This window comes from Curtobacterium sp. MCBD17_030, assembly GCF_003224255.1.
GTDB lineage: Bacteria > Actinomycetota > Actinomycetes > Actinomycetales > Microbacteriaceae > Curtobacterium.
The window spans coordinates 1-99724 of record NZ_QKLI01000012.1; the positions used below are offsets into that span (position 1 = coordinate 1).

General features: G+C 70.5%; 100 protein-coding genes and 1 rRNA gene. 57 read left to right on the forward strand and 44 right to left on the reverse strand.

The annotated features are described in order from the left end of the window. Positions 1–12 precede the first annotated feature (12 nt). From rrf to arfB, 10 genes are all read left to right on the forward strand, one after another. Positions 13–129 (forward strand): 5S ribosomal RNA (rrf, locus tag DEI89_RS11190). Positions 130–1237: 1108 nt separating this feature from the next. Beyond that, the gene (locus tag DEI89_RS11195) at positions 1238–2524 is read left to right on the forward strand and encodes a hypothetical protein (RefSeq protein WP_258368859.1); all 1287 of its coding nucleotides are present in this window, start codon (positions 1238–1240) and stop codon (positions 2522–2524) included. Next, a complete protein-coding gene (locus DEI89_RS11200) occupies positions 2451–3530 on the forward strand; it encodes an HAD-IIA family hydrolase (RefSeq protein WP_110904137.1) in 1080 nt (359 codons plus the stop codon). Before DEI89_RS11195 ends, DEI89_RS11200 begins: the two co-directional genes overlap by 74 nt. A 323-nt stretch (positions 3531–3853) precedes the next feature. Next, entirely contained in the window at positions 3854–4648 is a 795-nt protein-coding gene (locus tag DEI89_RS11205) for a TlyA family RNA methyltransferase (protein ID WP_110904217.1), read from the forward strand. Next, on the forward strand, positions 4645–5568 hold the full coding sequence (locus DEI89_RS11210; protein WP_110904138.1) for an NAD kinase: 924 nt from the start codon (positions 4645–4647) through the stop codon (positions 5566–5568). The genes DEI89_RS11205 and DEI89_RS11210 overlap by 4 nt, the downstream gene beginning before the upstream one ends. Positions 5569–5677: 109 nt before the next feature. Beyond that, positions 5678–7369: a DNA repair protein RecN gene (recN, locus tag DEI89_RS11215; RefSeq protein WP_110904139.1), complete on the forward strand. Its 1692-nt coding sequence runs from the start codon at positions 5678–5680 to the stop codon at positions 7367–7369. A gap of 155 nt (positions 7370–7524) precedes the next feature. Continuing rightward, entirely contained in the window at positions 7525–9237 is a 1713-nt protein-coding gene (locus DEI89_RS11220) for a CTP synthase (protein WP_110904140.1), read from the forward strand. A 123-nt stretch (positions 9238–9360) separates the two neighbouring features. Continuing rightward, complete coding sequence (locus DEI89_RS11225) at positions 9361–9930, forward strand: NUDIX hydrolase (protein ID WP_181421607.1); 570 nt, start codon at positions 9361–9363, stop codon at positions 9928–9930. Positions 9931–9970: 40 nt separating this feature from the next. Then, positions 9971–10963 (forward strand): site-specific tyrosine recombinase XerD, encoded by a 993-nt coding sequence (locus DEI89_RS11230; protein WP_110904141.1) that lies wholly within the window; start codon positions 9971–9973, stop codon positions 10961–10963. A gap of 38 nt (positions 10964–11001) precedes the next feature. Then, positions 11002–11424, forward strand: a complete 423-nt coding sequence (gene arfB, locus DEI89_RS11235; protein ID WP_110904142.1) for an alternative ribosome rescue aminoacyl-tRNA hydrolase ArfB — start codon at positions 11002–11004, stop codon at positions 11422–11424. A 31-nt stretch (positions 11425–11455) separates the two neighbouring features. Here the strand turns inward: arfB and DEI89_RS11240 are convergent, their stop codons facing one another. Next, complete coding sequence (locus DEI89_RS11240; protein WP_110904143.1) at positions 11456–11911, reverse strand: DUF2510 domain-containing protein; 456 nt, start codon at positions 11909–11911, stop codon at positions 11456–11458. Between the two features lie 120 nt (positions 11912–12031). After that, the gene (locus tag DEI89_RS11245) at positions 12032–13069 is read right to left on the reverse strand and encodes an LLM class flavin-dependent oxidoreductase (RefSeq protein ID WP_110904144.1); all 1038 of its coding nucleotides are present in this window, start codon (positions 13067–13069) and stop codon (positions 12032–12034) included. A gap of 48 nt (positions 13070–13117) precedes the next feature. Between DEI89_RS11245 and DEI89_RS11250 the strand changes: the two genes are divergently transcribed. Continuing rightward, on the forward strand, positions 13118–13453 hold the full coding sequence (locus DEI89_RS11250) for a TraR/DksA C4-type zinc finger protein (protein WP_110904145.1): 336 nt from the start codon (positions 13118–13120) through the stop codon (positions 13451–13453). A 122-nt stretch (positions 13454–13575) separates the two neighbouring features. Beyond that, positions 13576–14052: a TIGR02611 family protein gene (locus DEI89_RS11255; RefSeq protein ID WP_258366417.1), complete on the forward strand. Its 477-nt coding sequence runs from the start codon at positions 13576–13578 to the stop codon at positions 14050–14052. Between the two features lie 30 nt (positions 14053–14082). Here the strand turns inward: DEI89_RS11255 and DEI89_RS11260 are convergent, their stop codons facing one another. After that, on the reverse strand, positions 14083–15327 hold the full coding sequence (locus DEI89_RS11260; RefSeq protein WP_110904147.1) for an MFS transporter: 1245 nt from the start codon (positions 15325–15327) through the stop codon (positions 14083–14085). Positions 15328–15420: 93 nt separating this feature from the next. Here DEI89_RS11260 and DEI89_RS11265 point away from each other — a divergent pair, with 93 nt between their 5' ends. Together DEI89_RS11265 and DEI89_RS11270 are read left to right on the forward strand one after the other, a co-directional pair. Continuing rightward, entirely contained in the window at positions 15421–15804 is a 384-nt protein-coding gene (locus DEI89_RS11265) for a helix-turn-helix transcriptional regulator (protein WP_110904148.1), read from the forward strand. Continuing rightward, positions 15801–17351 (forward strand): class I SAM-dependent methyltransferase, encoded by a 1551-nt coding sequence (locus DEI89_RS11270; protein ID WP_110904149.1) that lies wholly within the window; start codon positions 15801–15803, stop codon positions 17349–17351. The genes DEI89_RS11265 and DEI89_RS11270 overlap by 4 nt, the downstream gene beginning before the upstream one ends. A 13-nt stretch (positions 17352–17364) precedes the next feature. Here DEI89_RS11270 and DEI89_RS11275 read toward each other — a convergent pair whose 3' ends face one another. Further along, on the reverse strand, positions 17365–18219 hold the full coding sequence (locus DEI89_RS11275; RefSeq protein WP_110904150.1) for an NAD(P)-dependent oxidoreductase: 855 nt from the start codon (positions 18217–18219) through the stop codon (positions 17365–17367). A 602-nt stretch (positions 18220–18821) separates the two neighbouring features. Continuing rightward, positions 18822–19835: an LLM class flavin-dependent oxidoreductase gene (locus tag DEI89_RS11280; protein WP_110904151.1), complete on the reverse strand. Its 1014-nt coding sequence runs from the start codon at positions 19833–19835 to the stop codon at positions 18822–18824. A gap of 76 nt (positions 19836–19911) precedes the next feature. Between DEI89_RS11280 and DEI89_RS11285 the strand changes: the two genes are divergently transcribed. Both DEI89_RS11285 and DEI89_RS11290 read left to right on the forward strand, forming a co-directional pair. Then, positions 19912–22467 carry an RNA helicase gene (locus DEI89_RS11285; protein ID WP_110904152.1) on the forward strand — a complete coding sequence of 852 codons (2556 nt, stop codon included), beginning with the start codon at positions 19912–19914 and terminating at the stop codon, positions 22465–22467. A gap of 59 nt (positions 22468–22526) precedes the next feature. After that, positions 22527–22778: a DUF6458 family protein gene (locus tag DEI89_RS11290; protein WP_110904153.1), complete on the forward strand. Its 252-nt coding sequence runs from the start codon at positions 22527–22529 to the stop codon at positions 22776–22778. Positions 22779–22858: 80 nt separating this feature from the next. Here the strand turns inward: DEI89_RS11290 and DEI89_RS11295 are convergent, their stop codons facing one another. Together DEI89_RS11295 and DEI89_RS11300 are read right to left on the reverse strand one after the other, a co-directional pair. Then, a complete protein-coding gene (locus DEI89_RS11295; RefSeq protein ID WP_110904154.1) occupies positions 22859–23380 on the reverse strand; it encodes a ribonuclease H in 522 nt (173 codons plus the stop codon). 76 nt (positions 23381–23456) lie between these two features. Further along, the gene (locus DEI89_RS11300) at positions 23457–24632 is read right to left on the reverse strand and encodes a hypothetical protein (RefSeq protein ID WP_146236762.1); all 1176 of its coding nucleotides are present in this window, start codon (positions 24630–24632) and stop codon (positions 23457–23459) included. A 111-nt stretch (positions 24633–24743) separates the two neighbouring features. Here DEI89_RS11300 and DEI89_RS11305 point away from each other — a divergent pair, with 111 nt between their 5' ends. Then, entirely contained in the window at positions 24744–25073 is a 330-nt protein-coding gene (locus DEI89_RS11305; RefSeq protein WP_110904156.1) for a hypothetical protein, read from the forward strand. A gap of 122 nt (positions 25074–25195) precedes the next feature. Here the strand turns inward: DEI89_RS11305 and DEI89_RS11310 are convergent, their stop codons facing one another. Next, the gene (locus DEI89_RS11310) at positions 25196–26014 is read right to left on the reverse strand and encodes an aldo/keto reductase (protein WP_110904157.1); all 819 of its coding nucleotides are present in this window, start codon (positions 26012–26014) and stop codon (positions 25196–25198) included. 77 nt (positions 26015–26091) lie between these two features. Next, a complete protein-coding gene (locus DEI89_RS11315; protein ID WP_110904158.1) occupies positions 26092–27297 on the reverse strand; it encodes an MFS transporter in 1206 nt (401 codons plus the stop codon). A gap of 365 nt (positions 27298–27662) precedes the next feature. On the opposite strand from DEI89_RS11315, the gene nrdH reads away from it, so the two are divergent. From nrdH to DEI89_RS11345, 7 genes are all read left to right on the forward strand, one after another. Beyond that, entirely contained in the window at positions 27663–27896 is a 234-nt protein-coding gene (gene nrdH / locus DEI89_RS11320; protein WP_058769310.1) for a glutaredoxin-like protein NrdH, read from the forward strand. 121 nt (positions 27897–28017) lie between these two features. Further along, entirely contained in the window at positions 28018–28434 is a 417-nt protein-coding gene (gene nrdI, locus DEI89_RS11325) for a class Ib ribonucleoside-diphosphate reductase assembly flavoprotein NrdI (protein ID WP_110904159.1), read from the forward strand. A gap of 17 nt (positions 28435–28451) precedes the next feature. After that, positions 28452–30557 (forward strand): class 1b ribonucleoside-diphosphate reductase subunit alpha, encoded by a 2106-nt coding sequence (gene nrdE, locus DEI89_RS11330; protein ID WP_110904160.1) that lies wholly within the window; start codon positions 28452–28454, stop codon positions 30555–30557. Between the two features lie 131 nt (positions 30558–30688). After that, a complete protein-coding gene (gene nrdF, locus DEI89_RS11335; RefSeq protein ID WP_056119980.1) occupies positions 30689–31690 on the forward strand; it encodes a class 1b ribonucleoside-diphosphate reductase subunit beta in 1002 nt (333 codons plus the stop codon). 249 nt (positions 31691–31939) lie between these two features. Then, positions 31940–32770: a hypothetical protein gene (locus DEI89_RS17365; protein WP_146236763.1), complete on the forward strand. Its 831-nt coding sequence runs from the start codon at positions 31940–31942 to the stop codon at positions 32768–32770. Between the two features lie 17 nt (positions 32771–32787). Further along, complete coding sequence (locus DEI89_RS11340; RefSeq protein WP_146236764.1) at positions 32788–35169, forward strand: P-loop ATPase, Sll1717 family; 2382 nt, start codon at positions 32788–32790, stop codon at positions 35167–35169. 515 nt (positions 35170–35684) lie between these two features. Continuing rightward, positions 35685–36140, forward strand: a complete 456-nt coding sequence (locus DEI89_RS11345; protein ID WP_181421608.1) for a hypothetical protein — start codon at positions 35685–35687, stop codon at positions 36138–36140. Positions 36141–36317: 177 nt separating this feature from the next. On the opposite strand, the gene DEI89_RS11350 is transcribed toward DEI89_RS11345, so the two are convergent. The 5 genes from DEI89_RS11350 to DEI89_RS11365 all read right to left on the reverse strand — a co-directional run bounded on the left by DEI89_RS11350 (position 36318) and on the right by DEI89_RS11365 (position 39301). Further along, complete coding sequence (locus DEI89_RS11350) at positions 36318–37040, reverse strand: MFS transporter (protein ID WP_309146524.1); 723 nt, start codon at positions 37038–37040, stop codon at positions 36318–36320. Further along, positions 37037–37234 (reverse strand): hypothetical protein, encoded by a 198-nt coding sequence (locus DEI89_RS18110; RefSeq protein WP_258368862.1) that lies wholly within the window; start codon positions 37232–37234, stop codon positions 37037–37039. The genes DEI89_RS11350 and DEI89_RS18110 overlap by 4 nt, the downstream gene beginning before the upstream one ends. A gap of 212 nt (positions 37235–37446) precedes the next feature. Continuing rightward, positions 37447–37977, reverse strand: a complete 531-nt coding sequence (locus DEI89_RS11355; protein ID WP_110904164.1) for a hypothetical protein — start codon at positions 37975–37977, stop codon at positions 37447–37449. Between the two features lie 44 nt (positions 37978–38021). Continuing rightward, positions 38022–38648, reverse strand: a complete 627-nt coding sequence (locus DEI89_RS11360) for a hypothetical protein (RefSeq protein ID WP_110904165.1) — start codon at positions 38646–38648, stop codon at positions 38022–38024. A 167-nt stretch (positions 38649–38815) separates the two neighbouring features. After that, a complete protein-coding gene (locus DEI89_RS11365) occupies positions 38816–39301 on the reverse strand; it encodes a hypothetical protein (RefSeq protein WP_110904166.1) in 486 nt (161 codons plus the stop codon). 678 nt (positions 39302–39979) lie between these two features. Between DEI89_RS11365 and DEI89_RS18315 the strand changes: the two genes are divergently transcribed. Next, complete coding sequence (locus DEI89_RS18315; RefSeq protein WP_375537774.1) at positions 39980–40183, forward strand: SdpI family protein; 204 nt, start codon at positions 39980–39982, stop codon at positions 40181–40183. After that, entirely contained in the window at positions 40149–40355 is a 207-nt protein-coding gene (locus DEI89_RS17705; protein ID WP_181421614.1) for a hypothetical protein, read from the forward strand. The genes DEI89_RS18315 and DEI89_RS17705 overlap by 35 nt, the downstream gene beginning before the upstream one ends. A gap of 138 nt (positions 40356–40493) precedes the next feature. Here DEI89_RS17705 and DEI89_RS11380 read toward each other — a convergent pair whose 3' ends face one another. After that, a complete protein-coding gene (locus DEI89_RS11380; RefSeq protein ID WP_110904169.1) occupies positions 40494–41543 on the reverse strand; it encodes a methionine synthase in 1050 nt (349 codons plus the stop codon). Between the two features lie 32 nt (positions 41544–41575). Continuing rightward, on the reverse strand, positions 41576–42604 hold the full coding sequence (locus DEI89_RS11385; protein WP_110904170.1) for a putative oxygenase MesX: 1029 nt from the start codon (positions 42602–42604) through the stop codon (positions 41576–41578). A gap of 119 nt (positions 42605–42723) precedes the next feature. Between DEI89_RS11385 and DEI89_RS11390 the strand changes: the two genes are divergently transcribed. Beyond that, positions 42724–43665 (forward strand): LysR family transcriptional regulator, encoded by a 942-nt coding sequence (locus tag DEI89_RS11390; RefSeq protein WP_110904171.1) that lies wholly within the window; start codon positions 42724–42726, stop codon positions 43663–43665. Between the two features lie 81 nt (positions 43666–43746). On the opposite strand, the gene DEI89_RS11395 is transcribed toward DEI89_RS11390, so the two are convergent. Continuing rightward, complete coding sequence (locus DEI89_RS11395; RefSeq protein ID WP_146236765.1) at positions 43747–44301, reverse strand: TetR-like C-terminal domain-containing protein; 555 nt, start codon at positions 44299–44301, stop codon at positions 43747–43749. A 216-nt stretch (positions 44302–44517) separates the two neighbouring features. Then, positions 44518–45621 (reverse strand): SDR family oxidoreductase, encoded by a 1104-nt coding sequence (locus DEI89_RS11400; protein WP_110904173.1) that lies wholly within the window; start codon positions 45619–45621, stop codon positions 44518–44520. Between the two features lie 353 nt (positions 45622–45974). Here DEI89_RS11400 and DEI89_RS11405 point away from each other — a divergent pair, with 353 nt between their 5' ends. The 3 genes from DEI89_RS11405 to DEI89_RS11415 all read left to right on the forward strand — a co-directional run bounded on the left by DEI89_RS11405 (position 45975) and on the right by DEI89_RS11415 (position 47975). After that, positions 45975–46514 carry an RNA polymerase sigma factor gene (locus DEI89_RS11405; RefSeq protein ID WP_110904174.1) on the forward strand — a complete coding sequence of 180 codons (540 nt, stop codon included), beginning with the start codon at positions 45975–45977 and terminating at the stop codon, positions 46512–46514. After that, positions 46504–47268, forward strand: coding sequence for a hypothetical protein (locus tag DEI89_RS11410; RefSeq protein WP_146236766.1), 765 nt, complete (start codon positions 46504–46506; stop codon positions 47266–47268). The genes DEI89_RS11405 and DEI89_RS11410 overlap by 11 nt, the downstream gene beginning before the upstream one ends. Before the next feature lie 164 nt (positions 47269–47432). Then, on the forward strand, positions 47433–47975 hold the full coding sequence (locus DEI89_RS11415) for a hypothetical protein (protein ID WP_110904176.1): 543 nt from the start codon (positions 47433–47435) through the stop codon (positions 47973–47975). Between the two features lie 103 nt (positions 47976–48078). Here DEI89_RS11415 and DEI89_RS11420 read toward each other — a convergent pair whose 3' ends face one another. Then, positions 48079–48759, reverse strand: a complete 681-nt coding sequence (locus DEI89_RS11420; protein ID WP_375537775.1) for an NUDIX hydrolase — start codon at positions 48757–48759, stop codon at positions 48079–48081. Between the two features lie 116 nt (positions 48760–48875). On the opposite strand from DEI89_RS11420, the gene DEI89_RS11425 reads away from it, so the two are divergent. Both DEI89_RS11425 and DEI89_RS11430 read left to right on the forward strand, forming a co-directional pair. Next, positions 48876–49436: an MOSC domain-containing protein gene (locus DEI89_RS11425; protein ID WP_110904177.1), complete on the forward strand. Its 561-nt coding sequence runs from the start codon at positions 48876–48878 to the stop codon at positions 49434–49436. A gap of 37 nt (positions 49437–49473) precedes the next feature. After that, positions 49474–50940, forward strand: a complete 1467-nt coding sequence (locus tag DEI89_RS11430) for an SDR family oxidoreductase (protein WP_110904178.1) — start codon at positions 49474–49476, stop codon at positions 50938–50940. 69 nt (positions 50941–51009) lie between these two features. Here DEI89_RS11430 and DEI89_RS11435 read toward each other — a convergent pair whose 3' ends face one another. After that, the gene (locus DEI89_RS11435; protein ID WP_110904179.1) at positions 51010–51558 is read right to left on the reverse strand and encodes an alternate-type signal peptide domain-containing protein; all 549 of its coding nucleotides are present in this window, start codon (positions 51556–51558) and stop codon (positions 51010–51012) included. Positions 51559–51796: 238 nt separating this feature from the next. Continuing rightward, positions 51797–53368, reverse strand: coding sequence for a phospholipase D-like domain-containing protein (locus DEI89_RS11440; RefSeq protein ID WP_110904180.1), 1572 nt, complete (start codon positions 53366–53368; stop codon positions 51797–51799). A 217-nt stretch (positions 53369–53585) separates the two neighbouring features. On the opposite strand from DEI89_RS11440, the gene DEI89_RS11445 reads away from it, so the two are divergent. Then, the gene (locus DEI89_RS11445) at positions 53586–53936 is read left to right on the forward strand and encodes a hypothetical protein (protein ID WP_110904181.1); all 351 of its coding nucleotides are present in this window, start codon (positions 53586–53588) and stop codon (positions 53934–53936) included. A gap of 72 nt (positions 53937–54008) precedes the next feature. On the opposite strand, the gene DEI89_RS11450 is transcribed toward DEI89_RS11445, so the two are convergent. Continuing rightward, entirely contained in the window at positions 54009–54650 is a 642-nt protein-coding gene (locus tag DEI89_RS11450) for a GntR family transcriptional regulator (RefSeq protein WP_110904182.1), read from the reverse strand. Between the two features lie 105 nt (positions 54651–54755). Here DEI89_RS11450 and DEI89_RS11455 point away from each other — a divergent pair, with 105 nt between their 5' ends. Genes DEI89_RS11455 through DEI89_RS11465 form a run of 3 tightly spaced genes read left to right on the forward strand, consistent with a single transcriptional unit; the run spans position 54756 to position 57563 of the window. Further along, on the forward strand, positions 54756–55454 hold the full coding sequence (locus tag DEI89_RS11455) for a DUF969 domain-containing protein (RefSeq protein WP_110904183.1): 699 nt from the start codon (positions 54756–54758) through the stop codon (positions 55452–55454). Continuing rightward, on the forward strand, positions 55451–56521 hold the full coding sequence (locus DEI89_RS11460; RefSeq protein ID WP_110904184.1) for a DUF979 domain-containing protein: 1071 nt from the start codon (positions 55451–55453) through the stop codon (positions 56519–56521). The genes DEI89_RS11455 and DEI89_RS11460 overlap by 4 nt, the downstream gene beginning before the upstream one ends. Further along, a complete protein-coding gene (locus DEI89_RS11465) occupies positions 56508–57563 on the forward strand; it encodes a DUF2891 family protein (RefSeq protein ID WP_110904185.1) in 1056 nt (351 codons plus the stop codon). The genes DEI89_RS11460 and DEI89_RS11465 overlap by 14 nt, the downstream gene beginning before the upstream one ends. Positions 57564–57651: 88 nt before the next feature. On the opposite strand, the gene DEI89_RS11470 is transcribed toward DEI89_RS11465, so the two are convergent. The 5 genes from DEI89_RS11470 to map all read right to left on the reverse strand — a co-directional run bounded on the left by DEI89_RS11470 (position 57652) and on the right by map (position 61355). After that, a complete protein-coding gene (locus DEI89_RS11470; protein WP_110904186.1) occupies positions 57652–57957 on the reverse strand; it encodes a putative quinol monooxygenase in 306 nt (101 codons plus the stop codon). A 100-nt stretch (positions 57958–58057) separates the two neighbouring features. Beyond that, positions 58058–59017 carry a biotin-dependent carboxyltransferase family protein gene (locus DEI89_RS11475; RefSeq protein WP_181421609.1) on the reverse strand — a complete coding sequence of 320 codons (960 nt, stop codon included), beginning with the start codon at positions 59015–59017 and terminating at the stop codon, positions 58058–58060. Further along, positions 59014–59736: an allophanate hydrolase subunit 1 gene (locus DEI89_RS11480; RefSeq protein ID WP_110904187.1), complete on the reverse strand. Its 723-nt coding sequence runs from the start codon at positions 59734–59736 to the stop codon at positions 59014–59016. Before DEI89_RS11480 ends, DEI89_RS11475 begins: the two co-directional genes overlap by 4 nt. Next, positions 59733–60503, reverse strand: a complete 771-nt coding sequence (locus DEI89_RS11485) for a LamB/YcsF family protein (RefSeq protein WP_110904188.1) — start codon at positions 60501–60503, stop codon at positions 59733–59735. The genes DEI89_RS11480 and DEI89_RS11485 overlap by 4 nt, the downstream gene beginning before the upstream one ends. A gap of 75 nt (positions 60504–60578) precedes the next feature. Continuing rightward, positions 60579–61355 carry a type I methionyl aminopeptidase gene (gene map, locus DEI89_RS11490; RefSeq protein ID WP_110904189.1) on the reverse strand — a complete coding sequence of 259 codons (777 nt, stop codon included), beginning with the start codon at positions 61353–61355 and terminating at the stop codon, positions 60579–60581. Positions 61356–61404: 49 nt separating this feature from the next. Between map and DEI89_RS11495 the strand changes: the two genes are divergently transcribed. The 3 genes from DEI89_RS11495 (at position 61405) to DEI89_RS11505 (ending at position 64482) form a co-directional block, all read left to right on the forward strand. Next, complete coding sequence (locus DEI89_RS11495; RefSeq protein ID WP_110904222.1) at positions 61405–61728, forward strand: helix-turn-helix domain-containing protein; 324 nt, start codon at positions 61405–61407, stop codon at positions 61726–61728. Between the two features lie 129 nt (positions 61729–61857). Then, positions 61858–63399, forward strand: coding sequence for an MFS transporter (locus DEI89_RS11500; RefSeq protein WP_110904190.1), 1542 nt, complete (start codon positions 61858–61860; stop codon positions 63397–63399). Positions 63400–63606: 207 nt separating this feature from the next. Further along, a complete protein-coding gene (locus DEI89_RS11505; protein ID WP_258368864.1) occupies positions 63607–64482 on the forward strand; it encodes a glycoside hydrolase family 16 protein in 876 nt (291 codons plus the stop codon). A 111-nt stretch (positions 64483–64593) separates the two neighbouring features. Here DEI89_RS11505 and DEI89_RS11510 read toward each other — a convergent pair whose 3' ends face one another. Further along, positions 64594–66726, reverse strand: a complete 2133-nt coding sequence (locus DEI89_RS11510) for an Ig-like domain repeat protein (RefSeq protein WP_110904191.1) — start codon at positions 66724–66726, stop codon at positions 64594–64596. Positions 66727–66853: 127 nt separating this feature from the next. Next, positions 66854–68167 carry a HupE/UreJ family protein gene (locus tag DEI89_RS11515; protein ID WP_110904224.1) on the reverse strand — a complete coding sequence of 438 codons (1314 nt, stop codon included), beginning with the start codon at positions 68165–68167 and terminating at the stop codon, positions 66854–66856. Positions 68168–68295: 128 nt separating this feature from the next. Here DEI89_RS11515 and DEI89_RS11520 point away from each other — a divergent pair, with 128 nt between their 5' ends. Together DEI89_RS11520 and DEI89_RS11525 are read left to right on the forward strand one after the other, a co-directional pair. Continuing rightward, positions 68296–69054 (forward strand): hypothetical protein, encoded by a 759-nt coding sequence (locus DEI89_RS11520; RefSeq protein ID WP_110904192.1) that lies wholly within the window; start codon positions 68296–68298, stop codon positions 69052–69054. Between the two features lie 191 nt (positions 69055–69245). Beyond that, positions 69246–69611, forward strand: a complete 366-nt coding sequence (locus DEI89_RS11525) for a hypothetical protein (protein WP_110904193.1) — start codon at positions 69246–69248, stop codon at positions 69609–69611. Between the two features lie 68 nt (positions 69612–69679). Here DEI89_RS11525 and DEI89_RS11530 read toward each other — a convergent pair whose 3' ends face one another. Next, the gene (locus tag DEI89_RS11530) at positions 69680–71158 is read right to left on the reverse strand and encodes an MFS transporter (RefSeq protein ID WP_110904194.1); all 1479 of its coding nucleotides are present in this window, start codon (positions 71156–71158) and stop codon (positions 69680–69682) included. Positions 71159–71313: 155 nt separating this feature from the next. On the opposite strand from DEI89_RS11530, the gene DEI89_RS11535 reads away from it, so the two are divergent. After that, the gene (locus DEI89_RS11535; protein ID WP_110904195.1) at positions 71314–71892 is read left to right on the forward strand and encodes a TetR/AcrR family transcriptional regulator; all 579 of its coding nucleotides are present in this window, start codon (positions 71314–71316) and stop codon (positions 71890–71892) included. A 42-nt stretch (positions 71893–71934) separates the two neighbouring features. On the opposite strand, the gene DEI89_RS11540 is transcribed toward DEI89_RS11535, so the two are convergent. Together DEI89_RS11540 and DEI89_RS11545 are read right to left on the reverse strand one after the other, a co-directional pair. Then, positions 71935–72234, reverse strand: a complete 300-nt coding sequence (locus tag DEI89_RS11540) for a hypothetical protein (protein WP_110904196.1) — start codon at positions 72232–72234, stop codon at positions 71935–71937. Continuing rightward, positions 72231–72545, reverse strand: a complete 315-nt coding sequence (locus DEI89_RS11545) for an ATP-dependent DNA ligase (protein ID WP_110904197.1) — start codon at positions 72543–72545, stop codon at positions 72231–72233. The genes DEI89_RS11540 and DEI89_RS11545 overlap by 4 nt, the downstream gene beginning before the upstream one ends. A gap of 81 nt (positions 72546–72626) precedes the next feature. On the opposite strand from DEI89_RS11545, the gene DEI89_RS11550 reads away from it, so the two are divergent. Beyond that, a complete protein-coding gene (locus tag DEI89_RS11550; protein WP_110904198.1) occupies positions 72627–72959 on the forward strand; it encodes a hypothetical protein in 333 nt (110 codons plus the stop codon). On the opposite strand, the gene DEI89_RS11555 is transcribed toward DEI89_RS11550, so the two are convergent. Then, positions 72859–74148: an MFS transporter gene (locus DEI89_RS11555; protein WP_181421610.1), complete on the reverse strand. Its 1290-nt coding sequence runs from the start codon at positions 74146–74148 to the stop codon at positions 72859–72861. The genes DEI89_RS11550 and DEI89_RS11555 overlap by 101 nt on opposite strands. A 23-nt stretch (positions 74149–74171) precedes the next feature. Here DEI89_RS11555 and DEI89_RS11560 point away from each other — a divergent pair, with 23 nt between their 5' ends. Further along, positions 74172–74729, forward strand: coding sequence for a TetR/AcrR family transcriptional regulator (locus DEI89_RS11560; protein WP_110904200.1), 558 nt, complete (start codon positions 74172–74174; stop codon positions 74727–74729). A gap of 118 nt (positions 74730–74847) precedes the next feature. On the opposite strand, the gene DEI89_RS11565 is transcribed toward DEI89_RS11560, so the two are convergent. Beyond that, positions 74848–75489 (reverse strand): NAD(P)H-binding protein, encoded by a 642-nt coding sequence (locus DEI89_RS11565; RefSeq protein ID WP_110904201.1) that lies wholly within the window; start codon positions 75487–75489, stop codon positions 74848–74850. A gap of 102 nt (positions 75490–75591) precedes the next feature. Between DEI89_RS11565 and DEI89_RS11570 the strand changes: the two genes are divergently transcribed. From DEI89_RS11570 to DEI89_RS11580, 5 genes are all read left to right on the forward strand, one after another. Next, positions 75592–76122 carry a DUF1990 family protein gene (locus DEI89_RS11570; protein ID WP_110904202.1) on the forward strand — a complete coding sequence of 177 codons (531 nt, stop codon included), beginning with the start codon at positions 75592–75594 and terminating at the stop codon, positions 76120–76122. An 84-nt stretch (positions 76123–76206) separates the two neighbouring features. Next, complete coding sequence (locus DEI89_RS17710) at positions 76207–76620, forward strand: hypothetical protein (RefSeq protein WP_110904203.1); 414 nt, start codon at positions 76207–76209, stop codon at positions 76618–76620. A gap of 87 nt (positions 76621–76707) precedes the next feature. Further along, positions 76708–76872: a hypothetical protein gene (locus tag DEI89_RS17715; protein ID WP_181421611.1), complete on the forward strand. Its 165-nt coding sequence runs from the start codon at positions 76708–76710 to the stop codon at positions 76870–76872. Continuing rightward, positions 76869–77030, forward strand: a complete 162-nt coding sequence (locus tag DEI89_RS17720) for a hypothetical protein (RefSeq protein ID WP_181421612.1) — start codon at positions 76869–76871, stop codon at positions 77028–77030. Before DEI89_RS17715 ends, DEI89_RS17720 begins: the two co-directional genes overlap by 4 nt. Before the next feature lies 1 nt (position 77031). Then, positions 77032–77631, forward strand: a complete 600-nt coding sequence (locus DEI89_RS11580; protein WP_110904204.1) for a TetR/AcrR family transcriptional regulator — start codon at positions 77032–77034, stop codon at positions 77629–77631. 70 nt (positions 77632–77701) lie between these two features. Here the strand turns inward: DEI89_RS11580 and DEI89_RS11585 are convergent, their stop codons facing one another. The 8 genes from DEI89_RS11585 to DEI89_RS11620 all read right to left on the reverse strand — a co-directional run bounded on the left by DEI89_RS11585 (position 77702) and on the right by DEI89_RS11620 (position 86027). After that, complete coding sequence (locus DEI89_RS11585; RefSeq protein WP_181421613.1) at positions 77702–78679, reverse strand: AraC family transcriptional regulator; 978 nt, start codon at positions 78677–78679, stop codon at positions 77702–77704. Positions 78680–78783: 104 nt separating this feature from the next. Then, positions 78784–79869, reverse strand: coding sequence for an ABC transporter permease (locus DEI89_RS11590; protein WP_110904206.1), 1086 nt, complete (start codon positions 79867–79869; stop codon positions 78784–78786). Continuing rightward, positions 79866–80747: an ABC transporter ATP-binding protein gene (locus tag DEI89_RS11595; RefSeq protein WP_110904225.1), complete on the reverse strand. Its 882-nt coding sequence runs from the start codon at positions 80745–80747 to the stop codon at positions 79866–79868. Before DEI89_RS11595 ends, DEI89_RS11590 begins: the two co-directional genes overlap by 4 nt. A gap of 210 nt (positions 80748–80957) precedes the next feature. Next, positions 80958–81671 (reverse strand): response regulator transcription factor, encoded by a 714-nt coding sequence (locus DEI89_RS11600; protein ID WP_110904207.1) that lies wholly within the window; start codon positions 81669–81671, stop codon positions 80958–80960. Then, the gene (locus DEI89_RS11605; protein WP_146236768.1) at positions 81653–82951 is read right to left on the reverse strand and encodes a sensor histidine kinase; all 1299 of its coding nucleotides are present in this window, start codon (positions 82949–82951) and stop codon (positions 81653–81655) included. Before DEI89_RS11605 ends, DEI89_RS11600 begins: the two co-directional genes overlap by 19 nt. Before the next feature lie 143 nt (positions 82952–83094). Then, positions 83095–84177: an NADH:flavin oxidoreductase/NADH oxidase gene (locus tag DEI89_RS11610; protein ID WP_110904209.1), complete on the reverse strand. Its 1083-nt coding sequence runs from the start codon at positions 84175–84177 to the stop codon at positions 83095–83097. Positions 84178–84265: 88 nt separating this feature from the next. Continuing rightward, positions 84266–85492: a hypothetical protein gene (locus DEI89_RS11615; protein WP_110904210.1), complete on the reverse strand. Its 1227-nt coding sequence runs from the start codon at positions 85490–85492 to the stop codon at positions 84266–84268. Next, entirely contained in the window at positions 85482–86027 is a 546-nt protein-coding gene (locus DEI89_RS11620) for an RNA polymerase sigma factor (protein ID WP_110904211.1), read from the reverse strand. The genes DEI89_RS11615 and DEI89_RS11620 overlap by 11 nt, the downstream gene beginning before the upstream one ends. Positions 86028–86292: 265 nt before the next feature. On the opposite strand from DEI89_RS11620, the gene pgi reads away from it, so the two are divergent. Next, complete coding sequence (gene pgi, locus DEI89_RS11625) at positions 86293–88014, forward strand: glucose-6-phosphate isomerase (RefSeq protein ID WP_110904212.1); 1722 nt, start codon at positions 86293–86295, stop codon at positions 88012–88014. Between the two features lie 72 nt (positions 88015–88086). Here pgi and DEI89_RS11630 read toward each other — a convergent pair whose 3' ends face one another. After that, positions 88087–88743 carry a cyclopropane-fatty-acyl-phospholipid synthase family protein gene (locus DEI89_RS11630; protein WP_110904226.1) on the reverse strand — a complete coding sequence of 219 codons (657 nt, stop codon included), beginning with the start codon at positions 88741–88743 and terminating at the stop codon, positions 88087–88089. Positions 88744–88882: 139 nt separating this feature from the next. Here DEI89_RS11630 and DEI89_RS11635 point away from each other — a divergent pair, with 139 nt between their 5' ends. From DEI89_RS11635 to DEI89_RS11660, 6 genes are all read left to right on the forward strand, one after another. Then, complete coding sequence (locus tag DEI89_RS11635; RefSeq protein ID WP_110904227.1) at positions 88883–89956, forward strand: 3-oxoacyl-ACP synthase III; 1074 nt, start codon at positions 88883–88885, stop codon at positions 89954–89956. Then, positions 89953–92697, forward strand: a complete 2745-nt coding sequence (locus DEI89_RS11640; RefSeq protein WP_258368867.1) for an alpha/beta fold hydrolase — start codon at positions 89953–89955, stop codon at positions 92695–92697. Before DEI89_RS11635 ends, DEI89_RS11640 begins: the two co-directional genes overlap by 4 nt. Continuing rightward, positions 92694–93659, forward strand: coding sequence for an NAD(P)-dependent oxidoreductase (locus DEI89_RS11645; RefSeq protein WP_110904213.1), 966 nt, complete (start codon positions 92694–92696; stop codon positions 93657–93659). The genes DEI89_RS11640 and DEI89_RS11645 overlap by 4 nt, the downstream gene beginning before the upstream one ends. Before the next feature lie 87 nt (positions 93660–93746). Further along, positions 93747–95111 carry a hypothetical protein gene (locus DEI89_RS11650; RefSeq protein ID WP_220034530.1) on the forward strand — a complete coding sequence of 455 codons (1365 nt, stop codon included), beginning with the start codon at positions 93747–93749 and terminating at the stop codon, positions 95109–95111. A gap of 73 nt (positions 95112–95184) precedes the next feature. Further along, the gene (locus tag DEI89_RS11655) at positions 95185–96084 is read left to right on the forward strand and encodes an NmrA family NAD(P)-binding protein (RefSeq protein ID WP_110904214.1); all 900 of its coding nucleotides are present in this window, start codon (positions 95185–95187) and stop codon (positions 96082–96084) included. Between the two features lie 181 nt (positions 96085–96265). Further along, positions 96266–96898: a collagen-like protein gene (locus DEI89_RS11660; RefSeq protein ID WP_146236769.1), complete on the forward strand. Its 633-nt coding sequence runs from the start codon at positions 96266–96268 to the stop codon at positions 96896–96898. A gap of 13 nt (positions 96899–96911) precedes the next feature. Here the strand turns inward: DEI89_RS11660 and DEI89_RS11665 are convergent, their stop codons facing one another. Next, positions 96912–97850 carry a LysM domain-containing protein gene (locus tag DEI89_RS11665; protein ID WP_110904215.1) on the reverse strand — a complete coding sequence of 313 codons (939 nt, stop codon included), beginning with the start codon at positions 97848–97850 and terminating at the stop codon, positions 96912–96914. 295 nt (positions 97851–98145) lie between these two features. On the opposite strand from DEI89_RS11665, the gene DEI89_RS11670 reads away from it, so the two are divergent. Beyond that, positions 98146–99606, forward strand: a complete 1461-nt coding sequence (locus DEI89_RS11670; RefSeq protein WP_110904216.1) for a sugar porter family MFS transporter — start codon at positions 98146–98148, stop codon at positions 99604–99606. The last annotated feature ends 118 nt before the right edge of the window (positions 99607–99724 follow it).

The following is a 99724-nucleotide window of genomic DNA, read 5'->3' on the forward strand; positions in this document are numbered from 1 at the left end:
GGTCGATGGTGTTCCGGTGGTCATAGCGAGAGGGAAACGCCCGGTCACATTCCGAACCCGGAAGCTAAGCCTCTCAGCGCCGATGGTACTGCAAGGGGGACCTTGTGGGAGAGTAGGACGCCGCCGGACTTCTTTTCATGATGTGGCCATCGGCCCTCCATCGAGAGCAACAGCTCTCGTGAGGGCCGGTGGCCATTTTCTGTTGCATCAGGGGCGCTCGAGGTCGACTCTGCTTCTCGTCCATGATGGACTGGGTGGAGCACGCGGCCCGGGGTGCTTCATCTACACAACGACACAGCGGACGATCGCCGAGACGCCAGTCATCGGCACGCGACGAGGAGCAACGGTGGCGAACGACGACGAACAGCGACGAGACGGCCGAGACGGAGACCGTCCGGATCGACCGCGACGTGCAGGCGACAGCGGTCGTTGGTCGTCTGGTCCTCGCGACTTCGAGCGTCGTGAAGACGATCGCGCGGAACGTGGTGCTCCGCGCGGTGATCCTCGCGATGAGAGCTCCGACCGCCGTCCGGCCGGCCGTGACTTCCGCGATGGTGGCGCTCGGCACGATCGTCCTTCGTGGCGCTCGGACCGGCCCGCATCCGATCGTCCGCGTCGTGATGGTGATCGTCCGTTCCGTGGGAATGATGACCGTCCGCGTCGTGATGGTGATCGTCCGTTCCGTGGGAACGATGACCGTCCGCGTCGTGATGGTGATCGTCCGTTCCGTGGGAACGATGACCGTCCCCGTCGTGACGGGGATCGGCCGGTGCGCAGCGGTGGCAATGACCGTCCGTTCCGTGGGAGCGATGACCGTCCGCGCCGGGACGGAGACCGCCCGTTCCGCGGTGGCGGCAACGACCGGCCGTTCCGGGGCAACGATGACCGTCCGCGTCGTGATGGTGATCGTCCGTTCCGTGGGAACGATGACCGTCCGCGTCGTGATGGTGATCGTCCGTTCCGTGGGAACGATGACCGTCCCCGTCGTGACGGGGATCGGCCGGTGCGCAGCGGTGGCAATGACCGTCCGTTCCGTGGGAGCGATGACCGTCCGCGCCGGGACGGAGACCGCCCGTTCCGCGGTGGCGGCAACGACCGGCCGTTCCGGGGCAACGATGACCGTCCGCGTCGTGATGGTGATCGTCCGTTCCGTGGGAACGATGACCGTCCGCGTCGTGATGGTGATCGTCCGTTCCGTGGGAACGATGACCGTCCCCGTCGTGACGGGGATCGGCCGGTGCGCAGCGGTGGCAATGACCGTCCGTTCCGTGGGAGCGATGACCGTCCGCGTCGTGATGGTGATCGTCCGTTCCGTGGGAACGATGACCGGCCTCGTCGTGACGGAGATCGTCCCGTACGGAGCGGTGGCAACGACCGCCCGTTCCGTGGGAACGACGACCGTCCGCGCCGGGACGGCGACCGGCCGTTCCGCAGTGGCGGCAACGACCGGCCGTTCCGGGGCAACGATGACCGTCCGGCCCGCGATGGTGGTGCCGAACGCAAGCGCTTCGGCGACGGCAACCGATCGGCCGGAGCCCGCTTCGGCGAGGCAGCCCGTGACGACTGGGAAGACCGCGACCCCTACGGCACCCGATCGATCCGCCCGCGCCACGACGACCCGGAGATCCCGGAGGAAGTGGATGCGCGTGACCTCCACCCCGCTGCGCGTGCTGAGCTCAAGACCCTCAGCAAGGACAACGCCGACTGGGTCGCGCGACACCTGGTCACCGCGGCGCTGCTCGTCGACTCGGACCCGGAAGAAGCGAACCAGCACGCGTTGAGCGCAGCACGGCGTGCCGGCCGTGTGGCCGTCGTGCGAGAGACCGCGGCGATCACGGCGTACCGCCTGGGTGACTTCGCCACGGCTCTCCGTGAGCTCCGCACGTACCGACGCATCTCGGGTCGGAACGACCAGCTCCCGATGATGGTGGACTGCGAGCGTGGCCTCGGCCGCCCCGAGCGTGCACTCGAGCTCGGGCGCTCCGTCGACCGCGCTGCACTCGAGACACCGGTCCAGGTCGAACTCGCGATCGCGATGTCCGGCGCTCGGCTGGACCTCGGGAACCCCACAGCCGCGCTGGGTGAGCTGGAGATTCCACAGCTCGACCCCTCGACCGCCTACAGCTGGTCGCCGGCGCTCTACAGTGCATACGCGGCCACGCTCGAGGAGCTCGGTCGCCAGGACGAGGCCGACGAGTGGTGGGACCGTGTCGACCGCGCGGCCGAAGCCCTCGCGGAAGCCGCTGAAGACGATGCTTGGGAGACAGTGGATGTGGTCGAGGAAGCGATCGAAGTCGACGAGTTCGACGGGTCCGAGGACGACGGATCCGAGGACGACGAATCCGGGGACGACGAGTCCGTCGAACTCGACGACGCCGAACTCGGCGACGCGGAGCCAGGCAACGGGTACGTCAGCACCCTCGGGGACGACGACCTCGACGACGACACCGATGACGCCGCCGACCAGCCCGGAGAGATCGACGAGGACAACCCCCGCGACATCGACGGCTCCGCAGCCGGCTGACTCACCGCGCACTCCGGTCGACGGCATCGACCTGGTCCTGACGGACCTCGACGGTGTCGCCTACCGGGGTCGGAACGCGATCCCGCACGCCGTGGAGGCCCTCACCCGGGCTGCGGCGTCGGCGCGCGTCGGCTACATCACCAACAACGCCTCGCGTCGTCCGGTGGACGTCGCCGAGCACCTCGAGCGGTACGGGCTCCAGGTCACCGCTGACGACGTCGTGACGTCCTCGCAGGCGGGGGCGCGGTTGCTCGCCACGCTGGTGCCGGCAGGGTCGACCGTGCTGGTGATCGGTGGGCTGGGACTCACGACGATCGTCGAGCAGGCCGGTTTCGTGATCACCGACAGTGCGGACGACAGCCCCGCAGCGGTGATCCAGGGGTTTTCGCCGGACCTCGGGTGGCAGCAGCTGGCCGAGGCGTCTTTCGCGCTGGCGGATGCCTCCGTGCCGTGGGTCGCGACCAACATGGACTGGTCGATCCCGGTCGAGCGCGGCATCGCGCCCGGCAACGGCACCCTCGTCGCGGCCGTGCACCAGGCCGTCAGTCGCATGCCCGTGGTGGCGGGGAAGCCCGAGCGACCGATCTTCGACGCCGCCCTGGCACGGTTCGGCGGCGAACGACCGCTGTTCATCGGTGACCGTCTCGACACGGACATCAAGGGCGCGAACGACGCCGGCATCCCGAGCGTGCTCGTGCTCACCGGCATCGACCAGCCCAAGCAGGTCCTGGCCGCGGATCAGCGCTCTCGGCCGACGTACGTGCTCAAGGACCTCCGGGGGCTGCACGAGCCGTACCCGGTGACCATCCGCAGTGAGGACCCGGACGGCACGCGTCGGGTCACTGTGGGGGAGTCGACCGTCTCGATGCGCGGGCACGTCGTCCGCGCCGAACAGGTGGGACCGGACGAGATGGACCTGTTGCGCGCCGGTGCGACCGCGATCTGGGACTCCGGCCTGGCGATCTACGGCCTCGACGTGGACCCGGCGCTGTACGGCGGCGAGTAGCGTGTCGGGCGTGGAACCAGCCCGGACGGACGACACGACGGGCCCTGCCCTCCCGGCCTCGTCGGGCGGTGTGCCAGCGGTGCCTCGGGCTGTCCCCGGGCCATCGCGACCGACCCCCGGTGGGCCTCGCAGCGGAGCAGCGACCCAGGAAGCCGAGAGCGTCGGGCACCGAGCTGCAGAGGTGGAGCGTCTTCCACTGGCCGACCGCGCGGACGCGTTCGCAGCGCTGCACGACGAACTCCGGACCCGACTCGAACAGGGCGGGGATGCTCGTGTCTGACCACGACGCCGCCGTGGACCCGGTGACGACGCCGGTCGTCACGATGCGCCTCGACGCCGCGATTCCGGCGCGAGGTCTGGCGCGCTCCCGGACCGCAGCGGCCGCCCTCATCCAAACCGGTCGTGTGACGATCGACGGGGTCCCGGTCGTGAAGGCCTCGACCCCGGTCACCGCCTCCGCGGAGATCGTGGTGGACGCCGAGGACGAGTGGGTCTCCCGCGCCGCGCTGAAGCTCGTCGGCGCGCTCGATGCGTTCGGCGTCGATCCGGATGGCCGGACCGTGTTGGACGTGGGCGCCTCGACCGGCGGGTTCACGCAGGTGCTGCTGGCACGGGGAGCCGCGCGCGTGATCGCCCTGGACGTGGGTCACGGTCAGCTGGCGCCGGCGATCGCCCTGGACGACCGCGTCGTCGTGGTCGAGGGGGTCAACGCCCGGAACCTCACGAGCGCCCACTACCTGGCCCTCGACCCCGCTGCGGAGCGCACCAGCCTGGTGGTGGGCGACCTGTCGTTCATCAGCCTCCGCATGGTGTTGCCCGCCCTGGTCGAGGCGGTCCCGGCCGACGAGTTCGTCCTCCTGGTGAAGCCGCAGTTCGAGGTCGGCCGGACCGGCATCCGCGAGGGGATCGTCCGCGATGCGTCGTTGCGGCAGGACGCGCTCATGAACGTCCTCTGGGCTGCGTGGGACCTGGGCCTCGGAACGGCGGGGTTGGCGCCGTCGCCGATCGTCGGTACGCACGGCAACCACGAGTACCTCGCGCGTCTCCGGCGAGGTGCCGGGGAGAACCCGACAGAATGGATCCTCCGGGCGACGGAACTGGCGGAGGGAGCTCCATGAGCGACGAACGACACATCCTGCTGGTCTCGCACACCGGACGGCGCGACTCGATCGACGCCGCGGTCGAGGTGTGCGACATCCTGCACGATGCCGGCGTGACCCCGGTGATGCCCTTCGACGAGTACGCCGACATCCGTCGGGCCGAAGCGTCGGTCGGTCAGGTCGACATCCTGGGCGTCGACGTCCGTCCTGACGAGATCGAGATCGTCATCGTCCTCGGCGGCGACGGGACGATCCTCCGCGCCGCCGAACTGGCGCGGGGCACCAAGGCCCCGATCGTCGGCGTCAACCTCGGTCACGTCGGCTTCCTCGCCGAGAGCGAGCGCGACGGCCTGGCCGAGACGGTCGAGCGCGCCCTGACCGGCGAGTACAAGGTCGAGGAGCGCGTGGCCCTGCAGGTCGACGTCGTCGTCGGCAACGAGATCGTCTACTCCAGCTGGGCGCTCAACGAAGCGACGGTCGAGAAGGCGTCCCGTGAGCGCATGCTCGAGGTCGTCACCGAGGTCGACGGTCGGCCGCTGTCCTCCTTCGGGTGCGACGGTGTGGTGTTCTCGACCCCGACCGGTTCGACCGCGTACTCCTTCTCCGGCGGCGGCCCCGTGGTGTGGCCCGACGTCGACGCGATCCTGATGGTGCCGCTGAGCGCACACGCCCTGTTCTCCCGTCCGATCGTGGTCGGACCGGACCGGGTCCTCGCGGTCGAGGTGCTGCGCCGGACGAGCGGTGTCGGTGTGCTGTGGTGCGACGGGCGGCGGACGCACGATCTGCCTCCCGGCGCTCGGGTCGAGGTACGCCGGTCCCCGGAGCCGGTGCGTGTCGCCCGGATCAAGGACGCCGCGTTCGCCGATCGTCTGGTGGCGAAGTTCCGTCTGCCGGTCGCCGGGTGGCGCGGGCCGCAGCGTGACGACGAGGACGTGTGACGCGGCCGTCCAGCCGCACCCGCCGGTCCCGCACGGGCCACGAACACGAGCAACGGCACCAGCACGAGCACCGGCACCACGACGTGAACCAGCAGCAGGAGCACATCCAGTGATCGAGGAAATCCGCATCTCCGACCTCGGCGTGATCGGCGACGCCACCCTCGAGCTCGGCCCCGGCTTCACCGTCGTCACGGGGGAGACCGGCGCCGGGAAGACGATGATCGTCACCGCGCTCGGCCTGCTCCTCGGTGCCCGTGCGGACGCCGGCTCGGTCCGCCGCAGCGCGCCGAACGCCGTCGTCGAAGGACGCTGGCAACTCCCCGACCACGCGGCCGTCGCCGAGCGGGTCGAGGACGCCGGTGGGACCGTGGAGGACGGCGAACTCATCCTGACCCGCACGGTCTCCGCCGAGGGCCGCAGCCGCGCGACCGTGGGCGGCCGCAGCGCTCCGGTCGCGGTGCTCGGCGAACTGGCCGACCAGCTCGTGACCGTGCACGGACAGTCCGACCAGATCCGGCTGACCTCCGCGGTGGCGCAGCGGGCGGCCCTCGACGGCTTCGGCGGCGCGGCGGTCGAGAAGGCCCTGGCGAAGTACGTCGCCGTGTACGACGCGTGGCAGCAGCACGCCGGTGACCTCGAGACGCTGACTCGCGACCGCGACGAGCGGCTCGCCGAGGCCGGGCGCCTCCGTGAGGCCTCGGCCGAGATCGAGGCGGCGGACCCGCAGCCGGGCGAGGACACCGAGCTCGCCGACCGTGCCGAGCGGTTGGGGAACCTCGAGGACCTCCGGCTGTCCGCAAGCCTGGCGCACGAGGCGGTGTCGAGCGAGTCCCTCGACGGTCCGGACGTCATCGGTCTCGTCGAGTCCGCCCGACGCGCGATCGAGCGCGTCGCGGGCGTCGACCCGGCACTGCAGCCCGTGCTCGAGCAGCTCACCGAGCTGGGGATCCAGGCGAGCGAGGCATCCGCGTCGCTGTCGAGCTACATCGGCTCCCTCGAGCCCGAGGCCGGCCACGACCTCGAGCTCATCAACGAACGCCGGGCACTGCTCGCCGGGTTGATCCGGAAGTACGGCGAGAGTGTCGAGGACGTCATCGCCGCGGGGCAGCGGGCGTCCGACCGACTCCTCGAGCTCGACGGCGACGACGACCGCATCGTGCAGCTGCAGCAGGCGGTCGAGGCCGACCGGGCAGCGCTCGAGGCGGCCGGCGCTGCGCTCACGAAGGTACGGACGAAGGCGGCGACGGACCTGGCGAAGCGGGTCACCGCGGAGCTGAAGAGCCTCGCGATGGCCGGTGCGACCCTGGTGGTCGAGGTCACCGACGCGGGCGAGTTCCGGCGACACGGGCGCGACCAGGTCGCGATCCTGCTGCAACCGCACTCGGGCACCGACCCGCGGCCGATCGGCAAGGGGGCGTCCGGCGGCGAGCTCTCACGCGTGATGCTCGCGATCGAGGTCGTGATGGCCGGCAGCACCACCGTCCCGACCTTCGTGTTCGACGAGGTCGACGCGGGCGTCGGTGGTGCCGCGGCGATCGAGATCGGTCGGCGCCTGGCGGCGCTCGCCGAACGGACGCAGGTCATCGTGGTCACGCACCTGGCGCAGGTGGCGGCGTTCGCGAACAACCACCTCAACGTCGTGAAGGACGCCAGCGGTGCGGTGACGTCGTCGAGCGTCCGCCGCCTCGAGGGCGACGACCGCCTGCAGGAGATGGCACGGCTGCTCTCCGGACTCGGCGACAGTGCCAGCGGCATGGAACACGCACGCGAACTCCTCGAGGTCGCCGGCCGCTCCGCATGACCCTCCCGGCACGACAGCCGGGAGGCACGCCCCGCCTCGGCGAGCACGCCCCGCCCCGACGAGGACGCCCCGCCCCGGCGAGCACACCGCGGACGCAACGCGCCCGGCGAACGCGGGTCGCGCCTCCCGGCACTTCTGACGTACGATGGAATCCCGTGGCGGACACTCTCAGCGGCGGAACCAATTCTTCGAACGCGACCCCGAAGGTGACGAAGCAGATCTTCGTGACCGGCGGGGTCGTCTCGTCTCTCGGCAAGGGCCTGACGGCGGCCAGCCTCGGCAACCTGCTCACGGCGCGCGGCCTCAAGGTCGTCATGCAGAAGCTCGACCCGTACCTCAACGTGGACCCGGGCACGATGAACCCGTTCCAGCACGGCGAGGTCTTCGTGACCGACGACGGCGCCGAGACGGACCTGGACATCGGGCACTACGAGCGCTTCCTCGACATCGACCTGGCGCAGTCGGCGAACGTCACGACCGGGCAGGTCTACTCGACGGTCATCGCCAAGGAGCGTCGCGGGGAGTACCTCGGTGACACCGTCCAGGTCATCCCGCACATCACCGACGAGATCAAGCGTCGGATGCGCGAGCAGTCCGAGAACGACCCCCAGCCCGACGTCATCATCACCGAGGTCGGTGGCACGGTCGGTGACATCGAGTCGCAGCCCTTCATCGAGGCGGCACGGCAGGTGCGGCACGAGCTCGGTCGGAACAACGTGTTCTTCGTGCACGTCTCGCTGGTGCCGTTCATGGCGGCCTCGGGTGAGCAGAAGACGAAGCCGACGCAGCACTCGGTCGCGCAGCTCCGCTCGATCGGCATCCAGCCGGACGCCCTCGTGCTCCGCTCGGACCGCCCCGTCTCGGACGCGAACAAGCGCAAGATCGCACTGATGTGCGACGTGGACGAGGACGCCGTGGTGAACGCGGTCGACGTCCCGTCCATCTACGACATCCCGACGATGCTGCACGACCAGGGTCTCGACCAGGTCATCATCGAGGCCCTCCGCCTCGAGGCGCACGACGTCGACTGGTCTCGCTGGAACGGTGTGCTGACCGCGGTGCACGAGCCGAAGAAGGCCGTCACGATCGCCCTGGTCGGCAAGTACATCGACCTGCCCGACGCGTACCTGTCGGTGACCGAGGCGCTGCGTGCCGGTGGCTTCGCCCACACCGCCAAGGTGACGCTGAAGTGGGTCGCCTCGGACGAATGTCTGACTCCCGAGGGCGCCGCGAAGAACCTCGGCGATGTCGACGGCATCTGCATCCCGGGCGGGTTCGGGATCCGTGGCATCGAGGGCAAGCTCGGTGCGCTGAAGTTCGCGCGTGAGCAGAACATCCCGACGCTCGGCCTGTGCCTCGGTCTGCAGTGCATGGTCATCGAGTACGCCCGCCACGAGGCCGGCCTGCTCGACGCGTCGAGCACCGAGTTCGACCCGGAGACCTCCACCCCGGTCATCGCGACGATGGCCGAGCAGGTCGACATCATCGCTGACGGTGACCTCGGCGGCACGATGCGCCTCGGCATGTACCCGGCGAAGTTCCTCGAGGGCTCCCTGGCCGCCGAGCTGTACGGCGCGGACGAGGCGTCCGAGCGTCACCGTCACCGCTACGAGGTCAACAACCACTACCGCGAGCAGATCGCGGACGCCGGCATGGTGTTCTCCGGCACCTCGCCCGACGGCACCCTGGTGGAGTACGTCGAGTTGGACCGTGCGGAGCACCCGTTCTACATCGGCACCCAGGCGCACCCGGAGCTCCGGTCGCGTCCGAACCGCGCGCACCCGCTCTTCGCGGGCCTCGTCGGTGCGGCGATCGAGCGCAACGAGTCGACGCGCCTGTTCGACCCGGAGACCGAAGCGGTCGCCTGATCCGACAGGTCGCGGTCGCGACCACGCGTGTGACGGGAGGCTCTCCACCAGCTGGTGGGGAGCCTCCCGTCCGTCATCCGCCGATCTGGACGCGCGTCGACCACGGTGGGGCAGGATGGCGAGGTGACTGACGCACCGATCGCCGACGAATCCGCCTCCTTCCACGTGACCGCCTCCGAGCGGGTGTTCGAGGGCGCGGTCTGGGACATCACCCGCGACACCGTCGACTACAACGGCAAGGACATGGTCCGCGAGTACATCGACCACACCGGTGCGGTCGCGGTGTTCGCGGAGGACGAGGACGGCCGCGTCCTCGTCATCCAGCAGTACCGGCACCCGGTGCAGCTGCGCGACTGGGAGCTGCCGGCCGGACTGCTCGACCACGAGGGTGAGGACCACCTGACCGCCGCGAAGCGCGAGCTGGCCGAGGAGGCCGACGTCGAGGCCGACGACTGGCAGCACCTGGTGCGGTACAACACGTCCTCGGGTGGGAGCAATGAGTTCATCGAGGTGTTCCGGGCGACCGGCGTGCGGGCGACCTCGTCCGCGTTCGAGCGGGAGGCCGAGGAGGCCGACATCGAGATCCGCTGGGTGCCGCGTGCCGAACTCGTGGCCGGGATCCTCGAGGGGCGCCTGCACAACTCGGCGCTCATCGTGGCGACGCTCGCGGTGGAGGCGGCCGAGCGCCGCTAGCGACCTCGGCCGTCCCGCGCCGCAGTAGCCTCGTCGGGTGATGCCGTTCGAGCGTGCCGTGCAGGACTACCTGCGGCACATCGCCATCGAGCGCGGCCTGTCGCAGCACACCCTCTCGGCGTACCGGCGCGATCTCGCGACGTTCGGTGCGTGGATCGGCACGCAACCCGTGGTGGAGTCCACCGGGGCCGACCGCGCCGGCGGGGCAGGGGTCCTCGAGGACGTCGGACGCCTGGCGCGAGCGGACCTCGCCGGGTTCGTCCAGTACCTGACCACGCGACCGGAGGGGCCGCTGGCGCCCCGCTCGGTCGCGCGGATGCTCAGCTCGGTGCGCTCGTTCTCGGCGTTCGCCGCCGGCGAGGGGTGGCTGCCACTCGACCCCGGAGCCTCGGTCCGCCCGCCGAAGGCCCCGATGCGCCTGCCGAAGGCGATCTCGGTGCACGACATGGAGCGGCTGATCGGGTCGGTCGTCGGCGACGATCCCGTGCAGCTGCGCGATCGGGCGCTCCTCGAACTGCTGTACGCGACCGGTGCCCGCATCTCGGAGACGGTGGGCCTCTCGGTCGACGACGTGACCACGCTCGCTGACGTGGACGGAGCCGCGGACGAGGACACCGACGTCTCCGTGGTGCGGGTCACCGGCAAGGGGAACAAGCAGCGCATCGTGCCGCTCGGCAGCTACGCCCGGGCAGCGGTCGACGCGTACCTGGTGCGGGCGCGGCCGGTGTTCGCCGCCCGGGGGGCCGGGACGCCCGCGCTGTTCCTCGGCGCGCGGGGCGCTCGACTGTCGCGGCAGAGCGCCTGGCTCGTCATCCAGGCGGCTGCGGACCGGGCCGAGCTGACGGCGCACGTCTCACCGCACACCTTCCGGCACTCCTTCGCCACGCACCTGCTCGAGGGCGGCGCGGACGTCCGGGTGGTGCAGGAGCTGCTCGGACACGCGAGCGTCGCGACCACGCAGATCTACACGCTGGTGACGGCGGACATGCTGCGCGACGTGTACCAGACGGCACACCCGCGGGCGCGGCGGTAGGGATCGCGGCGCTGCTGGGAACGTGGGACCCTGGGCGCATGGACCTCGAGGTGGGGCCGGGGCTGACGATCCCCGAGTCCGAACTGCAGTGGCGGTTCTCGCGGTCGTCCGGCGCCGGTGGCCAGCACGTCAACACGTCCGACAGTCGCGTCCAACTGACGTGGGACGTCGCCGGGTCGCCGGTGCTCAGCGACGAGCAGCGGACGCGCATCCTCGAGCGGGTCGCCCGGCGCACGGCCGCGGGGACGATCACCGTGACGGTGTCCGAGCGGCGGTCGCAGTTGCGCAACCGTGAGGCCGCCCTCGACGCGCTCCGTGGACTCCTGCGGGACGCGCTCGCCCCGCCCGGCCCGCCACGGCGCGCGACCCGCCCGACGCGTGGCTCGCAACGCCGCCGCCTGGCGGGCAAGCAGCAGCGGTCTGCGACGAAGCAGCAGCGTCGGCGGCCGTCGGAGGACTGATCGACGCCTGACGGCCAGGCAGGCGCCGGGCTCAGAACAGGTGCAGGTGCCCGTTCGCAGCGACGACACCGGTCGCGACGGCGAGCACGAGCGCGGACGCTCCGATGCTCTGCCCGATGACCCGCCAGGGACCGGTCGCGCCCGGACGCACCAGCGCGATCAGGCCCGCGGCGATGCCGAGCAGGCTGCAGAGCCCCCACGGGTTCATCACGAGGGACACGATCGCCGCCACCACGGCGAGGACCGCGAACACGCAGAACCATCGGTCGGTGCTGCCGTACGCCCACGAGCGGGCCTCGACGGCGCGGGCCGACGCCTCGACGGAGAAGGCCGGTCCGGCGGGCATGGCGGTGAGGACGGACACGATCGGGTCAGGTGCCTCTCGGGGCAGCACCCGGGTCGCCTCGCCCCAGGCGTGACCGTCCCACCACCGCAGTCGTGCGGTGTCCTGCGGGTCCGGGAACCAGCCGGCGGCCGGCAGCGTCACGGGGAACTCCTGGTGTGTGCGGGTGTCGTCAGTGCCTCTCGACGCTACCTGGCACGTGCCGACGCCGCTGCCCCAGACCGGGTGTCGGCAGAAGGGGGGACCGGGATGCCCGGCCCCGCCTCAGACCGCCGCCGGAGCGGCGTCCACCTCGGCGAAGACGTCCTTGACGGCGGCGAGCAGCCGGGCGTTGAAGTCCACCCCGAGCTGGTTCGGCACCGTGACGAGGACCGTGTCGGCAGCCCGGACGGCCTGGTCAGCGGCGAGCTCCGCGACGAGCTGTTCGGGTTCGCCGATGTACGAACGGCCGAACCGGGCGAGGCCCCCGTCCAGGTGCCCGACCTGGTCCTGCCCCTCCACCTGTGCGCGGACGCCGAAGTAGTGGCGCGACTCGTCGTCGATGATCGGGATGATGCTGCGGCTGACGCTCACCCGGGGTTCGTGGTCCCAGCCCATCTCGCGCCAGGTGCTGCGGAAGCGCTCGATCTGCTCCGCCTGCAGCTGGTCGAAGGGCACGCCGGTGTCCTCGGTCAGCAGGGTCGACGACATCAGGTTCATGCCCTGCGCGGCGGTCCACTCGGCGGTGGCCCGGGTGCCGGCACCCCACCAGATGCGCTCGGACAGGGTGTCGGACCACGGCGTGATCGCGAGCGACCCGACCGCACCGGTCATCTGCGGGTTCGCGTTCGCCATCGGCTCGCCGGCGATCGCGCGGCGGAAGACCGCGGTGTGGTCGCGGGCCAGGTCGGCGCCGTTCTCGTCGTCCGCCTCCGGCACGTAGCCGAACGAGCGGTAGCCGGCGAGGGCAGTCTCGGGTGACCCCCGGCTCACGCCGAGCTGCAGTCGGCCGCCGGAGATGAGGTCGGTGGCCGCCGCCTCCTCCGCCATGTACAGCGGGTTCTCGTAGCGCATGTCGATCACGCCGGTGCCGATCTCGATGCGGCTGGTCCGGGCGGCGATCGCCGACAGGAGGGGGAAGGGCGCGGCCTGCTGGGGTGCGAAGTGGTGCACGCGGAAGTACGCGCCGTCGACGCCCGCCTCCTCGGCCGCCACGGCGAGGTCGATGGCCTGCACGAGCGACTCGCGCCCACTGCGGACCTTCGACCCGGGGACGTCACGCCAGTGCCCGAAGGAGAGGAACCCGATCTTCGTCATGTGCATGCGAACGCATCCGGGTAGAGGTCCATTCCGCGGACTACCGTCGGCGGCATGGACTTCGAGCCGCGGACCGCCCTGCAGGCTGAACGGGCTCGCGCGAGCAAGCTGCTGGTCGACGTCGAGCTGAGCATGCAGGACGTCAGTGACGCCCGGGACGGCGCGAACACCGACGACGAACACGACCCGGAGGGTTCGACGCTCGCCTGGGAGCGCGGGTCCCTCGGCGCGGTGCGGGACGACGCCCGCCGGCGCGTCGAGCAGGTGGACGCAGCCCTCGGACGCCTCGACGCCGGGACCTACGGCCGCTGCGCCGTGGGCGGGGAGCCGATCCCGGAGGCGCGCCTGGCCGCCGTCCCGTGGGCGGCGACGTGCGTCGTGCACGCGTGACGGGCCTCCCGTCCGGACCGGAGGCGCGGGGTTCGCAGGAGCACGTGACGCGATGCGCCGCCCACACCGCGCACCGACCGGTTCCGCCGCGGTTTCCCAGGCACGCGCCCTAGCGTTCCGACATGCACGGCGACCCGACTGAGCCTCCCCGGAGTGGCGTTCCCGACGCGTCCGCGGCGACATCGTCCACGGACCCGGGTGACGGCGGACGCCAGCGCTTCCAGTGGTTCCGGGACATGCGCACCTGGATCCACGCCCGCCCGCACGTGCACCTCTTCTACAAGGTCCTGGTCGGGATCGTCGGTGGTCTCATCGTCGTCATCGGCCTGATCCTGGTGCCGCTGCCGGGTCCGGGATGGCTCGTGGTCTTCGTCGGCCTGACCGTGCTGGCGAGCGAGTTCCACTTCTTCCACCGGATCATCACGTGGCTCCGTGCGAAGCTGCACCGGTTCTGGGACTGGGCGAAGCGCCACGCGCCGTCGAAGCGGATGCGTGACGCGGCGGACCGGGGCAAGGCGGACGTCGACGCCGCGCACGCCGAAGCACACCGGAACGTCGGGGTGCGGCCGCGCGGCCGCACCGCACGGCCGGGCCTCTAGACAACCGGACGGCTCCCGGCACGGGCGGTCTCAGACCGTGCGGACCGAACCCGTCGCCGTCCGCTCCACCGCTTCCGCAGCGGCTTCCTCGACCCGGGCGGCGTCCTTCGACGTCAGCTGGAGCACGAGGGCGACGACCGCTGCCAGGACGATGAACGCGCCGTACCCGGCGAGCACCGGCACGAGGCCGAGCGACGGCTCGAGGAACCCGCCGATGACGCTCGGAACGCCGAAGGCCAGGTAGCTGACCACGTAGATCGTCGACAGCAGTCCTGCGCGGTGGGTGGGGGCGGCGGTGGCGAGCAGCATCCGGAGCGGTGCCTGGAAGCCCGCGCCGAAGCCGACACCGGCGATCGCACTGCCCACGACGAGGCCAGGCAGCGACGGCATGAACACGAACGTGACGGTGACGACCGGTCCCAGCACGAGGGCGACGAGGCCGATCAAGACCGCCTTCCGCGTGTCCATCCGCTGGATCACCAGTCCCGTCAGTGCACCGACGCCGGTGACGACGGCGATGAGGGCGCCCGCGGCGAAGTGGTTGTGGATGCCGAAGACCGCGCCGAGCGCGGACGGGACGAGGGACAGGAACAGTCCGCCGAGCGCCCAGCTGGACACGAGCGATCCGGCGACGCTCCGGAACAGCCGACGGGAGGCCCGTGGAACGGACACCGTGGGACGGAGCGACCGCAGGGCCCCGGGTCGACGGACGACCTGCTCGGGGACGACGGCGAGGGCGACGACGAGCAGCACGAGGAGCGACCCGAACAGCACGTAGACGAGCTGCTCCGGCGCGGGACCCCACTCGACGAGGGCGCCGCTCGACAGGGCGCCGGTGGCGAGGGCGATCGGCGGGATGACCCCGTTGAGGACGCCGGCGAGCGAGGGGTGCCGTTCGAGCGAGTTGTCGATGAGCGCCGCGCCGAGCGCGCCGATGAGCAGCCCCACGGAGACGCCCTGCACGATGCGGTCGACGATGAGCGCGCCGAGTCCGTCGGCGACGGCGAAGAGTCCCAGCGAGACGGCGACGCCGAGGCCGCCGACGATCAGGACGGGCTTCCGGCCGACGTGGTCCGACAGTCGTCCGGCGATGAGCAGGCTCAGCAGCAGTCCGGCGACGTAGATCGCGAACACGGCGGTGAGCATCAACGGGGTGAGGTGCCACTCGGCCGCGTAGACCGGGTAGATCGGGGACGGCACGGCCGACGAGGCGACCGAGACGAGGAGCATCGTCGCGAGGATCCAGAACCCTGCGACGGAACGTGGTGACTGCATGGCCGTCCCTTTCGTTGTACGACTGCATTCGTACCGCACCCGCCCTGTACGACGCAACTCGTACTAGCCGGCACGGAGTGGTACCGTCCGTGCATGCCCGAGCGCACCGACGAAGCCGAACTGCTCCCGCAGCACAGCCCGCTGCCGCAGCCCACGGTCGGCGAGATGGACCTCCCGACGGTCCTGGACGCCCTGTCCGACCCGATCCGGCTGGCGATCCTGCACCGCTACCTGGTCGACGGCGCGGGCGAGGAGCGCTCCTGCGGGTGGGTCGGTATCGACCGGCCGAAGTCCACGCTGACGCACCACTTCCGGGTGCTCCGTGAAGCCGGTCTGCTCGAGCAGCACCTCGAGGGACTGACCCGGGTCAGCCGCGTCCGGACCGACGAGGTCCAGCAGCGGTTCCCGGGCCTGCTCGACCTGGTCCTCGACTGGCGGGTACCCGCCGGCCTGGTCCGCGCCGAGGCCCTGGCATGAGCGGGGAGCGCACAGCCGCGGACACGCTGCCCGACGTCGTCGCCGAGCCCGCCGTCACCTCGGCGCTCGCCGCGGACCTGACCACCGCCGGCTACTCCGTCGAGGGGGTCGACGCGCTCTGGGGGACCGAGGCGGCCGCCGCCCTGCACCGCGGGGTGCGCGTCGCCGCCCGTCGGGCCCTCGCCGCGCGCCCGACGACACCGCTGTCCACCATCGCCACGCTCTTCGTGCTCGGCCTGCCGGTGGCGCGGGACGGCGCCGCGGCCGCGTTCCCGACCGCCGGCGTGGACTCCTTGGCCGCGGCCGGGGTCCTGCGCGTCGACGGGGACGCCGTCGCTGCGGCCGTCGACCTCCGCCCGTACGCGTTCGTCGATGACCTGGGTGCCGGCAGCTGGTGGATCGTCTCCGACCTCGGCGAACTCGCCCTCGGACACGCCATCAGCGAGGAGCACGTCCTCGGCGTCGGCGGGGCCACCACCACGTTGAGCGGCCTGCAGCTGCCCGTGCCGGTGCGGCGGGTGCTCGACCTCGGCACCGGGTGCGGCATCCAGGCCATGCACGCCCGACGCTTCGCCGACCGGGTCGTCGCCACCGACATCTCGCGACGGGCGCTCGACATCGCCCGGTTCAACGCGCAGCTCAACGGCGTCGACGGCATCGACTTCCGTCTCGGCTCACTGTTCGAACCGGTCGCGGGGGAGCGGTTCGACCGCATCGTCTCGAACCCGCCGTTCGTCATCACGCCCCGCCGTGAGGGCGTCCCCGCCTACGAGTACCGGGACGGCGGCATGGTCGGCGACGCCCTCGTCGAGACCGTCCTCCGCGGGCTGGCCGAGCACCTCGAGCCGGGCGGCACCGCACAGCTGCTCGGCAACTGGGAGCACCGGTGGGGGAACGACGGACTGGAGCGCGTCCGCTCCTGGTTCGCCGACACCGACCTCGACGTGTGGGTGGTCGAACGGGAGCGCGAGGACCCGCCCGCCTACGCCGAGACCTGGATCCGCGACGGGGGCACGAAGCCGGGCACCCCCGTCTTCGACGACCTGGTCGACGCGTGGCTGGACGACTTCCGTGACCGCCACGTCACCGGGGTCGGCTTCGGCTACGTCGTCGTCCGGTCCGGAGGCTCGCCCGACCTCCGCCGCTTCGAGCGCCTCCCGCAGGTGCTCGGCTCCAACCCCGCCGGCCTCGGCGCGACGATCGCCCGCGTCCTGGACGCCGTCTCCTGGCTCGCTGAGCGTGACGACGACGCGTTCGCCGCCGCGCACCTCCGCGTCGCCGGCGACGTCACCGAGGAACGGCACTACTGGCCGGGCAACGACGACCCCACCGTGATGACGCTCGTGCAGGGCGGCGGGTTCGGCCGACGGGTCGACGCCGACACCGCGCTCGCCGCGTTCGTCGGTGCGGCCGACGGTGAGCTGACGGTCGGCCAGATCATCGGCGCGATCGCCCAGTTGACGGGTGTCGACGACCAGGCGTTGACCGCGGACCTGCTGCCACGCCTGCGCGACCTGGTCCTCGACGGCCTGCTCCTCCCCGCCTAGATCCGCGGAGGGGTCAGGGGCGCCAGGTGTGCTCGGGCGCGTAGCCGAGGAGCTCGCGGGCCTTCTCGGACGACAGGAGCGAACTGACGCCGTCGATCTCGGCCCGGCGCTCGACGTCCGGCAGGAACTGCTCGACGAGCTCCAGCGTCGGGGTGTCCATCACGGTGTCCGGGCTGGCGATGATGAACGCCTCGAACCCGGTCAGCTCACTCTCCACGGCCTTGCGGACCGCCTGGGCACCGTCGCGCGAGTCGATGTAGGACCACAGGTTGAAGGTCTTCGCCTCCGGGGTGGCGTCCCACGGGAACGCCGGGTAGTCGGTCTCGTCCATCACGTTCGAGAAGCGCAGCCCGATCATCTTCAGCTGCGGGTCCCAGCGGGTGAAGTGGCGGGCCATCTCCTCCTCGACGGCCTTCCCGAGCGAGTACGACGACTGTGGGCGGACCGCGAACTCCTCGTCGACGGGCAGGTAGGGCGGGTGGTGCTCACCCATCGGGATCCCCAGCAGCGTCTCACTGGAGGCCCACACGACGTTCCGGATGCGGGCCGCGCGGGCAGCGTGGAACACGTTGATCGACGCGGTCACGTTGTTCGTGATGAGTGCGACGTCCGGCACCTGGCCCGGTGCGGGGACGGCGGCGAGGTGCACGACAGCGTCCACGGAGTCGTAGCGGTCGTCGACTCCGAGGAACGTGTTGAGCACCTGCCCGTAGTCGGTGAGGTCCGTCCGCACGAACTGCACCCGCTCGGGCTTGTCCGGGGAGGCCACCCGGTCGAGGAGCACCACGTCGTACCCGTGCTCGTCCAGGTCGCGGACGACCGCCCGTCCGAGCTTGCCGCTGCCACCGGTCACCACTACACGCGTCATCGCGTCACTCCACCTCGTCGTCGAGACCCCGGGTCGGGTCACGCCCATCCTGCCCTGCCGGTGGTGGACGCAGCCAGGTACGGGCGGTACCGGCCGGGCCGAAGGTGGGGCGGCGACGTGCGTGACCCTCGGACTGGAGCGCGCCAGGGGGCTGCGATCCCGTCCACTTTCCGCACTGTGCCCGCTCGCATCGGTACGATCGGTGATGCGCCAGTCGGCTGGTTACCGTCGGCGCACGCATCGAACAAGGACTGCCGAGCGAGTGTCGCGGCCTCCTGATCCGGCCGATGACGCCCCGGTGGTCCTGATGCGTCCTGATGCGCCCCCGCACTCGTTGCGGGGGCGCATCCTCGTTCCTGCGGCGGCATCGCGCTCGTGCGGACCGGTTTTCGTCACGTGTGACAAAAGGGTGCACAGGTGGAACGATGAGTGCACCATCGGGTTCGGATCAGGAACGCCGATGGTCGTCCGGCGGTGCAGCCCACGGAACTCACCGGCCCGTGGGCCCCGCTGGACGCTGAGGCCGGACGGCGCCCCGGGTGCCGGAAGGCCGGGGCCGGGGCCGGGGCCGGGCGCAGGGTGCCGGTGCCGCTCGTGGGTGGTCAGACGGCGCGGACCGCCGGTGCGATCTCCTCCGCGACGATGCGCAGGATCCGCTCGTGGGAGGCGCTGTCACCGTTGGCGGGCAGGGTCACGACCAGCTCGTCGGTCGCCGCCACGGCCGGGTCGGCGCGCAGGGCGTCGACGATGGCTGCCGGCTCACCGGACAGGACCCTGCTGAAGCGGAACGGCGGACCCGACAGCGGTCGACCCTCGTCGTCCATGCCGGACGCGTACCCGGTGAGGAACTCCCGGTGGACGTCGCGGTCGTGGTCATCGAGCAGCGGGACGATGATCCGGCCGACGGCGACCTTCGACTGTCGGTGCGGGTGCAGTTCGGCGAACCGGGAGCGGTACGCGGCGATCTGGTCGGCCTGCGCTTCGGCGAACGGCGCGCCGGTGTCCTCGGTGTTCAGCGTCGAGCAGTGCAGCAGCAGGCCCTTCTCGGCCGTGCGGACCGCGGTGCCCATGCTGCCGCCGCCCCACCAGACGCGGTCGAGCAGGCCGGGGCTCTGCGGTTGCAGGGTCAGTTCGGCGTCGGCGGGGATGCTCTCGTAGCCCGTGCCGGCCGAGCCGAGAGCGTCGCCGTGCAGGACCTCGAGCAGCCGAGCCGCGCGTGCCTCGGCTTCGTCGCGGAAGGACCGCTCGGAGCTGCCGAACACCGGGTCCAGGATCGGGCCGTAGCCGGCGATGCCCGTGCTGATGCCGAGCTGCACCCGGCCACCGCTGAGCAGGTCGACGGTGCTGGCGTCCTCGGCCAGGCGCACCGGGTCCTCGTAGCGCATGCCGAGCACTGCGGTGCCGAAGCCGATCGTGCTGGTCCGCTGGGCTGCGGCGGCGAAGAACGTCATCGGGCTGGTGAGGAAGGGCTCGAAGTGCCGGCCGCGGACCCAGCCGGTGCCGTAACCCAGGGCTTCGGCGGTCTGGAAGAGCTGCAGTCCGTCCTCCAGGGCGCTCGCGGCACCGGGAGCACCGCCGTGGTTCGGGACGAAGGAGAGGAATCCGAGTTCACGCACACGGCGAGTCTATGCGAGCGCATGGATATGCGGGAGGTGCGGGCCGTGTCAGGCGTGGGGCTGGGAGGATGGGCACATGACCGACGTCACCACCGCCCCTCCGCTCGTCGCCGCACTGCCGGCGGCCGAGGGCGGTGTCGTCGATCCGGACGCCGTCTACCTCGCCTTCGCCGAGTGGGCGGCCTCCGGCGGACGTCCGCTCTACCCGGCGCAGGACGAAGCCCTCATCGAACTCGTCTCCGGTGCCAACGTCGTCCTGAGCACCCCGACCGGCACCGGCAAGTCCCTCGTCGCCGCCGGTGCGCACTTCGCCGCGCTCGCGGAGGGCAAGCGCAGCTACTACACCGCGCCGATCAAGGCCCTCGTGTCCGAGAAGTTCTTCCAGCTCGTCGACCTGTTCGGCGCCCAGAACGTCGGCATGGTCACGGGCGACTCCGCCGTCAACGCCGACGCCCCGATCGTCTGCTGCACCGCCGAGATCCTCGCGAACCTCGCGCTCCGCCAGGGTCCCGACGCAGACGTCGACGTCGTGGTCATGGACGAGTTCCACTTCTACGGCGACGCCGACCGGGGGTGGGCGTGGCAGGTGCCGCTGCTCGTGCTCGAGAAGGCGCAGTTCCTGCTGATGTCCGCCACCCTCGGCGACGTCACCACGATCGCGGACGACCTCTCCCGGCGTACCGGTCGGTCGACCGCACGGGTCACCGGTGTCTCGCGCCCCGTGCCGCTCGAGTACGAGTACGTGATGACCCCCGTGCAGGAGACCGTCGAACGGCTGCTCGACGAGGGCAAGGCACCCGTCTACATCGTGCACTTCGCCCAGGCCGCGGCACTCGAGCGGGCGCAGGCACTCATGTCGGCGAAGGTCGCGTCACGGGAACGCCGAGACCAGATCGCCGAGGCCATCGCCGGCTTCCGCTTCAGCGCCGGGTTCGGGCAGACCCTGTCACGCCTGATCCGGGCGGGCATCGGCGTGCACCACGCCGGCATGCTGCCGAAGTACCGGCGCCTGGTCGAACAGCTCGCCCAGCGTGGCCTGCTGCCCGTCATCTGCGGCACCGACACCCTCGGCGTCGGCATCAACGTGCCGATCCGCGCCGTCCTGTTCACCGGTCTGACGAAGTTCGACGGCACCAAGATGCGCCAGCTCTCCGCCCGCGAGTTCCACCAGATCGCCGGTCGTGCCGGACGTGCCGGGTACGACACCGAGGGCGACGTCGTCGCTGAGGCACCCGAGCACGACATCGAGAACGCCCGCGCGGTCGCCAAGGCCGGCGACGACCCGAAGAAGAAGAACAAGATCAAGCGGAAGAAGGCACCCGAGGGCTTCGTGTCCTGGGGCCAGGCGTCGTTCGAACGCCTGATCGCCGCCGAGCCCGAGCCGATGGTGTCCCGGATGCGGATCACGCACGCCATGGTGCTGTCCGTCGTCGCCCGCGGCGGGGACGCGTTCGAGGACGTCCGCTCCCTGGTCTACGACAACCACGAACCGCGTGCCCGTCAGCTCGCGATGGCACGTCGGGCGCTGACGATCGCGCGGACGCTGATCAACGCCCGTGTCATCGAGAAGGTCGACGGCACCTACCGACTGACCGTGGACCTGCAGGCGAACTTCGCGCTCAACCAGCCACTGTCACCGTTCGCGCTCGCCGCGTTCGAACTGCTCGACCCGGAGTCGCCGACCTTCGCTCTCGACATGGTGTCCATCGTCGAAGCGACCCTCGACGACCCGCGCGCGATCCTGTCGCAGCAGCAGTTCAAGGAACGCGGCGAAGCGGTCGCCCGGATGAAACAGGAGGGCATCGAGTACGACGAGCGGATGGAGCTCCTCGAAGAGGTCACCTGGCCGAAACCACTCGACGAACTCCTGACCGCCGCGTACGAGAGCTACGCCGACGAACAGCCCTGGGTGCTCGACTTCTCGCTCTCCCCGAAGTCCGTCGTCCGCGACATGTACGAGCGGGCGATGACCTTCGGCGACTACGTGCGCTTCTACCAGCTCACGCGCTCCGAGGGCCTGGTGCTGCGGTACCTGTCGGACGCTTACCGCACCATGCGGCAGACCATCGCGGATGAACACCGCACCCAGGAGCTCGACGACATCATCGAGTGGCTCGGCGAGCTCGTCCGCCAGGTCGACTCCTCGCTCGTCGACGAGTGGGAAGCGCTGATGAACGGGGACATCGCGCTCGCCGAAGCGGAGCACGAGGAGATCGCGCCGCCGCAGCCCGCCCGCCTGACCGGCAACGTCCGGGCCTTCCGGGTCCTCGTGCGCAACGCCCTCTTCCAGCGGGTGCTGCTGGCCGCCCGGGACGACATCGAAGGACTCGGCGAACTCGACGCCACCGCCGGGTTCGACCAGCACGCGTGGGACAACGTGCTCGAGGAGTACTACGACGAGCACGACACGATCGGCATCGACGCGGAAGCCCGGTCCATGCAGTACCTCGTGCTCTCCGAACAGGGGCGCTCCTGGCGTGCGCGGCAGATCTTCGCCGACCCGGCGGGCGACAAGGACTTCGGCTTCTCGGCGACCATCGACCTCGACGCCTCCGACGACGCCGGCGAGGCCGTGGTCCGCGTCACCGAGATCGGACGCTTCGACGGGTGGGCCGAGGTCGACGTCGACTGAGCCAGAACACGCGGGCTGCCCACCGGGTACGGTCAGCCGCAGCCCACGGAAGGAACCCCATGCGAATCGGCTCCAGCATCGCCTTGATCGTGATCGGCGCCATCGTCGCGTTCGCGGTCGACTACCAGATCGCCGGCATCGACCTGCGCCTCATCGGCTACATCCTGATGGCCGCCGGCGTCATCCTGCTCATCATCAGCCTGGCGGTCGGCTTCGGCGGACGTCGGACGACCACCACCACGCGGTCCGGGGTCGACCCGGCCTCCGGCGAGCAGATCACCCGGCAGGACCGCCGCGACGGCACATACTGAATCCAGTACGACCGACAGCGAGGGCGGGACCGAACGGTCCCGCCCTCCGCTGTCTGTCGTGTGGCTGTCGGTCCTGCGGTCTAGAAGAGCGTCGCGGGGGGAGCGACCTCGGGGATCGGTGCCGGCTCCGAGACGTCGACGCCCGGCCAGCCCGGTCCGGTCGGGACCTCGGTGCGGTTCTGGTACGCCGTCGCCGCACCGCGGGCACGGACGTCGGCTGCCTCGTTCATCTCGTGGCCCATGTGCCCACGGACCCACTCGAACGTCACCTTGCGGCCCTGCAGCTCGGCGTCGAGCTCCTGGATGATCTCCACGTTGAGCACCGGCTTGCCGTCGGCCTTCCGCCAGCCCTTGCGCTTCCAGCCGGCGAGCCACTCGGTGCAGGCCTTGATCGCGTACTGACTGTCGCAGAGGATGTGCAGCGGTTCGCCGGTGTCCTTCGTGGCCTTGAGGAGTTGCAGGACGGCGGTCAGCTCGCCCTGGTTGTTGGTGCCGCGGGGCCAGCCTCCGGCAGCCCAGCGGTCGTCGTCCACGTACCAGGCCCAGCCGGCAGGGCCGGGGTTGCCGAGGGCTGAGCCGTCAGCGGCGGCGACGATCGTCACGGTGGGACCTCCTGGTGGTGGCGAGTGCCCGACGAGCGTAACGGACCTGCGGGGTGAGCCGTGCCTCCCGGCCGGGTCAGCGACCGGAGGTGTGGCGGAGCGCCGCGACGAGTCCGTCGCCGTCCGTGACGTCGTACATGGCGAAGTTCTCCCGCGCCCCGGGCAGGCCGTCGAGGCCCGTGTTCGCGTACTGCTGGGCAGCAGCGCTGCCACCCCAGAAGAGCGTGTCGAGGTCGCTGACGTCGTCCCACTGCACGGTGACGTGCTCCGCCGTCCGGTCCACGTACCAGTCGGGGCGGTGGGCGTCGGTCTCGCGGGTCCGCCGGCCGTTCGTGACGAGTGCCCGCTCCGTCGTCACGGCGTAGACGTCGGTGCGCTTGCGGTGGCGCTTGACGAGGAACCGGCCGGCGCCCATGTGCAGGCCGACCAGGACGAGGGCGGACAACAGGACGAGGACCGCCGGGTTCGCGTGCGAGCGGGCGGCCGCCACGAGGAAGCTCGTCACGATGACGAGGAAGAAAGCGCTGAAGGGGATCAGGTACCGGTCAGCGTCGACGAAGATCCGCTGCAGGTCACTGTGGCCGACCCAGAGGAGATGCTCACCCGGGCGGAGTTGTCCGTCGACGAGGGCCCGTTGCTCGGGGCTCGCCGACCCGGTGGGGCAGGAGCCGTCAGCGTCGGGCTGCGTCATCGAGTGCCTGGACCAGGGCCTTGCCGTCCGAGACGTCGTAGAACGCCATCGGACGAGGACCGAAGAACCCGTCGAGGCCCGTGTTGGCGTAGAGGTGCTGGAGGTTGGGGCGCCGAACCCGCCGCCGCCGAACACTCCTCGCCCGGAGCTGCCACCCCACTCGACTGAGCAATGGGTTCGACCGCGGGTCCAGTTGATGTCCCGGTCCGTCCGGCTGACATCGGTCTCACGGCTGCTGCGCCCGTTCGTGATGAACGCTCGCCGGTCGGTCACGGCGAAAGCCTCCGTGCGCTTCCGGTGGCGCTTCACGAAGAACCGGCCGACGATCAGGTGCAGCCCGATGAGGACGAAGACGCTACCGAAGAGGGCGAAGAACCACGGTGCTCCGGTGGTGAGGACGCCGACCTCCCAGAAGATCGCGAAGCCGCCCCACAGGATGCTGAAAGGCACGAGGAAGCCGTCGCGTCCGGTGAACAGCCGCGCGGGATCGCTCTGCCCGACCCACAGCAGGCGCTCCCCGGGTCGGAGCTCGTCGGTGGCCAGGGCGCGAGGATCCATCACGCTTCGACCGTACTGGTGCGTGCGGGAGCCGGTTGTGCCCCGATCGGATGGACGGCCTGGGAGCTCGACGCCGTCCGCCGCCTAGCGTTCGGGGAAACGGGAGGAAACAGCATGAGCAACGACATCGCAGGCCCCGAGCACTCTGACGACCGGGACCGCTCCGACGCCCTGACCTCGGCAGCGCACAGCGACGACGTCGACGGGGTGAGCGGGCGTGAACAGCGCGCCGCCGACACGTCGTACAGCCCCTCGAGCGAGCGGGAGATGGACGCGTCCCAGACGAAGCAGCGTGACGACGCCGACCTGCGCGAGGACGGCATCGACCCGTCGCGGGTCGTCGCAGCCCCGGGGACCGGCGGCGCGGACGACGCCGGCGACGTCGAACCGGAGCCGGGCGATCTGCACCTGCCGTGGCAGTCTGAGGAGGACCGCCAGGGCTGAGCGGCTCGAGGCCCACGCGGAACACCGGTGTTCGCCGGTGACGCCGCGGGATTCCGCGGCGCGACTGACGAACACCGGTGTTCCGCGGCGGACGCGGCAGGCGGGCGCGGTTGCCGGCCCGCTCAGGCGACGGTGTCGGGGTGCGAGCCCGTGCGCTGACCGGACTCGAGGCCGGCGATCGCGGCGAGTTCGTCGTCCGTCAGGACGAAGCCGTCGACGTCGAGGTTCGAGCGGATCCTTGACGGCGTCACGGACTTCGGCAGGACGACGACCCCCTGCTGCACGTTCCACCGGACCAGCACCTGGGCGACGCTGACGTCGTGCGCGGCGGCGATGCCGACCAGGACCGGGTCCTCGATCAGTCGCCCGCGGCCGAGCGGGGACCACGCGGCCGTGACGATGCCGTGCTGCTCGTGGAACGCCATCAGTTCGCGCTGCGGCAACCACGGGTGCCGTTCGACCTGGTTGACGGCGGGGACCTCGCCGGTCTCGTCGATGATCCGCTCGAGGTGCGGCACCTGGAAGTTCGAGACGCCGACACTGCGCGCCCGCCCGGACTCGCGGAGTTCGACGAGGGTGCGCCAGGTCTCGACGTAGCGGTCGTTCGCGGCCGCCGGCCAGTGGATCAGGTACAGGTCGACCGCGTCGAGCCCCAACCGCTCGAGACTGGCGTCGAACGCCCGCAGCGTGCCGTCACGCCCCTGGTGCTCGTTCCACACCTTCGTGGTCACGAACACGTCATCGCGCTCCAGCCGGGAGGCCCGGATCGCCTGCCCGACGCCACGCTCGTTGCCGTACATCTCGGCCGTGTCGACGTGCCGGTACCCGGCGTCCAGTGCGAGACCGACGGCCGTCGCCGCTTCGGAGTCGTCGACCTTGTAGACGCCGAAGCCGATGGTGGGGATGCTCCGGCCGTCGCGGAGGGGGGTGGAGGTGACCATGCACCCATCCTGCCCGCCGTGACGGGGGGCGAGCCGCGCCTCCAGGACGTCCTGTGGAGAACTCCCGGACCGACGGATCAGGTGGGGAGGTGGACCGGCTCGGTGTCGGGCAGCGGGCTGGCGTCACGACCACGCAGGTCGGGCAACCACCGGCGCACGACCAGGGGGAAGACGACACCGGCCGCCGCCATCACGGCTCCGACCATCAGCCCGCCGCTCGGGCCGTTGCTGTCGATCAGGAAGCCCGCGACCGCGGAGCCGCCAGCGGCGCCGATGAGCTGGCCGGTGCCCATCCATCCGTAGGCCTCGGCCGTGTCGGAGAACTTGACGGTGGCGGAGACCGAGCCGAACATCACCGTCAGCGCCGGGGCGATGCCGGCACCGGCGATGACCAGCGAGATGCAGAGCCACCAGAAGGTCGGGTTGCCGACCGCGAGCACGAGTCCGACGAAGACGATCGTCATGCGCAACCAGAGGGCGTTCGGCGAGATCGGGAGGTGCCCCAGCGCGAGACCGCCGACGAGCGACCCGACCGCGAACACGGCGAGGACGATGCCGGCGTTCGGGCTGCCCTCGCCGAAGACGCTGGTGACGCTGGCCTCCACCGCGGCACACGCGCCGATGAGCAGCAGGCCCGTGACGGTGGCGACCACGACCGACGGCCGCTTCATGACGACCCCGAACGCGCGCTTCGAGCGGGGGATGCGGACCCGGCCGAGCTCGGGCGAGGCGATGAACCAGGCGCCACCGATGAGCAGGAACACCATCGCGACGACGATCGCCTGGACCGTGCCGATCTGCGTCGCGACGAACGTGGTGATGACCGGGCCGGCGACCCAGATGAGCTCCTGGGCGCTGGCGTCGAGGGAGAAGAGCGGGGTGAGCTGCGAGGACGTGACCATCTTCGGGTAGATGGTGCGGACGGCGGGCTGCACCGGCGGGACCGCCAGACCGCCGACGAAGCCGATCACGACGTAGGCCCAGAGCGGCATCACGAAGAAGGCGATGACGCCCATCGTCACCAGCGCCACGACGCTCGTCAGGATGAGGACGGGGCGCATGCCCCAGCGGCCCATCCAGCGGCTGGTGAGCGGACCGGCGAGGGCCTGGCCGATGCTCGTGGTCGCCAGGACGAGTCCTGCTGCGCCGTACGAGTCGAAGATGTGCTCGACGTGCAGCAGGTACGCCAGCGACAGCATGCCGAACGGGAACCGCGCGGTGAGTTGCGCGGCGATGACTCTGCCGACCCCGGGCGTCTTCAGCAGGGACCCGTACGCGCTCACGAGACGAGTGTACGGACTGGACGGACCGCGTTGCGGCGGCTGTGGAGAACCGTGCCACCCGTGCGGGGGACGGCGCTCGGGGCGGTGTCCGCGCAGCGCTCTCAGACACGCCGAGCGGGAGGTTTCCACACCCGTGGAGAAGGCCCCCCAACAGGGTGTGGGAAGTGTCGGTGGGCGGTGGCAGAGTGGCGGAAAACCGGGCCTCACGGGAATCCACAGACTGTGGATGACGTTGTGGAAACTACAGGGGTGTAACACTTCCTCTAGTGGTCCACCCGCCCATCGGGCACTACATGTAGTAGCGTCATCGACAACACAGCACCAGAACGACGGGCCTCCAACCGGGCCCAGAACCAGGGGAGATCATGGCCGTCACCGTGTACACCAAGCCGTCCTGCGTCCAGTGCACTGCGACGTACCGCGCCCTCGACAACAAGGGCATCCAGTACGAGGTGCACGACGTCTCCACGGACGAAGCCGCACTCGAGCACGTCAAGAGCCTCGGCTACATGCAGGCCCCCGTCGTCGTGACCGACGACGACCACTGGTCGGGCTTCCGCCCCGACAAGATCGCCACCCTCAGCGCCGAACTGGCCTGACGCCTCGCGGGCCACTCGGCCCGCGACGCCCGGTGGCGGGTGGACGGCCAGGAGGCTCGTCCCACCCCCCCCCCACCGCACCCTCCGGTCCGCAGTCCGCACCTTCGTCAGGGAGCGCACCATGAGCCGCCTCGTCTACTTCTCGAGTGTCTCGGGCAACACCGCCCGGTTCGTGGAGAAGCTCGGCCAGGACGCCGACCGGATCCCGCTGCACGCGAGTGAGCCGCCCCTGCGGGCGGACGGCCCGTACGTCCTGGTCCTCCCCACCTACGGTGGCGGCAACGGACACGGAGCGGTCCCCAAGCAGGTCATCAAGTTCCTCAACGACGAACACAACCGGGCACTGATCCGGGGCGTCATCGTCGGCGGGAACACCAACTTCGGCGAGGCGTTCGGTCTCGCCGGGGACATCGTCGCGCGCAAGTGCGGAGTCCCCGTTCTCTACCGCTTCGAAGTCTTCGGGACCCCCGACGACGTGGTGGCGGTCAACTCAGGATTGGAAGCATTTTGGACGCAGCAGTTGCAGACGTCGATCTGACGTCTCCGCAGACGGGGATGGACTACCACTCCCTCAACGCGATGCTCAACCTCTACGACGCGGACGGGAACATCCAGTTCGACAAGGATCGTGAGGCGGCCAAGCAGTTCTTCCTGCAGCACGTCAACCAGAACACCGTCTTCTTCCACAACCTGAAGGAGCGGCTGGACTACCTGGTCGAGAACGAGTACTACGAGCAGGCGACGATCGACCTGTACTCGATGGACTTCATCCAGCGGCTCAACGACCTGGCGTACTCGAAGAAGTTCCGGTTCCAGACGTTCCTCGGTGCGTTCAAGTACTACACGAGCTACACGCTCAAGACGTTCGACGGCAAGCGCTACCTCGAGCGCTTCGAGGACCGTGTCGTGATGACCGCGCTCGGCCTGGCGCAGGGCAACGAGCAGCTCGCGATCGACCTCGTCGAGGAGATCATCGCCGGCCGCTTCCAGCCCGCCACCCCGACGTTCCTCAACACCGCGAAGGCCCAGCGCGGCGAGCTCGTCTCCTGCTTCCTCCTCCGCATCGAGGACAACATGGAGTCGATCTCGCGCGGCATCAACTCCTCGCTGCAGCTCTCGAAGCGCGGCGGCGGCGTGGCCTTGCTCCTGTCGAACATCCGCGAGGCCGGCGCCCCGATCAAGCAGATCGAGAACCAGTCCTCGGGCATCATCCCCGTGATGAAGTTGCTGGAAGACTCGTTCTCCTACGCGAACCAGCTCGGTGCGCGTCAGGGTGCTGGCGCGGTCTACCTCAGCGCCCACCACCCCGACATCATGAAGTTCCTCGACACCAAGCGCGAGAACGCGGACGAGAAGATCCGCATCAAGACGCTGTCGCTCGGTGTCGTCGTGCCGGACATCACGTTCGAGCTCGCGAAGAACAACGAGGACATGTACCTGTTCTCGCCGTACGACGTCGAGAAGGTCTACGGCGTTCCGTTCGGTGATGTCCCGATCTCCGAGAACTACCGCGCGATGGTCGACGACTCGCGTATCAAGAAGACGAAGATCAAGGCGCGTGACTTCTTCACGACCATCGCCGAGATCCAGTTCGAGTCGGGCTACCCGTACATCGTGTTCGAGGACACGGTGAACAAGGCGAACCCGATCAAGGGTCGGATCAACATGTCCAACCTGTGCTCGGAGATCCTGCAGGTCAACACCCCGACCACCTTCAACGAGGACCTGTCCTACAAGGAGATCGGCAAGGACATCTCCTGCAACCTCGGGTCGCTGAACATCGCGCTGACGATGGACTCGCCGGACTTCGGCAAGACCATCGAGACCGCGATCCGCGGCCTGACCTCGGTCTCGCAGATGTCGCACATCTCGTCGGTCCGCTCGGTCGAGGACGGCAACGACAAGTCGCACGCCATCGGCCTCGGCCAGATGAACCTGCACGGCTACCTCGCTCGTGAGCGCGTGTACTACGGCTCCGAAGAGGGCATCGACTTCACGAACATCTACTTCTACACGGTGCTGTTCCACGCCCTGCGCGCCTCGAACAACATCGCCATCGAGACCGGGGAGACCTTCGACGGCTTCCGCGACTCGAAGTACGCGTCGGGTGAGTTCTTCGACAAGTACACCGACCAGGTCTGGACGCCGGCCACGCCCCGCGTCGCGTCGCTGTTCGACAACGCGAACATCACCATCCCGACGCAGGACGACTGGAAGGCGCTGAAGGCCTCCATCCAGCAGTACGGCATCTACAACCAGAACCTGCAGGCCGTCCCGCCGACCGGTTCGATCTCGTACATCAACCACTCGACGTCGTCGATCCACCCGATCGCGTCGAAGATCGAGATCCGCAAGGAAGGCAAGCTCGGCCGCGTCTACTACCCGGCGCCGTTCATGACGAACGACAACCTGGACTACTACCAGGACGCGTACGAGATCGGCCCCGAGAAGATCATCGACACCTACGCCGCTGCCACCCAGCACGTCGACCAGGGCCTGTCGCTGACGCTGTTCTTCAAGGACACCGCAACCACGCGCGACATCAACAAGGCGCAGATCTACGCATGGCGCAAGGGCATCAAGACGATCTACTACATCCGTCTCCGCCAGCTCGCGCTCGAGGGCACCGAGGTCGAGGGCTGCGTTTCGTGCATGTTGTGACGCCTAAGGCGTCGTGCATGCTGCGTCGTCTCGGTCGCTGACGCGACCACCCCCGGCCTGGAGGCGCGGTGCCAGCCCGCACCGCGCCTCCAGTCCATCGATTCGTCACCATCTCAATTCCGGAAGAAGCAATGACTCTCACCGACCCGGTCCACGCCACCGGCAAAGCCGTCCCGCTGATCCGTTCGGTCAGCGCGATCAACTGGAACCGCATCCAGGACGAGAAGGACGTCGAGGTCTGGAACCGCCTCGTCAACAACTTCTGGCTGCCCGAGAAGGTGCCGCTGTCGAACGACGTGCAGTCGTGGAACACCCTCACGCCCGAGGAGCAGCAGCTCACCATGCGCGTGTTCACCGGTCTGACGCTCCTCGACACCATCCAGGGCACCGTCGGCGCAATCAGCCTGATCCCCGACGCGATCACCCCGCACGAGGAGTCCGTCTACACGAACATCGCGTTCATGGAGTCGGTGCACGCCAAGAGCTACTCCTCGATCTTCTCGACCCTGGCGTCGACGCCCGAGATCGACGACGCCTTCCGGTGGTCCACCGAGAACGTGAACCTGCAGAAGAAGGCCCAGATCGTCCTCGACTACTACACCGGTGACGACCCCCTGAAGCGCAAGGTCGCGTCGACCCTGCTCGAGTCGTTCCTGTTCTACTCCGGCTTCTACCTGCCGATGTACTGGTCTTCGCGCGCGAAGCTCACCAACACCGCTGACCTGATCCGCCTGATCATCCGCGACGAAGCCGTCCACGGGTACTACATAGGGTACAAGTTCCAGAAGGGGCTCGAGGGGGCCTCCGAAGAGCGCAAGCAGGAGATCAAGGACTACACGTTCAGCCTGCTGTTCGAGCTGTACGAGAACGAGATCCAGTACACGCAAGACCTCTACGACCAGGTCGGGCTGACCGAGGACGTCAAGAAGTTCCTGCACTACAACGCCAACAAGGCGCTGATGAACCTGGGCTACGAGCCGATGTTCCCCAAGGAGACGACGGACGTGAACCCGGCGATCCTGTCGGCGCTGTCGCCAAACGCGGACGAGAACCACGACTTCTTCTCGGGGTCTGGGTCGTCGTACGTCATCGGCAAGGCGGAGAGCACTGAGGACGAGGACTGGGACTTTTAGTCCTTCATCATGGGGGGAATAAGGTCGAGCTCACAGTCTGGGCCCGCGGTTTCGCGGGGTTTACGGCTTCGCATAGCTCTAATCGTCGTTCTGCTCGCGCTAAAGATCACCTTCGTGTTTCCGAGGCAATCGGTATTTCTGCCGAACCCGCTGGTGGCGGCGGACGCTCTCGCGGTGATGGCTTGCGTAGCGTGGGCGACTACAGCCCTCCTGGGGATACGCCGGATTGGATGGCGACGTGCCGAAATAATGTTCTGGCTTGTCGCAACCGTGCTGCTGTTTCAAGCGCTTCCTTCGACGGCGTTTGCTTGGACCCAACACGTGCCACAGCGGAGCGTGTTTCAGGTATTTCTGACCACTCTGAAAAATTTCGCCTGGCCGATCGTCGTGGTCATCGCCGTCATAGTTCTTCGTGCGCCGATCTCTTCGCTAATCGCTCGCGTCGAGAATTTTGAGGGGCTTGGAACATCTGTGAGCTTTGCAAAGGGAGCGGAAAGCGTCCGAGAGGATGCTGCTTCTATCGCCGAAGACACGGCCGGTGAGGATGGGATATCTGCCGCGAAGAAAAACGGCAAAGACCCTTCAGCAGCGGAGAGTACGACCGAATCGCAAGCTGAAGCGAGTCCAGATTTGGAGGAGTCTCGACCGGAGACTGTCGATCTGGGTGAACCTGTCATCTCAACATACTTGGAAATTGCACGCCATGCGTTGGGTCGTACCACGGATGATGAGCGCAATTCCCTCCTTCGGAAGATCCTGGATACGTGGAGCGCTCTCGAGACTCAAGCCTCGCAGGCGCTATCCGAACTACCGCCAGACATCATAGGCAATCGACCTGTTCCCCAAGGTCCGTCGGCAATACGGATTGCCTTCCGCACCCTAAGCGAACGCGGGTTCATCCCACGACATGTACTTGACGTGCTCAGGCGGGCTCAGGGTCTTCGGAATCAGCTTGTGCACGAAGGAGCAGGACGCTTTTCGGTAGCGTCGTTGCGGGATTTGCTTGATGGAACGAGGGATCTTTCTGCTACATTAACAGCTGGCATGGAACGCTTTCGGCGATTCTCCAAAGACAACTGACCAGAGTAGGATCGGGTATGACCAAGGCCTCGTCTCAAAGTGTGTTGTTGGTCGGCAGTAGAAATAATCTCGTCCTCGAGGGTCTTCAGGAAGAGTTGCTGAAGACGGGGTCAAAAGTGCGTTTGCTGCGGATAGGTGACAAGCCGGTCGACGACGACCGGAGTTCGCTAGAGACAGCAATCGACGCTGCCGAGGTGATTCTCATCGAGATGACAGGCCTTCAGGCAATGTCACTCTTTGCGGCTGGTTGCGCTCTGGCGTCGGGCAAAAAGACGCACCTGTGCCTAGACACTTCTAATTCCCAGGCAGTACGACTGTGGCGAGAAACGGCAATTCTTCCGTCCGCATGCCGGATCGATTATGACGGGTCTCTGCCTAGCCTGCTCGGTGGTTGGTATCAGAGAGACGATGAACAGAGTCAGCAACTTCTCGTGACTTTGCTTGCTGGCGGCAGGCCGCGGGAAGCGGACGCGGTCTTCGCTCCATCGGCTCCCGTGAAATTTCAAGCGGCGCGTGTACTCGAAAAGTTCCTGGAGCGCCAGGCTGTTGCAAAGATCATCGGTGCAGGCGATGATCTTGGGATTGCACCGCTCGATTTCTATGTCAAGGAAGTTTATCGAGCTTCGGCTGCGATTTTGCATCTCCTCTCCCCTCGAGCAGCTCGTAGTGCAGAACACAATCTGCGCGTGTTCTTCATCGCCGGTGTTGTGCGAGGCTTCCAGATACCACTTTTGTTGGTAGTCGAGGGCGTTTTCCCGCCAGATGCTCGTTTCGGTGACTGCGGCTACATCTACTCCAGCCCTATTGGATTGCAGGAGCATGTTGAGGCGTGGCTTGAGGACTTGCCCACTGCTCCGGGGACAAACAGGCGTCTTGGGCGGCTCAATCTACGGGTCGAACTGCCGATTCAATCGTTTGGGCAGTACGTTGCCGAATATGAGAAGGACGAGTTAAGCGACTACTTCGTGCAGACCAGCCAGTTTCGCGCGGTCATTGATGGTACCGCCACCGTCTTCGTCGGACGAAAAGGGACCGGGAAGACGGCGACGATGTCGCAGGCGGTAGAAGAGCTTAGAAAAGACCGGCGCAATCTTGTAGTCGCTGTGAAGCCGACCTCCTATGAATTCGGCGCCATGACTGAGTTGCTCGCCGCGATGCCGGGGGATTTGGCAGGTGAGTATTTAATGCTCAGTGTGTGGACCTACCTACTCTACACTGAGATCGGTCTTCGGGCGTTGTCGTTCGCGTCGGAGCAGCCAGCGCGAGGCGGTGCCAACCTCGAGCTTCAGGCGCTCGAGAGTGAGCTTGGAGAATTAGGTGCGTGGCCCGACGAGGACATCTCAGTTCGCTTGGAGCGGCTGCTTGACCAGCTTCGTCGTGACGAAAAACGCGACGGTGAATCCTCGCAGCAGTTCGTAAGTCGTGCGCTGAAGCTTCAACGTTTAGGTGCGCTTAGAAGTCACATCACTTCGACTCTCAGGACCTTTGACCGTGTGGCTGTGCTGTTGGACAATCTAGATAAAACTTGGGAGCGGGGTGCCGATTACAGGACGTTGTCGAGGTTTATCCTGGCGCTTCTCACGACAATTGGGAGAGTGCAGAAGGAGTTCGCGCGTGAGGAAGCCAAAGGATCGGCTTTCAGAGTGAGCCTCGCGGTCTTTCTTCGAACTGATATTCACGATGCGCTTGCCGTGCACGCTCGTGAACCCGACAAAATTGACGTTCGAGTTGTTCAATGGCACGACGAAGAGCTGCTTTCGCGAGTACTTGAAGAGCGATTCGCGGCCAAGAGGACAACGAAGAGAACAGACTTGAATTTGTGGGCTGATCTTTTTGATACTGAGGTGCGGGGTCTGGAAACCCGTGATTACTTGATGTGGCGCATTCTTCCTCGCCCGAGAGATTTCGTATTCCTCGCAAATGCCGCTTTAACGACGGCGCTGGATAGGCAGCACGCGATCATCAAGTCGTCCGACATTCTGTTTGCAGAGAAGATATACTCGCGCTTTGCCGTTGATGCGCTGATGGTGGAGGGTGACGCGGAGTCCTTCGACTTAGAAGACGTGCTCTACGGGTTTACTGGTTTGGATTCGACGCTATCTGAAACGGAATTGCGTTCAGCGATTGGCGATAGGTCGGAATGGGAGATCGTCAGGGACTGGCTTATCCAGACTAGCTTCCTGGGCGTTGAAGTCCAACCCGGAGAGTTCCGGCACGTAGAAGGGCGCCGCGAGGCGCGGAAGGTCTCAAAGTTGGGTGAAAGGTACGCACGGCGGGTCGGTGGGGACGTTATGTTCCGCATTCATCCAGCCTTTCGTGCCGACCTTGATGTCCGCGACGATGATCTGCATGATGCAGACATCAAGGATGTGACGCTCGACATTCCTGGGGCTGACTGAAGTTCACAGGTGGTTTACGACACAGTTTGTATGACTTAGACGGAGGCGCCCGGCTGAGCGTTTGAGTGCCGCGGTCATAGTCGTGCGCGTCGTCGTTGAAGAGGGTAGAGGCAGGCTTGTTGACCTCTGAAAGGTCACTTCCCTGTGGGCGCTCTGAAGGTGCCGGTCTATGCCGACGTGTTCCGGGCTTCCGTGAACCCGTCTCACTCTGCGCAGAAGTATGCGCAAGTATTCAAGCAGTACGAGGAACAGCGCGGGCTCAATGCCGACCGCGCTCGCCTGCGCGCATCACAGGAAGGAGCAGACCGGGGCTACCAGTACGACGGTCAGACGAGGAAGCGGTACGGCAGGTACGAAGCACTCGAAGTGAAGAGAGCACGTCGGAGGACGCCAGTCAGGAGGCGTTTGACAACGGCGTTTCCTATGACAAGCCTGCGTGTGCCACGCTGCGTGGGGAGCGCATCAAGATCACCTCTGTCGCCTACGAGCACGTGGAGTAGCCCGCTTTGATCATCATGAAGACCAACGGTTCTGTCAGCAGCGTCCTGAACGACACGTTCCGCCCGATCCCTGACCAGATCCGCCGCAGCCTTGGGCTGCTCGACAACGGCGACCACTTCGCGTGGCTCGTCTTCTCCGCACCGATCGACGATCAGACCTGGCGCGCCGGTTCGCAGTCGGTCATTGACGAGTACGGCAACTCCTACCTCCAGGCCGGGGGCAGCGCGGAGAAGATGAGCGTCGAGCTCCGCCGTCTTGAGGACGACGGCGAGTACCGGTTCTACGTGATCGGCCGTGACCACGACCTCGCCGAACCGCTCACCGAGACCATTGACGTGCAGGCTGCTCACGAGCCGCGGCACCCGTCAGAGCTCTTCACGGCCGACCAGGCAGCGCCGGTGTTCGTGCACTACGTCGAACACCAGACGGTCCCCGACGGCTACCCGCTCCGTCTCATCGCCGACATGTGAGGGGTGGGGCGCAGCCGCCGCGTGTCTGTGACCCTGATCCGGACGGGAGGCTCGGTACCAGCCGGCACCGAGCCTCCAGGCCGACCAGACGGAGCAGCGCACTCAGCTGCCTGCCGACAGCTCGTTTCGGACTATGTCCGCTCAAGCTGATCGCATGGACCGCGTCGGTCGCATCCGCTACCGGCTGAGCTCGTCCTCGACGAACGTCGGACGGCCGAGTGTGATCGACGGGATCGCTGCCGCGAGCGTGACGGCGAGGAGGAAGAGCAGCGGCAGCGTCCAACCACCACTGGCGCCGTGGAGCAGTCCGACCAGCAGCGGGCCGAGTGCGCCGAGTGCGTACGCGGTGCCCTGGGCGAAGCCGCTCAACGCGACCGTTCCGCCGTGCGTCCGGGTGCGGACGTTGATCAGTACGAGGCAGACGGGGAACAGGATCGAGCCGCAGCCGATCAGGAGCACCCACAGCAGGGTGAGCGGCGCCGGCGCGAGCAGCAGGGCGAGGTACCCGAGTGCGAAGCTCAGGACGCCAGCGGCTATCAGCCAGCCGACGTTGCGGAGTCGAGGCACGAGCAAGGGAGCGATCAGCGCGCCGGGAACACTGATGAGGCCAGTGATGGCGGGGAGCACGCCCGCCTCGGTCGGGGTCGATCTGGCGACGTCCTGCAGGATCTCGGGTAGCCAGGCGAAGGCCGCGTAGGTGCAGATCGCGCTCGAGGAGAAGAGCGCGGTGATCGACAGTGCGGCGCGTGATCGCCACAGGCGGGTGACGACCACGGTGGGTGCGGGGTTGACGGGACCGGCGTCCTCGCGGCGCAGTCGGCGCTGCTCCCCGAGGACGATGAGCCAGGGGACGAGTGCTGCTGCCGAGGTGACTGCCCAGACGGCGAGGTGCCACGTCAGTGCTGCTGAGTGCGTCGGCGCGTACGTACCTCTCTGACGAACTTGGCGCCCAGGCCGGCCCCGATCACGACGACCGGAGTGCCGACGAAGAAGACGACGGACGATGGCTTCGGGAAGCTGTCACCGATTGCGAGAAGTGCTGCGAGCGCAGTGATGACGACCAGTGTGTACAGCAGCCATGCACGCATGAGCATTGCCCTTCCCTGCGTCGAATCAGATGTGTGCCAACTAGCGGCAGTCGACGCTCGATCCGCCCTTGACGATGGAGGTTGGCGCGACGCTGAGGACGACAACGATGGCTGAGCATGCCGCTCCGCCGCCGCCAGGGGCCGGGCAGATTGCAGTACCGATGTCAGTACCACCGTTTGCCGCAAGGGTTTGCTGGTGGTCCGTGTTGCTCGACCCCTCATCGGACGTCGGCGCTTGACCAGAGCTCGCGCGCGAGACTCCAACTCAGGCGGAAGACCGGTCGCAAGCTCAGAATGACCACGACGAGCAGCGTGCCGGCCTGCACGATGAGGAACGCCGCGAGCGCAACCGGGATGAATGCGGTCGCAGTCCAGGCCAGGGCGAGCCCCACGAGGAGCGCCGCGACAACTCGCACGATCGCGAGTTCTTGATGACGGCGCAGGATGAGCGCTCCTGCCGCAGCGAAAGCCAGTGGGACAAGGGCCTGCAGCGCGACCGCGATGGGAAACCAGAGATGGACACCGGTGGCGGGGGAACGCGTGGCCACGAAACCGACAACGGCGACGGCGACGACAACACGCGTGATGTCGCGAGCCAGCACCCCGCCAACACCCGCCAGCAAACCCGCCAACACGGAGACCGCAGCGATCATCGGAACGAAGGCTGTGTCGATTGCGTGGGTTCCGACGAAACCGAGCAGGTTGTCGATCGAGAGAAGGGCCGCGCCAGCGGTACCGAGGATCAACACTGAGGTAGGTCCTCTGCCGGCCGAGCGAGAGATCCGCGACGTGGTCATCCTTGGTCTCCGTCGAGCGGGCGGACGGAGTCTCCGACCGCCCGGTACGCAGCAGCGCACTGCTCCTTGAGACGCGGCCCGATCGGCGACAACGCCGCGATCCATCGGTCCTTATCCACGATCCCCAACACGCGGGCCCGCCCGAGATCGTCGACTGCCGCGTGCGTGGCGGCCGAGACGCCGGGGAAGAGTGCGCCGTACTGATCGGCGGACGCGCTTCGCTGCTTCGGATGCTGCACATACCGCTGGCTCTCGCTCGAGACGTACAGCACGCACGTCGTCAGGTAGTCCTGCTCGGGGGTCAGTGGAACGGGTGACCCGAGATCGTTCGCTGTTCGCGGCGCTCCGTCCGGAGGCCGCACGGCCGAGACGGTTGCGGGAGTACCGACGACGTACCAGTTCACACCCCGAGCGACTACACGCCCGGTTCCGAACGTGCCGTCCCATTCCGCGAGGGTCTGTGGCACCGACGCCGCGTGCGCGTAGACGCGGATGAACGTCGGCTCGTCGTGGTCGAAGCAGTCGAAGCCACGCATGCTGTCCCAGAACGCGAGATCGTCCAGCAGGGTGTCTGCCCGCGTGCAAGGTACCGTCGCGCGGATATCGGCCGCCAGGGTCTCCATCGCTGCTGCGTCGAGAGTCGCTACTGCCGAGCGTGGAGGAGCGTGCACCAGGGGCTGGGCATGCGGATGTTGATCGTCGGAGCCCGACGAGCACCCGGACAGGACAGCTGCGGCGACGCAGATCGAGGCGATGGCCTCGATGCTGCGTCGCCGCGATCGCTCTGGCATCACTGCCACTGCACTCCGGCCCAACCGATGCCGGTGAGGCCCTTCATCTTCTTGGTGGCAGCCACGTTCCCCCACGGGACGGACTTCGAGCGACCAGTGCCGCAGTCCAAGGCCGTCCAGGTCGGAGCGTGCTTCGCGTTGAACGACTTCCCCCAGATGCAGGGGCTCGAGTTGCCCTGATGCTTGTACCACTTGTACTGCACCTGGGTTGATGCCTTCGAGCCGATGACGCTGCAGCCGTTCAAGGACTGCGTCATCGTCGCGACGACCGCAAATGCTCTGTCCTTACAATCTCCCGACCGAGCGGAGCGTCCGTCACCGGCGACGACGACCTCCCCAGTGGGATCGAAGCTCTCATCGATCACGACGTTCGACGGGACCTCGACCTGCGTTGCGCTCTGGGCCTGCGCAGGCTCCGCGATCAGGAGTGCCGCCGCGGTTGCGGTGGTCACCACCGCTGCGAGGAGCGAGATGGACTTCTTCATGTTTTCTTCCCCTCGTTGCCGCCGAAGACACGGCGGGCACCCCCAGAGTGCTACATATCACTGTGCTGCACAACCTTGCGAGGACGAGCACTACCCGGTATCCGCGGACTCATGATGCGGCCGCCTCCCATGTTGCGTTTTCCTCATCGGGCCTCGTGTCGATGCCGCAGAGCAGCAGTGAAGGCGCCGGCGTGCCCGGGGCTACTGTGATGCCCTGCTGGCTTCGGTCGGCGGGGCGTTCGGTGTTGAACGACGCGTCTCATCGTGCCCGCTTGGCCGAGCCGCTGACGCTCCGGCGACGGCAGCGACTGCTCGCTCGATCGAGACTCCGGGATGGTCCTCGCGGTACCTCCGGACAACTGTGGGATCGACCTCCGTGCCGGCCGGAAGCTCGATCGGCTCGCCGGAGCTCCAGCGCGTCGTCGCCAGCCAGAGTGTGGCTGCTCCCATCCAGCCGGTCAGGAGCGGGCTCAGGTACAAGCACCCGTACGCCCAGGCTGCAGCGCCGACGACCACGGCAGGGAAGCGGATCCACCTCTTCATGGAGAGCAGCATGCTCTGGCCTCCGCTGAAATGCAAAATGTATCCGTTGAGCTATCAGATCATGTGCAGGGGCGATCCTGACCAGGCGCTCGCTCGGCCGCTTCGGGGAAGGGGAGGCAAGTGGATTTCATCGAGATGGTTGCTGCGGTGTTGACCGTGGTCTTCGTCGTGTTGCCCGAGCGCGGCGTCATCGGCCGGAACTCGTTCGTCGGTGTACGCACGAGTGCGACGATGCGAGACGGAGCAGTGTGGCGCGTAGGGCACCAGGCTGCTGTGCTCCCGACCAGCGTTGCTGGGCGGTCTGGTGCTGCTGTTCGCGTCTGCGAAGTACCCGCCTGACCTCGCCCTCGCGGGGCCGCTCGGCGGAACCTGGATCGTCGCAGCGGTGTTCGCAACGATCGTCGTCTGCTCGCGTCGATCGAGTGTTCTCTCTGACAGCGACAGCGACAGCGACAGCGACAGCGACAGCGCCCGGGACCGGGACCGGGACCGCGGGCAAGGCGACGGCTGACGCCAGTACCAACGTGACGTGTCGGGCGGACCGCAGCCGCGCCTCCAGGCCGGATCGAGAGCCGAGCACCTCGCCACCAAAACGAACAGGGCGGCTCTCCTCCTTCCGGAAGAGAGCCGCCGTGGTGTCTCGCAGTGGTTAGCGTGCCGACGGGACCGCCGTGCCGACGAGCTCAGCCTTCACGATGGCGGCTCCCGCGGACAGCGCGCCGAGCTTCGAGAGCGCGGCACCCCGCGCCAGCGGCGCCATGCCGCAGTTGGAGCTCGGGATGAGCTTGTCCGCGTCGACGAACTCGAGCGCTCGGCGGAGCACCTCCGCGACCTCCTCCGGGGTCTCGACGGTTTCGGTCGCGACGTCGATCGCCCCGAGCATGATCTTCTTCCCACGGATCAGCTCGACGAGCTCGAGCGGGACCTTGGAGTGGATGCACTCGAGCGAGATGATGTCGATCGACGACTGCTGCAGGAGCGGGAACGACTGCTCGTACTGGCGCCACTCCGCTCCGAGCGTCTCCTTCCACTTGTTGTTCGCCTCGATGCCGTAGCCATAACAGATGTGCACGGCGGTCTCGGCGCGCAAGCCCTCGGCCGCCCGCTCGAGCGCAGCGACGCCCCAGTCCTGCACCTCGTCGTGGAAGACGGTGAAGGCGGGCTCGTCGAACTGGATGATGTCGACGCCGGCGTCCTGGAGCTCGCGCGCCTCCTGGTTGAGGATCGTGGCGAACTCCCATGCCAGCTTCTCGCGGCTCTTGTAGTGCTGGTCGGAGAGGGTGTCGATCATGGTCATCGGGCCGGGGAGCGCCCACTTGATCGGGCGGTCGGTCTGGGCACGGAGGAATGCGGCGTCGTCCACGAATACGGGCGCCCGACGGCTCACGGCACCGACGACGGTGGGGACGGCCGCGTCGTACCGGTCACGGATCCGGACCGTCTCCTTGCGCTCGAGGTCGACGCCGTCCAGGTGCTCGATGAACGTCGTGACGAAGTGCTGGCGGGTCTGCTCGCCGTCGCTCACGATGTCGATGCCGTGGCGCTCCTGCTCGTGGACAGCGGCTCGGAGTGCGTCCTGCTTGCCCTCGGTCAGCGCTGCCCCCTCGAGCAGCCAGGGGGACCAGAGTCGTTCGGGCTCGGCGAGCCAGGAGGGTTTCGGCAGGCTGCCGACGATCGCGGTGGGCAGGAGGGTGCTCATGTGCAGGTGGTTCCTGTCGGGTGGGGTGTTGATCAGAGGGAAGGGACGGCGGCGCGGGTGGCCCACCGCTCGAGGAGTGCTCGGTGCGGCGTGACGAGGTGCTCCTCGGTGTACCGGCCCTGGGTGATCGCGAGGCGGCTCCGTTCCTCGCGGTCGTACGAGACGGAGGGCACCGAGTAGTCCGTGTGCGCGAGGCTCGGGCGGTAGGTGCTCGGCGCGGCCGTGTTCGCGTTGTAGATCTCCGGTCGGTAGATCTTCTGGAACGTCTCCATGGTGCTGATCGTGCCGATGAGCTGCAGGTCCGAGTAGTCGTTGACCAGGTCGCCGCGCGTGTAGAACGCGAGCGGCGCCTTCCCGCCAGCGGGCATGAAGTACCGAACCTGCATGCCCATCCGACCGAAGTAGTCGTCCGTGAGCGAGGAGTGCTCGTGCTCGTACTCGGCGCCGAGGACCGGGTGGACGTACTCCGTCTGCCGGTAGGTCTGGCTCGTGGAGACGCTGATGCAGACCACGGGCTCGGCGGTGAACTGGTCCTGGAACGCAGCGGACTCCAGGAAGCGCTGGAAGAGCTGCCCGTGCAGCTCGCCGAAGTCCGAAGGGATGCCAGCGCTCTTGTCGAGCGACGGCAGCAGCACGGCGAAGTCGTAGTCGCGCAGGTACGAGGAGAAGTTGTTGCCCAGGATCCCCTGGTGGCGCTCGCCGGTGTGCTGATCGACGATCGTGACGTCGAGCATCTCGAGCAACGGGAACTCGACCGAGGCACCCCGGTCGACGAAGTGCGCCGTGACCGAGGCGATGTCGAGCTCGACGCGGTAGCGATCATCGGCCGAGCCGGCCGAGCCGGCCGAGCCGGCCGAGCCGGCCGAGCCGGCCGAGCCGGCCGAGCCGGCGAGGTCGTTGCAGCGCCGGTCGATCATGTCGAGGGCGGTGCGGAGGTTCTGCTGGCGGTGCTCGCCGCGCGCCAGGTTGGCGAAGTTCGTGGTCAGCCGGGAGCTGTCCGATGGGGAGTAGTCCTCGTCGAACCGTGTCCTGGTGATGCTGAAGGTGAGGTCGTTCGCCATGGTCGGCAGTCCGTACGTCGAGTGCCCGGGGGCTCGGGGGAAGGTGTCCCACGATCATGACTGCAGGCGCGGGTCATCAGGTAATACCGAGGCGCTATGCGCCGGTATAGCCTGCGCCTATGGCCCGGGTCTCGAACGACATCACCCTGCAGCAGCTCCGGTACTTCATCGAGGTCGCGACGGAGGGCTCGATCAGCGCGGCAGCCGACTTGCTCTACGTCGCGCAGCCGACGCTGTCCGCGGCGATGAAGGACCTCGAGACGCGGATCGGACGCCCGCTCTTCACCCGCTCGGCCCGGGGGGTCGTGCTCACCGTCGACGGGGTCGAGTTCCTCGGGTACGCCCGACAGGTCGTCGAGCAGGTCTCCCTCCTCGAACAGCGCTACGTCGGCGGGCAACCGTCGCGTCGGCTGCTCGGGGTGTCGGCGCAGCACTACTCGTTCGCCGTGGAGGCCTTCGTCCGGATGGTCGAGGCGGCGGCGGCGGACGAGTACGAGTTCTCGCTCCGTGAGACGCGCACGTGGGACATCATCGAGGACGTCCGCACGCTGCGCAGCGAGGTGGGCATCCTCTACCGCAACGACTTCAACCGCCAGGTCCTCGGCAAGCTGATGCGTGACGCCGGCGTCGTGTTCACCCCGCTCTTCGTCGCCCAACCACACATCTTCGTCGCCCGGCGGAATCCGCTCGCGTCACGGGAGCGCGCGACCCTCGCCGACCTCGCCGACCTGCCACGGCTGACGTTCGACCAGGGCGCGAACAACTCCTTCTACCTGGCGGAGGAGATCCTGTCGACGATGTCGAGCAAGCGGGAGATCCGCGTCTCGGACCGGGCGACGATCTTCAACCTCATGATCGGCCTGGGCGGGTACACGATCTCGACCGGCCTCATCAGTGACGACCTCGACCCGGAGATCGTCGCCATCCCGCTCGACGTCGACGAACGCATCGAGATCGGGTGGATCGCCCACGCCTCGGTGCCCCTGACCGTGCAGGCGCAGACGTACCTGGACGAGCTGCGAGCGGTGGTCATCGGCTACGGCGTCGAGCCGCTCGGGTAGACGGCCGGCAGCCGACGACAGGTGCGGTGACCGCTCGTGCGGTGACCAGCCTGGAGGCGCGACCCGCGTCCGTCACGCGGGTCACGCCTCCAGTCCACTGAGCGTTACCAGAGCGGCGGCGCCGAACCGGTCCTCGGAGTTCGAGGTGCCGGCGGACCGCTGGCATCCATCGATTTCTTGGCCGATCCACGTGGTTACAGCATCCAGGGCGAATCGGCCTGCGCAGCCGGTGACTTCGACCAGATCAGCCGCGACAGCTTGGAGTAGCGACGGGCGCAGGAGCAGAAGGTGCCCGCCGATCTCCAGGCTGATGATGCCGTGCAACCGTGTCCACGTCAGCAGCGCGAGCGCGAGCACCTCGACATCGACGTCGGCGAGCCCGGACCGTTCCGCCCATACGGCGACAGAGGCCCTGAGCGGAGAAGCGTCCCCGGGCAGGTCGGCAGGGGATCCGCTCCCCGCTGCCACGGCTCCGAGCGCCTCGACGATCACGGCCATGCTCCGCGACGCAGCCGGGATTCCGCGCATGTCCCGTTCGTCGCGGACGGCGAAACCGGCCTGGCGGAACGCGGCACGGGCCTCCAGTCCGCGGCGATCGGACGGCGACGTCGACGCGGCGAGGGTGACCGAGCGCATGACTGCTCCGCGGAGGACGCCGTCCTGCCCGTAGCCGCCGCCGGCGCCGGGGAAGCCGAAGACGACCTGGTCCGTCGGCATGGGGGTCACCGCCGCTGCGGGTTCGTCCCACACGTTGCCGAGGACCACCACGGTCGCGTGGCCGATCCGCGGCGCCCGGAAGGCTGCCGTTTCCGGGAGGCGACGGTGGCCGACGCTGATCGGGTAGGCGGGGCACTACCTCGCGGGAACGGGCAGGATCCGCCGCCGACCGAGGTCGTCGAGGAGTTCCACGAGCCGGTCCGCCGAGTCGTGGCACTCCGCGAACCCCGCCTGCCGGATCTTGATCAGGGACGAGACGTTGTCCCACGTCGAGTTCAGGATCATGTCCGCGAACCGCCAGTCGACGAGGTCCGCGTACGGGGTGGCGACCAGCCCGTGCCGTTCGACCATCCGCTGCCACAGGTCCTCCCGGGAGGGCATCACCTGCGCGAGTTCCATCGACTGGGGTTCGGCGAGGTCCAGGCCGTGGTGGTCGGCGAGGCGCTCGAACAGGTGGCTCCAGCGGACGACGTCGCCGTTCGTGACGTTGAACGCCTGCCCGGCTGCAGCCGGCGCAGTGCCGGCCCAGTCGGTGGCACGGGCGAGGAGCTCGGCGTCCGTCATCTGGTAGAAGATCCCGTCGTACGTGGTGCGGGCGCCGGGGAACCGCAGCGGCAGCCCGAGCTCCTTCGTCATGCTCACGTACGTCCCGATCGCCATGAGCAGGTTCATGGGCGTGCCCTGCGCGTACCCGATCACGGCCTCGGGCCGGAGCACGGTCATCGCGAAGCCTCGGGAGGCGGCGCGCTCGCGGAGCAGGTCCTCCTGGTCGTAGTAGAAGTTCGGCACCATCAGGCGCGGGTCGTCCTCCTTCGCCGGCGTCCTGAAGCGCCCGAGGTGTGCCCCGTAGTACTTCATCCCCTGGTAGAGGGTGACGTGCCGGAGCGGAGCGCCGAGACGGTCGAGGGCGTCGAGCGTGTTCTCGAGGAGGGCGACGTTCGGGGCGATCTGCTCGGCGAGGTCCGCGTGCTCCACGTACGCGGCGAACGCGAGACGCGTCGTGTCGGCAGCCGGGCGCAGTCCGTCGACCGCCGCCTCGGTGTCGGACAGGTCGACCGGCAGGTGGTCCCACCCGGACACGGGCCCCTGCGGAGCGCGACGACTGGCCCCACGGGTGCGGACACCACGGCGGGCGAAGTGCTCCACGACGCTGCGCCCGACGACACCACCGGCTCCGACGACGAGGACCACGTCGCTGCTGTCGGCTGGTGTCCCAGAGGCGGGCGATCCGTCGGTCATGATGCGGCTCCTGTCGGGTGGTGAACGTTGCGCAGCTGCTGCCGCGCCGGTGCCGATCCTGCCCGGCGGACCCCGGCCGCAGTCCAGGAACGGTCCGCGACGAGCGACGGACGGGAGGCACGGTGCCAGCTGACACCGTGCCTCCCGTCCGTCACACCGACCGCCCGGCGTCGAGACGCACCGCCTCATCCGACAGTGAGGCTGACCGAGCGCATGGCTGCTCCGCGGAGGACGCCGTCGTGCCCGAAGCCACCACCGGCGCCGGTGAAGCCGGCGACCTCGACACACCGATTCGTGGAGTCTTCGTCAGGATCGCCCCGCACCCGACACTTCTGTAGTGAGAGGGGGCATCCGTGGAAGAGGACACCGAAGCCGACGCAGCACTGACTCGTCGGCTCGCGAGCGGGGAACGGACGGCGTTGGCCGACGCGTTCGACCGGTTCGCGCCGACACTGACCCGGTACGCGTGGGCACTGGCCGGCAGCAGGCAGGACGTCGAGGAGCTCGTGCAGGACACGTTCCTGACGCTCTGGCAGAAGGGCGGCGAACTCGACCTCGCCACGAGCGCACTGCTGCCGTGGTTGTTGGTCGTGTGCCGGAACCACGCACGCAACCAGTCCCGGCGCCTCGCGAAGGGGGCCGCTGACGAGCTCCCCGAGGACCTGCCGACGCCGCCCGACGCCGACGAGGCCCGCGAACGCCTGCGCTGGGTCCGCGACGAGATCGCGACCCTGGCCCCGACGGACCAGCGCATCTGCGAACTCTGCCTGCTCGAGGGGCACTCGTACGCGGAGGCTGCGCAGATCCTCGGCCTCAGCGTCGGTGCCGTGACCCAGCGGGTCTCCCGCTCGCGCGCACGACTGAAGAAGGCGGTGATGCACGATGAACACTGAGCCCCCCACCGGAGACGACCTGCAGCGGATGCTCGTCTCGATGAAGCAGACCGTCCTCGACCGTGCCGAGGACCGTCGCCCCGCACCGCGCCGACGAGGCCGCCGTGCCGGCATCGCCATCGGCGTCATCGCCCTGCTCGGCCTCGGTGCCACGAGCGGCGGTGTGGCCCTCGGGATGATCCCGCAGCCCTTCACCGCATCGGCACCGGCTCCTGCCCCGAGCCCTTCCGAACCGGCGATGCCCAGCACCCCGGCGTCCGCGTCGGTCCAGGAGACGCCGGACCCCGTGCCGACGCCGACCCCCACGCCGACACCCGTGGCGCGTGCGGGCACGCTGCCGACGGACTGCCGGGCGCTCGTCCCGGCGTCCGAGTACGACCGGCTGTTCGGTTCGACCCCGCTCCAGGACCCTGCCGGCAGCGAGGCGGGCAGTGACGGAGACCACCGGCCGACCGTCGACCTCTCGTGCATCTGGCGGGACCCGGGTGCGGACGTCAGCGGGCTCACCGTCGACCTGGGCTCCGACACCGCCGAGACGATCACGGACTACGAGAGCCTCCTCGTGCGGACCGGGTACACCTGCTCGGACAGCGGCGTTGGTCGCCTGTGCCGGATGACGCGGGCGGACGAGGTCTACCCGGTCGACACCACGTTCACCTTCTACTCGGAGGGATCGACCTGGTTGCTCATCCGCCAGACCAACTTCCCCACGAACGGTCTGCTCCCCGCGATCCAGCAGGAGGTCTGGGGGTAGCGGTCCCGGGCGACGGCCGAGGTCGCGAGGGCGACGACGGGCGGGAAGCAGCCATTGGGGGGTGCTTCCCGCCCGTCGCGCAGATCACGCGGGTCCTGGGCCGTCCCGATCCTGCGTCCGCGTAGCGTCCCGCGCACCACGTCACCGACCCAGGGAGTCACCTCATGTCCGAGAACAACACCGTCATCCGCAGCATGCACGACCTCGGCCTCGCGGCCTGGTTCGGAGGTCAGCTCATGGGCGCGATCGGCCTCAACGGTGCCTCCGCCGGGGCGAAGGACCCTGTCGAGCGCCTCACCCTGTCGTCCGTCGGGTGGGCGAAGTGGGCGCCGGTGCAGCTCGCGGCGCTCGCGGTCCACGGCGTGGGTGGGATCGGCCTGATCATCGCGAACCGCGACCGTCTCGGTGTCCAGCAGGGCGCCCGGACGAACACGGGTCTGAAGCTGGTGCTGACCGGGGCCGCCCTGGTCACGACGTTCTGGTCGGCTGCGGTCGGCAAGAAGATGGCGGAGCACGCCCGGGAGGGCGCCGCGGGCACGACCGAGCCGAACGCGAACGCGTCGGACGCGCTCAAGGCGGCGCAGGGGCAGCAGAAGATCCTGCAGTGGGCGACGCCGGTCCTGACCGGTGTGCTGCTGGTGATGGGCGCGCAGCAGGGCGAGCAGCAGCGTTCGAAGGCCGGCATCCTCGACAAGTGGCGTCGCTGACCAGACCGGCTCCACCACCGGACGGGAGGCGCGGTGCCGGCTGGCACGGCGCCTCCCGTCCGTCACGTCGACGGCCGTGGTGCACCGCCAGCAGGAGGACCGCTCACTGCCCGGGGATCGCCACGATCCGCTCGTGGTCCCAGGGCTCGGTCCACCCGACCCGGTCGAACAGGCCGTCCAGCAGTGTCGCGGTGAAGCCCCACACGACGTACGACCCGGAGTCGGCGAGGACGGTGAACGCCGGCCCGCGCCAGGTGCGACCCGCCCGGCGGAACACGGTGGTGCCGCGGTTCTCCGGGTCGAGCAGGTCGGCCACCGGGGTGCGGAAGACAGCGGCGGATTCGGCCTCGTCCACGACGCGGATCGGGGACGGCGTGCGCCACCAGCCGAGCACCGGCGTGACCAGGTGCCGGGAGTGCGCCAGCGGCACGGGCGCAGCAGACCCGAGCACGTCGACGCCGGTGACGTCCAGGCCGGTCTCCTCACGCGCCTCCCGGAGTGCGGCAGCCACCACATCGGCGTCACCGGGGTCGACGCGTCCGCCGGGGAAGGCCACCTCGCCGGCGTGGGAGCGCAGGGTGCTGGCACGGGAGAGGAGGAGGACGTCCAGGTCCCGTGAGACCTCGGCCGCTCGTGCCGGTCGCTCGCTCGGGACGCGGTCGAGCGGGCCGAACAGCATGAGCACCGCAGCCTGCCGTGGGTCCGGTGCTGCCGGCATGCTGCTGACCAGTGGTGCGGCGGCGGGGGTGACGGCCGCCGCGAGCTGAGCCCGCGCGGTCACGATGCGAGCCGGTGGAAGCGGGCGGACGACGTACTGGGCAGGACCACTCCGTCAGCCTAGGCATGAGTCGGGAGGGGTGCCCGTTGCCCACGGCGGGCGCGGTGCGCGAGACTCGGGGCATGGGGAACGAGGGAACAGGCCGATCAGAGGTCGTGGCCGTCAGCCGGGACCACGACCACCGGTTCAGCAAGCCCGTCGTCGACGAGGTGACGCTCGTCGAGGGGTGGGGCATCGAGGGCGATGCACACGCCGGGACGACGGTGCAGCACCGGTCCCGCGTCGCTCGGGACCCCTCGCAACCGAACCTGCGCCAGGTGCACCTGATCCACGCCGAGCTGTTCGACGAGCTCGACGCGTCGGGGTACGTCGTCGAGCCCGGCCAACTCGGCGAGAACGTCACCACCCGCGGGGTCGACCTGCTCGGGCTGCCCACCGGAGCGCTGCTCCACCTGGGCGACGACGCGTGCGTGCGGGTCACGGGCCTCCGGAACCCGTGCCAGCAGATCAACGGCTTCGAGCCGGGGCTGCTCCGCCAGGTGCTCGGCCGCACCGAGGACGGGTCCGTCTCGCGCAAGGGCGGAGTGATGGGCGTCGTCGTGACCGGGGGAGTCGTCCGGCCGGGCGACGGGGTGCGGGTCGAGCTACCCGAGGGCGACCTCCAGCCGCTCAGCCCGGTGTGACGACGGGAGCGGTGCCCGGTCCGCCGTAGAATCCCGTGTGATCTCCGAGCGTCTCGAACCCAGCGGCATCGACCCGGCAGACCTGAGCGTCACGCTCCGGGTCCTCGAGCAGCTGACCGACATCGACGAGACGCACGCTGACTTCGTCCGCGTGCGTCAGGCGACGGCGAAGATGTTCAAGGCCGTGAAGCGCGCCCACCGTCTCGAGAAGCGGGCTGTCGTCGCCGACGCGGATCGTCGCGTCATCGCCGCCACCGCGACCGGGGCGTCCGACCGCATCGACGACGAGACCCGCGGCATCCCGATCAGCACCTCGTCCGGGTCGTCCACCGCCGGCACCCTGCTGAAGTCCCGCCCCTGCTACATCTGCAAGCAGCACTACACGCTGGTCGACGCGTTCTACCACCAGCTGTGCCCCCGCTGCGCTGCGATGAGCCACGCCAAGCGCGATGCCCGGACCGACCTGACCGGCAAGCGGGCGCTGCTCACCGGCGGACGCGCGAAGATCGGCATGTACATCGCGCTCCGGCTGCTGCGCGACGGGGCGCACACCACCATCACCACGCGGTTCCCCCGCGACGCGGTGCGCCGGTTCGCGAGCCTGCCCGACTCCGCCGAGTGGATGTCGCGCCTGAAGGTCGTCGGCATCGACCTGCGTGATCCCGCTCAGGTCATCGGGCTCGCCGAGGACGTCGCCGCGGCCGGCCCGCTCGACATCCTGATCAACAACGCCACGCAGACGGTGCGCCGGTCGACCGGGGCGTACCAGCCCCTCGTCGGCGCCGAACTCGCACCGCTCCCGGACGGCCCACTGCCGGAGCTGGTCACCTTCGGGCACACGAACGACCGGCACCCCCAGGCCCTCGCACGCTCGGTCACGGCGCACCCGATCCTCGCCGCCGCCGCAGCCCGTGCGGACGAGCTCACTGAGCAGGCGATGGCGCCGGGCTCGAGTTCGCTCGAGCGACACGCTGCGGGCACTGCGATCGACGCCGGTGGGCTCGTGCCGGACCTGCACGACGAGAACTCCTGGACGCAGCGCGTCGACGAGGTCGACCCGCTCGAGATGCTCGAGGTCCAGCTCGCCAACACGACGGCGCCGTTCATCCTCATCTCGAAGCTGCGTCCCGCGATGGCGGCGAGCGCTGCGCGGCGCACGTACATCGTCAACGTGAGTGCCATGGAGGGGGTGTTCGGTCGTGCCTACAAGGGGCCGGGGCATCCGCACACGAACATGGCGAAGGCCGCCGTCAACATGCTCACGCGGACGAGCGCGCAGGAGGTGTTCGAGACCGACGGCATCCTGATGACGAGCGTCGACACCGGTTGGATCACCGACGAACGCCCGCACCCGACGAAGGTCCGGCTCGCGGAGGAGGGCTTCCACGCCCCGCTCGACCTGGTCGACGGAGCCGCCCGCGTGTACGACCCGATCGTGCGCGGCGAGGCGGGCGAGGACCTGTTCGGTGTCTTCCTGAAGGACTACGCACCGAGCTCGTGGTGACCGTCGCGGTCGGTGCAGCGCACTTCCACGACACCGACCGGCCAGCCCGAGGCAGGGGAGGGGGCGGGGTCAGTCCTCGATCGGCTTCTGCGTCAGGGTGAACGTCAGGCCGCTGAGGTCGATCGTCTGGTCCTCGCCCGTGGTGACGTCCGACGACAACCCGATCGTGGCGGTGACGTCGAGGACCGAGACGCCCGCCGAGGGCCGCACGAGCCACGAGGTCCGCCCGGCCGGGGTGAGCGCCGCGCTGTCGGAGGTGACGGCGAGTGAACTGGTGACGGCCTGCCGGAGTTCGGCGTCCCCGGTGATGTCCAGCGGCGTCCAGCTCAGGTCGGCCGACAGGTCGTCACCGGTGGCCGTGACGTCGAAGGTCTGGTGGAACTGGTACGCGTTCCCCGGAACCATCCGGACCGCGGAGATGTCGACCGGGTCCGAGTGACCGTTCGTGATGTCCGTCCAGACGCCGTCCGGGTTCGCCGTCAGGGCGAGGTCCCCCGCGTGCACGGTCGACGAGCGGGTGCTCGCGTCGGCGTTCCAGAGGGCGAAGCTGCCGGCGCCGCCGAGCAGCAGCGTGATGCCGGTGGCGGCGGCGATGGTGCCGGTGACGATCGAGCGCACGGGGTTCCGTTCGGTCCGGGGAGCCGCGGGATGCCCTGAATCTACTGGTCCCCCGAAGTGCGGACACGGGCACCATCCACTTCACCGCCCCCCAGAACGCGGGACAGCGGCTGAGTCTGTCGGTTCCGACACGCGGCCGGGCTGCTGCTCGCCGGCATCGTCGACGTCGTCGTCGGCAAGGTGCGGGGAACCGAGGCGTCGGTCTGACGGTCGCCCTGTCCGTCTGCCGCGTCGTCCGTCAGAACCGTGTCGTGCCCCGCGACGCGCGCGGCCGCCCGTCGGGGTCGACCACGAGCTTCGCCGCCGGCGCCGCCCACAGCCGCTGCAGTGCCGACACCGGTTCCGGCTCGTGCTGGCGGACCCGCCCCGGCGGACGGGCCCCGGGCTGGCCGTCCTCGTGCCAGTGGTCGAGCGCCCGGGCATGCGAGCGCCAGAGGGCGAGGAGCTCGGCACCCGTGCCGTCGAGCCGCGCGTCGTCCGGCGTCGTCGCGAAGTGCTCGGCCCACAGCTCGTGTCGCAGGTCGCGGGCGAGTGAGCCGTCGGCAGTGTCGACGACCGCGCAGGTCAGCTCGCTGTCCGACGTCCAGGAGCGACGGTTGAAGTTGTCCGACCCGATGGTGAACCACTGGTCGTCGACGATGCACACCTTCGCGTGGATGTAGATCGGCCGGCCGGACTCGTGCTCCAGGTCGAACACCCCGACGCGGTCCGGGGCCGTCCGCCGGAGGGTCGTCATCGCGTCGATCTGCCCGAGACGGCTCGGCGGGCCGCTGAACACCCCGTCCGAGTTCGGGTACCGAGGCACCAGGATGATGACCCGGAGCTCCGGGTTCCGTTCGAGGGCCTCGGCGATGCCGGTCGCCACCTCGCGGGACCACAGGTACTGGTCCTCGATGCAGATCAGGGACCTCGCGGTGCGGAACGCCTTGCCGTACGCACGGGCGATGCTCCGTTCGCCCTCCGGCGCGAAGGGGAACGGCGGCCGCTTCACCCCGTAGGTCCGGAGGAGCTGCACGGCGTGCTGCCCGGCGGTCGGTGGCGGTGGAGTCCGCTCCGGCAGCGGCTCCGGGCGGCGCGGCATCCGGACCAGGCGCTGCAGCAGCATCCGGTACGGCAGGCTGCGGTCCAGCGGGTGCGGGTCGTCCCAGCGCTCAGCGAACACGGCGAGCACGTCGGCGACGACCGGGCCGCGGAGCTCCATCGACGCGTCGTGCCACGCGGGGCGGTCGCCGTACCGGGAGTCCATCGAGATCGCCTGCGGGTCGCCCTCGTGCCCGGCGTCGTCCCGGCGGCTGTGGCACAGGTCGATGCCGCCGACGTAGGCGACGTCGCGCGACGGGTCGTCGCGGTGCTGGATGACGAAGGACTTCTGGTGGTGCGAGCCGAAGAACCGGACGCGCTGGTCGAGGAGGACCTCACCGCCCGCGTCGTTGATCTTCCGCCCGAGCAGCTCGTTCGCCTTCGCGCTGAGCGACGCCGAGATCCGCTCGCCGTGGGAGCGCCAGATGAGCCCGCGGACCTCCACGCCGGCGCGGGCGCGGTCGGCGAGCAGGTCGCCGATGGTCGGGCCGTCCGGCAGCAGGCGCTCGTCGGCGTCGCCGCGCCAGTCGGTGAACCAGACACGGTCGCCGGGCTGCAGCGCCGACAGCTCCGCCTCGATCCGCGCGAAGTACGGTGCCCCGTGCACCAGGGGGCGGACGAGGTTGCCGTCGGACCACGCGGGGCCGTCATCGGTGCCGGCGTGCACCTCGGTCGCGGTGTTGCCGCGTTCGTCGCGGGTGAGGAACCAGTGACGCGCATCAGTGGGCACGGTCGAAGGATAGGGCCGCGCCCGGCCTCGGGCAGGACCGCCCCTCCGGGCCTGTGGGGGTCCTCAGCAGGCGGACGGGAGGCGGGGGACGGGTCCACGCGTGCCTCCCGTCCGGCGGTGCGACGGCCGGCACCGGAACGATTCGCGGTTCTCGGAGCAACTGAGCCCTTCGTCGGAGGCGAGGGCCAGGATGAAGGGTGGAAGGGGAACAGCACCGATGAAGACCATCCGATACGACAACACCGCGATCCTCACGAGCGACGACGTCGCGGACGCCGTCATCGAGTACGCGGCAGCGCTCTCCGGCGGGGACCGGGCCGACACCGTGGCAGTGCCCGCAGTCGCCGACGACGGCACGATGACGACCACGAAGATCCTCATCGGCCCGACGAGCGAAGTCGTGGTGGAGGACGCCGAAGAGGACGAACTCGAGCTCGAGAACGACGAGTTCGTCGCCCGGCTCCGCGCCGCCGCCCGGACGTTCGGGCACGACACCGTCATCCACGCGGACACCCGGGCGGACCTCACCGAGGGCGACGACCAGACGGAGCCGCCGACGGCGGAGTGAGCCTGCGCTGCTCGACGCAGGAGTGCGGGAGGGACGGGGCGGGCCCTCGCCGCGCCTCCCGGCCGTCGTCCGTCAGGACGCGGTGGCCGCCGCCCGCAGGACCCGCTCCGCGTCGTCGAGGTAGTCGGCGAGCAGTGCCGAGGCGCCGTCCCGGTCCCCGGAGCGGAGCGCTGCGACGATGGCGTCGTTGCGCTCGACGAACCCGCCGTGGAACGCCCCCGGGTCGTCCGTCGTGAGGAACGCGAGTCGCATCTCGGCGAGCAGGGAGTCCATCAGGCCGTGCAGCCGCGTGCTCGGGACGGCTCGGACGAGTTCGGCGTGGAAGCGGATGTCCGCGCTGCCCACCGCTCGCCAGTCGTGCGCTGCTGCGGCCGTCCGGGCCTCGGCGACGGCGGCTGCAGCAGCGGCGACGGCGAGTGAATCTGGCGTGCAGGCGTGGATGCCGGCTTCTTCGAGCACCCGACGAGCGGCGTAGAGGTCGGTGACGTCCGCCGCCGAGAGCCGCCGCACGAAGACACCGCGGTTGAAGACGTGCTCGACGAGTCGGTCCCGGGCGAGCAGCCGGAAGGCCTCGCGCAGGGTGTTCCGCGAGACGCCCAGCTGGTCGCTCAAGCGCTCCTCGGAAAGCTGGGTGCCCGGCATGAAGGCGCCGTCCGCGATCGAGGACCGCAGGCGTGCCGCGGTGGACTCTGCGCCGCTGACGGTTCGGGTCATGCGCCGATCCTCGCAGAGCCCGACAGCGCGGCCCGTGTGACCGCCGTGTTACAGATCACGGCAGGGTCTTGAGATTGTTGAACAATGCGGGCCAGACTGTCCCGCATGTTCGTCCTCATCGGCGTCGCCGTCGTGATCATCGGCTTCGCGTTGCGCGTCAACGCGCTGCTCGTCGTCACCGTGGCGGGCATCGTCACCGCAGCCATCGGCGGGATCGACCCCGTCGGCATCCTCACCGCGTTCGGCAGCGGCTTCGCGTCCAGCCGCAGCGTGACGACCTTCGCGCTCGTGCTGCCGGTCATCGGCCTCATCGAGCGCTACGGCCTGCAGGACCAGGCGAAGCGCCTCATCGCGAAGCTCGACAAGCTCACGACCGGGCGCATCCTCGCCGGGTACCTGGCGGTGCGACAGATCACCGCCGCCGTCGGCCTGACGAGCATCGGTGGCCCGGCGCAGACCGTCCGCCCGCTCGTGCACCCGATGGCCGAGGGAGCCGCGACCAAGAAGTACGGCCGGATCGACGAGCGGATGCGCGAGAAGATCAAGGGCTTCTCGGCCTCGTCGGACACCGTCGGGGTGTTCTTCGGCGAGGACGTCTTCGTCGCGGTCGGGTCGATCCTGCTCATCACGACCTTCGTCGACACCACCTACGGGCTCGCCCTCGAGCCGATCGACCTGGCGCTGTGGGCGATCCCCACCGGCATCGCCGCACTGCTCGTGCACGGCACCCGGCTGCTGCTGCTCGACCGCAGGCTCGACAAGATGGCGGCCGACCTCCACCAGACCCAGGGGGTCGCAGCATGATCACCAGCGAATGGCTCTACTGGCTCATCGGCACGTTCTTCATCGCCGTGTCCGTGTTCATCGTCACCGACCGCACGCACGCCAAGCGTCTCGGCAACGCGGCGTTCTGGGGCATCCTCGGGCTCTCCTTCTTCGCCGGCACCTTCGTGGTGTCCGGTGCGATCCCCGCATGGGCGCTCGGGATCGCCGTCCTGGTGATGGTGGCGCTCGCCGGACTCGGGTTCACCGGGACCACGAGTCGCACCCGTGTCGCGAGCGTCCCCGGTGCCGGAGCCGGCTCGGCGACCGGGCCGGCCGAACCGACCGCGGTCACCACCCGGCCGAGCTCCAGCACGAGCGTCCTCGCCACGACGAGCCCGGACGAGCGCGCGGGCTTCGCGCAACGGTTCGGCAACCGGCTCTTCATCCCCGCGCTGGTGATCCCCGTCGTCGCGGTGCTCGTCGCGACCCTCGGCCCGCTCGTCCGGATCGGTGGGGAGCCGCTCCTCGCCGAGGGGAGTGCGACCCTGACCGGGCTCGGCATCGGATCGGTGCTCGCCGTCGTCGTCGCGGTGCTCGTGCTCCGCCCGCCACGGCTCGACACCCCCGTCCGCGAAGGTGCCCGGCTGCTGCAGGCGATCGGCTGGGCGGCGCTCCTGCCGCAGATGCTCTCCACGCTCGGCATCGTCTTCACCCAGGCCGGCGTCGGTTCGGCCGTCGGGACGATCATCAAGGCGGTCCTGCCGGACGGGTCACTGTTCGCCGCGGTCATCGTCTACTGCCTCGGCATGGCCCTGTTCACGGTCATCATGGGCAACGCGTTCGCCGCCTTCCCGATCATGACCGCGGCGATCGGCTGGCCGGTGCTCGTTCAGGGCTTCGACGGCAACCCGGCTCCGATCTTCGCGATCGGCATGCTCGCCGGCTTCTGCGGCACGCTGGTGACCCCGATGGCCGCGAACTTCAACCTCGTGCCCGCTGCCCTGCTCGAGATGCGGGACAAGTACGGCCCGATCAAGGCGCAGATCCCGACCGCCGGGATCCTGCTCGTCGTCAACATGGGAGTGATGTACCTTGTCGCATTCTGACCTCGGAGCGACGGACCTCGGGCGTTCGGCCTGGGCTGCGGGCTTCGCCGCCGTCGCCCTCGACAACGTCACGCGCGAGTACCCGTACGCCGCGCACCACACGACGTCGGGTCCGGACGACCGCGCACTGCCGGTCGAACTGCACCCCGCCTTCGCGACGTCGTACGACTGGCACTCGTCGGTGCACATGCACTGGCTCGCGACCCGCCTGGTCGCGTACGGGGTGCCGGCCGACCTGGAGGCCCGGATCACCTCGGTCCTGCAGGCCCACCTGTCGACGGAGCACCTGGCCACCGAGGCCGCGTACCTCCGCGAGACCCCGCACTACGAGCGCCCGTACGGCTGGGCGTGGTTGATGCGCCTGGCTGCCGAGGTGTCCGCCTCCGAGGTGCCCGCGATCCGCGCGCTCACCACCGGCTTCGCTCCGGTCGTCGAGGTGCTCGAGGACCTCGTCACCCGGTGGGTCGACGGCGCCGCGCACCCGGTCCGGCACGGGGTGCACTCGAACTCCGCGTTCGGGCTGCTGCTCGTGCTCGACGGCGCCCGGTCGCTCGGGCGGCACGACCTCGCCTCGACCGTCGAGCGCGCCGCCCGTGAGTGGTTCGGCGACGACGCGGGATGGCCCTTCGCGTGGGAGCGGAGCGGGCACGACTTCCTGTCCGCCGGGCTGGCCGAGGCGGACCTGATGCGGGCGGTGCTGCCGACGGCCGAGTTCGGTCCCTGGGCCCGGAGGTTCTTCGCCCAGGTCTCCGCCGGGGACACGATCCTCACGTCGACGACCGTCCGCGACGAGAACGACCCGCAGCAGGTGCACCTGTTCGGGCTCGACCTGTCCCGGGCCGGATCGGCGCGGCGCATCGCGGACGCCCTGCGCTCCGCCGACGCCGCGGACACCGCGCTCGCGGACCTGCTGGACGGCGCGGCCGACCGGCTGCTCGCCTCGGGTCTCGCCGCGAGCGTCGGCGAGGAGTACTACTCCACCCACTGGCTGGCGAGCTTCGCCTGGGACGCCATGGAGGCGCGCGAGCACGCGGCCCGCTGACCTCCGCTCCGCAAAACGCAACGTCGGCGGTTCCTCGCAGCGGTGTTCCGCTGCGCAGTGCCGCCGACGTTGCGTTTCGCGGGGGAGGCTAGACCAGGGGGATCGTGCGGCCGAAGGTCTTCGTGACGGGCGGGGCGGCGAGGACGGCGCCGAGCGCCTCCGCGGCGCCCTCGGGGGTGGCGCGCCAGGCGACGTAGGCGTCGTGGTCCTCGGCGGTGGCCCACCGCTCGAGCACGACCATGCGCGTGGGGTCCTCGTCGTCGACCAGGACCTCGAGCGACTCGTTGCCCTGACGCTCTGCGGTCTGGGCCAGGGTCTCGCGGATCGCGGCCTCGACCGTGTCTGCGGCGACGTCGTCACGGATCTGGACCTCGAGGAAGACGGTCATCGTCATGGTGCGCACCTTTCGTCGTCGGACCCCGTCCGCTGACGGTGTCCGGTGGCACCAACCACGGCCGGCCGGGCGTTGTTCCGGCGCAGCGCACCCGGTGCGCTCAGCGGGCGAGCCGGAAGCGCAGCGTGTCGCCCGGGCGCAACTGTGCGGCACGGTCGACCGACTCCGGCGTCAGGACGGCCACGACCGGGTAGCCACCGGTGACCGGGTGGTCCGCCAGGAACAGCACCGGGAACCCGGCCGGCGGGACCTGCAACGACCCGGTCTCGACGCCCTCGCTGGGGAGCTCGCGGGTGACCGCTCGGACCAGCGGAATGGACGCGGTGGTGCGGACCCCGACCCGGTCGCTGTCCGGGCTGACGTGGAACTCCTGGCCGGTCAGGGTCGTCCGCCACTCCGGGGTGAACCAGTCGTCGCGGGGTCCGGGCACCACGTCGAGGACCACCGGGTCCCCGGGCCACGGCAGGAGCGGCGGCGGCACCGCGTCGACGACCGGCCAGGCACCGACACTGATGCCGGCACCGGCACCGGCACCGGCACCGGCACCGGCACCGGCACCGGCACCGGCACCGACACCGTCCGACGCGGGCCCGACCGGCAGGACGTCCCCGACCGACAGCGGCACGGGACCGAGTTGCGCGAGCGAGTCCCACGACCGACTGCCGAGCACCTGCTCGACGGCGATGCCTCCGCGGACCGCGACGTAGGCACGCAGCCGGTCCTCGGCCAGCCCGACCCGCAGGGTGTCGCCCGGCTCGAGCAGCAGCACCTCGTACGCGGCCGCGCCGCGCACCCGGCCGTCCGCCCGTTCGACCCACACCGGGCACGGGGCACCGGTGACGGCGGCGACCGTGTACGAGTCGGTGCGGAGCGTGACGGAGCCGAGGAGGGCCTCCAGGACGGCCGCGTCCGGACGGTTGCCGACCATCCGGTTCGCCAGTGCGGCCGATCCGCGGTCCGCCGCTCCGGCGGCACCGAGCCCCATGTCGCTGAGCCCGGGACGGCCGAGGTCCTGCGTCGTCACGCCGTACCCGACCAGCACGACGGTCAGGGTGCTCACGAGCGTGCCTGGGCGTCGACGAAGCGCAGACGGACGCCGGCCGGGGCGAGCGCGGGCGGGGTGCGGTCCAGCGACCACATCGGCACCTCGGTCCGCCCGATCAACTGCCAGCCGCCGGGCGAGGTCCGCGGGTACACGGCGCTGAACTCGCCGGCGAGGGCGACGGCGCCGCTCGGGACGGCGGTGCGCGAGGCGTCCCGGCGGGGCACGTCGAGCGACGGCGCGGTACCCGTCAGGTAGCTGAAACCGGGGGCGAAGCCGCAGAACGCGCTCGTCCACACCTGCCCGGTGTGCCAGGCGACGAGGTCGTCGCGGGTCATGCCGGTCAGGGTGCTGACGGCTTCGAGGTCCACGCCGTCGTAGGTGACGGGGACGACGATGGGCTCGCGCTCGTGGCGGTCGTCGGTCGGACGGGAGGGCCGGACCTCGTACAGCAGGGAGCGGACCCGTCCGGCGTCGGTCACGGCGGGGTCGAACCGGAACAGCAGCGTCCGGGCGCCGGAGACGACCTCGGTGACGCCGGGGAGCCCGGCGCCGGCGGGCCCCGTGTCGGCCAGTCCCGGGTCGGCCAGTCCCGGGTCGGCCAGTGCCGTGTCCGCCGGTGCCGTGTCTGCCAGCGCCGTGTTCGCCAGTCCGGCGCGGAACGCCACGACCTCGGCCAGGGAGTCGAACGTCGCCAGTACCGCCGAGGCACCGGCCGCCCGGACGTCGGGGGTCATGCCGAGGGCACCGCGAACGCCGTGACGTCGACGCCCTGCTCGGCCAGCAGCGTGCGGATCGCCCGGGCCATCGCGACCGCGTCCGGCGAGTCGCCGTGCACGCAGACCGAGTCGGCCCGGACGCTGATGTCGGTGCCGTCGACCGCGGTGGCGACGCCGTCGGTCACCATCCGGAGCACGCGGGCCGCGACCTGGTCGGGGTCGTGCAGCACCGAGCCCGGTCGGCTGCGCGCGACGAGGGAGCCGTCCGGTTCGTAGGCGCGGTCCGCGAACGACTCGCTCACCGGTCGGAGGCCGTGCCGTTCCGCGGCGAGGAGCAGTTCCGACCCGGGCAGTGCGAGGACCGCCAGCGAGGGGTCGACGTCAGCGACCGCGCGGACGATGGCCTCGGCCTGCACCGCGTCGGCGCAGGCCGTGTTGTAGAGGGCGCCGTGCGGCTTGACGTAGGTGACGCGGGTGCCGGCGACGTGGGCTGCCGCGGCCAGGGCGCCGATCTGGTGGACGACGTCGGCGTACAGCTCGTCCGGGGTCACGTGCACGGGCCGACGGCCGAAGCCGGCGAGGTCCCGGTAGGCCACGTGCGCCCCGATCGCGACACCGCGCTCCGCTGCTGCCCGGCAGGTGTCGAGCATGATCGTCGGGTCGCCGGCGTGGGCACCGCACGCGATGTTCGCGCTGGAGACGAGGTCGAGCACCGCGCGGTCGTCGCCCGCGGCCCAGGCTCCGAAGCCCTCGCCGAGGTCGCTGTTCAGGTCGATCGTGGGCATGCGGACCTCCTGTCGGGATTGTTCAACAACCTAGCGCGCACCGCCGACCGTGTCACCGTCCTCGACGCGTCGGGGCTACGGGCGCGACGGCAGCGTCAGCACCTCGGCCCCGTCGTCGGTGATCGCGATGGTGTGTTCACTGTGGGCGGTCCGGCTGCCCGTCGCACTGCGGAGCGTCCAGCCGTCCGGGTCGGTGACGAGCTCGTCGGTGTCGACCATGATCCAGGGCTCGAGTGCCAGGAGCAGCCCCGGGCGGAGCGCGTACCCACGGCCCGGTCGTCCGTCGTTCGCCACGTGCGGGTCCTGGTGCATCGTGGAGCCGATGCCGTGGCCGCCGAACTCCAGGTTGACCGGGTACCCGGCCTCGGTCAGCACGGACCCGATCGCGTGCGACAGGTCACCGAGTCGCGCTCCTGGCCGGGCCGCCGCGATGCCGGCGGCCAGGGCGCGTTCGGTCGTCTCGATGAGCGCGACGCTCTCGGCCGGCCGACTCTGGCCGACGATGAAGCTGATCGCGGAGTCCGCCGCGTAGCCGTGATGCACGACGGCCAGGTCGAGGGTGAGCAGGTCCCCGTCGGCCAGGACCCGGTCGTGCGGCAGGCCGTGCAGGACGGCGTCGTTGACGGCCGTGCAGATGTGGTGGCCGAACGGACCGCGCCCGAACGAGGGCGCGTAGTCGACGTAGCAGGAGGTCGCCCCGGCCGCGCGGATCATCTCCGCCGCCCACCGGTCGAGGTCGAGCAGGTTGGTGCCGACCGTCGCCCGGCCGCGGAGGGTGTGCAGGATGTCGGCGACGAGCGTGCCGGCGGCGCGCGCCCGGGGCAGCTCGGCCGGGGTGAGGATCTCGATCATGCGGGCGCTTCTTCCGTCGGGATAGTTGTACCGGTATTACTATCAGACCATGGTTCGTCTCCCGCTCACACCGCTCGACCTCGAACGCGGCCTCCGCCTCGGCCGGACGCTGCGCTCGGCACGGGGCGACCGGTCGATGCTCGACGTCGCGCTCGCCGCCGGGCTGTCGCCCGAGACGCTGCGGAAGATCGAGACCGGCCGCATCGCCACCCCCGCGTTCTCCACGGTGGCGGCGCTCGCCGGGGTGCTCGGCCTGTCCCTCGATGCGGTGTGGGCCGAGGTCAACGCCGGGACGCCCGGAGCGGATGCTCACCTCGGCCACACCTCTGGTATCGTTATGGTTTCAGAACCAAGGGGGCTGCCCGTCGCGTGAGGTCGACGGACGGCTCGTGTACCGCTCGCAGTCGGTGCCACCCCCGCGTCCTTCGGTTCGCACCCCTCGTGCCCCTCGCCGCACGGCCCAGCCGTCGGAGCACGATCCGTGTCGTCCGAAGGAGCTCCCATGGGCACAGCCATGCCCGGAACCCGCCGCAGCCTGCGCGGCAACCCGATCGCCACCCTCGTCGCCGTGTGCTTCGGCCTGTTCATGGTCGGCCTCGACGCCACCGTCGTCTCGATCGCGAACCCCGCGATCGCCGCCGACCTCGGCACCACTTTCACCCAGCTGCAGTGGATCACCAACGCCTACCTGCTGGCACTGGCCGTGTTCCTGATCCTCGGTGGCAAGCTCGGGGACCGCTTCGGCCGTCGTCGGATGTACCTCATCGGGGTCGTCGCGTTCGCGCTGTCCTCGGTCGCGATCGGCCTCGTCGGCACCGCCACCGGCGTCATCGCGTTCCGCGCCGTCCAGGGCCTCAGCGCCGCACTGCTCATGCCGCAGACCCTGGCGCTGCTCCGTGCGACCTTCCCGAAGGAGAGGTTCGGCGTCGCCGTCGGGGTCTGGGGTGGCGCGTCCTCAGTCGCCATCGCCGCCGGGCCGATCGTCGCCGGGGTCCTCGTGGCCTCGCTCGGCTGGGAGTCGGTGTTCTTCGTGAACGCCCCGATCGCCGTCGTCGGCCTGGTCTTCGGCGGCCTCGTCCTGCGCGAGTCCACCGCCCCGCACCGCGGACGCTTCGACGTGCCCGGCGTGGTGCTGCTCGCCCTGGGCCTCTTCGGCATCGTGCTCGCCGTCGTCCAGTCCGAGTCGTGGGGCTGGACGAGCCCGCTCACCCTCGGCGTGCTGCTCGCCGGCGTCGCGCTCCTGGTGGTGTTCGTCGTCGTCGAACTGCGCGTCACCGACCCGCTGCTGCCGATGTCGCTCTTCCGGTCGTCGTCCCTGTCGATCGGCGGTCTGGCCGTCGGGGCGAACTTCTTCGCGATGCTCGGCGTGACGTTCTTCCTCTCCCTCTACATGCTCAACCTGCGCGGGGTGACCGGTCTGCAGGCGGGGCTCATGCAGCTCCCGCTGAGCGGCGTCTCGATCATCGCGTCGCCGATCGGGGCCGCCCTGGTCGCCAAGCTCGGCATCCGCCGCACCCTGACCATCGGCCTGCTCATGGTCGGCGTCGCCCTGTTCCTGCTCACCGGCACCACCCGGGACTCGCCGTACATCGGCATGGCGATCCCGTTCGTGGTCTTCGCCCTGGGTGCGGGCTTCACGATGACCGCCGGCGCGGAGGCGGTGGTCGGCGGGGCCCCGGTCCAACTCGCCGGTGTCGCGGGCGGGTTCCAGGCGACCGCACTGCAGCTCGGCGGCGCACTCGGCACGTCCGTCCTGTCCGCGGTCGTCAGCGCCGGGGTGCTCTCCGGCACGACGGGCCTCGGAATCGGTACCGCCGCTCGTCAGGGCCTGGCACAGGGGATCGTGCCGGACGCGCTGAGCGCCGCGGCGTCGGCCGTCGCCCGGGACGCCTTCCTCGGTGGCATGCACACCGCCTTCGTCGTGGCCGGGGTGGTCGCGGTCGTGGTGGCGGTCCTCGCCGCCGTCTTCGTCCGCACCCGCTCGACGCACGCGCCCGCCGAGGTGCTCGAGGAGACCGTCGAGGCGTCGGCAGGGCACGCCTGACCGTGATCCGCACCGACGGTCGCTGGTCACGGTGGTGACCGCTTGACGGACGGGAGGCCCGTGGCGGATCCGCCACGGGCCTCCCGTCCGTCCGGGGTGCGGTCCTGGCCGCTCGACGCGGTGCGCCCGGACGGGGGGCTGGCGCCGCGGACGGCGACGGGTGAACCTGTCCCTCCGTGCGGAGCCGCCGCACGCGATGGAGGAACCGTGCAGCGAGACGACCAGCAGCAGACCGACCACCCGGACGACGGGTCCGGCGGGATCGATCGTCGTCGCCTGCTGACGCTCGGTCTCGGGGCTGCCGCGGCGGTCGGAACGGCCGGAGCGTTCGGTCTGCGTCCGGATGCGGCGAGCGCAGCGACCAGCCCGACCCTCCTGGCCGCGGACGAGTTCGACGGAACCGCCGGCAGCGCCCCGAACCCCGGGATCTGGCGGTACGACCTGGGTGGCGGCGGCTGGGGCAACGGCGAGCTCGAGGTCTACACGGACTCGCGGCGGAACTCGGCTCTCGACGGCAGTGGGAACCTCGTGATCACCGCGCGGCGCGAGGCCGACGGGTCGTACACGTCGGCGCGGCTCACCTCGCAGGGCACGTACACCGCCCAGTACGGTCGGATCGAGGCGCTCATCAGGATCCCGCGCGGGCAGGGGATCTGGCTGGCGTTCTGGATGCTCGGCGCTGATCTGCCGCAGGTCGGTTGGCCGGCGTGCGGCGAGATCGACGTGATGGAGAACATCGGTCGTGAGCCCGGAGCGGTCCACGGCACCGTGCACGGCCCGGGGTACTCGGGCGCGGAGGGCATCAGCGGCACGGCGACGCTGCCGGCCGGCGCCTTCGCCGACGACTTCCACGTCTACGGGGTGGACTGGCGACCGGGATCGATCAGCTGGACGGTCGACGGCGCGACGTACCGCACCGTCACGCCGGCGGACCTGGGTGGCGACCGGTGGGTGTTCGACAAGCCGTTCTTCGTGGTGCTCAACGTCGCGGTCGGCGGGGGATGGCCGGGTGCCCCGGACTCGTCGACCCGGTTCCCGCAGCAGATGACCGTCGACTGGTTGCGGGTCTGGCAGAACGCCTGACGCCGAGCGGATGCGGGCGGGGAGCCGACGCGGTCGCTGTGCCGACGGCCCGGCAACGGGTGAGGGCCCCGCAGCCGAAGCCACGGGGCCCTCACTCTGCCTGACCGGAGGTCAGCGCACCCGGACCGAGAGGACCGGGCTGGTGCTGCCGGCGATCGTGCCGGTGCCGCTGAAGACGACCGTCAGCTTGTGCGTGCCGCGCTTCAGGGCGAAGCGGGTCGCGGCGGTGTCGCCGGAGACCTTGACGGTCTTGATGTGCTTCTTGCCGTCGTAGATCTTCGCTTCGCCGTTCACCGTGTTGCCGGGCGAGGTGACCCGGACGACGGCCTTGCCCTTGGCGTAGGTCATGGACGACGCCGAGGTGGCCTTCGCGACCGTGACCACGACCGCCGTGGTGGCCGCCGTGTCCTCGCCCGAGTAGGCAGAGGTGCTCGTGAAGGACGCGGTGATGCTGTGCTTGCCGACCGAGGTGGTCTTCGGCAGCGTGAACGTCGCCGTGTTCTTCGTCACCGGTGCGGTGCCGAGCGTCTTGCCCGCCTCCGTGAAGGTGACCGTGCCGCTCTTGTCACCGAGGCCGCCGCCGATCGTGGCGGTGAGGGTGACCGGCTTGGCCGTGCCGTAGGACTGCTTCGTGGCCGAGGCCTTCAGCGTGGTGGTCGTCGCCGGCAGGGCGGCGTCGAGCGTGAACTGGTCCACGGTCGAGCCGATCGCTGCCGGGTCGGCCGAGGCCGTCGGCTTGAGGGTGACGCCGCAGCTGTCGACCTTGCCGTGCTGGACGGCCGAGTTCAGCGTGGTGCAGTCGCTGGCACGGACGGTCGTGACGGCGAGGTTGTCGTCCGTGACGCCGACCTTGACGTAGGTGCGGACGTGCTCCTGGTTCTCCACCGAGTTGGCGAAGTGGCGCTGACCGGTCGGGTCGAGCGGGTCGGCTCCGTAGCCGCCCTGCGTCGGGTCCGGGGTGGTCAGGTCGTAGTACTTCGAGCCCGACGCGGAGTTGGCGGTCAGGTAGATGACGCCACCGGGGCCGGCGAAGACCTCGTCAGCGCCCGGCTGCTCGGCGGGGTTGGCCTTCTTGCCGTTCTTGATCGCGTAGCTGCGCGAGTACGAGTGGTCGTGACCCTGCAGGACGAGGTCGACACCCATGTCCGAGAACGCGCGCGTGAAGTCGAACCGGCGCTGCTGGTTGTCCTTGTCGTTCGCGTGGTCGGCCGGCGAGTAGATCGAGTGGTGGTAGACCAGCGCGGTCCACTTCGCGTCGTCGCCGTGACGGGTGATCACGTCGCGCACGTAGTTGACGTGCGCTGCGTCCGAGCCGCCCGCGTAGGCGTTCGAGTTGATGTCGATGAACAGGACGCCCTTGTACATGTACCAGTAGTCGCCACCCGAGTTCGTGGTGGTGTTGCCACCCGGGTAGAAGTCCGGGACCTTGAGCGAGTTCGGCAGCTGGTTGTGCTGCTCGTACGACTTGCCACCGACGTCGTGGTTGCCGATGGTCGAGGCCCACGGGTAGCGCTTGAGGACGTCGCTGCTGTCGGCGAACGCACCCCACTGGTACTCGTTGTTGGCGTTCTCGACCTGGTCGCCACCGGAGACCAGGAGCTCGGCGTCCTTCTCCTTCGTGGTGGCGTACTTCAGGGTGTCGGCCCAGCCGGCACCGTCGTCGTCGACGAAGCCCGACGACCCGATCTGCGGGTCACCGAAGAACAGGAAGTCGAAGTCGCCGCTGAAGCTCTTCGTCGTGAAGGTGTAGGACGTCGACCAGGCCGAACCGTCCGCGGCACCCACGTGGTAGGTGTACGTCGTGTTCGGCTCGAGGCCGTCGATGACCGCGTGCGCGTTGACGTAGCCGGCCTCGTTGGTGATGCCCGGGATCGCCTTCGTGCTGCTGTCGGTGGTGCTGGTGTCGGCCGCGGTGTTCGCGGACTTCTGCGCGGCGATCGTCTTCTTCGCGTCGGTGAAGACACCGCCGGTCATCGTGTCGGTCTTCTGGATCTCGACCGACTGGTTCACGTTCGCGGGGAAGTACCACGAGGCGATGCGCTGGCTCTCGGTCGCGCCGACGCCGAGCAGGATGTGGATCGGGCCACCGGACGAGATGTTCGTCGTCGGGGTGGCGGTGGCCGCGCTCGCGGAGCCGGTGCCGACGAGGCAGGCGCCCGCGATGAGGGCGGCGCCGATGACGGCCCCGCCGAAGCGGAGGGTGGTGGTTCTGCGCCGGGAGAGGGCGCCGGACAGGAGACTCATGTGTTTCCGTTCTCAGTGACAGGGATGGTGCAGCAGACAGACTCTGCATCGCCTTCGTAGATCGTGGGTGAACGCTGTGTGTCCATACGGGTTCCGGCCCGCAGGTGGTAGGAGAGCCCAGGCGTCGTCAGCCCTCGACCAGCCGTTGGACGAACCAGATCATCCCCATCACGAACACCCCGGCCGTCACGGCGCCGGTGACCCAGAGTGAGACCCGGTGGGACTTCCGGCGGAGCAGGGACAGCGGCGGGAACACGATCACGATGATCGCCAGTTGGACCGCCTCGATGCCGACGTTGAAGACGAGCAGCGACACGAGCAGCTGCCACGAGAACGCCTCGTGGATGCCCAGCGCTCCGGCGAACCCGAGCCCGTGGATGAGCCCGAACGCGAACACCACGGCCAGTCGGGACCACCCGGAGCGGTCCAGCGCGAACCGTCCCTGGTCGGACAGGACGAGCGCGTCAGCCTGCGACCGTCGGGTCGCCAACCGCCAGAGGTACCAGCCGGCCACTGCGGCGATCGAGAGGGCGATGAGCGGCTCGACCACGATCGACGGCGGACTGACGACGCCGAGCGCCGCCAGGATGAACGTGATCGAGTGCGCGATCGTGAACGCCGACGCCGTGTAGACGACCTCGCGCAGCCGTCGGGAGCCGGCGATCAGCGCGATGAGGAACAGGATGTGGTCGATCCCGGTCAGCAGGTGCTCCGCCCCGAGGGTGAAGAACTCCCAGAACCGCTGCCCCGCCGACTGCTCGGTCGAGAACCTCGGTTGGGACGCGTCGAGGGTGGCTGTGCCCTGCTTGCCGTCGACGTCGTACGTGACGATCGTCTTCGTGTCCCGCACGAACGTCTCGCTGTCCGGGAAGAGCGTCGACTCCACCACGTGCCCCGGGTCGGTGCGTCCCGGTGTCGGGCAGGCGAAGTCCGCGACGACCTCGGCGTAGGGGACCTCGTCCTGCACGTCGACCTCCATGGTGTCGTGGAGCGTGCCGGTGCACGCCTCCCCACCGGAGGTCATCGAGAACCGGTCGAACAGGTACTCGCTGATCGCGTCGTGGTGCGCCTCCGCCGCCCTGACCATGCCGGGGTCGTCGCCGTCGTCCCACGCGGCCTGGCCCTGTCGGTACAGCTCGTCGTCGTGCTCGCTCGTCGCCACGGACACGAGCATGAGGTCGTACTCCAGCCCCAGTCGGGCCCGCACGGTGTCGGACCCCTTCCCGCTGACGTCCGCGTAGACGACGGAGCTGAAGCCGTGGGCGCTCGCCGCGGACACTCCCGTCAACAGGCTCACGACGACGGTGCCGAGGAGCACGAGGACGGCGACCAGCCGCGCGACGATCCGGGGGAGGACGGGCCGGGGGAGGAGTGGCCGGGGGCGGAAGACCGCGGGGAGGAGGTGGAGCCCGCTGCGAGCGGGACGGGTGGTTCGGTGCATCACCGGCCTGACCATCGCGGCCGAGATCGACGCGCAGGCGAACAACGGGTTACGAACGGCTGGACGGGCTCTGGACAGCGGCTCCCACCGGTCCGTCGCGGCCTCCGGTTGTGCTTGCATGGCGTCTCGTGATCCGTCTGACTCGTCGCGCCACCACCGTCCTCGCCGCCGCTGCCCTGGTGGCGGCCGGCTCGGTCCTCGTCACCGGCTGCTCGACCGGGGCGGAGCAGACGGGCCGCACCGCCGACGCCGAGCAGGCCACGGGCCTCCGGACCGGAGCCGCCACCACGGCGGTGCCGACCGACGCCCCCACCCCGGTCCGCGGGACGGGCGCGCTCGGCCCGGGGTTCGTCGACCCGGACTCGCCGCCCGCGCCGGAGGCCACCGTCAGCCCCGCACCGCACTCGTGGGACGACGTGGCGCCACCGACCGGGTACCGGGTGGTCCTGCTGTCCCCGGGGAAGCCGGATGCACAGACCGAGACCCTCGTCGACGCCGTCCGCTCGTGGGCCCGGTCCGAGGACGTCACGGTCGTCCCGGTCGTCGCGGACACCGCCGAGGACCGGCTGCCGTCCGTCGCCGCGGCGATCGGCAAGCGCACCGACCTGGTGATCAGCGTCGGCGACGAGCTGGTCGACCCGATCGCCGCGATCTCACCGTCCGCGCTGCACCAGCAGTTCCTCGTGCTCGGTGCCGAGATCGCCGAACCCACGGCGAACGTGACGGCGGCGGACTGGACCGGCGCCGGTTTCCGCGGTGAAGGGCTCGGCACCTCGAGTCACCACGACCCGTCCACGTTCACCGACGAGCGTGCCGGCCGCGCCCTGCGCGCGGGGGTCGCAGCGCTGCTGAACGGCTACAACGGCATCGTCGTCTGGGTCGCCTGACCGGTGCACAGCGCCGGTGGTCGCGGGCGCGGGCGCGGGCCGGGACACGGGCAAGGGTACGCAATCGGGATCGTCCGTGCACCGTCCCGACGGGTGCGACGTATCCTCGACGATGGAAGCAACGTCGGTTCCGGCCAAGCCTCGCGCGTCTCACCCGCGCCGAGACAGACACTCGCCACCCTGAGCTCCTCGTGACTGAACACATCATCGAATTCGTCGCCCGCGACCGCACGGGCATCACCACCGTGGTGACCGCCAACGGGGTCACCGACGCGGACACCGTCATCCAGGCGATCACCGCCGGCCACTCCGGCTACGCGGTCGCCGCCTCCGGCGTGCGCCCGGCACCGGTCCGCAGCCTGATGGCGCTCGGCACGCCGTACCTCTTCGCGAACTGGGACGGGTCGAAGCGCAACAACCTGCACGACCTCGCCTTCACCGCACCGATCCGGACCCTGCCGCCGGCCCCGCCCGCCGGCGTCCGGCTCCGGATGGCGATCGTCGCGACGCTCGCGTCGCTCTTCGGTCGTCATCCCGAGACGCCGCCGAGTCGCTGAGACGCCGCCGATTCCGGCGGCGTCTCGCACGACCGGCGGCGTCTCGCCGACCGGGCCCGTTCAGCGGGTCAGTGCGTGACCTCGTCGAAGTCGTCGACGCCCGCGGCGACCGCTGCGGCCCGGCGGGCGCGCATCGACGGGGCAGCGAGGGCCGCGACCACCGCGAGGACGGCCACCCCCGTGCACGCCCAGAACCCGATCGTGAACGCGTCGTCGGTGGGCAGACCCTGCGGGGTGCTGTGTGAGGTGATGAGTGCCGCGATCACGGCCGTGCCGACGCTGGAACCGATCGTCCGGACGACGGTGTTCGCGCTGATCGCCTCGCCGGTCTGGTTCGCCGGCACGCTCTCGATGATCGCGTTCGAGCAGGCGGCCAGTGCCAGGCCGATGCCGATGCCGGTGAAGACGCCCGAGATGACCACCTCGGCGAGGGCGGCGTGCGAGATCGCGGGGATCACGAACGCGGCGACGATGGCGATCCCGCCGATGAGCATCGGCGGCTTGGGCCCGACCCTGCGGACGAGGATCCCGGCGATCGGCCCGGCGATGACCATCATCACGACGGTCGGGAGCAGGAAGAGACCCGCCTGCGTGACGTCCTTGCCGAAGCCGTAGCCGAGGGCGCTGGGGAGCTGCAGCAGCGTCGGGACGAGGACGAACGTGCCGAACATCGCGAAGCCGAAGACGAGCGCGACGACGTGGGCGGTCCAGACCCCGCGGACGGCGAAGAGCCGCACGTCGATGAGGGGTTCGGCGACGCGCAGCTCGACGAACACGAACGCGACGAGGGCGACGGCACCGACGATCAGCAGGCCGACGGTCTTGACGTCGCCCCAGCCCCACGTCTGGCCCTCGCTGACGGCGAGCAGGATCGCGACGAGCGAGACGGCGAGGACGGCGGTGCCGGCGACGTCGAGACGGCCGGGCTTCCGCACCGGGGACTCGGGCATGCCGAACACGGCACCGAGCAGGGCGATCACGACGAGGACGGCGGGCAGCCAGAACAGCCAGTGCCACGACAGGTGCTCGACGATCGGCCCGGCGGCCACGATGCCGACGCCGGCACCGATGCCGAAGATCGCGGAGAGCAGGCCGATGGTGACGCTGACCTTCTCCTTCGGCAGCTCGTCGCGGACGATGCCGATGGACAGCGGCATCACCGCGCCCGCCGCGCCCTGCAGGGCTCGGGCGACGATGAGCACGCCGAGGTTCGGGGCGAGCGCGGCGAGGACGGCACCGACCAGGAGGATCGTGAGGACCACGATGAGCACCTTGCGCTTGCCGACCATGTCGCCCAGGCGACCGAGGATCGGGGTGAGTACCGACGCGGAGAGCAGGTAGGCGGTGAGGACCCAGCTGGCGGCGCTGGTCGAGGCACCGAGGTCCGTGCCGATCGTCGAGAGCGCGGGTGCGACGAGGGACTGCAGGACCGCGAACGACAGGCCACCCAGGGACAGGTAGACGATGATCGCGGTGCTGTTCGGGCGCCGGCCGTGTTCGGTGGTCGGGGTCGAGCCCGTGCGGGGGCTCGCGGTGGCGGTGGACATCGTGCTCCGTCGGATCGGGGTGTTCTGGGCAGGGGGCCGACGACGCTGTCGATGTCAACAACTGCTGACTTGACGAGGGTACGCGTTCTCACACCGATGTCAACATGCGCTTACATCACGATCGGTCGCACCGACGCGGGCGCTACGCTCGGGCCATGAGCAAGGACGCCGCCGCCACTCGCCTGGCCCTCGTGCAGGCTGCCCGGCGCCGGTTCGCCTTCGACGGCTACCGGGCCACGACCGTGCGGGACATCGCCGCCGACGCCGGGGTGAACGTCGCGCTCATCAACCGGTACTTCGGATCGAAGGAGGGGTTGTTCCGCGCCTGTCTCGATCGAGCAGCGCCGGACCGGGACGCTGCGCCTTCGGGCTCGGACCTGGAGCGGGCGCTCGGCGGCCTCATCCGGCACATCATCCGGTCGCCCACGGACGAGGACTCGATGCAGCTGCTGCTCCTGCTCCGGAGCTCCGGAGACGAGGTCGTGGACCGCATCCGTCGTGAGACCCTGCGCGGCTACGCGGAACGCCTCGCCGGCGCCGTGCGAGCCGGGAGCCCGGACGAGATCGACGACGACCTGCTCGTCCGCGCCGAGATCGCCCTGTCCGTCGTGCTCGGCATGACCATGATGCGGACCTCGACCCGCGTGGAACCCCTGGCGTCCGCCGAGGTCGAATCGGTCGCCGTGCCGTTGGAGGACGCCCTGCGCGCACTGCTCGGCGGCGGTCGGGGCTGAAGTGGCGTCGGACGGCAGAGCGGTCGACCGCTCCCGACGTCGCTAGTGCTCGGTGGGCCCGATCTCGATCGACGCCGGCCGGGTCTGCTCGGGCAGCAGGTAGCGGGCGACGGAGCCGTCCTCGTCCTGCTCGTCGACGTCCCGCTCGGTGATGATCGCCACCGGGGTCGCCGGGGAGATGAGGAGCACGGCGGGCGTCACCCGGCCGTCCCCGTAGTTGACCTGCAGCCACATGAACGGCTGGTCCCGCAGACCCGCGTCGATGCGCGCCTGCACCGTCTCCGTGTCCTCGTTGGCGATCGTGTACTGCGTCCCGCCGTAGGTCAGGACCGTGCGCTTCACAGGGTGTCCCCGGAATCAGTCGGTTCCGGGACGATGCGGAGGCCCGCGGACGACCCGGCGGTCAGGCCGAGGGCTTCGACCCAGGCGCGGTTCACGGCGGGGATGCGACTGCCCGAGTAGCGGAAGACGAGGGGCATCGAGCGGTCGAGCCAGATCGCGGTGCGGCCGTCACCGAGCTCCACGTCGTCCTTCCACGAGAACATGAAGGACTCGCCGCGGCGGAGCTTCATCCCGATCACGATCTGCAGGTGCGTCAGCAGGCGGTCGTCGAACTCCGCGGTGAACGTCGAGTCGTAGACGAGTTTGCCCATGGTGGTGTCCTTCCGCGCCGACTGTCCGGCTCCGGCAAAGCCTAGGCGTGGGCTCAGGGACCGTCCGACACCCTGGCCGACATGCGCCGCATCCACTACGTGAACAGCTCCTTCCTGACCGGGGACCGCACCTGCAAGGCCCTCCTCCGGTATTGCCGTGCCCTGGCCGTGGCGAACAAGTCCGACGTCGTCCAGATCCCGATCATCACCGAGGGCGGCGGGACGGTCTACGCGCACCTGCTCATCGGGCCGGCCAGCGAGATCTTCTCGACGCCGGTGCCGGACAGCGCCGACGAGCCGTTCGACCCGGAGGTCATCGAGTACCTCGAGTCGGAGACTCTGCGCCTGCAGCCCGCGCGGCCTGCGTGGAACGAGGAGATGACCGACGTGCCGGACATCGGCGAGGACTTCTGAGCGCCGGCACCACCCCGAGCGCGACGACCACCGCGGCGGCGACGAGCACCGGGCCCGTCCCCGCCGCGGTGACCGCGCTGCCCGCTGCGGCCGCCCCCAGTGCCTGCCCGAAGACCAGGACCACGAAGAGCACCGAGGTGCCGGCGGCCGCGCGGTCGCGGTCGAGTTCGGCCGTCCACGAGATGAGAGCGCCGGTCGCGGCGGTGTAGCCCCACCCGAACAGTGCGCAGCAGCCCAGCGCCACCGCGGTCAGGGCGGCGCCGTGCAGCTGCGCGACCACGCCGAGGCCGAGGGTCGCGATCGCCACCACGGCCGCGGTGCGTGTCCACGCGGTCCGCGCCGGCAGTCGCCCGAGCCACCGGGACGTCAGGGCCACCGCCGCACCTCCGGCCCCGAGGGCGATCCACGCCACCACTGACAGGGCCGTCGGTGCGCCGGCGTCGACGAGCAGGGTCCGACCGTACGTCCACACCGCGGCCGATCCGGTGCCGAGCAGCAGTGCCACCAGCACGGGGCGGCGGTGTGCGGCGAACCAGGGGCGGGGTGGAACGGTGGTGGCTCCGGTGTCGGTCGGGGGATCCGGTGCTGGTGCTGGTGCTGGTGCTGGTGCCGGTGCTGCTGCGCCCGCTCGGTCGGCGAGCAGGACGGCCGCACCGGCGAGCACCGTGACGAGGGCCGCCACGGCCCAGGCCGTCCGCCAGTCCGGCAGCAGCACGAGGGCCAGGAGGCCCGCGATGACGAGACCCGGCCCCGTGCCGGAGTTGACCACGGCCTGCGCCCCGTTCGCCCGGTCAGCCGTCAGGTTCCGCTGCACGAGTCGGACGAGTGCGGGGGAGGCCAGCCCTGCCCCCGCCGAGCTGACGACCGCGGCGACGCCGAACCCCAGTGGGCCGGTGCTCGCGGCCATCCCGGCGACACCGAGGCCGGCCGTGAGCACCGCCAGGACGACGGCGGTCCGGGGGTGCGTCGGTGCGACCAGGAACCCGGCGAGCGCGCCGACGCAGTACACGACCGAGGAGCCCGACGCGATCCAGCCCGCCGGGCCGTCGCCGAGCCCGATCGCGTGCTGGACGTCGGGCAGGAACAGTCCGTACGCCAGGCGGACCAACCCGTAGGTGGCCGCGATGAGCGCGGTACCGCTGCCGACGAGCGCGCCGGGCGAACCCAAGAACGAAAACGTACGTTTCACTTTTGAGAGCCTAGGGTGCTGGCATGACGATGCGCCCAGGAACGGAGCGGAAGCTCCTCGACGCCGCGGAGGAGCTGTTCTTCACGCGGGGCATCGCCGCGACCCCGATCGACGCCGTCCTCGAACGCGCCGGGGTCTCCGCCGCCACGCTCTACCGCGGGTACGCCAGCAAGGAAGCCCTGGTCGCCGCAGCGCTCGAACGGCGGCACGACGAGTGGCTGCGGGTGTGGGACGACGCCGTCGCAGATGCGCCCGACGACCGGGGCCGGTTGCTGGCGGTCTTCGACGCGCTCGACGACTTCCGGTCGACGCCGACCGGGTCGCGGTGGTGCGCCTTCCTCGGCACGGCGTCGGAGTACGCGGATCCGCCCGACGAGATCACGGTCGTCCTGCACCACGAGACCGCCACGCTGCGGTCGCGCCTCCGGCAGGCTGCGGTGCCGTTGGTCGGGCCGGAGGAGGCCGACGTCCTCGCCGACCGACTGCTCCTCGTGGTGTCCGGGGCACTGGCGATGCGCCTCCGGGGCGGCGCCGGCGACACCGCGACGGCCCGCGCGGTGGCCGCCGCGCTGCTCCCCTGAGCGCTGCCGACAGCACGAGACGCTGCCGACAGCACGAGACGCCGCCGGATCCGGCGGCGTCTCGTGGACATGCGGGCGTCTCGCAGCGCGGGACGACGGCGCAGCGAGCGGCGACCGCTCAGTCGCGGACGAACTGCTCGATCGCGACGTCACCGGTGTTGACGCGGAAGGTCTTGCCGACCGACGCGTCGTCGTGCAGGGCTGCGGCGACCAGTGCGGCGACGTCCCCGCGGGCGATGCTGGAGGACGGGTCGGCGGTCTCGACGGACCCGGTCGGCTCGTCGTCGGTCAGGGTGCTCGGGGCGACGATCGTCCAGTCGAGGGCCGAGTCGCGGAGGACCGCGTCGGCGATGGTCTTCGCCTCGGCGTAGGCGAAGAAGTCGTCGTCCTCGGGGACCCCGTGGCCGAGGCCCGCGTCCGACCAGGAGACCAGGACGAATCGCTGGACGTCCGCCTGGAGCGCGGCGTGCATGGAGCGGATCGCGGCGTCCCGGTCGACGGCCCAGGTGCGCTCGGCGGAACCCCCACCCGCCCCTGCTGCCCAGACGATCGCGTCGTGTCCGCGGACCAGGTCGGTGAGCCCGGCGATGTCGAGCTGCTCGATGTCCGCGACGACGGGCTCCGCACCGGTGCCGCGGACGTCGTCCTGCTGCTCGGCCTTGCGGATGACCGACGAGACCGTGTCGCCGCGGGCCGTCAGGAGCTGCGCGGTGAGGAGGGCGACGCGACCGTGGCCGCCGAGGATGATGACGTTGCTCATGGTCTGGACGGTACGCGCGGGGCCTGACGACGGGGTGGTCGGCGATGGGCCGGGAGGGTCGTCCACCGCTCCCGCGCACGTCCTTCGGGCAGGATGGCCGGCATGGGCAGCGACGAGGGGACGGCCGCGGTCGGACGGGGCAGCGCGGCGGGCGCGGCACGGACGGCGGTCGCGTCCGCCGTCTGGGGCCCCACGGCCCCGACGTACCGGCGGTACGAGCGGCGGTCTGCGGTCGGCACGGGCGAGGCGGTGTGGGAGCGGGCCTCCCGGTCGGTGCTCCGCTGGGGCGTGAAGACGCGCAGCGGCTTCTCGGTGCCCGACGACACGGAGGCGCGACCGGGTCAGCGGCTGGACGTGCGCTTCCCGATCGGGCTGGTCGTCGTGCGGGAGCCCGTCGAGGTCGTCGAGGTCGTGCGCACCGCCGACCGTGTCGGGTTCGCCTACCGGACGCTGCCCGGCCACCCGGTCGACGGCGAGGAGGCCTTCGTCGTCACCCGTGAGGGCGACGCCGTGTGGTTGACGCTGCGCTCCCTGACCCGGCCGTCCACGACTCGCCACTGGGCGCTCGTGTTCTCGCTGCTCCGGGTCGCGCAGGTCGTCGTCCGCTGGCGCTACCGGCGGGCACTGCGCTGACCGGCCCGGCTCGCTGACCGATCCGGCCCGCCGCCCGGCCCGACTCGGCCGAGCCCGGCCCGCAACGCGATGCGCGGAACGCGCGTGACCCCGCTCGGGAAGCGCGGTGCGCCCCGTCGCGAGTCGCGGATCCACGAACGCGTTCGTGTCCCGCCGGACGGCTGTCGTAGCGTCGCAGACACCAGGACGAACATCATCCCGAGTGCCCCGACATCCCCCGCGATCTGCGGTGGCCTGTACGCAGCGGTCGCCCTGGTCGACACCGGACCGTCCGAGGTCCCTGCAGAGGAGGCGAAGCTCATGCCCGCCACCATCACCGCCATCCCGACACCTCTCGCCGGAGGCCCGGCCGTTCGCCGCCCGAGGCGCACCGAGACCTTCTCCGAGGTCCGCGAGGCGACCCGCCGCCGGATCCTGACCGCCAGCGCGCTCGTCGCCGGCCTCGCCGCCGTCACCGCGTTCACGCTCGCCGTGATCGCCCTGGTGGTCGCCTCGTGATCACCGCCGCAACAGCGCCGTACGACACCGTCGCGCTGACCGAACCCATCGACATGACCGCGCTGCTGCGCGAACAGGAGGCCCCCCGTGCGTGACTCCACCATGATGCAGGAACTCCGCTCCGACCCCCTGGAGTGGCACCGACGAGGCATGTCCTCGCCCGTCGAGATCGACCGGATCGTGATCAGCCGACTCGGCATCGGCGTCAGCACCGACCCCACGTACGCCGAGTTCTTCCAGGCCGTCGCGTGAACGCCCTCCAGCAGGGGAACGCCCGTGTGACGGCCGACGCCACCGGGCTGACGGCCGACCACCGGGTCGTCTGGGCACGACTGGGCCGGCTCGAGGCGCTGTGCGCCGAGCGATCTGCTCACGGCACCGCCCTCCGCACCTCGACGACGACCATCTGACGTGGGCGTCGACGTCGAGCAGGCACCGCACCGCTGGGACCGTGCTCGCGTCGTCGACGCCGCTGACCGGGTCTTCACCGCCGAGGGGGCCGTCGGTCTCGACCACGCCGCCATCGCGACGCTCGCCGGGGCAGACCAAGCCACGGTCCGTGCGCTCTTCCCGGAACGGATCGACGTCGTCGTCGCCGTGCTCGAGCACCGCCACGAGCGGTGGAACGACGGTCTCGCCGCCGCCGCCGTCGGGGCTGCCGACGCCCGGGACGAGATCCTGACGGTCTTCGCACACCTCGAGTCCTGCTTCGAGGACGAGTCATGGACCGGATGTGCCTTCATCAACGGCTACGGCGAGCTCGGGCGCTCCGAGTCGCGCGTCGCCGCCCTGGCTCACGAGCACCTGCGCGGCATCGAGGCCCACCTGCACGCGCTCGCCGGTCGGGCAGGACTGCCCCTGCACGTCGCCGACGCGTTGTCGCTGCTCGTCGAGGGCGCCAAGGTCGAGGCTGCGATCCACCGCACGACCCGTCCGGCGCGCTCCGCCCGGCTCGCCGCGGCGACGTTGATGACGGCCTACGCGCCGAACGCGCACACCGACTTCATCTGAGCCCTGCCGGACCGACGGTCGGGAGGCACGGCCTCCTCCCGTCGACCGGTGCCGCCACGAGTTGGCCGGGTCAGTCCGCTACCGGACCCCGCGCCGAGCGCTCGAGGGTGGCCATCGGGGTCTCGCCGACCTCGGCCACGTACTGCTGCGCGAAGCGACCGAGGTGCGCGAAGCCCCACCCCGCGGCCACTTCGCGGACGGTGACGGCGGTCGGCTCGGAGGCGAGCAGCTCCTGTCGCACCCGGTCCAGGCGCACCTGCCGGATGTAAGCGTTCGGCGTGGTCTGCAGGTCCCGCTGGAACGCCTCCTGCAGTGCACGCAGGCTCACGTCGAGGTGTCGTGCCAGCGAGCTCGTCGTGATCGGCATCCGGGCGTGGTCGTTGACGTACTCGACGGCTGCGCGGACGTGCACCGACAGTGCCGTGCCTTCGGGGCTCCGGCGTGCCGGGCGCTGCTGCGGGTACATCTCGAGCAGGGACGCCGCGGCCAGCCGTGCCATCTCGGCGTGCAGCAGACGGCCTGGCGTGCCGTCACGCAGGGTGTGCGAGATGAGCGACACCGTGTTGTGCCAGGTCCGGACGGACTGGTCGGACGGTGGTGTCGTGTGGTCGAAGCGCAGGCCGGCGGTCAGGTCCGCACCCTGCTCGGCCGCGACGCGTTCGACGACCTCACGGGACAGGTGCACGAGCCGCTGCTCGTAGTCCTCCATGCTGAACGAGAACGTGCGCTCGGGCAGCAGCGGCACCGGGACGCCCGGTTCCATGTCGAGGACGCTGCCCCCGGTGTCGAGCCGGGAGGACCCGGACTGCAGCCACTGGACGATGACGGCGTCCGACGGCGGCAGTTCCCCGTCGACGTGTCCGGCGAACTGGGCGATGTGCAGCGACATCGTGCTGTCGCCGAGTGCCGCGTACCGGAACGAGAACGGGGTCGCGACGGGCTCGACGCGGAGTTCCGCGCCGTAGAGGTCCGCGATGAAGGTCGCGGCCTCCCCGAGGTCCGTCCCCGTCACGTCGAGACGCACCGGCTTCGCGTCGTCGATCGGCATCACGCGAAGCATCCCACGACAGCCGTCCCCCATGGCAGTCCGGTGTCCGGGAACCGCCACGGGGGACCGACCGATCGCGTCCTCCGGAGCATCGGTGACCAGGGTCAGCCGCGGATGGCCTCGGCCAGCTTCACCCGGCCACCGGTGCGGAGCAGCGCGTTCTCGTAGACCCGGGCACCGAGGAGCACCACGACGAGGGCGGACGCTGCGACGACGACCAGCGAGAGCACGGGCTCCCACCACTCGGCCGTCCCCAGGAAGATCCGGACCGGCATGCCGATCGGGGCGCTGAACGGCACGTACGACATGATGCCGAGGATCGTCGGGTCGTCCGCGGCGAACACGATGAGGAAGTACGGGATCATCAGCAGCATCATCACCGGGGTGGTCACGCTGCCGACGTCCTCCTGACGGGACACCAGGGCCGCCGACGCCGCGAACAGCGCCGCGATGAGGACGAACCCGACCGCGAAGAACCCGACGAACCACAGCGCGCTCGGGCCGAGCAGCGTGAAGAGGTTGTCCTGGCCGGTCACCGCGAGTGCGACGGCGGCGGCGATCGCGATCGCCACGATCTGTCCGAGGGCCATCGCGCTGTTGCCGATCACCTTCCCCGCGAGCAGTGCCCGTGCGGGGATCGCCGCCATCAGGATCTCGACGACCCGGGTGGACTTCTCCTCCACCACGCTCTGCGCGATCGACTGTCCGAACGTCACGGCCGAGGCGAAGAAGACCACGCCGAACGCGATCCCCACCAGGGACACCAGCCCGGGCGGCAGCGCACCGGGGTCGAGCAGGTCGACCTCGGGGGAGACGCTGAGCGCCTGCACGACGTCGGTCGGCGCGCTGTCGAGTCCGACGACCCGGAAGCCGAGCTGTCCGCCGTCGGGGACGATCGCGGCGTCCACCTCGCCGCCGCGCACGAGATGCTCGGCGGATGCGCGGTCAGTGGTCCGCGTGACGTCGAGCCCGTCGGAGCTCGGCAGGCTCACACCGCTGACCACGGCGACCGGGGTCGTCGCGTTCGCCGCTGACTTGCCGACGATGCCCGCGATGACGATGCCGGCCACGACCATCACGAGCAGGATCGCCGCGGAGACGACGAACGCCTTGCTGCGGAGCCGGGCCTGGATCTCCCGCACGGTGACGAGCCGGACCGCGTCGACGGTGCTGCGCTGGACGACGCTCATCGGACGACCTCCGTGAAGACCTCGCTGAGACGGGGGACCCGCGGACCGAACGACGCCACCGCGCCCCGGCCGACCGCGCGCTGCAGGACGGCCTGGGCGACGGACTCGTCCGCTTCGAACAGGGCGTAGCCGCCGTCGAACTCCCGGATGGTGACGCCCGGTTCCTCGCGGAGCCAGGCGACGTCGTCCGCCACCAGGAGCTCCCACGCCGCCGGTCCCGCCTTCCGTCGGAGTTCGTCCTGCGGCCCGGCCGCCCGGATGCGACCGCCCGCGATCACGACGACGTCGTCGCAGAGCCGCTCGACCACGTCGAGCTGGTGGCTGGAGAACAGCACCGGCACGCCGTCCGCCGCGGTCTCACGGAGGACGCCGAGGACCGTGTCGACGGCCATCGGGTCGAGGCCCGAGAACGGCTCGTCGAGCACCAGGACCTCGGGCCGGTGGGCCAAGGCGGCAGCGACCTGCACGCGCTGCTGGTTGCCGAGCGAGAGCTTCTCCACCGGGTCGCCGGCGTGTACGCCGAGTTCGAGCCGCTCGAGCAGCTCCGTGGTCCGCGCCGTCGCGGTCCGGCGGTCGACACCGTGCAGCCGCGCCAGGTACGTGACCTGCTCGGCCACCGGCATCTTCGGGTACAGGCCGCGTTCCTCGGGCATGTACCCGAACCGACGCCGGTCGGCCGGGCCGATCGGGACGCCGTCGATGGCGACCGTGCCGCTGTCGGCGTCCAGCACGCCGAGCATGATGCGCATGGTGGTGGTCTTGCCGGCGCCGTTGCCTCCGACGAACCCGGTCAACCGGCCCCGACCGACCGTGAAGCCGACGTCGTCGAGCACGCGGCGCTCGCCGAAGTGCTTGGTCACTCCCTCGATGCTGAGCATGGCGGGTCCCTTCCGCAGCGACCGTCGCTGCGCCTCCGACGGTACGAGGGCGGGTGGGGTCGGCGCCTCCGGCACGAGACGGGGATCGTCGCCCGGGCTCCTCCGCCATGCGGGGGAGACGGTCTCTTCCGCGAGACGCAACGCGGGCGGTTCCGCGCAACGGAACACCCTTGCGCCGTGCCGCCGACGTTGCGTCTTGCGGGGGAGGGCTCAGTCGCCGGAGCGGACCACGCCGTTCTCGTACGCCCACACCACGGCCTGGATCCGGTCCCGCACGCCGAGCTTCTGCAGCACGTTCGACACGTGGGTCTTCACGGTCGCGTCCCCGACGAAGAGCAGTCGGGCGATCTCGGCGTTGCTCAGTCCGCGCCCGAGCAGCCGGAGCACCTCGGTCTCGCGCTCGGTCAGGCCGGCCACCGGATCAGCACCGGGTCCCGCGTGCACGCCGTCGGTCGCGGGCGCGGTCACCGACGCCACCACCGGCGCGCTCGCGCTCGTCGCACGGCTGATCACCCGTCGGGTCACGTCCGGGGAGAGCAGGGCGTCCCCGGCAGCGACCGTGCGCACCGCCTCGATGAGCTTCTCGGGGGAGGCGTTCTTCAGCAGGAACCCGCTGGCCCCGGCGGCGAGGGCGTCGAACAGGTACTCGTCGGTGTCGAACGTCGTCAGCACGAGCACCGCTGGCGGGTCGTCGGTGGCGGTGATGCGCCGAGCGGCCTCCAGCCCGTCGACGCCGGGCATCTGCACGTCGAGGCAGACGACGTCCGGCCGATGGGCGGCGACGGCGGCCACGGCTGCGGCGCCGTCGGCGGCTTCGGCCACGACCTGCACACCCGGTTCCGATTCCAGGATCACCCGGAAACCGGCCCGCACCAGGTCCTGATCGTCGGCCAGGACCACCCGGATCACGCCGTCGGCAGCCATGCCCGCACCAGGTAGCCGCCGCGGGCACGGGGCCCGATCTCGATCCGTCCGCCGACCGCGGCGACGCGCTCGCGCATGCCGACGTGGCCGAGTCCGCTGCCCGCGGTCGACCGGGAGGCCCGAGCCCCGGCCCCGGTGTCCGTCACCTCGAGCTCGAGGCCGTCCGGCAGGTACCGCAGCCGCAGGTCGGCGCGGGCGTCGTGCCCCGCGTGCTTGAGGACGTTCGTCACGGCCTCCTGCGCGATCCGGTAGGCGACCGCCGCGACGGTCGGCGGAACGGGTCGGACGTCACCGACGACGCTGAAGCCGGTGTCGTGTCCGGCGCTCGTCGCGGCCGCGGCCAGTTCCGGCAGCCGCGCGAGCCCCTCGGTGCTCGGCGCGTCGGCGGGCAGCGTGTGACCGTCCGCATCGGACTGCCGGAGGGTACCGAGCATCCGCCGCAGTTCCTCCACCGCGGTCCGGGCGCTGTCCTCGACGACCCCGAGGGACGCCGCGGCCTGCACCGGGTCGCGGTCGATCACCCGTCGGGCGGCGCCGGCCTGCACGCCCATCAGGGACACGTGGTGGGCGACGACGTCATGGAGCTCGCGGGCGATGCGGACCCGTTCGAGGGCGACCGCCTGCGCCGCGGACCGCTCCCGCTCGGCGGCCAGTTCGACCGTGCGCTCGTCGAGGTCGTGCTTGGCGACCGCGGCCGTCCACGCCCGGTTGCCGGAGTACCAGGCGGCGCCGAAGTACACCAGGTTGATGATGATCGACAGCAGCGAGTTCGCCACGAACGGCGGGATCACCGAGTCGCCGTCGCCCGGCAGCGCGCTCGGCACCGACCACCGGAACACGATCGCCAGGAACACCCACGCGAACATGCCGAGGATGAGGACCCACCGCACCGCCTCGGCGCGGACCCGGTCCGAGCACCAGGCGCCGACCGTGTACAGGGCGATGAAGAGCGTGAAGTTGACGAACAGCCCTTCGGGCACCCGCAGGAGCTGGGTCGCGGCGAACGCCAGCGCGGCGACCACGGCGACCGACATCGGGAAGCGCCGCCGGACCGCGAGTGGTCCGGCGTTCGCGACGACCATGAGCGCCGACACCCACCAGGGAGCCGGGTCGTCGTAGAGGCCGATCGCGCCGTAGAGGGTCATCGACACGGTCAGGGCGGCGGCGAGCACGAGCGCCAGGACCACGTCCTGTCGGTGTTCGCGCCGCCCCACCGGCAGTCGCGACCACTCCTCGCCCCGCGCCGGGCCGTGCCCGGCGGTCACCCCCGTGCCCGTCATGAAGACCACGGTAGCGGCTCACGTCGGCCGGGCCGCCGGAGCGATCCCGACCTGTGGACGGCGGTCCGGGAACGGCCGTCTGTGGAGGGTGACGGACGGGAGGCGGTGGTGCGGGCCTCCCGTCCGTCACCCGCGCAGTGGGATCAGCGGTAGGCGCGCTCGTACGGTGCGGGCTTGTACGGCAGGTCCACCCGGAGCGCCTGTGCGGCACGGATCGGGAAGTTCGGGTCGCGCAGGGCACCACGACCGACGAGGACCACGTCAGCCTGCCCGAGGGCGACGATCTGCTCGGCCTGGAACGGGTCGTCGATCATCCCGACGGCCGCGACCGGCACGCCCGTGGCCTGCCGGATCGCGGTCGCGAACGGCAGCTGGTAGCCGGGACCGACCGGGATCGGGGCGTTCTGGACGTTGCCGCCGGTCGACACCGAGACCAGGTCCACGCCGTGCTCGCCGAGCCAGGCGGACAGCTGCTCGGACTCGGCGAGGTCCCAGCCGCCCTCGACCCAGTCGGTCGCGGACAGGCGGACGACGAGGGGGACGTCCTCGCCGACCTCGGCCCGGACGGCGTCGACGGTCTCGAGCAGCGCACGGGCGCGGTTCTCGAGCGAGCCGCCGTACTGGTCGGTGCGCTCGTTCGACAGGGGCGACAGGAACTCGTGCAGCAGGTACCCGTGGGCGCCGTGCAGCTCGAGCAGGTCGAAGCCGGCGTCGACCGCGCGACGGGCGGCGGCCGCGAAGGCCCGGACCACCTCCGCGATGCCCTCGACGGTCAGCTCGGTGGGGACGTGCAGCCCCGGGAACGCGATCGGCGACGGGCCGACCGGCTGCCAGCCGCCCTGCTCCGGCGCGACGTTGCCGCCACCCGCCGTGGGACCCCACTCGCGGCTGGTGGAGGCCTTGCGGCCGGCGTGCGCGAGCTGGATGCCGGCGACGGCGCCCTGGCTGTGGATGAAGTCGGTGATCGGGCGGAACGCGTCGCGCTGCTCGTCGCTCCAGAGGCCCAGGTCCTGCGGGCTGATCCGGCCCTCGGGGACGACGCCGGTGGCCTCGACGACCACCGCGCCGGCACCGCCGCGGGCCAGGCCGCCGAGGTGCACGAGGTGCCAGGGGGTGGGGACGCCGTCCTGCGCCTCGACCATGTACTGGCACATCGGCGGGATCCAGACGCGGTTCCGGATCTCGAGTCCGCGGAGGGTGATGGGGTCGAAGAGTGCGTGGGTCACGCGGGTCCTTCCCGGTTGTTCGGTTCGTGGGCCTGTCCACAGTACGACTGTCGTCGTACCGATTGCCCGGGAAGGTCGCCGCGGGGCCTCAACCGCAGTACTCGTACGGCGGCCGCGGGTCGTCGCCGACCCACACCCCGGTCACGAGTTCCCCGCCTTCGTCCATCTCGAATGTCACCGACCGGTCGCCGTCACGGACGCTCCAGTAGGCGAACGCGGGGGACGAGTCGTCGCCGTACCCCGGGGTCCGGGTGAGGTCCGGGTACGCGGCCCGGAGCTGGTCGATGCTGTTCCCCCGGCCCATCCCGGCCGCGGTGGTCAGGCCGCTCGCGTCGACACCGACGACCTTCCCGCCCGCCTGCACGACGATGACGTGCAGGTCACCGGAGTCGAAGAACCCCACGTTCGGGTTCGGGCAGTCGCCGTTCGTCTGCGGCAGGACGGGTTCGACCTCGTCCACCACGTCCTGGTACGAGCTGCCGATGGTGATCGGCCCGACCCCCGCGCCGCTCACGACCCAGGAGCCCGGCCCGACCCGGTCGGACGAGAGCCCGGCGATGGTGGCCGACAGCAGGCCCGAGGTCGGGAAGTTGACCTGGTCGATCGTGATCCACCGACCGTCGCTGTCCCACCACGAGGTCTCGGCACCGACGAAGTCCGGGTCCGCCGCGTCCGGCAGCCGGCAGACCGTGCCACCGTCACCCGGCGCGCAGTCTGCGCCCGCGGCGCGGAGCCCGTCTTCGCGCTCAGCGAGAGCGGTGGCGGAGGCACTGCCGATGGTGACGTGGACGCTGCCGACGTCCGTGCGTGGCTGCGCCCAGTGACAGTCGAGCCACGTGGCGGCCGTCCAGGTGCCGCCGGAGTACGTGGTCGACGCGGGTTCCGGAACGGTCGTCCCGTCCGGGTGCGCGGGTGTCTGGGCGAGTGGCGTCGCGCCGAAGAACCGCTGCCGGTCCGCGTCCGAGTAGAGCGCCCGGCAGTCGTCCGGGTACCGAGACGGTGCCGCGGCGCTCGATGCGGACGGCCTCGGAGCAGGGGTGTCGACGACCGGCGCCGACGCCGGAGTGCTCGCGGGCACCGAGGGCTCGGCGGTCGGGCTCGGCGCCGGGGCGGCCTGCTGGACCTGCGGGACGACGGCGAGGGCGACGGCGCCACCGGCCGTGCCGAGGGCGAGGAGGGCGACGGTGGCGATGACGATGCGGCTGCGGTGCCGCCGCGGCTCCGGGTGCCGCTCCTCGGCGTGCTCGAGGACGTTCTGCTTCATCGAGACGAGCATCCGCTGCAGGTCGTCTCCGGTGGGGGGCTCAGTGTTCATCGTGCGTCACCGCCTTCTTCAGTCGTGCTCGGGAGCGGGACACCCGCTGGGTCACGGCACCGACGCTCAGCCCGAGCATCGCGGCCGCCTCGGTGTACGAGTGGCCCTCGATCAGGCACAGCTCGCAGATCCGCCGGTCGAGCGGCGTGAGCGCGTCGATCTCGTCACGGACCCACCGGAGGCGCTCACGGGCCTCCTGGTCGGCCTCCGGCACGGCGAGCTCGGCCGGCAGCTCGTCGGCCGCTCGTCCGGCGATCGCCCGCGCCCGGTTCCGCCCGTGGTTCCGGCACACCACCAGCAGCCAGGGGAGGAGCGCACGGGTCGACAGCTGCAGGGTGTCGGCCTTCTGCCAGAGCGTCAGGAACGTGTCCTGGACGAGCTCCTCGACGTCCTGCCTGCTGCCGGCCAGCGCCCACGCGTACCGGGTGAGCGTCGGTGCGAACCGGTCGAACGCGTCCGCCAGCGCGGCGCGGTCCCCACCCGCCAGTCGTCGGGTGAGGGCGACGTCTGCGTCGGTGTCGGTCTCGGTGTCCACGGTGCCTCCTTCACTACAGCAATGTCGAGGGAGCGGCGATCCTGACGAAGTCGTGTCCAGCGGATCCGCGTCCTCCAGCGGTGACGCGGTCCAGCGCCCACGGTTGGCGCGCTCCTGCGCCCACGGCCGACGCGGTCCTGTGCCCACGGACGACGCGGTCCTGTGCGCGGGGTCGGCGGAACGGCACTACGCTCGGACGCGGCCCGCGACGCGATGCTGCGCCAGGTCTGCGGGCCGTCCAGCTCTGGCGTCCAGGAGGACCGAAGTGACCGATTCCGCACCCGTCGACCCCACATCGACCGCAGGATGGAAGCAGCTCGACGGCATCGCCGCCGGCTTCTCCCCGGACCTCCGGGGGTGGTTCGACGCCGACCCCGGTCGTGCCGAGAAGTACACCTTCCAGGCCGCGGACCTGACGGTCGACCTGTCGAAGGGCCTGGTGACCGAAGAGGTCCTGCAGGCACTGCTGCAGGTCGCCGAGGACACCGGCGTCGCCGAGCGCTACCAGGCGATGATCTCCGGTGAGCGCATCAACGTCACCGAGGACCGCGCCGTCCTGCACACCGCGCTCCGCCGGCCGAAGGCGACCGAGGGCCTGGTCCCCGCCGCACCCCTCACGGTCGACGGACAGGACGTCGACGCCGACGTGCACGCCACGCTCGACAAGGTCTACGGCTTCGCCGAGCAGGTCCGTTCCGGCGCCTGGACGGGCGTCACCGGCAAGCGCATCGAGACCGTCGTCAACATCGGCATCGGTGGGTCCGACCTCGGCCCCGTCATGGTCTACGAAGCCCTCAAGCCGTACGTGCAGCAGGGGCTCGAGGTGCGCTTCGTCTCGAACATCGACCCCGCCGACATCCACGAGAAGACCGCTGGCCTCGACCCCGAGACCACGCTCTTCATCGTCGCGTCGAAGACCTTCGGCACCCTCGAGACCCTGACGAACGCCCGTCTCGCGCGCCAGTGGCTCTGGTCGGAACTCGGCCTGTCCGACGCCGGCGACGACGAGAAGAAGGACGCCGTCGCGAAGCACTTCGTCGCCGTGTCCACCGCGCTCGACAAGGTCGCCGCGTTCGGCATCGACCCGGAGAACGCCTTCGGCTTCTGGGACTGGGTCGGCGGCCGCTACTCGGTCGACTCCGCCATCGGCACCAGCGTCGTCATCGCGATCGGCAAGGAGAACTGGGAGCAGTTCCTCGCCGGTTTCCACGCCATCGACGAGCACATGCGCACCACCCCGCTCGCGCAGAACGTCCCGGTCCTGATGGGCCTGCTCAACGTCTGGTACACGAACTTCCTCGGCGCCCAGAGCCACGCGGTGCTGCCGTACACGCAGTACCTGCACCGCTTCCCGGCCTACCTGCAGCAGCTCACGATGGAGTCGAACGGCAAGCGCGTCCGCTGGGACGGCTCGGACGTCGTCACCGACACCGGAGAGGTCTTCTGGGGCGAGCCCGGCACGAACGGCCAGCACGCGTTCTACCAGCTCATCCACCAGGGCACCCGGCTGATCCCGGCCGACTTCATCACGGTCGCCAAGCCCGCGCACGCCCTGCAGGACCTGTCCGGCGACGGCAAGGCCGTACAGCCCGGCCAGGACGTCCACTCCTTGTTCCTGGCGAACTTCTTCGCGCAGTCCAAGGCGCTGGCGTTCGGCAAGACCGCTGACGAAGTCCGCGCCGAGGGCACCACCGACGAGATGATCGTCGCGGCCCGCACCTTCACCGGCAACAAGCCGTCGACGTCCATCCTGGCGCCGGAGCTCACCCCGAGCGTCCTCGGCCAGCTGATCGCCCTCTACGAGCACATCGTGTTCACAGAGGGCACCATCTGGGGCATCGACTCGTTCGACCAGTGGGGTGTCGAGCTCGGCAAGCAGCTGGCGCTGCAGGTCGCCCCGGCGGTCGACGGTGACCAGGACGCCCTGGACGCGCAGGACTCCTCGACGAAGGCGCTCATCGCCAAGTACCTCGAGCTGCGCGGCTGATCCGACGCACCTGACACGAGAGGCCCCGTCGCTCCGGCGACGGGGCCTCTCGCGCGGTGTGGAGCCGGGGTGTCAGTGCCGCCGCACCAGCACCACCGAGTCCTCGAGCGTCGCCGGACTGCCGTCCGGCGCGGCGACGTGCCGCGTGCGGAGCTCGGCGACCTCGATTGTCCACCGGTCGTCCAGCGCGAGCTGCTCGACCTGTTCCGCCGGCCCGACCAGGGGCTCGGCGTGCGCGTGCTCCCCGTGCGACGCCCACGACGGCGAGCCCGCGTGCCCGACGACGACCAGATGGCCGCCCGGCGCCACGAGCCGCGTCGCCCGTCGCAGCACCGCGCTCCGCGGGAACGACACCGACGAGTGCAGGAACGACGCCGCGACGAGGTCGAACCGGTCGTCGGTGTCCCAGGCGGCCAGATCGGCCTGCACCCAGGTCACTCGGTCGCCCAGTCCGACGCGCTCGGCCTCGGTCCGGCCGCGGGCGAGGGCGTTGGTGGCGATGTCGACGGCGGTGACGTGCCACCCCTGCGCCGCCAGCCACAGTGCGTCGCCACCCTCACCGCTGCCGAGGTCGAGCGCGCGGAGCGGATGATCCGAGCGAGTGGGGGAGAGCGGGGCCACCGTGTCGACGAGCGAGGCGTTCGGCGCCCCGGACCAGATCGGGGCGTCACCGTAACGGGCGGTCCAGAAGGCCTCGGCATCCGCGCCGGGAGCGGGTCGTGCGGTCATCCCGGCAGCTTCGCACCGGTGCTCGGGGACGGCCAGTACGATTGCCGGATCGGCAACGGCGACGACGTTCCCGGGGTCCGTCCGGCGCAGTCGCAACGGAGACCCAGCATCGATACGGAAGTATGTGCAAGTGACGATCATGACCGAGCGGCCTCAGCAGGACACTCCGAGCGCCGAGACGGAGCGACCCGGCAACGCGACCGTCCGTTTCCAGAACGCCGCGATCCTCGCCGTGGAGACCACCGTCGCCGAGCGCGTGACCACGTCCGCGGACATCGAGGAGAAGCTCCGCGGTGTGCTCCGCCGGCTCCGCCTGCCGATGGGGCTGCTCGAACGCGTCGCCGGGGTGCGGGAGCGCCGCAACTGGGGCGAGGACCAGTCCTTCCAGACCGCCGCGATCGACGCCGGACGTCGGGCGATGGCGGCCGCGGGCATCCAGCCGGAGGACGTCGGCCTGCTCATCAACACGTCGGTGACCCGTCCGCACCTCGAGCCCTCGGTGGCCGTGCGGCTGCACCACGGCCTCGGCCTGCCGACGTCGGCGATCAACTTCGACATCGCGAACGCCTGCCTCGGCTTCGTCAACGCGATGAGCGTCGCCGCCGGCATGATCGACTCCGGTCAGATCAAGTACGCGCTCATCGTGGACGGCGAGGACGCCGACCAGGTGCAGCTGAACACGATCGACCGCCTGAACCAGGGCGGCCGGAACCGCAAGGACTTCATGAGCGAGTTCGCCAGCCTGACGCTCGGCTCCGGCGCTGCTGCTGCCGTGCTCGGCCCGGCGGACCTGCACCCGGCCGGCCACCGGATCGTCGGCGGCGTCACCCGCGCGGCGACCCAGTGGTACGACCTGTGCGTCGGCAGCGTCGACGGCATGTTCACGGACGCGAAGATGCTGCTCAAGGGCGGCATGGAGCTCGTCGTCGCCGCCTGGAACGAGGCCCGTGCCCACTTCGACTGGGCCGACATGGACCGCTACGTCCTGCACCAGGTCTCGGACGTGCACACGAACGCCTTCGTCCAGGCCATCGGTGTCGAGCGTGACAAGGTCCCGACCACCTACGAGCGCTTCGGCAACGTCGGCCCGGCGTCGATCCCGATCACCCTCGCGGACGAGGTCACCCGTGGCTCCATCCGCCCCGGAGACCGCGTGTTCCTCGGCGGTGTCGGCTCCGGCATCAACACGGCGATGATGGAACTGCGCTGGTGACACCGCGGTTGCCGCGCGCCGCCGCGACCACGGCTCCGGCGACGCTCCCGCCGCCCCTGCCCGGACTCGACCCGGCCTGGTCCCGCCTCGTCACGGTCCCCGCGACTCCTGACCGCTCGGGAGGCCCGGCCCGCCCGGCGCGGACCTGGCACCTCCTCGACACGGCCGCGTCCCTGGCGGAACTCGGCGTCGAGCCCGTCGGCACGCTGCTCTGCGTGCACGGCAACCCGACCTGGTCCTACCTGTGGCGCTCGGTCGTCGCGCGGTCCCTCGAGGTCGCCGCTGCCGGCGGTCCGGTCTGGCGCGTCGTCGCCGTCGACCAGCTCGGCATGGGCTTCTCGGAGCGCACGGGTGTCGACCACCGCCTGGCGGACCGGGTCGCCGAACTCGGCGCCCTGACCGACGAACTCGGGCTCGCGGGTCCCGTCGTCACGCTCGGCCACGACTGGGGCGGCGTCGTCTCCCTCGGCTGGGCCGTGGACCACCCGGACCTCGTCGTCGCGGTGACGACCTGCAACACCGCCGTGCACCAGCCGGAGGACGCGCCGATCCCGGCGCCGCTCCGCCTGGCGCTCCGTCCCGAGCTGCTCGGCCGGGCAACCGTCGTCACGCCAGCGTTCATCGAGACCACCCTGGCGATCGCGCACCCGCGGCTCGACCGAGCGACCGCCGACGCCTACCGTGCGCCGTACCGCGGTGCCGCACGGCGGGGCGCCGTCGGCGGCTTCGTCGCGGACATCCCCGTCGACGCCACCCACCCGAGCGCTCGCGAGCTCGACCGGATCGCGGCGGGCGTCGCGGCGCTGGACGTCCCCGCCCTGCTCCTCTGGGGCCCGCGCGACCCGGTGTTCCTCGAGCGCTACCTCGACGACCTCGCCGCACGGCTGCCGCAGGCCGACGTGCACCGGTTCGAAGGCGCGGGACACCTGCTGCCGGACGACGCCGACGTCGCCGGGACGGTGTTCGACTGGCTCGGTGACCACCTGCCGGACGGTGTCGTGCCCACCTCGGCCGCATCGGGCCTCCCGGCCGACGACGTCGCCAGCACGGCTGACGCCAGCGCCGACCGGGCGGAGCACGCGCACCACCCGCTCTGGACACACCTGACCGGACTCCGCGACAGCGACGAGCCCGCCCTGGTGGAGATGGCCGCACCCGGCGGCACCCGGACGATCAGCTGGCGGCTGCTCGCCCGGCGCATCGACGAGGTCGCCGCCGGGCTCGTCGACCTCGGCGTCCGACCCGGCGACCGGGTGTCGCTCCTGGTCACTCCCGGCGCGGACCTGACCGCCGCCCTGTACGCCTGCGTCCGGATCGGCGCGGTCGTCGTCGTCGCGGACGCCGGACTCGGCCTCGGCGGGCTGACCCGCGCCGTCCGCGGCGCCCGTCCGGACTGGATCATCGGCGCCCTGCCCGGACTCGCAGCCGCGCGCGCTCTCGGCTGGCCCGGGCGTCGGATCGCGACCCTGGCGCTCCCCGCACCGGCACGCCGGGCCCTGCGGGTCGAGCACACCCTGGCCGCCGTGGCCCGCCGCGGGGCCGCACGGCTGGCTGCCGGAGCGGCACTGCCGTCCGCGCCCGTCTCCGACGCTCCGGCAGCGGTCCTCTTCACCTCCGGGTCGACCGGACCGGCGAAGGGCGTCGTCTACACGCACGGCCAGCTCGGCGCGGTGCGGGACGCCCTCGCCGGCCAGTATGGCGTCGGCGTCGGCACCGGCCTGGTGGCGGGCTTCGCACCGTTCGCACTCCTCGGCCCGGCCCTCGGCGCCCGTTCGGTCGCACCCGACATGGACGTCACCGCGCCCAGGACGCTGACCGCACGAGCGGTCGCCGACGCGGTGGTCGCAGCGGACGCCACCGTGGTGTTCCTCTCCCCGGCGGCCCTGGCGAACGTCGTCGCGACGGCGTCGGCCCTCACCGACGACGACCGGCGGGCACTCGGTCGCGTGCGGCTGTTCCTGTCGGCGGGTGCCCCGGTGTCGGCAGCGCTGCTCACCGCGGCGACCGAGCTGATGCCGAACGCCAGTGCGCACACCCCCTACGGCATGACCGAGGGGCTGCTGATGACGGACGTCGACCTGGACGGTGTCCGCGCGGCCGCGTCCGGTGACGGCGCGACGTCGGCAGTCGGCATCTGCGTCGGCCGACCGGCTGCGTCGGTGCGAGTGCGGATCGCCTCGCTCGACGCCGACGGCCGCGCGACCGGAGCACTCACTGAGACGCCGGACGTCACCGGCGAGATCGTCGTCGTCGCCCCGCACGTGCGCGACCACTACGACCGGCTCTGGCGAGCCGACCGGGCTTCGCGTCTCGGCGTCGACGACCCGCGCGGCCACCGGACGGGCGACGTCGGGCACCTCGACGCGTCCGGCCAGCTCTGGGTCGAGGGTCGCATGCAGCACGTCGTCACCACCGCGGACGGCGTCGTCACGCCGGTCGGCCCCGAACAGCGCATCGAGCGGGTGGACGGCATCGGCCGTGTCGGCATCGCCGGCATCGGCCCGGCCGGCACGCAGCAGGTCGTCGCCGTCGTCGAGACCGTCCCCGCCGCTCGTCGTCCCGGCCTCGCGGAGCCCGCACTCGCCGAGCGCGTCCGCGCCGCGGCCGGGGTGCCGGTCGCGGCGGTCCTCGTCGTCCCGGTGCTGCCGACGGACATCCGACACAACTCCAAGGTCGACCGGGCCCGACTGTCCCGCTGGGCGTCGTCGGTGCTCTCCGGGGGACGGATGACCCGCCCGTGAGGGTCCTGGTCACCGGCGCGAGCGGCTTCCTGGGTCGTGCGGTCGCCGCTGCCGTGCGGGACGCCGGGCACGAGGTCCGGACGTTCCAGCGCCGGCCCTCCCGTGTCGAGGGTGTCACCGACTCGCTCGGCACGATGACCGATGCGGCCGCGGTCCGTTCCGCGGTCGTGGGTGTCGAGGCGGTCGTGCACCTCGCCGCCAAGGTGTCGCTCGCCGGGGACCCCGCCGACTTCGAGCGGATCAACGTCGACGGGACGCGCGTCCTGCTCGCCGCAGCACGCGAGGCCGGAGCCACACGCTTCGTGTTCGTCTCGTCGCCCTCCGTCGCGCACACCGGGACGTCCATCGCCGGTGACGACGCCACCCCCGCCGTCCCCGAGACCGCCCGTGGCGACTACGCCCGGACGAAGGCCGCCGCCGAGCGCCTGGCACTGGGTGCCGACGCCCCCGGCTTCGCGGTCGTCGCCGTCCGCCCGCACCTGGTGTGGGGGCCGGGTGACGAGCAGCTCGTCGGCCGGATCGTCGACCGGGCCCGCAGCGGACGCCTGCCGGTCCTGGACTCCGGCGCCGCCCTGATCGACACCTGCTACGTCGACAACGCCGCGACCGCGATGGTCGCCGCGCTGCACCGCGCTGAGGACGTGCACGGCCAGGCGTACGTCGTGACGAACGGGGAACCCCGCCCGGTCGGCGAGCTCCTCGCCGGCATCTGCACGGCCTCCGGCGTTCCCGCACCCCGCCGACACGTGCCCGCCGCGCTCGCCCGGTTCGCCGGGTCCGCCGTGGAGGCCGTGTGGCGCGTCCGCCCCGGCACCGACGAGCCGCCGATGACGCGGTTCCTCGCCGAACAGCTCTCGACGGCGCACTGGTTCGACCAGCGCCGCACCCGGGCGGACCTGTGGTGGTCGCCGTCGGTGTCGATCGACGAGGGACTGCGCGCGCTGGCCGCCGCCGCACACTGACCGCGGCGGGGCGCGGCGCGCCGTGGTGCCGGCCCGTCCGGGACGGTGCACGCGCGCCGGTGGCGTGACACGGGTACCGTTCCCGGGGTGCGCGACCTCCGGAGCCTGCCCGCGACCATCGGCCTGGCCGTCGCGCTCGTCGTGATGACCGCCGCGGTGCTCGTCCCCGGTCTGACCGGGTGGGACGTGCACGTGCGGTACTTCCCGCCACTGCACGCCTCGTGGGAGCCGCGCATCGGTCCCGGGACGGTCCCGGCCGTACTGCTGGCGCTGCTCGCGGTCGTCGCCGCGCCCCGACTGACAGCACGGCTGCGCTGGCCGTGGCTGCTGCTCCTCGGGTACGCCGTCACCGTGGCGTGGTTCGCCGCCCTGGCGCTGGTGGACGGCACCGACGGCGTCGGGCGCATCCTGGACACCGGCTACGAGTACATGGACACCGCTCGCGACGTCGCCGGTCGGCCGTTCGCCGAGACGCTCGACGGTTACATCCCGCGGATCGTCGGCGGCCCGGGCAAGTGGCCGGTGCACATCGCCGGACACCCGCCGGGCGCACTCCTGTTCCACGTGGTCCTCGTCCGGATCGGCGTCACCACGGGTCTCGCTGCCGGGTGGGTCACGCTGCTCGTCGCGGCGACGACGCCGGTCGCCGTGCTGCTCACCCTCCGCCTGCTCGGTGCCGGATCCGCGGCTCGCCGGGCAGCGCCCTTCCTGGTGCTCGGGCCCGCGGCGGTGTGGTCGGCGGTGTCCGCGGACGCGGTGTTCGCCGCCGTCGGGGCATGGGCCGCGTGCCTGCTGGCCGTGGCGGCGTCGAGCAGGACCCGGACCGCGACCGCGGGGTGGGGGATCGGCGCCGGACTGCTGTTCGGGTACGCCGTGATGATGTCCTACGGCCTGCCGTTGCTCGGGGTCCTCGCCGTCGCGGTGCTGCTCGCCGCCCGCAACTGGCGACCGTTCGTCTGGGCGGTCGGGGGTGCGGTCGCCGTCGTCGGGGGCTTCGCCCTCTGGGGCTTCGCGTGGTGGCAGGCGTACCCGGTCCTCCGTGTGCGCTACTACGCCGGCGTGGCGCACAACCGGCCGATCACGTACTGGGCCTGGGGCAACCTGGGCGCGTTCGGATTCAGCGCCGGGCCCCTGGCCGGTGCGGCCGTGGCGCAGACCGTCGCGGTGACCGCCCGGACGGTGCGCGGAGCCGCGGGCGGGATCAGGGCATGGTCCCGCCTGCCGAGACCGGTCGTCGTGCCCGTCCTGCTGTCGCTCGCCGGGATCGCGATGGTGTTCCTCGCCGACGCGTCCGGGATGAGCAAGGCCGAGGTCGAGCGCATCTGGTTGCCCTTCGCACCCTGGGTCCTCGTCGGTACCGCGCTGCTGCCTGCCCGCTGGCGTCGAGTGGGTCTGGCGGTCCAGGTGCTGGCCGCACTCCTGGTGCAGCACACGCTCGACACCGGGTGGTGACCGCGCTGCCCGCCGAGCGTCCGGGTGGGCAGGACCTGAGCGGTCGGCGATCGTCACCCGTAGCGTTGACGGCATGACCACCTCTGTGCTCGTCGCCGGCGCGACCGGTGACCTCGGTTCGCGCATCGTCCGCGAACTCCTGCTCCTCGACACGCACGTGCGGGTCCTGACGCGCGGGGGATCGAACCGCGCGGCCGAGCAGTTCGCCGACCAGGACCGGGTCGAGGTCGTCGTCGCCGACTACACCGACCGGGCCGCACTGCTCCGGGCGCTCGACGGCGTCGAGGTCGTGGTCTCGGCCGTCAGCGGCACCCGCTCGGTCATCGTCGACGCCCAGCGCGCCCTGCTCGCAGCCGCGGTCGACGCCGGTGTGCAGCGGTTCGTGCCGTCCGACTACGCGGCCGACTACCGCTCGGTCACGCCCGGCACCAACCGCAACTTCGAGCTCCGCCGTGAGTTCGCCGCCGACGTCGACGCCGCGTCGATCCGTGCGACGTCGGTGCTCAACGGTGCCTTCGCCGACATGCTCACGGGGCAGGCGCCGCTGGTGCTGTTCGACCGGCAGCGCGTCCTGTTCTGGTCCTCGCCCGACCAGGTGCTCGACTTCACCACGAAGGACGACGTCGCGTGGGTCACCGCGCGGGTGGCGCTCGACACCGACGCCCCGCGGGTCGTCGAGGTCGCGGGGGACCGGGTGACCTCGCGGGAACTGGCGGACACGATGTCCCGGCTCACCGGACGGACGTTCCGGTTGCAGTGGGCCGGGACCACGGGCCTCCTGTCCGCGATGGCCCGCACCGGACGGCGGCTGTCGTCGACCGAGGACGAGACCTTCCCGGCCTGGCAGGGGATGCAGTACTTCGTGAGCATGTTCAGCGGCGAAGCCGAGCTCCGCCACGTCCGCAACGATCGCTACGGCTCCCACGACTACACGTCGGTGCGGGACGTGCTGGCGGTGCACCTCGGGGTCTGACCGCGAGGTGCGGGCCGTCGAGACGCCGCCGGGCTGTCGAGACGCCGCCGTGTCGTCGAGACGCCGCTGGGAACGGCGGCGTCTCGACGTCGTGGCGGCGTCTCGTGGCGGCGTCTCCTGTCCGGGTGTCCCACGGCCGGGAGGCCCGCACCACGTCGGTCGTCCGGGGTACCGTCGACGCATGGACCGTTCCGAGATCCTCGCGGCCGCAGCAGCGGCCCACGCCGCCCGCATCGCCGCCGTGGGCGGGGACGACACCGCCGCGCGTGACCGCGCCAAGGCGGCCTCGGCTGCGCCGGCACCCGAGCGTCGTCGGCCCGCGGACGCCGAGCGCGCCGCGGAGTCCGGCCGCGCCGCCGACCGCACCGAGGGCGCACTCTCGGACTGGCGTCGGATGGGCACCCGTCGCGGGGTCACGCCGGACGCACAGGTCCGGAGTGCGTGGACGGTGACCGGCATCCCGGAGCAGGGGGACGCCCGGGCCTTCGCGAACGTGCTGCTCTCCACCGCGGGGCACGCCGGCCGGGTCGCCGACGCCGCGCGACGCAACGAGCGGCTGACCGGTGCGGCACGCGCTGCCGCGCGACGGACGGTCCGCCGCTACACGGACCACGGCGCCGGCATGTCGGCCCTCGGCGACGTCCTCGACGCCGGACCGGTCGGGCACCACGGACCGGTCGGGCACGACGGACTGGTCGGGCACGACGGGTCGGCGGGGCACGACGGGTCGGCGGGGCACGACGGGTCGGTCGGGCACGACGGGTCGGCGGGGCACGACGGGTCGGCCGGGCGAGACGACACGACCGGACGCTGACGTCCGCTCGGCCTCAGCGTCGGAACGGGTCCAGGTTGAGCACGGTGTCCTCGTAGAGGTACTGCTGGTCGCCGTAGACCGTGACGTCCGGGTTCAGCCAGACCAGGTCCTTCACCGAGAGTCCGAAACGGCTCGCCACGGCGCCGATGAGGTCCTCCGACGCGATCCGGTAGGCGGTCGGGGCGCCGTCGGGCGAGCCCTCGCTGCTCGACTTGCCGGTGGCGTTCGGCCGGGCTCCGCCGTCGACCGGGTGCACGTTCGTGGTGCGCGCCGGTACCGACCACCGGACGGGCTGCACGGCGAGCACCTTGCCGGGCCCGATCTCGACGGGGAGTTCCGGGCTGGCCGAGGCCGCCGCCGAGTAGACGACGATCGTGCCGAGCCAGGACGGGTCTGCGCGGCCGGGGTCGAGCGCCGTCGAGGCGGGTGCTGCCGCTGCGCCGGGGCCGCCGCCGAGGGTGGTGTCGCCGACGCCGTGCCAGGTGATCCCGTCGCCGACCGACGGCGGCGTCTCGAGGAACGTGGTCGCGACGGGGACCGGCAGGGTCGAGGCGAAACCGGTCCACTGCGCGGTGGGGGTGCCGTCCGCGCCGACGACGACGCGGTAGTGGAACCGGACGCTCCCCTTCGGTGAGACGACGTCGGCCTCGCTGAGGACGCTGCCGACCGGGATCGGCGAGACGGTGGGGTCCGGCGAGGCGGCCTCGGTCGGGACGGCCGTCGGTGTTCGCGGAGAGGCGGACTCGGAGATGCGGCGGGCCTCGGCGCTCGCGCTCGGGTCGGCCTGGGGTGTGCGCGGAGCGGCGCTGGCGGAACTCCGCTGCGGCGCGGGGAACTCGTCCGACCCGCGGAGCAGCGAGCAGCTGGCCGCGGCGGTCGTGACCACGACGGCGAGCACGAGTGCTGCCGTCAGTCTGCGGCTGTTCCCCTGGAGTCCGTTCCCGTGGTGCATGGTCCCCCTGCGCTCGTCCCCTGCGATCCGTGTCGTGCGTGATGGATCGTCGTCTTCTGACCCGGAGAGCCTACCGGCGGCGACGTCACCAGCGGGGTGGGAAGATCAGACATGGTCCACCTCGCGAGCGGAGACGCTCTCCGAACGCGTGATGGACCGCTCCGACACTGACCAGGGCTTTCATGGACCGGTCCAAGTCGTGAAACAACCGGTTGTCCGGTTGACAGGACAAAGTTTCTGGGTCACGATCACTTCCACGCGACGACGCGCGATCACGGACGAAGGAGTCACCGACATGGTCGACATCAAACCGGCAGCACCGACTGTGACCTTGCCCCCGGTCGGCACCGGCCCGCACCGCCGCCGCCTCGGGCTGCTGGCGCTGGTCGCCACCTTCGGCGGGCTGCTCTTCGGCTACGACACCGGCGTGATCAACGGCGCTCTGCTCCCGATGAAGCAGGAGCTCGGTCTGACGAACTTCACCGAGGGCGTCGTGACCAGCTCCCTGCTGTTCGGTGCGGCCATCGGTGCCATGCTCGGCGGACGCATCGCCGACGGCTGGGGTCGCCGGAAGACGATCCTGGTGCTCGCGGTGACGTTCTTCGTCGGGACGCTCGCGTGCGTCTTCGCCCCGACGTTCGGCGTGATCGTGGTCGGCCGCGTGCTCCTCGGCCTGGCGGTCGGCGGGGCGTCGACGGTCGTCCCGGTGTTCCTCGCCGAACTGGCCCCGTACGAGATCCGTGGGTCGCTGTCCGGGCGGAACGAACTCATGATCGTGATCGGGCAGCTCGCCGCCTTCCTGGTGAACGCGCTCATCGGCAGCCTCTGGGGAGAAGGCAACGGTGTCTGGCGGATCATGCTCGCCGTGTGCGCCCTGCCCGCCATCGCCCTGTTCGTCGGCATGCTCCGGGTCCCGGAGTCGCCGCGCTGGCTGGCGTCGAAGGGCCGCAACGACGAGGCGCTCGACGTCCTGCGGCAGATCCGCTCCGACGAGCGGGCCGAGGCCGAGATCCAGGACATCAAGCGGAGCAACGAGATCGAGGCGCAGGTCCAGCGCCAGAGCGGCTGGCACACCCTGCTCGGCAACAAGTGGCTGATCCGGATCGTGCTCATCGGTGCCGGCCTCGGCGTCGCGCAGCAGCTCACCGGCATCAACTCGATCATGTACTACGGCCAGACCGTCCTCATCGAGTCGGGCTTCCAGGCCTCCGCGGCCCTCATCGCCAACATCGCACCCGGGGTCATCGCCGTGATCGGTGGCGTCATCGCGATCATGAACATGGAGCGGATCAACCGCCGCACGACGCTGATCATCGGGTTCTCGTTGACGACGCTCTGCCACTTCCTCATCGGCATCGCCTCCGTCGCCCTGCCCGACGGCAACCCCGCCCGCCCCTGGGTGATCCTGTTCCTCGTCGTCGCGTTCGTCGGATCGATGCAGACGTTCCTCAACATCGCCGTCTGGGTCGTGCTGTCCGAGATCTTCCCGACGCAGATCCGCGCGCTCGGCATGGGCATCTCGGTGTTCTGCCTGTGGATCGCGAACGCCTTCCTGGGGCTGTACTTCCCGTCGATCGTCGCCGCGACCGGTATCACCGGCACGTTCTTCGGCTTCGGCATCGTCGGTCTGCTGGCGCTGCTGTTCATCTGGAAGTTCGTGCCGGAGAGCCGCGGTCGCACCCTCGAAGAGGTCGAAGAAGGCGTCACGACCGGCAACATCTTCACCGTCGACAAGGTCGGTCGCCGCACGCACTGACGTCGCGACCCCACGACGGACGGGAGGCCCGGTACCAGCTGTGAACTGGTCCCCGGATCTTGGACTGCTTAGTTGGTTCGAGATCCGGGGATGGTTCTGTTGGGTGGTAACGCGTCAT

Coding starts and splice junctions, on each gene's coding strand:
- DEI89_RS11245 (WP_110904144.1), bottom strand. CDS start 13,069: ATGCACATGACGAAGATCGGGTTCCTCTCCTTCGGGCACTGGCGTGAC.
- DEI89_RS11260 (WP_110904147.1), bottom strand. CDS start 15,327: ATGCAGTCACCACGTTCCGTCGCAGGGTTCTGGATCCTCGCGACGATG.
- nrdE (WP_110904160.1), top strand. CDS start 28,452: ATGGACTACCACTCCCTCAACGCGATGCTCAACCTCTACGACGCGGAC.
- DEI89_RS11595 (WP_110904225.1), bottom strand. CDS start 80,747: ATGCTCAGCATCGAGGGAGTGACCAAGCACTTCGGCGAGCGCCGCGTG.
- DEI89_RS11380 (WP_110904169.1), bottom strand. CDS start 41,543: ATGAGCACCCTCCTGCCCACCGCGATCGTCGGCAGCCTGCCGAAACCC.
- DEI89_RS11510 (WP_110904191.1), bottom strand. CDS start 66,726: ATGAGTCTCCTGTCCGGCGCCCTCTCCCGGCGCAGAACCACCACCCTC.
- DEI89_RS11365 (WP_110904166.1), bottom strand. CDS start 39,301: ATGAAGAAGTCCATCTCGCTCCTCGCAGCGGTGGTGACCACCGCAACC.
- DEI89_RS11345 (WP_181421608.1), top strand. CDS start 35,685: ATGAAGACCAACGGTTCTGTCAGCAGCGTCCTGAACGACACGTTCCGC.
- DEI89_RS11635 (WP_110904227.1), top strand. CDS start 88,883: ATGACCGAGCGGCCTCAGCAGGACACTCCGAGCGCCGAGACGGAGCGA.
- DEI89_RS18110 (WP_258368862.1), bottom strand. CDS start 37,234: ATGCTCATGCGTGCATGGCTGCTGTACACACTGGTCGTCATCACTGCG.
- DEI89_RS11585 (WP_181421613.1), bottom strand. CDS start 78,679: ATGCCGATCGACGACGCGAAGCCGGTGCGTCTCGACGTGACGGGGACG.
- DEI89_RS11265 (WP_110904148.1), top strand. CDS start 15,421: ATGCCCGAGCGCACCGACGAAGCCGAACTGCTCCCGCAGCACAGCCCG.
- DEI89_RS11360 (WP_110904165.1), bottom strand. CDS start 38,648: ATGGAGACCCTGGCGGCCGATATCCGCGCGACGGTACCTTGCACGCGG.
- DEI89_RS11205 (WP_110904217.1), top strand. CDS start 3,854: ATGCGCCTCGACGCCGCGATTCCGGCGCGAGGTCTGGCGCGCTCCCGG.
- nrdF (WP_056119980.1), top strand. CDS start 30,689: ATGACTCTCACCGACCCGGTCCACGCCACCGGCAAAGCCGTCCCGCTG.
- DEI89_RS11310 (WP_110904157.1), bottom strand. CDS start 26,014: ATGGTCACCTCCACCCCCCTCCGCGACGGCCGGAGCATCCCCACCATC.
- DEI89_RS11445 (WP_110904181.1), top strand. CDS start 53,586: ATGAAGACCATCCGATACGACAACACCGCGATCCTCACGAGCGACGAC.
- DEI89_RS18315 (WP_375537774.1), top strand. CDS start 39,980: ATGGTTGCTGCGGTGTTGACCGTGGTCTTCGTCGTGTTGCCCGAGCGC.
- DEI89_RS11425 (WP_110904177.1), top strand. CDS start 48,876: ATGGGGAACGAGGGAACAGGCCGATCAGAGGTCGTGGCCGTCAGCCGG.
- DEI89_RS11535 (WP_110904195.1), top strand. CDS start 71,314: ATGAGCAAGGACGCCGCCGCCACTCGCCTGGCCCTCGTGCAGGCTGCC.
- DEI89_RS11395 (WP_146236765.1), bottom strand. CDS start 44,301: ATGCGCTCGGTCACCCTCGCCGCGTCGACGTCGCCGTCCGATCGCCGC.
- arfB (WP_110904142.1), top strand. CDS start 11,002: ATGGACCTCGAGGTGGGGCCGGGGCTGACGATCCCCGAGTCCGAACTG.
- DEI89_RS11390 (WP_110904171.1), top strand. CDS start 42,724: ATGGCCCGGGTCTCGAACGACATCACCCTGCAGCAGCTCCGGTACTTC.
- DEI89_RS11255 (WP_258366417.1), top strand. CDS start 13,576: ATGCACGGCGACCCGACTGAGCCTCCCCGGAGTGGCGTTCCCGACGCG.
- DEI89_RS11560 (WP_110904200.1), top strand. CDS start 74,172: ATGACGATGCGCCCAGGAACGGAGCGGAAGCTCCTCGACGCCGCGGAG.
- DEI89_RS11565 (WP_110904201.1), bottom strand. CDS start 75,489: ATGAGCAACGTCATCATCCTCGGCGGCCACGGTCGCGTCGCCCTCCTC.
- DEI89_RS11385 (WP_110904170.1), bottom strand. CDS start 42,604: ATGGCGAACGACCTCACCTTCAGCATCACCAGGACACGGTTCGACGAG.
- DEI89_RS11450 (WP_110904182.1), bottom strand. CDS start 54,650: ATGACCCGAACCGTCAGCGGCGCAGAGTCCACCGCGGCACGCCTGCGG.
- DEI89_RS11410 (WP_146236766.1), top strand. CDS start 46,504: ATGAACACTGAGCCCCCCACCGGAGACGACCTGCAGCGGATGCTCGTC.
- DEI89_RS11470 (WP_110904186.1), bottom strand. CDS start 57,957: ATGACGATGACCGTCTTCCTCGAGGTCCAGATCCGTGACGACGTCGCC.
- DEI89_RS11500 (WP_110904190.1), top strand. CDS start 61,858: ATGGGCACAGCCATGCCCGGAACCCGCCGCAGCCTGCGCGGCAACCCG.
- DEI89_RS11200 (WP_110904137.1), top strand. CDS start 2,451: ATGACGCCGCCGACCAGCCCGGAGAGATCGACGAGGACAACCCCCGCG.
- DEI89_RS11340 (WP_146236764.1), top strand. CDS start 32,788: ATGACCAAGGCCTCGTCTCAAAGTGTGTTGTTGGTCGGCAGTAGAAAT.
- DEI89_RS11210 (WP_110904138.1), top strand. CDS start 4,645: ATGAGCGACGAACGACACATCCTGCTGGTCTCGCACACCGGACGGCGC.
- DEI89_RS11230 (WP_110904141.1), top strand. CDS start 9,971: ATGCCGTTCGAGCGTGCCGTGCAGGACTACCTGCGGCACATCGCCATC.
- DEI89_RS11590 (WP_110904206.1), bottom strand. CDS start 79,869: ATGAGCGTCGTCCAGCGCAGCACCGTCGACGCGGTCCGGCTCGTCACC.
- DEI89_RS11570 (WP_110904202.1), top strand. CDS start 75,592: ATGGGCAGCGACGAGGGGACGGCCGCGGTCGGACGGGGCAGCGCGGCG.
- DEI89_RS11460 (WP_110904184.1), top strand. CDS start 55,451: ATGATCACCAGCGAATGGCTCTACTGGCTCATCGGCACGTTCTTCATC.
- DEI89_RS11615 (WP_110904210.1), bottom strand. CDS start 85,492: ATGAACACTGAGCCCCCCACCGGAGACGACCTGCAGCGGATGCTCGTC.
- DEI89_RS11285 (WP_110904152.1), top strand. CDS start 19,912: ATGACCGACGTCACCACCGCCCCTCCGCTCGTCGCCGCACTGCCGGCG.
- DEI89_RS11600 (WP_110904207.1), bottom strand. CDS start 81,671: ATGGCTGCCGACGGCGTGATCCGGGTGGTCCTGGCCGACGATCAGGAC.
- DEI89_RS17365 (WP_146236763.1), top strand. CDS start 31,940: ATGTTCTGGCTTGTCGCAACCGTGCTGCTGTTTCAAGCGCTTCCTTCG.
- DEI89_RS11305 (WP_110904156.1), top strand. CDS start 24,744: ATGAGCAACGACATCGCAGGCCCCGAGCACTCTGACGACCGGGACCGC.
- DEI89_RS11530 (WP_110904194.1), bottom strand. CDS start 71,158: ATGTCCACCGCCACCGCGAGCCCCCGCACGGGCTCGACCCCGACCACC.
- DEI89_RS11670 (WP_110904216.1), top strand. CDS start 98,146: ATGGTCGACATCAAACCGGCAGCACCGACTGTGACCTTGCCCCCGGTC.
- DEI89_RS11415 (WP_110904176.1), top strand. CDS start 47,433: ATGTCCGAGAACAACACCGTCATCCGCAGCATGCACGACCTCGGCCTC.
- DEI89_RS11630 (WP_110904226.1), bottom strand. CDS start 88,743: ATGACCGCACGACCCGCTCCCGGCGCGGATGCCGAGGCCTTCTGGACC.
- DEI89_RS11485 (WP_110904188.1), bottom strand. CDS start 60,503: ATGCCCACGATCGACCTGAACAGCGACCTCGGCGAGGGCTTCGGAGCC.
- DEI89_RS11400 (WP_110904173.1), bottom strand. CDS start 45,621: ATGACCGACGGATCGCCCGCCTCTGGGACACCAGCCGACAGCAGCGAC.
- DEI89_RS11270 (WP_110904149.1), top strand. CDS start 15,801: ATGAGCGGGGAGCGCACAGCCGCGGACACGCTGCCCGACGTCGTCGCC.
- DEI89_RS11480 (WP_110904187.1), bottom strand. CDS start 59,736: ATGACCCCCGACGTCCGGGCGGCCGGTGCCTCGGCGGTACTGGCGACG.
- DEI89_RS11550 (WP_110904198.1), top strand. CDS start 72,627: ATGCGCCGCATCCACTACGTGAACAGCTCCTTCCTGACCGGGGACCGC.
- map (WP_110904189.1), bottom strand. CDS start 61,355: ATGATCGAGATCCTCACCCCGGCCGAGCTGCCCCGGGCGCGCGCCGCC.
- DEI89_RS11545 (WP_110904197.1), bottom strand. CDS start 72,545: ATGGGCAAACTCGTCTACGACTCGACGTTCACCGCGGAGTTCGACGAC.
- DEI89_RS11455 (WP_110904183.1), top strand. CDS start 54,756: ATGTTCGTCCTCATCGGCGTCGCCGTCGTGATCATCGGCTTCGCGTTG.
- DEI89_RS11275 (WP_110904150.1), bottom strand. CDS start 18,219: ATGACGCGTGTAGTGGTGACCGGTGGCAGCGGCAAGCTCGGACGGGCG.
- DEI89_RS11250 (WP_110904145.1), top strand. CDS start 13,118: ATGGACTTCGAGCCGCGGACCGCCCTGCAGGCTGAACGGGCTCGCGCG.
- DEI89_RS11605 (WP_146236768.1), bottom strand. CDS start 82,951: ATGACGGGCACGGGGGTGACCGCCGGGCACGGCCCGGCGCGGGGCGAG.
- DEI89_RS11665 (WP_110904215.1), bottom strand. CDS start 97,850: ATGCACCACGGGAACGGACTCCAGGGGAACAGCCGCAGACTGACGGCA.
- DEI89_RS11290 (WP_110904153.1), top strand. CDS start 22,527: ATGCGAATCGGCTCCAGCATCGCCTTGATCGTGATCGGCGCCATCGTC.
- nrdI (WP_110904159.1), top strand. CDS start 28,018: ATGAGCCGCCTCGTCTACTTCTCGAGTGTCTCGGGCAACACCGCCCGG.
- DEI89_RS11655 (WP_110904214.1), top strand. CDS start 95,185: ATGACCACCTCTGTGCTCGTCGCCGGCGCGACCGGTGACCTCGGTTCG.
- nrdH (WP_058769310.1), top strand. CDS start 27,663: ATGGCCGTCACCGTGTACACCAAGCCGTCCTGCGTCCAGTGCACTGCG.
- DEI89_RS11515 (WP_110904224.1), bottom strand. CDS start 68,167: ATGCACCGAACCACCCGTCCCGCTCGCAGCGGGCTCCACCTCCTCCCC.
- DEI89_RS11660 (WP_146236769.1), top strand. CDS start 96,266: ATGGACCGTTCCGAGATCCTCGCGGCCGCAGCAGCGGCCCACGCCGCC.
- DEI89_RS11495 (WP_110904222.1), top strand. CDS start 61,405: ATGGTTCGTCTCCCGCTCACACCGCTCGACCTCGAACGCGGCCTCCGC.